The organism is Rhizobium sp. YS-1r (assembly GCF_000757525.1).
In the GTDB taxonomy this organism is placed as follows: Bacteria; Pseudomonadota; Alphaproteobacteria; order Rhizobiales; family Rhizobiaceae; genus Neorhizobium; species Neorhizobium petrolearium.
Window position 1 is genome coordinate 159,330 of sequence record NZ_JPYQ01000056.1, and the last position, 111,950, is coordinate 271,279.

The following is a 111,950-nucleotide window of genomic DNA, read 5'->3' on the forward strand; positions in this document are numbered from 1 at the left end:
GGGACTGGCACGACCCGCATAAACCGGCTGCAAAGCCAGAGCAGTTGCGATATCCGTTAACCGATTTCGTTTTGCAATCGGTCTGGGAGGCCGTCATGCGTCCGATCCTCTATTCGCACCCCTTTTCGTCCTATTGCAAGAAGGTGCTTACCGCACTCTATGAGAACGGCACCGACTTCGACACCCGCATGCTGGGGCCGGAAGACCCGTCGGCCTATGAGGAACTGTGCAAGCTATGGCCGGTCAAGCGTTTCCCGATGCTGGTGGACAAGGGCAAGCCGGTCTTCGAGGCGACGATCATCATCGAATATCTGCAGGTGCATTATCCAGGGCCGATGAAACTCATTCCCGACGATCCGGATCAGGCGATCGAAGTGCGCATGCTAGACCGCTTCTTCGACAACTACATTTCCACGCCGCAGCAGAAGGTCGTCTTCAATGCGCTCCGCCCCGAAGACAAACGCGATCCTTACGGCGTGGAAGAGGCGCGTAACATGCTGGATGCCGCCTATGGCTGGCTCGACCAGCGTATGGCAAACCGCGAATGGGCAGCGGGCGATACGTTCAGCCTTGCCGATTGCGCCGCGGCGCCGTCGCTCTTCTACGCCGACTGGACGCACGAGATCGGCGAGCGCTTCGCCAATGTGCGGGCCTATCGCAGCCGGCTGCTCGCCCGTCCCTCGTTTGCCCGCGCCGTGGACGAGGCGCGGCCCTTCCGCCCGTTCTTCCCGCTCGGCGCGCCCGACCGGGATTGAGGGAAACCGGGATCAGAAATCGCTGTCGGCCACAACCACGTGGCCGTTCATCGCCGCCCAGATTCTCCAGACTTCACGGCGCAGGACCGCGCTCGGGCGCACGCCGCCGCTGCCGTAGTTCTTGTACTTGTCGCGATAGGCCTCGATGAAGACGGTAACCGCCTCCATGACGTCGGCGTGCTGATCCATCTTCCGACGCAACTGCTCCCGTTCGGAATGGAGAATTTCAAAGCTCTGGATCAGCAGCCGCAGGTCCTCCATGGGCACGCTGAGATGCGGACGTTCCGACGAATCGGCGCTTACTTCCGCCCGGATACGGGCCAGAACTTCGTTCAATTGTTCGGACATGGCGAGAATCTCCTGTCCCATTGGATTCCCGAAGAAAATCGGCCAAACCGTGGCACGAATGCGGCAATGACGACACACCTGGTCGTCAAAGTCGTGCGGCCAGGAAATCGATATAGGCGCGGATGCGCACCGCCAGATGCTCATGGCCGGCGTAGACGGCGTGGATCTGTTCGATATCCTCTGGATTGAAATCCTCCAGGACCGGAACGAGACGGCCTGCCGCGATATCCGGCTCCACATGGAAGCGCCCGACGCGGCCGATGCCGAGCCCGTCCAGGCAGAACTGGCGGATGATCGAGCCGCTGCTCGCCTTCAGATTTCCCGAGACGGGAAGGATGTCGCGCCGTCCCGTTTGCGGGTCACGAAACGGCCAGCCTTCGACCGCTCTTCTGAAGTTGAAATTGATGCAATTGTGATGGATGAGCTCGTCCGGTGTCTTCGGAAGCCCATGTCTTTCCAGGTATTCCGGCGAGGCCATGACCACCTGCCGGCTTTCACCGAGCTTTCGCGCCATCAGGGATGAATCCCTGAGTTGTCCATGGCGGATGGCGATGTCGACCCGCTCGCGGATGAGATCGACGATGTCGTCCGTGAGCGTGATATCGAGCTGCACATCCGGGAAAAGCCGCTGGAATTCGCCCGCCAGCGGCAGGATGTAGCGCTCGCCGAAACCGACCGAGGCGTTGATCGACAGAGGTCCGCGCGGCAGCATGCGCCCTCCCCCGGACACGACTTCCTCCGTATCGGCGATTTCGGCCAGGATGCGCTGGGCGCGGGCGAGATAGGTCTCGCCCTCGGGAGTGAGCTGCAGGAGCCGGGTGGAGCGGACGACGAGGCGCGTGCCGAGCCGGTTTTCCAGCCGCGTGACGAGCTTGCTCACCGCCGACGGCGAGAGCTTCAGCTTCCGCCCCGCCGCGGAAAAGCTCTTGAGCTCAGCCGCGAGCACGAAGACTTCCATTTCACCGGCACGGTTGTCCATGTTTGTCCTTCGCTTTCCGCTCGACGATCTTAACCGTGGTGCCGTGCCCGCCCCCCCTCTGGCACGACCTACATTATTATCTGTGACTTCATTTCACAAATGATTATCCGCTTATGCGGCTACACAGGCAAGTGCCCCGCGCCGATATTGCGCCGCATCAATTCATCCTTCCTCCCAAGGATCATTTCCCAACCAAGGGGACCGCACCATGCCACTTGCTCTTTATGCCCTGACAGCCGGCGCCTTCGGGATCGGCGTCACGGAATTCGTCATCATGGGCCTGCTTCTGGAGGTCAGCGCCGATCTCGGCGTGTCGATCTCGGCGGCCGGCCTGCTCATCTCCGGTTATGCGCTCGGCGTCGTCATCGGCGCACCGCTGCTCGGCGCGATCGCCGGCAAATGGTCGAAGAAGACGCTGCTGATGAGCCTGATGGTGGTCTTCACCATCGGCAACCTCGCCTGTGCGCTTGCGCCCGACTACTGGACGCTGATGGCCGCCCGTGTTCTCACCGCCTTTGCGCATGCCTCCTTCTTCGGTGTCGGCTCGGTGGTCGCCACCAGCCTCGTCGCACCCAACAAGAAGGCGTCTGCCATCGCCGTCATGTTCACCGGCCTGACGGTCGCCAATATTCTCGGCGTGCCCTTCGGCACCTGGCTCGGCCAGGCCTATGGCTGGCGCTCCACCTTCTTCGCCGTCACGCTGATCGGCATCGTCGCGCTTGCCGTCATCGCGGCCCTCGTGCCGAAAGACAAGGCAGCAACCGGCGATCAAGAGGAGGCTTCGCAGGGCGTCGCCGCCGTGCTCGGCCGCCGCGCGGTGCTGCTCGGCCTGCTGACCACCGTGCTCTCATGGGTCGGCGTCTTCGCGGGCTTCACCTATGTCGCCCCGATCCTGACCGAGATCACCGGCTTTTCCGAAGCCGCCGTCTCGCCCATCCTGCTCGTCTTCGGCGGCGGGCTGGTGGTGGGTAATCTTCTGGGCGGCTGGCTCGCCGACCGCCATCTCCTGCCGACCGTCATCGGCAGCCTGCTGGTGCTTTCGGCCGTGCTTCTCGCCATGACCGCCGCGATCCACCAGCCGGTTCTTGCCGTCATCGCCATCGGCCTGTTCGGCGCGGCGGCGTTTGCCACCGTCGCACCGCTGCAGATGTGGGTGCTGCAGAAGGCGGAAGGCGCCGGACAGGGCCTTGCCTCCTCCTTCAACATCGCCGCCTTCAACCTCGGCAACGCGATCGGCGCCTGGCTCGGCGGCGCCGTGATCGACCACGGCCCCGGTCTCGGCGCGGTCACATTCGTCGCCGGCCTCGTGCCGCTCGCGGCGCTCGCCGTCGCGATTTTCGCGATCCGGCTCGACCGGCGCAATGCGGAAGCCGCTGCCCTCGCCTGCCCGGCTGAATAGCCTCCTCAAACAAGGACCACGACCATGGAATACCGCAATCTCGGCGCATCCGGCCTCAAGGTGCCGGTCCTCAGTTTCGGAGCCGGCACGTTCGGCGGCTCCGGCCCGCTCTTCAGCCACTGGGGAACCACGGATGTCGAGGAAGCCCGCCGCCTCGTCGACATCTGCCTCGAAGCCGGCGTCAACCTGTTCGACACGGCGGACGTCTATTCGACCGGCGCTTCAGAGGAAGTGCTTGGCGAGGCCATCAGGGGCCGGCGCGACGCCGTGCTGATCTCCACCAAGGCCAGCCTGCCGACCGGCGGCGGACCGAACGACTGGGGCTCCTCGCGGCTTCGGTTGATCCGTTCCGTCGAGGCCGCGCTGAAGCGGCTCGGCACCGACCATATCGACATTTTCCAGCTCCATGCCTTCGATGCCTCGACGCCTGTAGAGGAAGTGGTTTCGACCCTCGACCGGCTCGTCGCTGACGGCAAGCTGCGTTACATCGGCGTTTCCAACTTCTCCGGCTGGCAGATCATGAAATCGCTCGCAGCCGCAGAAAAACACGGCTGGACCCGCTATGTGGCGAACCAGGTCTATTATTCGCTGGTCGGCCGCGACTACGAATGGGACCTGATGCCGCTCGGCGCCGACCAGGGGCTCGGCGCGCTGGTCTGGAGCCCGCTCGGCTGGGGGCGGCTGACCGGCAAGATCAGCCGGAGCAAGCCGATCCCGGACGGAAGCCGGCTGCACGAAACCGCAAGCTTCGGCCCGCCGGTCGATGACGAACTGCTCTACCGCGTGGTCGATGCGCTGGAAGAGGTCGCCGTGGAAACGGAAAAGACCGTGCCGCAGGTAGCGATCAACTGGCTCGTCGGACGGCCGACCGTCTCCTCCGTGATCATCGGCGCCCGCACCGAGGAACAGCTTCGCCAGAACCTCGGTGCGGTCGGCTGGTCGCTGACGAAGGAGCAGGTCGAAAAGCTCGATGCCGCAAGTGCCGTCACCGCTCCCTATCCACATTTCCCCTATCGCCGGCAGGAGGGCTTTGCCCGCCTCGACCCGCCGATGGCCGGGTAATTTTGCCCAGAAAGATAGGGGCTCATATATGGGATTGCCCCTCACCCTAACCCATACCAGGGTTGAGCCACTCGTCTCAACCCGTCCTTCGGACCCCCGTTCTGACGGGTAGAGGGGGACGTGCCCCCTACGACGTTGAAGACGAAGCGGAGCCGGCGCGGCATATTCCTTCTCCCCGCTCGCGGGGAGAAGGTGGCGGTAGCCGGATGAGGGGCAATCCCATATGCAACGGCCCTCCGAAAAGACGGAGGTTGATCCGTCTCAAAATCGGTCCATCTAGTAAGGGCCTCATTTGCCCGGCCGCGCGCCGGGCGTTCCACAGGAGTTCTGTCCATGTTCACAGTCAGCGCCAACGGCGCCAATATCCCTGCCCTCGGTTTCGGCACATTCCGCATGCCCGATTCGGACGTGGCTCGCGTGCTGCCCGAAGCACTGAAGCTCGGCTTCCGGCATGTCGATACCGCGCAGATCTACGGCAATGAAGCGGCCGTCGGCGAGGTGCTCGCCAATTCCGGCATTCCGCGCGCCGATATCTTCCTCACCACCAAGGTCTGGGTCGACCGGGTGGGCCACGATGCTTTCATCGCTTCGGTCGACGAGAGCCTGAAGAAGCTGAAGACCGACCATGTCGACCTCCTGCTGCTCCACTGGCCGCAGAGCGAGATGCCGCTTGCCGACCGGATCGGCGCATTGAACGCGCTCGTGAAGGCCGGCAAGGTGAAGAATATCGGCGTTTCCAATTTCTCGACCGCCCTGATGGCGGAGGCCGTCAAGCTTTCCGACGCGCCGCTCGCCACCAACCAGGTGGAATACCATCCCTATCTCGACCAGACCAAGGTCCTGGCCGAAGCCCGCAAGCACGGCATGTCGGTAACCGCCTATTACCTGATGGCCGACGGCAAGGTGCCGAGCGACCCGCTTCTGAAGGAGATCGGCGCCAGACACGGCAAGACGGCGGCGCAAGTCGTGCTGCGCTGGGCGATCCAGCAGAAGGACGTCGTGGCGCTTTCCAAGACCGCGACCGTTTCCCGGCTCCCGGAAAACTTCGACGTCTTCGATTTTGCGCTGTCGCTCGACGAGATGGAGGCGATCCATGGCCTTGCGAAGCCAAACGGCCGCATCGTCAATCCGGGACATCTCGCGCCGAAGTGGGATGATTGACCTCCCGATTTGACGATCATCAAAAAACGGATGGGTGAAAAACCACCCATCCGTACACTCTGTTGGGAAGAATACGAAACATTCGCAGGTGCGGAATCGCTCTCGACCTCAAATGTTGCTCAATACAGAGATTGCCTCCCTCTCCGCCCGCCGCATAAGTTCCAACCGTGGAGTAGGAGGAAACTTTCCATGTATTTCAGGATGCTAATGGCTTCGGTGGCCCTCGCCGCCGTCATATCTTCGCCTGTGTCCGCGCAGGAAAAGAAGGAGTGCCCGGCTTCGCTTCCGAAAGGAACGGAGTGCTTCGCGGGCGCCGATGAGAACGGCGCCTTCTACTGGATTGCCAGGCCTCAGAACTGGAACGGCATTCTCGTCGTGCATTCGCATGGCGGGCCGCGCACCGCCAAGCCCAAGCCGGATGATGCCGTCGAGGATCTCGAGCGCTTCGCCGTAACCGTTGAGGAGGGTTATGCCTGGGCGGGCTCCAACTATCGCCGGCCGGGCTATGGCGTGCGCACGGCGGCTGAGGACACCGACAACGTCCGCAAGGTTGCCGAAAAACTGCTCGGCGAGCCACGGCTGACCCTGTTGCACGGCCAGTCCTGGGGCGGCAATGTCGCCGCCAAGACCGCCGAACTCTATGCGCTCGATGCAAACAGCAAGACGAATTACGACGGCGTGGTGCTGACCAGCGGCGTGCTTGGCGGCGGCACCGGCTCCTATGGCTTCCGTGCTGATCTTCGCGCCGTCTACCAATATTACTGCAGGAACCATCCGCGCCCCGAAGAGGCTCAGTACCCCGTCTGGCAAGGCCTCCCAAAAGACGGAAAAATGGCTCGTGCGGAACTCGAAAAGCGCGTCGACGAATGCACCGGCGTCTCGCTCGCCAAAGACAAGCGCTCGCCGGAGCAGGCGAAAAACCTCGCCAACATCCTCGCCGTCACGAAGGTGCCGGAACGCAGTCTCGTCGGGCATCTCGCCTGGTCTACCAATCTCTTCCAGGACATCGTCTGGCGACGGCTCGACGGGCAGAATCCCTTCGACAATTCGAAGACGGTCTATTCCGGCTCGGATGACGATGCGGCTCTCAACAAGGGCGTCGAGCGGTTCAGCGCCGATGCCAAAGCGCGGCGGCTGCTCGCCTACGATGCCGACCTCACCGGCATGATCGTCGCGCCGACGATTTCCATGCACGCCATGGACGACCCGACAGCCTTCGTGGGGCTGGAAGCGCAATATCGCGAGACAGTCGCGAAGGCCGGCAATGCCGATCTGCTGGTCCAGACCTTCACCGACGAAAACCAGCACAGCAAGCTCTCGACGCCGCAATATGCGGCGATCTTCGCCGCCATGGTGGAATGGATCGAGAAAGGCAAGAAGCCCACCCGCACGTCGATCGCAGACGGCTGCAAGGCGGCCAGCAGCCGCTACAACAACGAACCGTGCCGGTTCGTCATGGACTTCGAACCGCAGGTGGCGGGCAAGTAGGAATGGGCCAATTCACGAGCGGTTGCCGGCATGCCGAAGACCGCTCGTGAGCCGTGCTAGACGATATAGAAGTCGTCGGCGACAAGCGGTGTGCCGTGGTCCACGGTCGCAAAGATCACCGCTGCCGCGTCGCCGGAACCGTCCGCATCGAACATCAGACGGCCGGAGCAGTCATCGTAGATGATCCGGTCATCTTCCTCCACGGCCGCCCTGCCCTGCGCAAAAGCGTTCGTATCCAGCGCGCCGGGCGCAAGACCAGCGAAAGCCCAGCTATCGAGCTGGATGACATCGTTCGTGGAGGAGAAGTCCGTTACTTTATCGGAATTCGCCCGACCGAGGAGGTCAAACAGGAAGGTGTCGCCGCCGTCCCCGCCTGCAAGGGTGTCGCGGCCGGCTCCGCCGGACAGAACATCGTCGCCGGCGCCTCCATAGAGGCGGTCCCTTCCCGCGCCGCCGACGATCTCGTCATCGCCCACGCCGCCGCGCAGATGGTCATCACCCATCCCGCCATCGAGCAGATCGCCGAACCGGCTGCCGGTGATCCGGTCGTTGCCGCCCAATGCAGCGACAAGCATCGGATGATCCTCGGCACTGTAGCTGACGACGTCTCTCGCCTCGGTGAGTGTGATCTCTTCCGGCGGCGGTTCGACGGTGATGGTGATGGTCGCCAGATTGCTGTTGCCCTGGCCGTCGGTGGCGTAAACGGTAAACGTGTCGGTTCCGATGAAGCCGGGAACGGGGGTATAGTCGAAGATATTGCCGCTCAGATAATCCTGGTGATGGTGTAGGCTGCCCCCGTAACTGCCTTGCGGAAAGGGGTAATAGCCGGCGTCATATTGCGTCTCCTGTCCCAGCATGCCGTGATCCGGGCCGTCAACCACAACGAAGCTCAAAAGGTCGTAATCGATATCCGAGGCACTGAACCGGACATCGATCAGGGATTCTCCCGGCAAAAGGGTGAAGTCGAGATCGCTGACGGTCGGCACATGGTTGACGAACGTATCGGGTTCAATCACGCCGTTTTCCAGGATGATCTGGTGCTGGCCGTACTGAGTGTTCTGCCCGCCGTAATATTCGTTGGCGCCGAGCCAGGTCACGGTGATGTCGTCTGGATCGGCCGCCATGACGGAAATGATCTCCGTCGAAAGATAGGCGGCCTGGGCGGACAGGGCGCGGATAAAGTTGCCTTCGTTGTCAAAAACGAATGTTTCCAGCGTCGTGAAAAGCTCGGTCCTGCCGTCGTTGGTAAAGGTGGCGACGGTAAAGAAGCCGTCGAAGACATCGACCGAAGCCAGGTCGACCCACCCAAAAGGATAATCCGTGCGCGCGCCTGTCGGTCCGAGCACGTCTCCATCGGTTTCCGTTATGTTGAAAAGGATCGCGTCCGGGCTCTGGTTCTCACTGTCTTCCCATATTTCAAGCTCGCTGCCATTGCTCAAGGTAGGCATCGTATTCCTCCATGATCAGGGAAAAGGGTCTGCAGACATCCCAGCCAGGAGGGGAAATAGGCCGGCGCGCAAGCCGATCAAGCCTCGGCTCGAGGGCTGGACGTCTCCGCCAGCCCCCACCGTTACCAGCTTACCTGCCGGCCACTTTCATCAGAGCCAGCCCTTCCGCTTGAAATAGACATAGGGCATGATCATGGAGACGATCATCAGACCGATCGCCGCCGGATAACCGTAGTGCCACTGCAGCTCCGGCTGGTAGGCGAAGTTCATGCCGTAGACCGAAGCGACCAGCGTCGGCGGCAGGAATACCACCGCCGCCACAGAGAAGATCTTGATGATCTGGTTCTGCTCCAGGTTGATCAGCCCCAGCGTCGCATCCAGCAGGAAATTGATCTTGCCCGACAGGAAGGCGGAATGGTCACCGAGCGAGGTCGCGTCCCGCTGAAGCAGCTTCAGGCGCTGGCGCAGTTCCTTCGAGAGCTTGCGGTCGACGCCGTCGAGTGCTGCGTAATAGGCCACCACTCGGCTGACGCTGACGAGGCTTTCCCGCACGACGGTGATGAACTCGCCCTTCTGACCGACTTCGCGGATCAGTTCCTGCAGGTCGCGCGTCTTCTTGTCGGCCTTCGCCGCCTTGGCGCTGAAGATGCTCTGCGAGATCTGGTCGATCTCGGTGCCGAGCCGTTCCAGCGTATCGGCCATGCGGTCGATGATCGCTTCGACCAGCCCCGTCATGATGAGCTCGCCGCTCGCAGAATGCAGCCCTGCCCCGTTCGGCTTGCGGGCACGGGCAAGGAAGGCATCGAACGGGCGCGGTTCGGCATGACGCACGGTGACGAGAACCTGACCCTTGACGATGAAGGTGACCGGCACCTTGCGCGGCGTGCCGGCATCCGGCCGGGTCAGCACCGTCATGGTCATGAACTCCGCGCCGTCCTCCTGGTAAAGACGGGCGGAAAGCTCGATATCCTCCATCTCGTCGATACTCGGCACAGCGATGCCGAGGGTCTCGCCGACCGTGCGTTCCTCTTCGGGAGTGGGATTGATCAGGTCGTACCAGACAACGGTCGGCGGAACTTCGGCAGGCAGGGCGGAAACGGCCAGCGCACCGTCCGCAACCGGCGCCGGCACTGCAACCGGCAGATCGGACGCGACCGGCACAAGACGATCGAGGTCATAGGCGTGGATACGCAGCATAGCGGCTCCTTTCGGACCATCGGTCCCTCAGGAGCGCGTATCCTTAAAAAGAAGGATCAGAGCCCCGAAGAGACAGGTCGGTATGTTGACGTCGAACTTCGACTGTCGGGGTTCATCTCTCTTGTCCTTTGAAAGAGCGACACCCGGACGGGTGCCGCTTCGCCACTGAAATGTGCCTTAACAGGCCAAAAGTCAATGGCTTTCCTGTCGTGGCCGGGTCGCCGCCTCAGACGAACTGCGAGAGGCCCGGAACCGACGCGACGACCGTGTCGACCACCTCGTCGCCGGCATGTTCGCGGGCAACCGCGATCGTCTCCTTGGCAAGCGCGGTGATCTCGCCCATGCCGAGCCCCTGGCTCATCAACTGCTGGCCGAGCGCCATGACGCCGCCGCCGAAGCTTGCCATCAGCCCGCCAAGCAGGCCGCCGCTTCCCTCACCCTCGCCGTTGAACTGGGCCACCAGTTCCGGTGCGCCGGGAATCGCCTCGATCATCCGGGCGACGGCGCCGTCATCGGCTTCCCGCTGCAGGAAACCGAGCATCATGCCGATCGCCTTTTCAGCAACATCCGGAGTAATTCCGACATTCTCGGCAACACGGGAGACCAGTTCGTTCATCGCTCTATCCTCTGTTTTTTTGACGTTAACGTCAACGTAAAGCAACCATCCGGCAAACTCAAGCCGGACCTGAGCCGGGCACAAGCCCCGGCGCTTTTCAGTTTTCACGGCAGAATCAACGCCGGAGACGTTGTTGCCGTTCGGCTCTATCCTTATAAGGGCATTACAAGAGTATTACGATGGACGGATGAAAGCGGCGCAGCCGGACGGGACGGAATGCCGCACGACATGGCAGGAGACGCAACCGCATGGATGATACGGCAAAGCTCTTTATCGGCGGCAGCCGCAATCCGGACGATTCACTCAACAAGGCTGAATATCTGGAACTGAAGTTCGGCAACCGCCACGGCCTCGTCACCGGCGCTACCGGCACGGGCAAGACGGTGTCACTGCAAATCCTGGCGGAAGGCTTTTCAAAAGCCGGCGTGCCCGTCTTCGCCGCCGACATCAAGGGTGACCTTTCCGGCATCGCGATGAAGGGCGAGCCGAAAGATTTCCTGCTGAAGCGCGCCGAGGCGATCGGCCTTGCCGACTACGAATTCGAACAGTTCCCGGTGATCTTCTGGGACCTCTTCGGCGAAAAGGGCCACCGGGTGCGCACCACGATCGCCGAGATGGGGCCGCTGCTCCTCTCAAGGCTGATGGACGCCTCCGAGCCGCAGGAAGGCGTCATCAACATCGCCTTCAAGATCGCCGACGAGGCCGGGATGCCGCTGCTCGACCTCAAGGATTTCACCGCGTTGCTCAACTACATGGCCGAAAACGCGAATGCGCTTTCCAGCCAGTTCGGGCTCATTTCGAAGACCTCGGTCGCCTCGATCCAGCGCGCGCTGCTGGTGCTGGAACAGCAGGGTGCCGAGCATTTCTTCGGCGAGCCGGCGCTGAAGATTTCCGACATCATGCGCACGGCCAATAATGGTTATGGGCAGATTTCGGTACTCGCCGCCGACAAGCTGATGATGAACCCGCGGCTCTATGCGACCTTCCTGCTCTGGCTGTTGTCAGAGCTCTTCGAGGAACTGCCGGAAGTGGGCGACCCCGACAAGCCGAAGCTCGTCTTCTTCTTCGACGAGGCGCATCTGCTTTTCGACGACGCGCCGAAAGTGCTGATCGAGCGGGTCGAGCAGGTCGTCCGGCTTATCCGATCCAAGGGGGTCGGCGTCTATTTCGTCACCCAGAACCCGCTCGACGTGCCGGAAAGCGTGCTCGCCCAGCTCGGCAACCGCGTGCAGCATGCGCTGCGCGCCTATACGCCGCGCGAACAGAAGGCGGTGAAGACAGCCGCTGACACCTTCCGCCCCAACCCTGCTTTCGACTGCGCCGAGGCGATCACCAATCTCGGCACCGGTGAGGCGCTGGTCTCCACGCTCGAAGGCAAGGGTGCACCTTCGATTGTGGAACGCACGCTCGTCCGCCCGCCGGCCAGCCGCATCGGCGCAATCACCGACCAGGAACGGCAGGCCATCATCGACAAGAGCCCTGTGCTCGGCGTCTATGACGAGGATCTGGACCGCGAATCCGCATTCGAAATGCTTTCGGCACGCGCCAAGCAGGCGGCCGATGCAGCCGCCGCGAAAGAGAAGAAGGACGACGCGGAGGCATCCGCGGGTTCCGGCTGGACGCTGCCGGGCTTTGGCACCGACGACGACAATCGGGGCGCCGCGAAGCCGCGCCGTTCCGGATACCAGCGCGAAACGGTCGTCGAGGCGGCGATGAAGAGCGTCGCGCGCACGGTCGCGACCCAGGTCGGCCGGGCGCTGGTGCGCGGCATTCTCGGAAGCTTGAAGCGGTAGGTGCGCCGAGACGCACGCAAGGTGCAAAGCAACTTACCCCTCTGCCCGGCAGGGCAGAGGGGTAGAGGCGGATTGCGTCTCAGATCAGCCAGGGCTTCGACCAGCCCTCACCGTTTGCGGACGAATTCCGTGCGCAGCACGAGACCCTTGATCGTGTCGTGGCGGCAGTCGATCTCTTCGGGATTTTCGGTCAGCCGGATCGACCGGATGACCGTGCCCTGTTTCAGGGTCTGATTGGCGCCCTTGACCTTCAGGTCCTTGATGAGGGTGACGGAATCGCCGTCCTTCAGGACGTTTCCGGATGCGTCGCGGACCTCGGCGGCCGCCTGGGTGGCGGCAGCCATTTCCGAAGCCGGGCGCCATTCGCCCGTCACCTCGTCATAGACGTATTCGTCGTCATCGCCTGCCATGGGCGTCTCTCCTGAAGCCAGAACCGGTTGAATGGCTGCCCGCTTACAGGAGCCGGGAGAGCCGCACAAGCCCTGCGGCATTTACCGCTTCGGCGCGACGAGCGAGAAATGGGCCCCCTGAGGATCGACGCAATTGACGATCCAGCTTCCGCCGGGAACCTCCATCGGGCCGTTGACGATCTTGCCGCCGCCGGCGGTGACGCGCCCGATCGCCGCATCGATCGCCTCGACATTGAAGTAATAGCTCCAGCAGGCCATCGGCATGTCGGCCGGCTTGGTCATCATGCCGCCGACCGGACGGCCGTTGTGGGAGAAGATCTTGTAGACGCCCATCGGCCCCATGTCGAAGTCGTGATCGAGCGTCCAGCCGAACATCTTCGAATAGAAGTCGAAAGCTTCCTGGCCGTTGCCGGCATAGAGTTCGCGCCAGCCGACATTGCCGACCGCTTCCGGCGCCAATTCCTGCGGAGGGCTTTCCATCGGCAACGGCGTCATGATGCAGATGACGGCGCCATGCGGATCGGCGACGACCGCGAAACGGCCAACGCCCGGAATATCCTCCGGCTCGCGCTGCACGCGACCGCCATTTTCTGCAAAATCCTTCGCCGTCCGGTCGACGTCGTCGATTGCGACGTAGCCGGTCCAGTTCGGGGGGATCTTACCTTCGAGCTCCGGCGGGAAATTCATCATGCCGCCGATGCCGGGGCAATTATCGCCCTCACCCATTTCGAACAGGAAATAGGACATGCCCGGCATGCTTGCGTCTTTCACCTTCCAGCCGACCACCGACGAGTAGAACTTGCCGGCGGCATCGGTGTCGGGCGTCATCAATTCACACCAGATGAATTTGCCATGGGTCTCGGAACGAGACCCTGAAGCGGTCTGCAACATGGTTGTTTCCTCCGTGAGATAGGTTCGGCGCAGGGCAAGCTCACCGCTTGCGGGTGTATTGCGCTTCCATGAACTGCTTCCAGGTGCCATCCGACTGTTTGGCGCTGGAATTGAAGGTGCGGTGATCGTCATCCTTGAAGATGATCTGCTCGCGATATTCGCCGGTCTTGCCCGGTTCCGCGAAATCAGGACCGGTCGTGTAGAGGCTGAGCGTCGTGCCGTCCGCGGAAACCTCGCCCTCATAGACCCACAAATAAGCCATCATGGAGCCGATCCAGCTTCCGACATATTTGCCCCTGGCCGGATCGTAGCCGAGAGTGAGCATGGTGGTGGCGGCTCCTCCGCCTTGTGGCATGTTGCCGTTGCCCTCGGCGACGAACCAGATGCCGTGCAGCGAACGAACCACTTCCACCCATTTCTCGTCGCTACCCATGTCCGGCGAGCTGACTTCCCAGATGCCAACCATCCTTTCAAGAAAGCCATGTTCGGCCTGCGGCTTGGCCAATTCCATTTCCATTATTGCTCCTCCTTCATGACGGCCGATGATGAGCCAGCTTAATGGCAACAGGATGAACCCGCCTCCGGCTTCTGTTCATACTCGTCGTGGCGCTTGACGAAATTCATCGTCGAGCTCTCGTTGCGGCCGAGCGGCGCGCGATCGAGGATCATCAGCGTACCGATCATCTCCTCGCCGCCGCGGGCATAGCTCGAATAGGTGTGGAACACCTCGCCTTTCTCATTCTTGTAGAAAGCCGAAAGGCCCGGCAATTCATCATGCGCCTGTTCCGGGGGGATGGCGGAGAAATTGTAGAAGACCTTGTCCTTCGCAAGATCCTCCTTCGTGAAGGAGACGTGGAAATCGAAATTGAAATCCGAATCGAAGGACGAGACCCAGGGGAACTTCCAGCCCATCCGCTTCTTATAGGCCTCGATCTTTTCGAGTGGCGCGCGGGCGACCGCGACAAAGGTGACGTCGTGGTTGTTCAAGTGCGGCAGCGTTCCGTCGATATGATCCGACAGGAAAGAACAGCCGGGACAGCCGGCATCCCATTCCGGACCGAGCATGAAATGATAGATGATCAACTGGCTGCGGCCGTCGAAAAGCTCGGCCAGCGTCTTCTTGCCCGTCGGCGTATCAAAGACGTAGTCCTTGTCCATCTTCACCCAGGGTAGCGCCTGGCGTTCAGCGCGCACCTTGTCGCGCAGATGGGTCTCCTCTTTCTCCATCGCCAGGAGCTTGCGACGCGCCTCCAGCCATTCCTCGCGAGATACGATCGAATTTTCTGGCGGATTCTTCGGCGAAACGGTGACGTCCATCATGTCCTCCCTTGCTTGACACGGTACGTTGATATCAACATAATAATTCCATGCTGTCAAACCCGACTCATCCGGCCTCGTCCACCATCGAAGCCATCCCTTTTTCGACGACATTGCATGTTCGCGATACCTGCCTTTGCCTTCACGTGCAGCGGGCGGCGCGAGCACTGGCGCGCCGTTTCGACAATGCAATGAAGCCGATCGGGCTCACCAACGGGCAGTTTTCGATGATGATGGCGCTGAACCGGCCGCAGCCGGCAACCATGAGCCAGGTCGCAAGCGTGCTCGCGATGGACCGCACGACCTTGACGGCGGCCTTGAAGGTGCTCGAACGGCGCGGCCTCATCGAAACCGGAACCGATCCGAAGGACCGGCGCGGCAAGCTCCTGCGGCTGACGAATAACGGGATGACCATGCTTTCCGCCGCATTGCCGATCTGGACGCGCGTGCATGCCGAGATCGACGCCGAGCTTAACGAGAGCTTCGGCGACGACGAGCCGAACCGGCTGAGAAAGACGCTGAACAGGATCAGGTAGAAAGGCGATACGGCAGCCATCCGGACACTATCGCAAGGCGCATGGGTCCGTTTATTTTTCAATGAAATTTCACTGGACTTAAACAAAATCTCAGGCAGGCTGACGAGGTGTATTTGGAGATATAAATTTGAAGCAAGTAGTCATTCCTGGGATCAATTTACGTTGCTCGCGTTTTATTCTCGGAACCGCATCCCTTTTTAACGCCGGACGACCGGCTACTCGTTATCGGTTGCTGAAGGCTGCGGTTGACGCCGGCTTCACCCATTTCGATACCGCGCCATATTACGGCTTCGGCGCAGCCGAGCGGGATCTGAAGCAGGTGCTGTACGAGCATCCCGCTCTGACTGTCACGACAAAGGTCGGCATCTATTCGCCGGGCGGAGAAGCACAGCCAGATGCGCTGATCTTCCTACGCAAAGCGGCCGGCAGGGTTATAAAGCCCATATCCGCCCCCACCAAGACCTTCGACCTGGCAAGAGCCAAAGTCGCTCTGGAACGAAGCCTCAAACGGCTCGGAAGGGACCGCATCGACGTCTACACGCTTCACGAGCCGGACCCTGGCACAGTCCGTACCGACGAATGGCTCCGATGGCTCGAGGATTGCGTGAAAGCCGGGAAGGTCAAAAACTTCGGCCTTGCAAGCACGGCAGACAGGGTAGCACCGATTGCCGAGCACTGCGCAGCCCTTTGCCAATATGTACAGGTTCTGGATAGCCTGGAAAACCGCGAAGCCGATGCGTTGTCGCGATACGGCCTGCCCATGCAGGTGACCTACGGCTATGTGAGCGGTGCCCGCAGCAGCGGCAACCATGCAAGTGTGGAAAATATCCTCATGGATGCATTGCGGCGGAACCGGTCGGGAGCCGTGATCGTCAGCACGCTCCGCCCGGAACGCTTGCCGCAATATGCCCGCATCGCCGAGTCCGTTGCATGATCAAGGATTTGAGTGGCGCCGGTCAGCTGGAAGCCAAGGCGGATATCCTGGTTATCGGCGGGGGAACGACAGGACTGCTTGTCAGTGTATGGCTGGCTGAAGCCGGGCATAATGTGATCTGCCTGGAGTCCGGCGGTTTCCACCAGAATGCGGAAGAACATCCGCTCAACGAAGTCGTACATCTGAAATCCATTTATGATGGAGCCGCCCACGGCAGGTTCCGATGCATTGGCGGCACGTCCACCAGATGGGGCGGAGCCCTTATCCCCTTTCAGAACGAAGATCTTGAGATGGCCAAATGGCCTGTGACCATGGAAGATCTTCGTCCGTTCATCCCTTTGGTGGAAAATGTCTTCGGTCTGGCCCAGGGCGATTACGAATTGGCGGACTTGTCGTCGACAACCCACACGGCCCGTCTGGCGAAATGGCCACCCTTCAAGAAGCGGAACATTTACAACCTTACGAGGGATCGGCTGGAAATCTTGCCAAACCTCGAAGTGTGGCTCAATGCGACCGTCACCGATTTCTCTCTCGATGGCTCCATGCTCAGAAAGATTACGGCAAAGACCCTGTCCGGCGACGAGCTGTCGGTTTCAGCCGATCGCTCCATCATATCCGCGGGCGCGATCGAAACGACGAGGCTCGCCCTGCTCATGGATGCGCAGCACAAGGGCATCATTTCCGTTCGCTCTCCCGAACTTGGCCGGAATTTCTGCGATCATCTGTCCACGCCCGTCGGCGAGATCGTCGCCTCCGCTTTCTCGGAACTCAATCAGCATGTCGGCTTCCGTTTCGAGAAGAACGGAACGATGCGCAACCTGCGCTTTGAACTGGGAGGCGATAGCGACCTGAGAGCAAAAATACGACCAAGCTTTGCGCATATCGCCTTCGAGACTGATGGAAAGGGCGGCTTCGACGTATTGCGCGGCGTCTTCCGTTCATTGCAAAAGAGGCGCCTGCCTGCCGCAAGTGACATCATGGGACTGGTTAGGACCGCACCATGGTTGGTCCGGGCGGTCTGGTCGCGCTATTACCGCAAACGCCTGCTTTTTCCGGACGGCGCCAAGCTCCCTGTGCATATGGTCATCGAGCAGGAACCCAGCATCGAAAATCGCATCTCGCTTTCATCGGATCGGCGGGATGCATTCGGCAATCCGCTTGCGGTCATTTCCTGGGAAGTTACCGAAAGAGACAAGCAGAACCTGACCCGTTCGGTAGACGCTTTCGAGGCCATGTGGGGCAAGCTTTCTTTGTCGGCGATCACCCGTTTCAGGCGGATGGGCGCCGGGCAGGCAGAAGCAGCCCTGGCGCGCGGAGGAGGAATCTATCACCCGACCGGCTCGACCCGCATGGCCGCTACTGAAAAAGAAGGCGTGGTTGACGCCAATCTTAAGGTTTTCGCGGTGCCGAATGTGCAACTCCTTTCCACATCCGTACTCCCGACCGGTGGCGGCGCGAACCCGACAATGATGTTGCTGCTGCTTGCCGCACGCTGCGTCTCGCAGATCGGTCGCAAAGAAGTGACTGCTAACGCCGAAGGTTGACATTCGCCCGAACAGCAGACTGCCCGCAGCATCGCTACGGGCAGTCTGTTTCCGGGTTGTGCCGGTTTCGGATCGCTGAACATCGGAGCCGCAAATCTCGGAAACTTCGCTGATATCAAGCCGATCAGGCGACCGAGACCGGAACCTCGGTCGACGTGCGCATGGCGTGGCTGTAGGGGCAGACAATATGCGCCTTGGCAACGAGGTCTTCAGCGATCGAGCGCTCGACGCCAGGAATATCGACCGAGAGCGAGACTTCGATGCCGAAGCCGCCGCCATCTTCGCGCGGACCGATGCCGACGGTTGCCGTCACCTTCGCATCGTCGGGGATCTTCACCTTTTCCTTGCCGGCGACGAATTTCAGCGCGCCCAGGAAGCAGGCGGAATAGCCGGCCGCAAAAAGCTGCTCCGGATTGGTGCCGGTAGCACCGTCTCCGCCAAGTTCCTTCGGAACAGTGAGGTTTACATCGAGAACACCGTCTGCGGAACGGGCATGGCCGGCACGGCCGCCGGTGGCGGAAGCCTTGGTCGTGTAGAGAATGGGCATCTTCAAACTCCCTTCGGTATATATTGCTCGCAATTCAATTGTGCACAATCTAATTACGCGCATTGCAATTGGACGTCAAGCCTGCGAAAATGCGAACTCGGGAAAAGATAGAGCACAGATGTGTGAAGACAGGACCGGCCATGCAGAAAACCGCACGCGATTCGCAGAATTTCGAAATCAAGCTCGATGCGCAGCTCTGCTTTGCGATCTATGGTGCTGCGCATGCCTTCAACCGGACCTATAAGCCGCTTCTCGAGCCCCTTGGGCTCACCTATCCGCAATATCTGGTGATGATCGCGCTCTGGGAAGAAGACGGCCAGCCCGTGAAAGCGATCGGCGACCGGCTGGGGCTTGATTCCGGCACGCTCTCCCCGCTTCTCAGGCGGCTGGAGCAGGCCGGGTTCGTCGCCCGCAAACGGGACCGCGACGACGAGCGCCAGGTCAGGATTTCGCTCACGGGAAAAGGCGCCGAGCTCAAGAACGAGGCCGCCAACGTAACGGAAGCGATCGGCAAGGCCCTCGGCTGCGGCCTCGATGAAGCCGCGGCACTCCGCGACGGACTGGTGGCGCTCAAGGAGAGGTTATTGAGTGCGTGCGGATGAAGACGGAACTGTCATCCGTTTGATAAGGCTCCGGGGTAGCTATCGATCTTCGACTGCAGCAACAAAAGCGGGCTTTCATGAGCAAACGTGCCGGAGCTTCCTTCGAGGAAGCCGATGTCGTCGAAAACTACCCATACCGGCCGCCATATCCCGATGCCGTCTTCGAAAAACTTCTCGATATCGCCCCCGAACGGTCTACCCTTCTCGATATCGGTTGCGGTCCAGGCAAGATTTCCCGACCTCTCGTCAGGTATTTCGAAAAGGTCACAGCAGTCGATCCGTCGCGGCAGATGCTCACACTCGGCCAATCGCTTGCCGGCGGCGATGCGCCGAACCTGCACTGGATCGAAGGGTTTGCGGAGGATTTTCCGATCGGCGATGAGCGATTCGACCTGACGGTCGCGGCCGCCAGCGTCCACTGGGTGGATCATGCGAGACTCTTCCCGCGGCTTGCGGCCCATGCCAATCCTGGCCATAGGTTTGCCGTGGTCTCCGGCGATACGCCCTTTGAGCCACCTTGGGAAACCGATTGGCGCGCGTTTCTCACGAAATGGGTGCCGGCGCTCACCGGCCGGCCATTCGATCCCGACCGGCAGGCTGACGAATGGGCGCGCTACCAAGCCTACCTCGACCTTGAAGGCGACGCGTTCCTCCTCTCGGCGCCCTTTCAGCAGAGCGTAGCCGATTTCATTCGCTGCCAGCATTCGCGGGATACGTTCGCTCCCTCAAAACTGGGTTCGCGCAATGCCGTATTCGATGCGGAACTCAGGGAAATCCTCATCCCCTATGCCAGCGATGGGACGCTCACCTTTGCTGTCCATACGAGAGTTGTCTGGGGCATCATCAAGACCGGCTAAGATCATCACGCCGGATTATGTCTTGTGCGCTTCGGGCTCATCCGTATGGCGGCCGGAATAGCGCTCATCCAGTTCCCGGATGACGCCGTCACCGTCCACCGGGTCCACTTTACGCAGGATGACGTCGATCTTCGCCTCCAGCCGGTCGGAGCCCTCCTTGGATTGCGGCGAGCCCAGGAACAGGAAGAATGCCAAGCCGCCGACCTGCCACAGGAGTTGCAGGAATTCGGACTGCCAGTTCTCAAAGGTATCCCGCAGCATTTCCATCAGGTAACCCGAAAACTCGACCGCCTGCCCGTGTTCCACCTGTTCCTGAACGAAGGCGAACCAGCCGAACAGCCAGTGCCCGATCAGACTGAAAATGAAAAACGCCATCGTGATCCAGGCGTAGCTGTAAGCCCGCCATAGTGAGTTCTGCTGCATGGGCTCCTCCGAATCGCTTCCGCTTCAACGAGGGAGTTCCGGAGGAGGTTCCCGCAAAGGTCAGGCCATCACGAGATGAGCCGCCACGATCCGTTCGCTCCAGCGGCGGCGGGTATCCGCACAGGCGTATCCTTTTCTCGCAGATCGGCGATCCCGGTGCGGAAATTGCGCGGAGACCAGGCGTTTGACGAGCGCAGCATCGATTTCGAGCATGGGCGGCACCTCCTCCGTCACCAGATGGGTTCCGTTCAGGCTGATCTCAGGTCTGCTTACTGCCAGACCACCACACGCGCCTTCTGGGGCACGCGTTCGTAGAGATCGATAATGTCCTGGTTCATCAGGCGAACGCAGCCGGAAGAAACGGCCTTGCCGATCGAGTTCCATTCCGGCGAGCCGTGCAGGCGATAGAGCGTGTCCTGGCCGTTCTGAAAAATATAGAGCGCGCGGGCGCCGAGGGGATTCGTAAGCCCCGGCGGCATGCCGCCATTGTCCGCCGAATATTTCGCAAGCTCCGGCTGGCGGGCGATCATGTCGTTCGGCGGGGTCCATTTCGGCCATTTCTGACGCCATTGGATGACGCCTTCGCCGGACCAGGCGAAGCCTTCGCGCCCGATGCCGACACCATAGCGCATCGCCGAGCCGCCGGGCTCGACGAGATAGAGGAAACGGGACGGCGTGTCCACGACCACCGTGCCGGGACGCTCGCCGGTCGGATCAAGGACGCGCTGGCGATAATAGCGGGGATTGATCTGCTGATAAGGAATGGCCGGGATGACGAAACCGCCATCGACCACCGTGCCGTACATCTGATCCAGTTCCGGGCTGCTGCCGGGCAGGATAGCCGGCCGGCGGACGCTGCCTCCCTCCCGATAGGTGATCATCGTGTCGCCCGGCCCAGGCGCCGTCGAAGCACAGCCGGCCAAGGTCGAGGCCGTGCCGACGCCCAGGAGGGACAGGAAGCCCCGGCGGGAATAGAGAGTTTTATGGATCATGTGTGGAGGACCGCTCGATCGAAACGCCTGAACTCAAAAAAAGCATACTTCAACGGAAGGGCGGCTGAAAGGTTCCGAATCCCTGCCGTGGCGTTCGAGCATAGGTCTGCGGTAATTAAGCAACTGTTCACAATATGGACACGATGTCTCAAACCGATGGGATGAAACGTGAAGGGAGCAGCCGAAACCGCCCCCTTGGACAATTCCACATGCCTTCCTGCGGTTCAGATGACGACGATCGGCGTGCCGGACGGAACCCGGTCGAAGAGATCGATGACATCCTGATTGAACATGCGCACGCAACCGGATGACGTCGCCTTGCCGACCGATTGCCAATCCGGCGTACCGTGGACGCGATAGAGCGTGTCCCTGCCATCCTTGTAGATATAGAGCGCCCGGGCGCCGAGCGGATTGTTGAGGCCCGGATTGTAACCGCCTTCGGAAGCGGCAAACTTGCGCAGTTCCGGCTGGCGGGCCACCATATCGTCAGGCGGCGTCCAGCGCGGCCACTTCGCCTTATGCTGGATGATGCCACGGCCATGCCAGGAAAAGCCTGCCTTGCCGAGGCCCACGCCGTAACGGATCGCCTTGCCGCCCGGCTGGACGAAGTAGAGGAAACGCTGCCGCGTATCGACGACGATCGTGCCCGGGGCCTCGCTGGTGCGGTAATCGACCTCCTGGCGCAGGTACCGAGCATCGATTCGCGAATAGGGGACGGCCGGAAGCGTATGCCCCTCGTCGCGGACCACGCCATACAGGGTTCGATGCACGGGATTGGACACCGGCAAGCCGTAGGTCTGGTGGAAATCCGACGGGTAGAGCTGGCGTCTTTGCGGGATCGCGCCCGGGGTCGGAGGCGGCTGGTTGGTCGGAGGATCGGCATAGGGGGGGACATAGAAGACCGGCGCCGTCTCCTGGACGAAAACGTCCGGGTTCATCCGGCTCGTATCGGTGACGAATGGCACCTGGCAGGCAGCCAATGGGACACCTGCCGCAAGAACGGAGGACAGGCCAAGGATTCGGCGGAAAGGTCGAAGAGAAATCGGCATGAAACCCGCTTCCGGCAGATGATATCGGAAGAGAGATTGGCAAACGCGGCTGGCGCGAAGCTGGTGCAGCTCGTGCAAACGTGACGGAGGCCCGCGGACGGTCAACCTTACGCCGCGACGCGGTTGAAGAAGCGGATGCTTTCGGCGACCGCGCCCGGCACGACGCCATTATGTGTGCCCGGCAGGGTCTTTGCCTCAATGGATAGGCCGGCTGAACGTGCCCTGTCCATCAGGAGCTGGTGGTCCTTGTCGAACGGCCGCTCCTCGCTGCCCCGCAACAGCAAGGTCGGGCATTTGAGGCTCGGGGCGAAACAGACCGAGGAGCGCATGATGAACTCTTTCGGATCGCTTTCATCAAAACGGATCTCGCCGCTGTAGCGACGGAAGTAGCGCCAGGCATCGACGCCGGCGGAAATCGGCACCGCTGCACGAAATTTCCGGCTCATCGCGGCGAGAAGTGCCAGCGTGCCGCCATTCGAATGGCCGGCGAGAAAAAAGCGGTTCCTGTCGATCCCCGGCAAGGACTCCAGATAGGTGGCCGCGGCGAGCACATCGGTTGTCTCGTCGTAGAAGCCTGAGTAGTTGCCCGCCTGGCCGTTCTCGCCCCTGAACGACGGCAGCATGACGACGAAACCGGCATCCGCATAAGGCTTCATCAGCTGCCAATGACCATCGCCGGTGGCATTGCCGCCATGCAGGAAAAGCACCGCCGGCTTGAGCTTCGACGACGGCTCGTAAGGGGATATCCAGGCGATCAGTTCGATCGAGCCCTGCGGACCGCCGTGGTAGAGGACACGCTTCGATCCGGCCGGCGTATCGAGCGGCGGAGCCTTTTCCGGCGAAGGACCCTTGCTGATCAGATTGGTCCGAAAACGCCGGCGGGCATCGGCATAATCCTCCCTTTCGAGCGGCGGAATCGCGGGTACCGGAAAGGCCGCACGCGCGGAGGCAGGCAGCATCACCGCAGCGGAAAGGCCGGCAGTGCCGGCGAGAAGCGCGCGGCGGGTCAGACCGCCATTCTCCGAGTTGTCTGAAATGGAAGAAATGCGGTCGTCTGCCATGCCTTTTACACCTGCCGACTATTGCGGGATATCCGGCATTTCATCACCGGGCTCCGGCGGTTGTCCATTCAAGGATTCGAGAACGCTCAGGGCCTTTTCAGGATTGCCGCGAGCGGCTCTCCTCTGAAGGGCCTTCCAGGCTTTACGCTGCCCAATACCTTCGGCGATGAATGAAACGAGCAATTGGTTGATGGAGACATTTTCCTCTTCGGCAGCAGTACGGGCCTGCTCCATCAGATAGTCCGGAATCGTCAAGAGATATTGATTCATCATTGCTCTCCTGTTGACGCTTTCGCGTCCACCATGGCCGTCAGTGTCGAAAGCCGGTCGGCGTCGCGCGGCAGCTTGTCCTGCCTGAGCCGCGCAATGCGCGGAAAGCGCATCGCAACGCCGGACTTGTGGCGGGTCGAGCGGTTGATGCCTTCGAAGGCGACTTCCAGCACGAAACCGAAATCCGGATCGGCCCGCACCGCCCTCACAGGCCCGAAACGATCGACCGTGTTGTCGCGCACGAACTTATCCAGGATTTCGAGTTCGGCGTCGGTGAAGCCGAAATAGGCCTTGCCCACCGGCACAAGCGCCTCGCCGTCCGCCGTCTCGGCCCAGACGCCGAAGGTGAAGTCGGAATAATAGCTCGACCGCTTGCCATGGCCGCGCTGCGCATAGAGCATCACCGCATCGATATTGTAGGGATCGCGCTTCCACTTGAACCAGGGTCCCTTGAGACGGCCGGCCTGATAGGGACTGTCCTTCTTCTTGATCATGACGCCTTCGATCACCGGATCAGGCGGCGAAATGCGCAGCCGGTCGAGTTCGTTCCAGGTCGAGAAAGGCACGAGTTCCGAGAGATCGAAACGGTCATGCGGCGCCTGAGCGATGACCTCGCCGAGACGGCCGCGGCGTTCGAAGAAGGTTTCCGCGCGGATATCCATGTCGCCCTCAAACAGCAGGTCATAAGCACGGACGAAGGCCGGATAGTCGTCCAGCATTCTCGCCGTCACCGTCTTGCGATTGAGCCGCTGCTGCAGGTCGGAAAAGGTGCGCGTCGGATTGTTGGAGCGCGCCGTGCCGCCGATCAGCAACTCACCGTCGATGACGCCCTCGAAATTGATCGCTTCGACCACGTCCGGAAAGGCGCCGGTGATATCATCGCCGGAGCGCGAATAAAGCTTCCTGGTGCCGCCATAGCTCGACATCTGGATGCGGATGCCGTCCCATTTCCATTCGGCGGCGTAATCGGCGGGATCGAGCTTCTCGAGATCGCCCTCCTCGACCGGATTGGCCAGCATGACGGAATGGAAGATCGCGGGAGTCGCAAGAACCGGTTTGTCCGCCCGGCCCTCCAGCCAGGCGAAGAGCGGTTCGTAAGGTGGCGTAAGCCCGTGCCAGAGCGTTTCGATCTCGGTCACATCCTTGCCGCTCATATCCGAGAGGGCCTGCTTGGCAAGCCTGGCCGAGACGCCGATCCGGAGCGCGCCCGTCACGAGCTTGAGGAAGGCGAAGCGGCTCGACGTATCGAGCCGGTCGAGCAGATCGCGGACGGCAGAGCGCACCTCGGTGCGACCGAGCGAATTCATCCGCGTGACGACCTCGCCGAGGCGCGGCTGGTGTTCATCGTCGATCGTGTCCTTGCGACCGCCGTCCCAGACGAGCGAAATGGTTTCGGCAAGGTCCCCCACATAGTCGTAGGAATACTGGAAGAGGATCGGGTCCATCCGCTCCAGCACCAGATCACGCAGCATGGCGGGCTTGACGCTTTTGAGATCCAAGGCGCCGGCAAGCGCCGCGAGGCCGTACCCACGGTCCGGATCGGGCGTATCGCGAAAATAGTCGGCGAGAAGCTTGAGCTTGCCATTGCGGGACGGCGTCAGCACGAGCCGGTCGAGGAGAGTGGCGAAAGCTTTCATCTCGCCACCTCATCGGAGACAGCACCCCCCTCTGCCCTGCCGGGCATCTCCCCCTCAAGGGGGGAGATCACAAGCTGTTGAACCTTCCCCCTTCGGTGAGCTTTCGTTGGGTTGTGTCGCCAGTTGTTTGGAGAGACCAGTGCGCCCAGCCGATCTCCCCCCTTGAGGGGGAGATGCCCGGCAGGGCAGAGGGGGGTGCTGACGGTTCGACGGGAAAAGACGATCACCATCAATCCCCCTCGTCCTCGTAACCGACGAGATGCAGCGGGCGGGCGGGGATGTTCTTCAGCTCGCACCAGCGCACCAGCGCCTCCTCGCGGCCATGGGTCACCCAGACCTCGGAGGGGCTGATCTCTTCGATAGTCGCCAGAAGCTCGGGCCAATCGCAATGGTCGGAGATGACCAGCGGCAGTTCGACACCGCCTTGTTTCGCCCGCTGGCGGATCATCATCCAGCCCGATGCGAAGGCGGTCAGCGGCTCGTTGAAGCGCCGTGCCCAGCGATCCTGGAAGGCCGATGGCGGGCCTACGACGACGGCTCCCTTGAAAGCGGCAGGATCGCTCTTCTCCATTGTTGCGGGGCGGATGTCGCCGAGGTCGATCCCCTGCCCGACATAATAGTCGCAGAGCTTCGCCAGCGCGCCGTGGATGAAAATCGGTTCGGAGTAGCCGCAATCGCGGATGAGCCTGATGACACGCTGCGCCTTGCCGAGCGCATAGGCCCCGACGAGGTGGCTGCGTTCCGGAAATTGTTTCAGCGAGGTGAGCAGCTTGGCAATCTCGTCCCTCGGGTCCGGGTGGTGAAAGACCGGCAGGCCGAAGGTCGCCTCGGTGATGAAGACGTCGCAGGCGACCGGCGCGAAGGGCGCGCAGGTCGGATCGACACCACGCTTGTAGTCGCCCGAGACGACGATGCGCAGCCCGCCCTTCTCGATGACGATCTGGGCCGAACCGAGCACGTGACCCGCCGGATGAAAACTCACGCGAACGCCGTCGATATCGATCTCCTCACCGAAGGTCGCCGCCTGTTCCGACCCGGCGAAACCGTCGCCGTAGCGCAGCCGCATGATGTCGAGCGTCTGGCGCGTGGCAAGCACTTTCGCATGGCCGGCGCGGGCATGATCGGAATGGCCGTGGGTGATCAAAGCCCGCTCGACGGGGCGCACCGGATCGACATGGAAGCGGCCGATGGGGCAGAAGAGCCCGGCCGGGGTGGGATGAAGCAATGCCTCGGGTTTCATGCCCCTCAAGATAGGCGCAAAAAGCGCACTTGGAAGGGCATCAGGCCGGGCCTGCCTTCTTTTCGACGACCTGCGCCGCCGGCAGGCGGATCGGCTTCAGCAGGCATGCGGCGAGAAGGCCGATCAGCGCCATGGCGCTTCCCGTCATGAAGACCGGCACGAAGGCTTCCGTGTAGAGCGTGTGAACCGCGATCCGCGACGCCTCCGGCAATCGAAGCATCATGGCCGGCGTGAGCGAAGCGATATCCTCGACGCCCGGAATGCTGGTGCCGACGCCCCTGATCCCGGCGGCAACGATCGCGCCGTAGATGGAGATCGCGATCGAAGCACCGGCCATGCGCATCAGCGTCACGGCACCGGTCGCCGCACCGACATCTTCGCGCGGGGCGGAATTCTGCACGCCGATGATCGGCGCCTGCTGGCCGAAACCGATCGCAAGCCCCTGCATCAGCATGAACCCCAGGATGAAGGGAACCGGGGTTCCGGCCGGAAGCTGCGAGAAGATGAACAGCGCCACGACGTTCAGCGACAGGCCGATCAGCGTGAAGGGCTTATAACGGCCGCTGATGGAGATCAGCCTCCCGGTCGATATGGAACCGATGACGATGCCGGTGGTGGTGGCAATGAAGCAGAAGCTCGCCACGGATGGCGAAAGGCCCGTCGTCGTCTGCAGGAAAAGCGCGAAATAGTTCGCCATGCCGATCGCCACCGCCCCGGTGCAGAAGGACACGACCAGGAACAGCGAAAAGGTCGAATCCCGAAAGAGTTTCAAAGGCACGATCGGTTCGGGAACACGGCCTTCGACGACGACCCAGGAGATGGCGCAAAGCACACCGAAGGCCACGACCAGCATGGATTGCCAGGCGAGGAGCGAACCGAAGAGTGTGACGCTATCAGCCCAGACCACGATGCTCGCGACCACTGCGGCAAGCAGAATGGCACCAGGATAATCGATCTTCGGCCTGCGGACCGGACGGCGATAGGGCAGCAGGAGCGAGATGCCGGTCAGAGCGACGATGCCGATCGGCAGGTTGATGAGAAAGATCGACCGCCAGCCGAACCATTCGCTCATGGTGCCGCCAAGCAGCGGGCCGAGGCTGCCGGACGCCATAATGACGAGGCTCGAATAGCTCTGATATCTCGCCCGCTCGCGCGGCTCGAAAAGATCGGCGTTGATGGAAAAGATCGACACCATGATGCCGCCGCCGCCCATGCCCTGCAGCAGGCGCGAGGCGATGAGCGAATCCATCGACCAGGCAAGCCCGCACGTGAGAGAGCCGACGGTGAAGATGACGATCGCCGCCAGCATCACGTATTTGCGGCCGAAGAGATCGCCGAGCTTTCCGTAGATCGGCATCGTCGCGCTGGTCGCGAGGAGATAGGCCGAACCGACCCAGCCGAAACGCTCCAGTTCACCGAATTCGCCGATGATCGTCGGCAATGCGGTCGAAACGATCTGGTTGTCCAGCGTCGCCATGAACAGCGCCGTCAGCAAAAAGCAGAAGATCACCAACCGCTGCCGGCGATCGGTGACAAGCGGCACATGGGCCGGGCGGGTCATATCCATAGATTAATCCAAAGTGTCGAAATTTTATGTGCCTCAAGCATATAATTGTCAATGGCACTTTGATGCCCAAAGCAAAGAATGGTTGGAACGGAGCGGAGGGTCTGATATTCTTGCCCGATGACCAAGAGCCTTTTGAAACAGGAATCTGCCGCTGCCCCCGAAGATGTAGCGCGCATCAGCGAGACGCTCGGCCGCATGCGATTGCTGATCGGCCGGCGCATCATCGGGCGCACGGCAATCGCCAATATCGCTCCGGGTCTCGACATTTCGCATCTCGACGTGCTGGACGTGATGCGCCGCATCGAGGGCGAGGTCACCGTCGGCGCGATCGCGGAGGCGATGCGCATCGACCCGTCGCGCGGCAGCCGGCTGGTGGCGGATCTCGTCGCCCGCGGCATCCTGCGCCGCGACGCATCCCAGGCCGACGGCCGCCGCTCGCTCGTCGTCCGGACCGACTTCGGCGACAGGCTGCTGGCCGAAATCCGCGCCGTCAAACGGACGCTGCTTGCCCGCGTGCTGGAAGACTGGCCGGAGGAAGAGCTCAACGCCTTTTCCGCACTCTTCGAAAAATTCGTATCGAACTTCGAAGCCATCTACGTGGCGGCGGAGAAGACGCCGGGGTCCCACCTTTCCGACGCCCCCCGAGCTATGTCATAGATTGCGCATAAATTGCTATTCCGCTATTCTGAAGAGGGAATATCGGAGGCAAAACCATGAATGTTTCGGTCGGTCCCCGCTGGGAAAAATTCATCGAGGAAGCGGTGCAGGACGGGCGTTACGGCTCGGCCAGCGAAGTGGGGCGCGAAGGCCTGCGGCTGGTGGAAGAACGCGAAGCAAAGCTTTCGGCGCTGAGGGAGACGCTGCAGCGGTCCATTGAAGCCGGCGGTGACGTCAGCGAAGAAGAGCTGGATGCTTTTCTGGATGCCGAATTCGAGAAGCTTGAGAAAGAGGGCTATTGAGTGCCACGCATTCAATATCTCGATAGCGTGAAGGCCGATTTCAGGGAAATAGCCCATTACGTCTCAAGAGAAAGCGGCAGCGCGGCAATCGCACGACAGTTCGTGAAAGCATTGCGTCACAAATGCCGCAACCTCGCGACGCTACCCGGTACAATGGGCCGAGACCGCTCGGAACTCGGCCGTCGATTGAGAAGCGTCGCGTATCGGGGATACATCATCTACTTCCGTTATGCAGATGATCGCTTCCAGGTGATCAACATCCTCGAAGGCCATCGGGACACCGAACGGCATTTCGGCACCGGTGATACGGAGCCGGAAAGCGAGGACTAAATCCCTTCGCCGCCTGAAACACGCAGCCGGTCGCGTCCCTGGTCCTTGGCCTCATACATGGCGCGGTCGGCACGTGCGAGCAGAGTTTCGGGCGTATCACCATCCTGCGGAAAGAAGGCGATCCCCATGCTGCAGGTGGCTGTGACGCTCCTGCCTTCGACGACAATCGGGCGGGACACCAAATTACGGAGCTCCTGCAGCCGGCGCACGACGCCCAGCTCATCCTGACCGGGATTGCTGAAGACGATCGCGAATTCGTCGCCGCCAAGCCTAACCAGAAGATCGCTGGCGCGGATACAGTTCGCCATGCGGGATGACAGCGTCTTCAAGACTTCGTCTCCCGCGGCGTGACCGAGCGTATCGTTGATCTGCTTGAAATTATCGAGGTCGATATAGGCAATCGTGACCTTGCGGTTCTCGCGGCGGGCCTCATGCAAGGTGCGGCCGAACTGGGCCCAGAACAGCGTCCGGTTCGGCAGGCCGGTCAGCGGATCGTGGTGCGCCATATGCTGGATACGCTCTTCATTGCGGGCACGCTCAATCGCAATGCCGGCGATATCGGTCGCCATGGCCGTCAGCTCGAGCTCCAGATCCGTAGGCTCGCGCGGGCTGTCGGAATAGAGCCCGAAGGTGCCGAGCACCCGGCCGTCAGGCGCCAGGATGGGTGTCGACCAGCAGGAGCGGAAACCGAATATGATCGCGAGTTCGCGATAGTCGTCCCAGAGCGGGTCGGCCAGGACGTCCACGACGAAAACCGGAGAACGCCGCCAGGCGGCCGTGCCGCAGGAGCCGACCTTCGGTCCGATCTCCAGGCCGTCGATGAGTTTCACATACGCAGGCGGAAGCCGCGTGGCCGCGCCGTGACGCAGCCGGTTCGTATTCTCTTCAAGAAACAGGACGGAAGCCGTGATACCGTCCAGTTCTTCCTCCACCGTGCGGACCAACGCATCGAGAACCGTCTGGAGGGATTGGCCGCGAGCGATCATCTCCAACAGCCGGGCATGGCCGTGGCGGCGGTCGTCCTGTCGCTTGCGTTCGGTGATGTCCCGCGAAATGCCGACCAGGCCGACGATCTGGCCTTCCGCATCGCGCAACGGCATCTTCGATGTGGTGAGCCACAGCACGCGGCCATCCGGAAGCTTGATGCGTTCCTCGCGGCCCTGGATCGCAATGCCTGTCGACATGACCTCCTGTTCGACGGCAAAGAGTTCACGCGCGGTCTCGTGGGCGAGGATGTCGAAATCGGTCTTGCCGATCATGTCGGAACCGTCGTGGAACCTGCTGTTGCGGCCGGCGGCGGCGTTGGCGAAGACAAAGCGGCTCCGACGATCCTTCACATAGATGAAATCCGGAAGGTGATCGAGAAGACTATAGGCTTCGAGTTGACCTGTGACGGGGGTAATGTCGAAATCGGTATCGGTTTCAGTGGAGACACGAAGCAGGCGTGTGCAGAGTTCGTCCAGCGGATCGGAGGTGAAAGCCAGGGGCATGCTATGCGACAAGGGTCCCACCATCCCCACCTCTCCTTCCACTTTCATCCGAAAAATGCGCGAGAACCCGCCGCCCCATTGCGTATAGCATGACGCAGAATTCCTTATCGTTGCTTAAAAAGATTGTGAAATCTGCCATGCGTGGAGCATGTATAGAAGCATTTTCTAATCACCCGCTCAAAACTAATCCGCGTAACCATCATGCAAAGGTCTGGCATGGAAAATGCTTCGTTGATGTCAAAGGATAGCGTTGGATGATTTCGAGACGGGCAGTATTGACGATGATCGCCAGCGCAGCCGCCTGTGGAGGGGGGCCGCTCCGTGCGCTCGCGACCCCGGAGGGGTTTTCGACCGCCGATATGCGCGGGTCGATCGATGCCCGGGAACATGGCGTCACGCCCGAGGGCGGCGAGAAAGCAAGCCGCAAACTCGGCGAGATCATCACCAAGGCTGCGCGCCGGAACATGCCTGTCTTCCTGCCGCCCGGCAATTACCAGATCTCCAATCTCGACCTGCCCGAGGGCACGCGGATCACCGGCGTGCCCGGTGCTTCACGCCTCGTCTATTCCGGTGACGGATACCTCCTGAAAGCCGATGACGTGCGTCGCATCGAGCTTACCAATATCGTGATCGACGGCGCCAGCCGCCGGCTCGACGACCAGAGCCCCGCGCTCGTCCACCTGCGCGGTGTCGACGAGGTGATGATCGACAATTGCGAGATCACCGGTGCGGGAAAGACGGCCGTCCAGCTCGAACGGTGTGGCGGAAGGGTCGAGCGAAGCCGGATTTCAGAGGCTGGCGAATACGGGCTCCTGGCCGTGGAAAGCACGGGGCTTTCCGTGACCGGCAACACGGTCGTCGACTGCGGCAATGGCGGTATCCTCATCCATCGCTGGACGAAGGGCATCGACGGCACGATCGTCTCCGGCAACCGCATCCTCAGGACCGGCGCGACGAATGGCGGAACCGGCCAGTACGGCAATGCGATCAATCTCTTCCGCGCCGACAACGTGATGGTGACCGGCAACCACATCTCGCAATCGGCCTTTTCGGCGATCCGCGCCAACAGCGCCTCGAACGCACAGATCGCCAATAACCAGTGTTTTGCATCGGGCGAAACGGCGATCTATGCGGAGTTCGCCTTCGAAGGCGCGATGATCTCCGGCAATCTCGTCGACGGCGCGGCGAACGGCATCTCGGTCGTCAACTTCAACGAGGGCGGTCGGCTTGCGACAGTCGCCAGCAACATCGTCCGCAATCTGAAACCCGTAGGCCCCTACGCGCTGGACGAGGCGATTTTCGGCGTCGGCATCAGCGTCGAAGCGGATACCGCAGTCACCGGCAATGTGATCGAGAACGTGCCGCTCTGGGGCATGGCGCTCGGCTTCGGCCCCTATCTGCGCAACGTGCTGGCGAGCGGAAACATCGTGCGGCAGGCGAAAGTGGGCTGCGCCGTGACGGTGGTCGAGGGCGCGGGCGACGCGCTGATCTCGGGCAATCTCTTCGAAGCGGTGCAGGACGGCGCGGTGATCGGATACCGCTGGAAAGCGCCCTCCACCACCGAGCTTGGCCGCGGCGGCAACCAAGGCCGGGGGCTTGCGCATCTGACGATCGAGAACAACCGAATCGTTTAAACGAGATCGTCGGGTTCATCGCCGAAATCGACATTGCGGCCGCGATGGAAAATGCGGATGATCATCACGATGTCCTCCTCAATGGAGAAGGCAATCGTCGCCTTGTAACGATAGCCGACGAGGCGCAGGCCGGGCCTTATGTCATCGCGCAACATGCCGCGTTTCGGGAAAGTGGCAAATCCCAGACAATAACTTTCGATCTTGCGGACATATTCGCGTGCCGCTTCGACACCCATCCTGGGCGCCAGATATGTCATAATGTCTTCAAGTTCCTTTGCTGCCTTCGGCCCGAAAATGACACGATGGCTCATGCTTTGTTTTGTTTTTCGAGGAGCAAAGCCGCACGGGCATCGAGCCGCTTACGGAGATCGTCCGGCGACAACGTCCGCTCCGGATGAGCCTTCAATTCATCGTAGGCCGGGCCCACCTCCTCCACCAGCCATTTCTCGATCGCCGCATCGCGGGCGATCAGCGTCCTCAGGCCATCGCGGATCACTTCGCTTTCAGTGGCATATTCGCCGGAAGCGACCTTGGCCTTCACCATCTCGGCCATTTCGATCGGCAGTGTGATGCTCAGCGACTGGGTGGTGCGCATGGGGCAGCTCCTTTAATGACGACACGATTAAATCCTATCGAAAACTTTCATCGTCGTCCAACGCGGATTGATCTTCCGTTTTTCCGCGCATGCCCGTAGCTTGCCGCCGACATCCATTCGCATGCCGTCACCCCGAAATCGGTTTGACTTTCAGGCTGCACGCCCAGGAGAAACGTAGAATGCTGAAAATCTATGGTGTCTATCGCTCGCGGGCGACCCGCCCGCTCTGGCTCGTCGAGGAACTCGGCATTCCGTTCGAGCATGTGCCGATCATCCAGGGCTACAGGGTGCCCGAACCGATGGCACCCGGCGCGCGGGTCAACACGCTGTCGCCGGAATTCCTGGCGATCAACCCGATGGGCTCGATCCCCTCGATGGATGATGATGGTTTCGTGCTGCACGAATCGCTGGCGATCACGCTCTACCTCGCCCGCAAATACGGCGGCGTACTCGGCCCCAAGGATATCAACGAAGAGGCCCTGATGGTGCAGTGGTCGCTGTTCGCTGCCACCAGCATCGAGACGCCGGCACTCAAGATTTCCTCGACGATCGCCGGCGGCAAGCAGGATACGGAAGAGGGCAAGACCGATATCGATGTCTCGGCGCGCCTGCTGAAGCGTCCGTTCGACGTGCTCGAAAAGCATCTGTCGAAGAACAGCCACATGATCGACGGCCGGTTCACCGCGGCGGACATCAATGTGGCGGAAGTCGTGCGCTACGCACAGGGGCATGCGACCCTCTTCGACAGCCGCCCGGCGCTGAAGGCCTGGCTCGAATCCTGCCAGGCCCGCCCCGGCTTCAAGGCCATGTGGGACAAGCGTCTGGCCGAACCGGCCTAATTTTTCCTTGCCGTCAGGGCTCTTCCAGCTCGGCCAGTTCCGCTTTCAGCCATGTGTGGAAGGCCCTGACCTTCGGTGGCGGGCGGGATCCGGCTCGAGTGACGAAATAGTGTCCGAAGCCGGTCGCCGCACGGACAGAAAAGGGTTCGACGAGCTTGCCGTGCTCCAGCGCGTAGGCCGCCAAAGTCTGCCACGCGAGCATCACCCCCTCGCCCGCGATCGTCGCATCCAGGCAGAGCGACGCCTCGTTGAAGACGTGGCGGACGTTCAAAGGCCCGGGCGCGACGCCCGCCGCCTCGAGCCAGACATCCCAGGAGAACATTGCCCGGCCGTCAATGATGGCCGGCAGTTTGAGGATATCGGCCGGCTCCTTCAGCTTTGCCGCAAGAGCCGGCGCGCAGACCGGAAAGATGAGCTGCGGCAGCAGAAGCTCGGCATCGACACCCGGCCATTTGCCCGTGCCGACGCGAATGCCGAGATCGACACCATCGGTGACGAAATCGGCCATGGCCGTGGTGGCATCGATCCTCAGCCGGATCTCCGGATGGAGCGCCGAAAACCGATCCAGCCGATGGACGAGAAAACGGGCCGCGAAGACCGGCGCGACGGAAATCGTGAGCAACGTGTCGTCCCGCCGCTGCCCGAGGCCAATGGCCTCCGACAGCGAGTGGAAGCCTTCCGTCAGTCGTGCCAGCATGGGCCGCGCCGCATCGACCGGAACCATTCCCTTCGGCAGACGATGAAAGACCGGCCGGCCGAGCTGTGCCTCCGCCTTGATGACCTGCTGGCTGACGGCACCAACCGAGACGCCAAGCTCTTCCGCCGCCGCCTGCAGCGACCCCAGACGGCCTACCGCTTCCAGCGCCCGCAATCCGTTCAGATGCACGAGGTTGAGGTTTCTCATATAGTTTTTCTAAAGCCGGATACTCAAGAACTCAATTGAAAACCAAACTGGAAGCGCCGATATTCCCCCTGCAAATGATAACAAATTTGCAAGGTGGCACACATGGAATCGCTCAAGATTTTCTTGAACCCGACAATCTGGCTGAAATCAGCCAGGGCCTCCATGGAGAAGCGGTCCGATGATCCGTTCGATGATCCGGACATTCGCTCCATGAACCTCAGGCAGCTCGCCGACCTGCCCTTCCCGGGGATTTATGACAAGGCATGCCTGGAAAAGATGCCACTGGCAAAATGCGCCTGACGGATCAGGCTGCCTTTTCCTCGGCAAGCGCCTTCTGGACCGCCGGTCGCGCCTTCATCCGTTCGTAATGCGCCTGGACGCGCGGAAATGCGGCGATATCGACCTTGTCCCCTTCCAGCCAGCCGGCGATGGTGAAGAGATAGGGATCGGCGACGGAATACTGCTCGCCGAGCACATAGGGGCCCGCAAGAAAATCGTCCTCGATCAGGCGGAAGCATTCGCCCATGGTCTGCGGCACCTTGCGCAGCATGTCCGCATGGGAGGACGGCTCGTCGGCCCATCTTGTGCCGCGGCGACCATGCGCATGCGCCACATGCACGGTCGAGGAGAGATAGGCGTTGAACGCCTGCATCCTGGCAAACAGGAACGGATCGTCGAGCGGGGCCAGCTTCGCCAGCGGCGCGGCCTGCGCGATGAAGGCTAGAATTGCGACCGTCTCGCTCAGCACGCCCTTGTCTGTCACCAGAGCCGGCACGCGGCCCTTCGGGTTGATCTTCAAATAAGCTTCGGAACGCTGTTCGCCTTCGGCGAAATTCAGCCGCTTCACCTCATAGGGCAGGCCGGAATCGGCAAGCGCGATATGGCTGGCGAGCGCACAGGTGCCGGGCGCGAAATAGAGCGTATACATGAACATCCTCCGATTTGAGGATGCCGTTGTAGCACAGGCTCACGTCTCAGGAAGCCTCAAACGACGCCTGGAACATCTTCCAATCGATACCAGACCGGAATGCCGCGTTCGGTGGCCAAGCGGACATCATTATCGGCGCCCCTGGATTCGCCCGGCAGGCGAAGCACACCATCGCAAAGCTGCAGCAGGCGTCCGGCAGCGGGATGGAAAATCTCCTCGTAGAGATCGTCTCCTATCTCCTTGCCGCCCGCCGCGCGCCATACCGGCAGAGCCACCCATTCACCGATCATCGGCACGTGACCCGCCCTGAACAGCGCGTAGGAGGGGGCCTCCAGCCGTCTCAGGTTCTCCGCCATCCTGTCAGGGTCATCACCCGTACCCGAACGATAGGGACCGGCAATCAAGATCAACATGTTCGTTTCTCCAGAACGTATCCCGCATGCATCGCGGAACTGCACGAATTTGCCCGAAGTTCTTTACATATAGCGTATTTTCAGGCATATTCGCGCTTATTCATGCAATTTCGTGCAGAGTCAAGAGCCATGCTGACGAGCCAACGCAAGAACCTCATTCTCGACATGCTGCGTCGGGAGGGTCAGGTCGTCGCCAAACGGGCGGCAGAAGAGTTTTCGCTGTCGGAGGACACGATCCGGCGGGATCTGCGGGAGATGGCGGCGGAAGGCCTGCTCAGGCGCGTACACGGCGGCGCCATGCCCATAACGCCGGACCTGCCGGATTTTACCGCACGGCAGGCGATTTCGTCTGACGTGAAGAGGAAGCTCGGCGCAGCGGCTGCCGCCATGGTCAAACCGGGTCAGATGATCTTTCTCGACGGAGGTACGTCGACGGCTGAAATCGCCCGGGCGCTGCCCCGCGATTTCGCCTTCACGGTCGCCACCCACAGCCCGACGATCGCTGCGGAACTGGAGCATCATCCGACCGCCGAGGTGATCCTGATCGGCGGCCGGCTCTACAAACATTCGATGGTAGCAACGGGAGCGGCTGCGATGAGCCAGATCGCGAATATGCGTCCGGACATCTTCTTCCTGGGCGTGACGGCGGCGCATCCCGTCCGCGGGCTCTCCACCGGCGATTTCGAGGAAGCCGCAATCAAGCGGCATATTTCCGCTTGCTCGGCCGAGACGATCACGCTGCTGACGGTGGACAAGCTGGACGCCGTCTCGCCGCATGTGATCATGCCGGTCTCGGCGCTTTCGGGCATCATCATGCAGAGCGGCGCTGACGAGGCACGGCTGGCACCCTACCGGGCGGCGGGATTGGATGTGATGGAGGTGTAGCGGTCAGTGCTCACGCGCGACTGAGAAGACCGCTATCTTGTCCTGCGTCATCCTTGGGCTTGTCCAAGAATCCAAGCCATCTCAAAACATCAAGCCGTTGCAGATCCTCGGCACAAGACCGAGGATGACGGAGGAGAGGTTGGCACGCCGCCGGAAGGAAGCCTCACGCAAACAGCGCATCTGTGACGCGGACGTCGCCGACATGGATGCCGTTCCAGTTCCTCATGGACTTGTTGGCCATGAAGAGAAGCTTCGTCTGAACCTCGCCGCCCCTTTCGAAATAGCGGGAGATCAGCGCGAAGATCATGGCTTCCGCAGCGCGCGTCGTGCCGTCCTCGCATTTCACCGCGATCGCAAGCCCCTGATCCGGCAGGGCCGCGACGAAGACGCCCTCGGCGCCGGTCTTGGCGAAGATCTTGCCCGGAGCGACTTCCATCAGCTTCGTGCACGCGCGGTTGCTGCCGGCGACGTAGAAGGGCTCCGCCATGCAGGCCTCCATCAGCCGGCGCGACGCCCTGGCGCGCTCCGGCGAGAGCGAGCTTCCCGTCACCATTTTTGCAAAGCCGTGGGCCAGCCCCTTGAGCGGCACCGCATAGCTGGGAATCGAGCAGCCGTCCGTGCCGCAATTCTGATGACCGAGGATCGCGCCGGTCAGCGCTTCCATCGTACCCCGGATTTCGGCCTGCAGCGGATGGTCGTATTCGACATAGCCCTTCACCTCCATGCCCGCATGGACACAGGTACAAACGAAGCCGGAGTGTTTTCCGGAGCAATTGTTGTGGAGCGCGGTCGGCTTTTCGATCGTCCGGGCCTGATGGATCAAGGTGTTCTGGTCGGAGGACCAATGGGCGCCGCATTCGAGTGCCGTATCGTCACGGCCGGCTTTCGCCAGCATGGCGGCGGCTGTCGCCACATGCGCGTCCTCACCGGAATGGGAGGAGCAGGCAAGCGCCAGTTCCACATTGCCGAAACCGTAGGCATCCGCCGCACCGCTTTCGATAAGCGGCAGCGCCTGCATGGCCTTGCAGGCCGAGCGCGGGAAGACGGCGGCTTCGGCCTCGCCGAAGGAAAAGACAACCTTTCCGTCTCCGTCGACGACCACCCCCATGCCGCGATGGCGGCTTTCGACCAGCCTGCCTCTGGTAACTTCGACGGTAACGGGGTTTTGCATGGTCGGTCCTGAAATTGCTGTTTTCATTGATGCCTATGCGAAGCGCATACCACAGGCTCGTAAACAAGTCTGGCGCTATCTTCTCGGGGGAACCTTGCATGAAATCCGTTAAGCGGCTGTTTCTGGTCATTTTCATCATCTACCTCCTGCCGACATTCGCCTCGGCAGGTCTGTGGGCGATGAAGGACCGACCGTCGCGATGGAGCGAGGCGCGCTGGTCTTCCGCCGGGATTCTACCGAAGGCGGAACAGAGCGAACAAGCTGCGATCTACGTCTTTTCGGCGATGACCGGCGGGCTGAAGGGCGCCGTCGCCAGCCATGCCTGGATCGTCATCAAGGAAAAAGGCGCAAAAGCCTATACGCGCTATGACAAGGTGGGATGGGGCAAACCGATCCGCCGCAACGGCTATCCGGCGGACGCCTACTGGTATTCCAATGCGCCCGAGCTGGTGACTTCGGTGACCGGTGCAAAAGCGGAACAGCTCATTGCAAAAGTCGAGGGTGCGATCGCCGCCTACCCTTATGCGGAGCCCGGCGGCTACACCATCTGGCCGGGGCCGAACTCCAATACCTTCGTGGCCTATATATTGCGGACGGTGCCGGAGCTTGACGCCGTGCTGCCGCCGCATGCGGTCGGCCGCGATTATCTTCCGGGTGACGAATTCGTGCATCTCGACGAGGACTGGCGCGATCTGCACGTGACGCTGCGCGGGCTGATCGGCTTTTCGGCCGGTGTTCGCAGCGGTCTGGAGGTGCATTTCCTGGGGCTGGTTGCCGGTCTCGACTTCGCCAGGCCGGGCATCAAGGTGCCGGCGGTGGGGCGTATCGGAATTTGAGGGGCAGCTATGCGAAAAATGCAAAACGCCCGCAACCTGGCGGGCGTTTGACAATCATATGGTCAATCGACGATCAGAAGCCGACGGCTTCGCGGGCGACGCGGCGGATATCGCTTTGTGCGATGCCGAGGTCGTTGAGTTCGCGCGGGGTCATACGGCCCAGTTCGGCGACCGTCTGACGATATTTACGCCAATTGTTAAAGGTGCGTGCGACGTTCATGATGATCCCCCTTTCCTGGGTTTTCGAAGCTTAGCAGCCAGTCCTTGGCGCTCTCGTTTGCTTCGATGACCTTCATATAGTCCCGCATCGGTTGTTGTAAAAGTGCCTACTAGACACGCCACCCATGCAGTAAACGCATATCCAGGGCGATCCAGATCAATGACTGGCGAGAAAGGGAGATTGAATATCGACAACCACAAAAAGGAAAAGGGCCGCTCACGCGACCCTTCCATGAGTTTGGTCCGGTTGAACGAACCCGGGCGCTACATGAGCCGCCCGAAGGAAGATGAAGTTCAGGCCGAGGGCTGCCCCGTCAAGACCATCACCTTTCCATTGCCCGTTACGCAGACCGAAATCTCATTAGACATTGGATCACCTTCCTTTCATTACGTTGACGATGAAATCAAGGTAGGTGCAAGCGGCCGAGTCTGCAAGGCACGTTATGTAAACAATCGCGCATTTAAGTGAGTTGCGCAGACTCAGTCCCGTACCTAGAATTCGCCAGCTTCAATCACGGAAGCTCGCCTTTCAGCTCAATTTCAGAACGATCTTGCCTATATGGCTGCTGGTCTCCATCAGCCGGTGCGCCTCGACGACCCTGTCGAACGGCAGGACGGAATGGATGACCGGAGCGACCCTTCCCTCCTCCAGGAGCGGCCAGACCTGGGCCAGAAGATCGTCGCGGATGGCGCGCTTTTCCTCCGCCGTGCGCGGGCGCATCGTGGAGCCGGTGACCGTCAGGCGCTTGACCATGATCGGCGTGAGGTTCACCTTTTCCGCCGTATTTCCGCCGAGGAAGGCGATGATCGACAGGCAGCCGTCCTTGGCGAGTACCGAAAGGTTCTTTTCGAAATAGGCGGCGCCGATCATGTCGAGGACGACATCGACACCCTTGCCGCCGGTCTCCTGCCGGATCACCTCGGCGAAATCCTCGGTCTTGTAATCGATGCCGCGTTTGGCGCCGAGCCTCTCGCAGGCCTCGCATTTTTCCTTCGAACCCGCTGTCGCATAGACCGTCGCGCCAAAGGCCCTGGCAAGCTGGATCGCCGTCGTGCCGATACCGCTTGACCCGCCATGGATCAGCACGCTTTCGCCTTCCGTCAGCCCCGCCATCTGGAAAAGATTGGCCCAGACGGTGAAGAAGGTTTCGGGAAGCGCCGCCGCTTTCACGGCGTCATACCCTTTCGGCCATGGCAAAGCCTGCCCGGCCGGCACGGCGCAGTATTCCGCATAGCCACCGCCGTTCGCCAAAGCGCAGACCTTGTCGCCGGGCTTGAACTCGCGCACCCCCTCGCCGAGGGCAACGACCTCGCCGGCAATCTCCAGCCCCAGGATCGGGCTCGCATCCTTCGGCGGCGGATAATTGCCGCTGCGCTGCGCCACGTCCGGCCGGTTGACGCCGGCCGCCTCCACCTTGACGAGAATTTCTCCGGGCCGGATGGCCGGCAGCGGCCCTTTTGCTGTGACCATGACCTCCGGCGCTCCGAAGGAAGGCAGATCGATGAAACGCATTTCGGCGGGAAACGGCATGACGGGCTCTCCTGTGAGTGTCAGGCCACTGACTTAGGACAGTCCCTCACCGATAGGAAGGCGGCGTTCCGCCGCTCGGTCATTTTGTCTCGCCGAAGGCCGCGAAAACCAGGCCACCTTCGCTGTCTTTCGCATTGGCCTTGACGGCGGCGATCTCAGCTCCGATGCGGCCTAGATCATCGAGCAGCAAGCCCTGCGGTAATTCCAGAACCCCGATCGAGCAGCGCAGCAGCGGGAAATCCCGCTCGGCGCCATAGCGGTCGTGGCCACGGATCTTCCCCGCGATGCGCTCTTCCGGCGAATAGAGTTCAGCGACATCATCATGGAAATCGCTCAGCAGCCGTTCAAGGATTTCGTTCAGCTCCTCTCGGGTCCAATCGCGCACGCCGATGAAGAAGTCATCGCCGCCCACATGCCCCAGGAAAACACCGTCCGAGAAAAAATAACGCTTCATCAGCGCGGCAAAGAGCGAAATCGCGTGATCGCCCATGTGGAAGCCGTAGTGGTCGTTGAACGGCTTGAAATTGTCGAAGTCGCAATAACAGAAGAAGCGGGTCTCATCGTCGTCGCGGCCGCTCTCCTGCATGAAATCGCGGATGGCGCGGTTGCCCGGCAGGCCGGTCAGCGGATTCTGATCCTGGGCGATCTTCAACTGCTTCTCGTTGATGACCTTGATGAGCGAAGCCGCCGATACGACGCCGGCATAACGCATGTTCTCCGTCAGGATGATGCATGCGCTGTTGTCCATGTTGGCAAACAGGCTCATCAGTTCTTCCGCCTCCGCATCCAGGCCGATGACCGGGGCACGATCGACGAAATGCGAAATCGAGCGTTCGTAGACCTTGTTCTTCAAAAGGTCGCGACCGAAGGGCTGGTAGATATATTCCTTCAGGTGGTATTCGTTGATGACGCCGCGCGGCTCGCCATTGGCATTCAGCACCGGGAAGAAGGCCTGGCGCGGGTTGCGGCGGAAGAGCTCGAAGACACTGTCGATGCTTTCGTTCTCGTAGACGGCCGGCAGGTGTTCGATCTGCTTGCGGATCAGTATCTCGTCCAGCGACTGGCTGGAGCGACGACCGCGGCCGATGTCGGCGAGATGAGGAAAGGCAGGCTGCAGCTCCGAGACGAAGGTCGTCGGCCGGGCGATGAACCAGCCCTGCACGAGATCCACGCCATATTCACGGCAGGCTAAGAATTCCGCTTCCGTCTCGATACCTTCGGCGATCACCCGAATGCCGAGCACATGGGCGATGTTGACGATGTTCTTGACGAGATGGCGCTTGCGCGGATTGCGGTCGACGCCGGCGACGAAATGCCGGTCGATTTTCAGATAGTCCACCGGATAATCGCAGAGCAGCTTCATTTCGCCATGGCCGACACCGAAATCGTCGATCGCAAGCTTGAAGCCCTCCTTGCGCATCCATGTCACCAGCTCAGCGAATTCCGGCACGCTGGTATTGTCGAAACGCTCGGAAAATTCGAAGCAGACCGAGGATGGCGCTATATTCGCCTTGCGCAGATGCTGCACCACCTTCTCGATGAAATGTTGGCCCTGATGAATAAGCCGCACATCAAGGTTGAGGAAGAGCGTCGCGGAGGAGAAGTCCGGCAGACCGGCGAACTTCGCCAGCGCACGGTTTGCCATCATCTGTTCGAGCAGCAGAAGCTGGCCGACCTCCTGGGCCTGGTCGAGCAGTTCGAGAGGAGAAGAGAAGCCGATCCGTTCCTGGCCACGCAGAAGGGATTCATAACCGAAGACCGAACCGGTGCCGACTTCGACAATGGGCTGGAAGGCATTTTCAAGCACCAGTTTCGCAAGGGTGACAAGCTGGTCGCTTGCATATCGTCTAAAGACACCCGGTTCCAATATGGCCGCAGACGACATCTACTCACTACTCCACTGCGCAATGGCCTAAAACACAGTGGTGAGGCTCCCATCAATTCGTCAAAAATCCCTTTCACGAAAATGACGTTTCGATGAAAGTTCGATGACAGGAGAATGCATTTTTATACAATATTATAACGACTTAATCGTATCGATGCCGATCGCTCGCTCAGCCTTTGGCGGCAAGCGCCACGGCAATCAGCGCCCACCCCTGCATCATGAGATCGACGGCCAGGAAGAGGCCGAGGATGAAGAGGCTGTTGACCGGCCAGCCGAGCGCGATCACCAGGCCCGCAAGCGCGGTCACGATGCCGCCGACGATGATCCAGCCGGAGCCGCGCACAGGCCGCATCCTGAAGCCGACCCAGAGGCGGAAAATCCCCGCGACGACGAGCGCCACGGCCATGAGGAGAGTGAGGACGGCCGCCGTCAGAGCCGGGTTCCAGAAGGCCAGCACCCCGGCAATGGTATAAAGAATGCCACTCAGCGCCCAGAACAGCATCTGATCCCAGCCCTTCACCTGGAAGGCGTGGACGAGATAGGCGACGCCGCCGACCAGCATCATCATGCCGATGTATAGGACGGAAACAACGGTCGCCGCGAAGAGATTGGCGAGCGCCAGAAAGCCGAAAACCAGGAGAAGAATGCCGAGGGCGAGAAACCAGCCCCATTTGTCACGAATTGCTGCGACTGCCGGAGTATCGATACCGAATGCCATGACCAACCCCTCTCTTGTAACCCTACCCGAACTTATCCGATAGGATGTGGAGCGGATTTGACCAAGGTCAACGGCGCGCGCTTATGCGGCGTGATGGATCGGGATGTTTAGTCACCTGCAAGAGCCTGCGCTTTTGAGATAGGATGGTTCGCAATCGTTTCTTGATTGCGATCGAGATCAAAAATAACTCAACCTGGCGAGGGAATCTAAGGTGATATCGAGATGGTCACGGCAGGACGGCAATGCATATCCACGCTTCGTCTCAAGTGCGGGATTGGTCTATGCGATATCGCGGTCTATCTCCAGCATTGTCTGTGGGCAGATCCTCGGGACAAGCCCGAGGATGACGGTGGAGAGACCGAGCCTCAGGTCCCTGTAGAGAACCTTGAGCAAGTTGCGAGGGTTCTTGTTTTGCCAGCCTGTGCCATACAACCCGTCATCCTCGGGCTTGTCCCGAGGATCTACCCACAGACGGGCCGCCTACAAATGCCCGCCATGAGCAGGAGGCTGGATGCATCATACGCTGATCGGGCCGGAAGAGGACCATGCGCATGACCCGCCCCAACATCCTCATCGTCATGGTCGACCAGTTGAACGGAACGCTGTTTCCGGACGGACCGGCGGAATGGCTGCACGTGCCGCACCTCAAGGCGCTCGCCGCCCGCGCGGCTCGGTTTCGAAACAATTACACGTCCTCGCCGCTCTGCGCCCCGGCGCGCGCCTCCTTCATGGCCGGGCAGCTTCCGAGCCGCACGCGCGTCTACGACAATGCCGCCGAATACGCCTCCTCGATCCCCACCTATGCGCACCATCTGCGCCGCACCGGTTACTACACCGCGCTTTCCGGCAAGATGCATTTCGTCGGGCCGGACCAGCTGCACGGCTTCGAGGAACGGTTGACGACCGACATCTATCCGGCCGATTTCGGCTGGACGCCGGACTACCGGAAGCCGGGCGAGCGGATCGACTGGTGGTATCACAATCTCGGCTCGGTGACCGGTGCGGGCGTCGCCGAAATCACCAACCAGATGGAATATGACGACGAGGTCGCCTTCCTCGCAAACCAGAAGCTCTACCAGCTTGCCCGCGAAAACGACGACCAGGAGCGTCGGCCGTGGTGCCTCACCGTCTCGTTCACCCATCCGCACGATCCCTACGTGGCGCGGAAGAAATTCTGGGATCTTTACGAGGATTGCGAGCACCTTCTGCCCGAGGTCGGGGAAATCCCGCTTGAGGAACAGGATCCGCATTCGCAGCGCCTCATCCTTTCCTGCGATTACCAGAATTTCGACGTGACGGAAGAGAATATCCGCCGCTCGCGCCGGGCCTATTTCGCCAACATCTCCTATATCGACGAGAAGATCGGCGAGCTTGTCGATACGCTGACGCGGACGCGCATGCTCTCCGACACGCTGATCGTGTTCTGCTCCGACCATGGCGACATGCTGGGCGAGCGCGGGCTGTGGTTCAAGATGAACTTCTTCGAAGGTTCGGCGCGCGTGCCGCTGATGATCGCCGGCCCCGGCATCTCGCCCGCTCTTTATACGGCGCCCGTCTCGAACCTCGACGTGGCGCCGACGCTCTGCGACCTCGCCGGTATTTCCATGGCGGAGATCGAGCCTTGGACCGACGGCGAGAGCCTGAAGCCGATGCTGGAGGGTGGCACCCGCGTGAGCCCGGTGCTGATGGAATATGCCGCAGAAGGCTCCTATGCCCCTCTCGTCGCGATCCGTGAGGGCAGATGGAAATATGTCCATTGCGAACTGGATCCGGAACAGCTCTTCGACCTCGACGCCGACCGACAAGAGCTGAAGAACCTTGCCGCAGATCCGGCCTTTGCGGATGTGATGGAAAGGTTTAGAGCAACGCGCAAAGAAAAATGGGACATGGCCGCCTTCGACGCGGCGGTGCGCGAAAGCCAGGCGCGGCGCTGGGTGGTCTACGAGGCGCTCCGAAACGGCGCCTATTTCCCCTGGGACCACCAGCCTCTGCAGAAAGCATCGGAGCGCTACATGCGCAACCATATGGACCTGAACATCCTCGAAGAATCAAAGCGTTATCCACGAGGCGAATGAGATGAAAGCCCAACCCGTCGCCAGCCATTTCATTGATGGCGAATATGTCGAGGACACGGATGGCACTGTCATCGAAAGCCTCTATCCGGCAACCGGCGAGGTGATCGCGCGGCTGCATGCGGCAACGCCTGCCATCGTCGAAAAGGCGATCGCGGCCGCCAAGCGCGCCCAGCCGGAATGGGCGGCAATGAGCCCGACGGCGCGCGGGCGCATATTGAAACGCGCCGCCGAAATCATGCGCGAACGCAATCGCGCGCTTTCCGAACTCGAAACGCTCGATACCGGCAAGCCGATCCAGGAGACGATCGTCGCCGACCCCACCTCGGGCGCGGACAGTTTCGAATTCTTCGGCGGGGTGATCGCCGCGGGCATGAACGGCGACTACATCCCGCTCGGGCGCGACTTCGCCTATACAAAGCGCGTGCCGCTTGGCGTCTGCGTCGGCATCGGCGCCTGGAACTACCCGCAGCAGATCGCCTGCTGGAAGGGTGCGCCGGCGCTCGCGGCCGGCAATGCCATGGTCTTCAAGCCTTCCGAGAACACGCCGCTCGGAGCCCTGAAGATCGCCGAAATCCTCATCGAGGCTGGCCTGCCGAAAGGGCTCTACAACGTCATCCAGGGGGACCGGAATACCGGCCCGCTTCTGGTCAACCATCCGGACGTGGCGAAAGTATCGCTGACCGGCTCGGTACCGACCGGCCGCAAGGTGGCCGCCGCTGCTGCGGGCAATCTCAAGCATGTGACGATGGAACTCGGCGGCAAATCGCCGCTGATCGTGTTCGACGATGCGGATCTCGACAGCGCGATCGGCGGCGCCATGCTCGGCAATTTCTACTCGACCGGCCAGGTCTGCTCCAACGGCACCCGCGTCTTCGTTCAGCGGGACATCAAGAGCGAGTTCCTGTCGCGCCTGAAGGAGCGGACGGAGAGGATCGTCATCGGCGATCCGATGGACGAGGCGACGCAGCTCGGGCCGATGGTCTCCTTCGATCAACGGCAGAAGGTGCTGTCCTATATCGACAAGGGCAAGGCCGAAGGCGCGACGCTTCTGACCGGTGGCGGCATTCCGAACCACGTGACCGGCGAAGGTTATTACATCCAGCCGACCGTGTTTTCCGACGTTATGGACGGGATGACCATCGCGCGGGAAGAGATTTTCGGGCCGGTGATGTGCGTGCTCGATTTCGACGACGAGGACGAGGTGATCGCGCGGGCCAACGCCACCGAATTCGGCCTTTCGGCCGGCGTCTTCACCGCCAACCTGACGCGCGGCCATCGAGTGGTGGACCAGTTGCAGGCAGGCACGCTGTGGATCAACACCTACAATCTCTGCCCGGTGGAAATTCCCTTCGGCGGCTCGAAACAATCCGGCTTCGGGCGGGAGAACTCGCTCGCAGCGCTGGAGCATTATTCCGAGCTGAAGACGGTCTATGTGGGCATGGGGCCTGTCGAGGCGCCGTATTGATGTTCACCACGGCTGTTGTCGCGCAAGCTCGCCCCCCTCTGGCCTGCCGGCCATCTCTCCCACGGGTGGGGAGATCACAAGTGGCACGACCTTCCTGCCAATTGAACGTTGCACCCATCAACACGGCCTTTTGTTTGGCGAAGCGAGTGCGCCCAGCCAATCTCCCCACCTGTGGGGGAGATGGCCGGCAGGCCAGAGGGGGGCTGACCGCGCACGACCTCACGAAAACGTCTGGAGAAAACTGATATGCTTCAGGCAGATTTCGTCATCATCGGTTCCGGTTCGGCGGGCTCCGCCATGGCCTATCGGCTGTCGGAGGACGGCAGGTATTCGGTGATCGTCATCGAGGCGGGCGGATCGGATTTCGGGCCGTTCATCCAGATGCCGGGCGCGCTCGCCTGGCCGATGAGCATGAAGCGCTACAACTGGGGCTATCTTTCCGAGCCCGAGCCGAATCTCAACAACCGGCAGATCACCGCGCCGCGCGGAAAGGTGATCGGCGGGTCGTCCTCGATCAACGGGCTCGTCTATGTCCGCGGCCATGCGGAGGACTACAACCGCTGGGAGGCGCTCGGCGCGACCGGCTGGGCCTATGCGGACGTATTGCCCTATTTCAAGCGGATGGAGACTTCCGAGGGCGGAGAGGAAGGCTGGCGCGGCACGGACGGGCCGTTGCATGTCAAGCGCGGGCCGGTGAAGAACCCGCTGTTCCACGCCTTCATCCAGGCGGGCCGGCAGGCCGGCTTCGAGCTGACGGACGACTATAACGGCTCGAAGCAGGAAGGCTTCGGGCTGATGGAACAGACCATCTACAAGGGCCGTCGTTGGTCTGCGGCAAATGCCTATTTGAAGCCCGCATTGAAGCGCCCGAATGTCCAGCTGGTCTACGGCTTCGCCAACAGGATCGTGATCGAGGACGGTCGGGCGGTGGGCGTCGAGATCGAGCGGCGCGGCGTCACCGAAGTGGTCCGGGCGAACCGCGAGGTGATCGTCTCGGCTTCCGCCTTCAATTCGCCGAAACTGCTGATGCTCTCCGGCATCGGGCCTGCCGAGCATCTGAAATCGATGGGTATCGCGGTGAAGGCCGACCGGCCGGGCGTCGGCGCCAACCTGCAGGACCATATGGAATTCTATTTCCAGCAGGTCTCCACCAAGCCCGTTTCGCTCTATTCCTGGCTGCCGTGGTTCTGGCAGGGGGTTGCCGGCGCGCAATGGGTGCTGTGGAAGGGCGGGCTCGGCGCCTCCAACCAGTTCGAGGCCTGCGCCTTCCTGCGCTCCGCGCCGGGACTGAAACAGCCGGATATCCAGTATCACTTCCTGCCTGTCGCGATTTCCTATGACGGCCGCGCCGCCGCCAGAAGCCACGGTTTTCAGGTCCACGTGGGCTACAACCTGTCGAAATCGCGCGGGAACGTGACGCTGCGTTCCGCCGATCCGAAGGCCGATCCGGTGTTGCGTTTCAACTATATGAGCCATACGGAGGACTGGGAAAAATTCCGCCATTGCGTGCGGCTGACCCGCGAGATCTTCAGCCAGAAGGCCTTTGACGACTATCGCGGGCCGGAAATACAGCCGGGAGAGAAGGTCGAGACCGATGAGCAGATCGACGCCTTCCTGCGCGAGCACTTGGAAAGCGCCTATCACCCGTGCGGCACCTGCCGCATGGGCCGCGCCGACGATCCCATGGCGGTCGTCGATCCGCAATGCCGGGTGATCGGTGTGGAAGGGCTCAGGGTCGCGGACTCATCGATCTTCCCGCACGTCACCTACGGCAACCTGAACGGCCCCTCGATCATGACCGGCGAAAAGGCAGCCGACCACATCCTCGGGAAAACGCCCCTGCCCCGCTCCAACCAGGAGCCCTGGGTCAATCCGCGCGCGGCGGTGAGCGACCGGTAGTCAGTGGCAATCTTTTTCGCACTGATGGCGGATAGCAAGGATGGTAACGGTTTTAACAGCTTCAATTTCGAAGAGGGCCACATAACCTGCCGAGCCAGTCGCGGTTTTCATGGCTGCACCTCATGCATCGCAATTGCAATGCATGAGGTGCTTATCCTTATCAAAAGGCCTAGAGAAACCCGATCCATCTTCCGGCGATCACCGCGCCGATCCAGATGAGGATGGAGAGCGTGGCGCCGATGCGAAGAGCGGCCGTCGGCGCGCCGCCGGAAAGGACCTCTTTCCAACCCTTGCCGAAATGGACGACAGCGACGTTGCCGAGGCCGAGTGCAATGAACCCGAGCTTCACGAGGAACGCCGGATTGCCGGCATATTCCACCGGCTTGACGATGAAGAGGCAAAGGCCGGTGACGATGGCGAGCACCAACCCCAACCCGGCCACGCGCGAGAGGTAGGCGGCAACCGCAGACAAAGGCACGGCCGGCTCGAGGCCGAGAAGCAGGATATCCAGCGCCAGGATCGCGCCGAACAGCATGCCGAGCCCAAGAATGTGGGCGGCATTGACCAGGAGGTAGAGCGTCGATGACGTGATCAATGCCCGGGCGATCGGCGTTTCGGCGAGCGGAGCAAGAAATTCCATTCCCGCCTCAGTTCGTCCGGATGCGTTCCGGATAGATGTCGAAGGTCTTGCCCGCAACGACGATCCGGACCGCTTTCATGCGTTTCTCATTGCGGTCTTCGGAGCGGTTGCCCGTGGCGGTGATCTCGTCGCCGACCTGCGCCTGGCCTTCCACGAAGCCGGAGCGGCGGGTCTGGTTCGGATTACCAAGTTCGACGCGCCAGATGCCGTCTTCGGCCTGGACTTCCAGTGTCGGATGCGGCGGGGCAAAGGAAATCGAGTGGATGGTACCCTTGAGGTCGATCTGGTCGGCCTCCGCCCAGGACCAGCCGTGATGGGCGGCGGCGGTGCCGGCGAATGCGGCAGCGATCGCAGCTCCGGCAAGAGTGCGGGTGATGGAACGATGAGGCATGGCGGCAGCTCTCCATTTTCTACATCCAGCTGCCCATCAACATGTGACGGCGAGACACCACCGCCAGAGTTTTTCACTGAATCTTGATATCATCTCCCGAAACTTACCCTGGAAATGAACTTTACGGCACATTCTGCGGCCCGCGGCTTGCAATCCATGCCGGGGAAGCGAATAAGCGGAGTCGATCCCAGCCAAGGTCGCCATGCCTGTTTCCTATCGCAAATCGAAGATGTTCCGCCGTTCGCGTGTCATGCGCGCATCCTGGAACGTGTGGAAACCACGGATTGTTTTCTGGATCGGCGCGATAGCAATCGGCTTTGTCAGCGTCGGCTTCGCCCTGGCCGCCGACAGGGCGCAGGACTTTTTCATCCAGTTGACCGAGCTCGGTCCCTATGCGTTCCTGCTGCCGCTCGTCCTGACGCCTGCCGGGTTCGCGCTGTGTGCCTGGCTGGCGTTCGCCGTCTTTCCTAATACACAAGGCAGCGGCATTCCGCAGGCGATCGCCGCGCGGCACCTGCGCAACGATACCCATCGGCTGGGGCTTCTGTCCCTCAAACTTGCAGTCGGCAAGATCGTCCTCACCATCGTTGGACTATTCTGCGGCGCCTCGATCGGCCGTGAAGGGCCGACCGTTCAGGTGGGCGCTTCGATCATGCTTGCCGTCGGCCGCGTCGGCGGCATGGCCCAGGCGCGCGGGCTCATCCTCGCAGGGTCCGCGGCCGGCATCGCCGCCGCCTTCAACACGCCGCTCGCCGGGATCGTCTTCGCCATCGAGGAGATGAGCCGAACCTACGAATCCCGCGCCAACGGCCTGGTACTGACGGCCGTCATCCTCTCCGGCCTTGCAGCGCTCGGGCTTGTCGGCAGCTATACCTATTTCGGGGAAACCTCGGTCATGGCCACCTCTCACCTCGACTGGGCGATGGTGGCGATCTGCGGCATTTGCGGCGGTGCGCTGGGAGCCGCGTTCAGCGCCGGCGCAATCCGCGCCTCCCGCAGGATCAGGCGGTGGGCGCATCCAAGCCCATTGAAGCGGATGGTCTGGCTTGCTGCAGGCTGCGGGCTGGCGGTAGCTGTCATCGGCCTCATCTCCGGCGGGCAGACCTTCGGCACCGGCTACAAGGAAGCCAGCGCCATGCTGGAAGGCGCAACGGTATCGCCAACCTTCTTCATCGAGAAGCTCGGCGCAACCTTCCTGTCGATGATCTCCGGCATTCCCGGCGGCATTTTCGCGCCTTCGCTCTCGGTCGGCGTCGGCCTTGGGGCGACGCTCGGCACCCTTTTCGGCGCAAGCATCGCACTCTCGGCCTTGCTCGGAATGGCTGGTTACTTTGCCGGCGTCGTGCAGGCGCCGATGACGGCTTTCGTGATCATCATCGAGATGACCGGCGACCACGAGGCCGTCATCCCCATCATGGCCGCTTCCATGCTCGGCTATATCACGTCGCGCATGCTGTCGCCCGAACCACTCTATCACGGGCTCTCGCGCGCCTTCATCGCGGCAAGCATCCGCGCCAGGCGGGCGGATCAGCAAGCCGGCAGCGCCCGAAGCCAGGGCGACGCCGTCACCGATACCTGACGCATGAAGGCGGAAGTCAGCGCGCCCCCGCGACCTGGTCGAAGGTCCCGCCATTGCCGAAATGCTCGGGCTGCGCCTTCTTCCATCCGCCGAAGAGCGGATCGTTGATGGTCACGAGCCTGGTGTCCGGCAAGGCCTGAAGAAGAGACGGATCGACAAGATCCCGGTTGACCGGCCGGTAGAAATTCCTGGCGGCGATCGTCTGCCCCTCCTTCGAGTAGAGATATTGCAGATAGGCTTCGGCGAGTTTCCGCGTCCCGCGCCGGTCGACATTGGCGTCGACGATTGCGACCGGCGGCTCGGCCAGGATCGAGATCGGCGGCACGACGACGTCGAATGCATCCTCGCCGAGTTCCTTGCGCGCCAGATAGGCCTCGTTTTCCCATGCGAGCAGGACATCGCCGATCCCTCTGTCCGTGAATGTCGTCGTTGCGCCGCGCGCGCCGGTATCCATCACCGGGACATGGCGAAACAGCTCGCTCATATAGGCCTTGATCTTCTGCTGATCGCCCTTGTATTCCTCGTTCGCCCAGGCCCAGGCCGCCAGATAGTTCCAGCGCGCCCCGCCGGAGGTCTTCGGATTTGGGGTCACCACTTCGACGCCGTCCTTGACGAGATCGCTCCAGTTCGCGATTCCCTTCGGGTTGCCCTTGCGCACCAGAAAGACGATCGTGGATGTATAGGGCGCGGAATTGTTCGGAAACTTCGCTTCCCAGCCGGGCTTTATCCTGCCGCTTATCGCCGAGATGGCATCGATATCACTGCCGAGCGCCAGGGTCACGACATCCGCCTCGAGCCCCTCGATGACCGAACGGGCCTGACGGCCGGACCCGCCATGCGATTGCTCGATGGAAACCGTCTCCCCCGTCTGCGCCTTCCAATGTTTCGCGAAGGCGATGTTGTATTCCTCGTAGAGCTCCCGGGTCGGATCATAGGAGACGTTGAGGAGCCGGCTGTCGGCATTGGCCGGTGTGAAAAGCCCGACCGTCAGGGAAAGGCCGAGAGCAACGACGCCCAACCTTCTGAAGAACCCCTCGCCAAATTCCCGGGTGAAACGAAACATGGTGTTCCCTCCTACTGGTTTCACCTAAAACTCTATCGACTAAGTCGTCTTAGTCAATCTGGTGCGAAGAGAAGGCAAAATTGTTTCCCCTCGCCGATGCAGCCGGCAAAGAAAGCACTGGCGGTTGGTACATGGAGAGAATGGCTGGGCCGGAAAGGTCCCGCTTCAGAAAATCGCAATCCTGCCGCAGTCGGGATTCTTGGGAGGATTTCTCTTCGCATATTCTGCATCGGGCGATTGCAACTATATACCGTTCCAGCGAATCCAGGATCGCCGCCTCACCAACCAGACCAAGCCATACCTGAATGGAGTTCGAGATTGAGCGTTGCCTTCACCAAGGAAGAGAGTTCCGAGACAGCCTCGGAAACCCTGCTGCCCGACCGTCCGATTTCTCCCCATCCAAATCTCGTTACGGATGCGGGATTGAGAACACTGGAATTGCAACTGGCTCAAGCTCGCGAGGCCTACAATGCTGCAAACGCAATCGAAGACGTGAATGAGCGGCGGCGGCAGGCGGCAGGCCCTTTGCGTGATCTGCGCTATTTTGCGGAAAGAGTTCGCACCGCCCAGGTGGTCCCCTACCCGACTTCAGCGGATACCGTGGCATTCGGCAGCACGGTCACCTTCAGCCGTGAGGACGGACGGATACAGAAATACCGTATCGTTGGAGAGGACGAAGCCGATCCCAAAGCCGGATCGATTTCGTATGTTTCGCCGGTTGCCCGTGCGCTTACCGGCAAGGCGGTCGGGGATGTTGTGACTGTCGGTGATCAGGAACTGGAAATCACCGCGATATCGTGGGACAGAAGCGAAAGCGCATGAAAACCGTCAGGATCGCCGCCGCACAGACGCCGGAATTCAGGAACGACATTGGGTCCGCCCTTGCGTGTCTTCGCGAGTTCGCCGCACGGGCAGAGGCCGAAGGTGCGAGGCTGCTGTGTTTTCCGGAAGGCTTCCTGCAAGGCTATCTACTGGATGAAGCCTCGGCGCGGCGTGTCGCGCTCGACCTCTCGCTGCCGGAATTCGAGGTGGTACTGCAGCAGTTTCCGAGAACCGGGCCAACGATCGTCGTCGGCATGATCGAGGCCGCGGGCGGTCGGCTCTTCAACACGGCATTGGTCGTCTCGCAAGGCAAGGTCGACGGCGGTTATCGGAAGGTTCATCTGCTCGGCGGAGAGAGGATATTCGACGTCGGCCATCAGCAAACCGTCTTCGAGGTCGACGGCCTGCGCTTCGGGATCAATATCTGCTACGACACGAACTTTCCGGAGGCCGCGCGACAGGTCGCCGATCTTGGCGCCTCTCTGATCGTCTGCCCGACCAACAACATGATGCCGCGGCAGAAGGCCGAGATCTTCAGGGACGTCCACAATGCCGTGCGAGGCGAACGATGCCGCGAAACAGGCCTCTGGCTGATATCCTCGGACGTCACCGGCGAGCGCGACGGACGCGTTGCCTGGGGACCAACCGCTGTCCTCAACCCGGAAGGACAGGTTGTAGCACAACTGCCTTTGGAAAGCCCCGGATTGCTGCTTTTCGACGTTCCGACGGCAGGCTAGGCCAACACATCCGCCATCGGACAGAAGCGGAAAGTCTTACGCCGTCAGAAGCTCGCGGGCGGCGGGGGTCTTGCTCTCGCCGGTGCCTTCGATGGCATCCGCGATCGTGGTGGTGAACAGCACATTGCGCGTGGCATCAGCAACGCGGGCAAAGACATGGCGGATCTCGCAAAGTGCTCGCCGTCGCAATCCTCGCATTTCCGGTAGGCGGTCTGTGACAGGCAGGGAAGCGGTGCGATCGGCCCGTCGACGAGACGCAGCACTTCGCCGAAGGTGATGGCGTCGGCCGGTTTCAGCAGAAGATAGCCGCCCTGCTTGCCGCGGCGGCTGATGACGATGCCGGAGCGCTTCAGGTCGAGCAGGATCTGTTCCAGGAACTTCTTTGGAATACTCTGCTGAACGGCGATCTCGGAGATCAGCATCGGCTCGTCTGGATCGGCCTGCGCAAGGGCGGCCAGCGCCCTCAGCGCATATTTCGCTTTCTGGGATATCATCACGCAACCATCGACAAATAGCGCCGCCGCAGGGCCAAAGGCCTCACGGCGCCGCTCATTCAGCTTCGTTTGAGGCATCCACGGGGCCGCCGGACATGGCGCTCAGGGGGTGCATGCACGCAAGCGGAAACCCTGCCTTGCGAGCATGTATCCGGATTAGCCCAAATCATGAGAAATTACAAACCAATGCCGGGGTTTCCGGAGATAAATCCGGTCACTTTTGGTTAAGGCGGCAGGTTTTCTGTGTGAATGCCGCTTTGGAGAGATATTTGCTCTCCATCTCCATGGGAAGAAACGGGTTTTTCTGTCCTTTCGCGCCGCTTGCCGGGATAATCCAGCAATTGCTCACGGAATGAGACCCCATGACCCTTCATGACGCCGCGGGCCAGGACCGGTTGGCCCAAGCCCCGCCGGTAGTGGCTGATACCCTCGCCGCCCAACTCGAAAGCCTAGACCTTGCCGGTCGCCTGGCGCTGGCCGCCGGGCTTGGACATGCCGTCTTCACCACCTCGCTCGGCATCGAGGACCAGGTGATCACCGCTGCGATCGGAACGCACCGATTGCCGATCGAGGTATCGACGCTGGAGACGGGTCGGCTGTTCAAGGAAACCGTCGACCTGATCGGCGAGACCGAGGAGCGCTACGGCATCGCCATCCACCGCTTCACGCCCGAACAGGGCGATGTGGACGCCTATGTCGCCAAATACGGCATGAACGGCTTCTACGAAAGCGTCGAGGCCCGCCACGCCTGCTGTCATGTGCGCAAGCTGAAGCCGCTTGCCAGGGCGCTTTCGGGCGCCGACGTATGGATCACCGGACTTCGCCGCGGCCAGTCGGGCAACCGCGCCGCAACGCCGTTCGCCGAATATGATGCGGAGCGCAACCTCATCAAGATCAACCCTCTTGCTGACTGGGACATGGAGACGATCCGCGCCCATGTGTCGGCCGAGGCCATTCCCGTCAACCCGCTGCATGCCCGCGGCTATCCTTCGATCGGCTGCGAGCCCTGCACCCGCGCTATCAAGCCCGGCGAGCCGGAACGCGCCGGCCGGTGGTGGTGGGAAAACGACGAGAAGCGCGAATGCGGCCTGCATGTGCCGGAAAGCGCCGCCCAGCCCATCCCGCCGGTAAGCCAGATCGCCCGCTAACCCTTTATGTTTGTTTTCCAGACTGCCCGGAGACCGAAATGCTTTTGTCTGTACAGGAAACGGATGTGAAGACCCCGCCCGTTTCCAGACCACCGCTCGATCCGCATCTGAAAGCCCTCGAAAACGAAGCGATCCACATCTTCCGCGAAGTGGCGGCAGAATTCGAAAAGCCGGTGATGCTCTATTCGATCGGCAAGGATTCTTCCGTCCTGCTGCATCTCGCCCGCAAGGCCTTTTATCCTGGTCGTGTGCCCTTCCCGCTTCTGCATGTGGACACGACCTGGAAGTTCCGCGAGATGATCGCGTTCCGCGACGAGATTGCCGCGAAATACGACCTCGACCTCGTGGTGCATACCAATCCGCGCGGCGCTGCCGAAGGTATCACGCCCTTCAGCCATGGTTCGGCGATCTATACCGACATCATGAAGACCGAGGCGCTCAAGCAGGCGCTCGATGCCGGCGGCTATGACGCGGCTTTCGGTGGCGCGCGACGCGACGAAGAGGCATCGCGCGCCAAGGAGCGCATCTATTCCTTCCGAACGCCGGACCACAAATGGGACCCGCGCAACCAGCGCCCCGAACTCTGGAACGTCTATAACGGCATGATCAGACAAGGCGAGAGCGTGCGCGCCTTCCCGCTCTCCAACTGGACGGAAGTCGATATCTGGCGCTACATCCAGGCCGAGGATATTCCCCTCGTGCCGCTCTACTACGCCGCCGAACGGCCCTATGTGGAACGGGACGGGATGATGATCCTCGCCGAGGATCTGCGCCTTCAACTGCTTCCCGGCGAGGTCGTCCAACGGGGCATGATCCGCTTCCGCACGCTCGGCTGCTTCCCGCTCACCGGCGCGATCCGCTCGCACGCCACCACGCTTGAGGAGGTGATCGCCGAGCTCGAGATCGCCACCGTCTCCGAACGGCAGGGCCGCGCGATCGACCGCGACCAGTCCGGCTCGATGGAGAAGAAGAAACGCGAAGGATATTTCTGAGATGACCGCTCATGCCCAAACCGCTTCGGCCACCATCCTGCCCCTGGCCGAACCTTTAAAGGCGGTGCGCGACACACGACCGCTGCGCCTCATCACCTGCGGTTCGGTCGACGATGGCAAATCGACGCTGATCGGCCGCCTGCTGTGGGACACCAAGGCGGTGAAGGAAGACCAGGCGGCAACGCTTGCCCGTGACAGCGGCCAACAGAACGATCTCGGTCTGCCGGATTTCGCCCTCTTGCTCGACGGTCTGCAGGCCGAGCGCGAACAGGGCATCACGATCGACGTCGCCTACCGTTATTTCTCCACCGACCGGCGCTCCTTCATCGTCGCCGACACGCCCGGCCACGAGCAATATACCCGCAACATGGCGACAGGCGCCTCGACCGCCGATCTTGCGGTGCTTCTGGCCGATGCCCGCGCCGGCCTGCTCGAACAGACCCGTCGTCACGCGACGATCGCGGCGCTGATGGGCATCCGGCAGTTCGTGCTGGCGGTCAACAAGATCGACCTCGTGAACTACGACAAGGCCGTCTTCGAGAGGATTTCCCACGAGTTTCGCGAATTCGCCCTGTCGCTCGGCGTGCGCCAGATCACCGCGATCCCGATGTCGGCGCTGAAGGGCGAGAACGTCGTCTATTCGGCCGAAGCTGCGATGCCCTGGTACGACGGGCCGACCTTGATCGAGACGCTGGAGCTCGCAACGGTGCGATCCGGGCAAGCCGGCGGCTTCCGCCTGCCGGTGCAGCGCGTTTCCCGCCCCGGCGAAGGCTTTCGAGGCTATCAGGGCACGGTTGCCGGCGGCTCCATCAAGCCGGGCGACAGCGTCACGATCCTGCCCTCAGGCACGGTCGCCAATGTCAAGCAGATCGTCACCTTCGATCTGGTGCGTAACGCGGCGGTCGCCGGCGACGCGATCACGCTGGTCCTCGACCGGCAGGTGGATGTGTCCCGCGGCGACATGATCGTCTCGATCGACAGCCAACCGATGACCGGCCACCATTTTGACGCCCAGCTCGTCTCGTTGCAGCCGGGCGGTATCGAACCGGGAAAACGCTATTGGCTGAAGAGCGGTTCGCGCCGCCAGCGCGCCACGGTCGAGCCCTTGTCGCAGCTCGAGCTTGCGACAGGCAAGTGGCTGCCGCATGCCTCAACGCTCTCGATGAACGCCATCGGCAAGGTGCGCCTTTCGTTCGAAGAGCTGGCGGTTTTCGACCCTTACGAACAGAACCGCTCGACCGGCGCCTTCATCCTGATCGATCCCGATACGCTGAACACCGTGGCAGGCGGGATGATCACCGCCAAGCGCGGCGATGTCGGCGGCATCCATCGCAGCCAAGGGGGAGAAGGCCAGCGCGTGGTTCTCTCGCTGCCGGCAGATCTTGCCGAACAGATCATGGCAAGCGAGCTTTTCGCAAACCGCCGCGACGAAGCGGAAATCAGGCGCATGACGGCCAAGCAGGCCGCGGAGATATTCTCGAACGCCGCAAGCGACATCTGAACGCTGGTGATGGTGATAGGAAAGGGGCCGTTTGGCCCCTTCTTTGTCAGTTAGCCGTGGCCGTCTCGCCGGTCCCCTCCTCGGTCCTGCCGGAAAAGAAGTTCGCAAGCAGGGCGCCGGAAATATTGTGCCAGACGCTGAAGATCGCGCTCGGCACGGCGGCCGCCGGCGAAAAATAGGCGGTGGCGAGCGCCGCGCCCAACCCGCTGTTCTGCATGCCGACTTCGATCGCGATCGCCTTGCGCTTGGCAAGCGAAAGCCCGCTTGCCCTGGCGGCGAAGAAACCGAGAAGATAACCGAGCCCGTTATGGAGCACGACGATGGCGAAGATCAGCAGGCCGGACTGGGCGATCGCGCCCTTGCTGGCGGCGACCACCGCCGAGACGATCAGCACGATGCCGATGACGCTGACGAGCGGCAGGGCCGGCACGGCAGCCTTCACGGCACCGGGCAGAAGCTTCTGCAATGCAAAGCCGAGAGCCAGCGGCACCAGGACGACCTTGACGATGCTGATGAACATCGCCCAGGCATCGACCGGCAGATACTGGCTGGCGAACAGCCAGACGAGGAAGGGCGTGACGATCGGCGCGGCGAGCGTCGTGACACTGGTGCACGCGACTGAAAGTGCGACATCGCCCTTGCTCAGATAGGTCATCACGTTGGACGACGTCCCACCGGGGCAGCAGCCGACCAGGATGACGCCTGCCGCGACCTCGGGCGACAAAGGAATGATCCTCGTCAGCAGCACAGCAAGCAGCGGCATGATCAGGAACTGGGAAACGACGCCGATGCCGACATCGAAGGGGCGCTTGCCCACTTCCCTGAAGTCGTCGACGGAAAGGGTCAGCCCCATCCCGAACATGATGATGCCGAGCAGCGTGACAATATAGGGACCGATCTGCCTGAACAGATCGGGCAGCAGATAGCCGAGCACTGCGAAACCGATGACCCACAGGGCGAAGGTCTTGCCGACAAAGGCAGAGAGCGTTGCGAGCGTTTTCAACATGGCCTCCTTCAAACGAAGGGGGCGCAATACGCCGACTGTCGAAGGCGTCAAGGCCAGCGAAGGGCAAAAGTGTCCATTTCCATGGCGGGATTCACGCTTCTCGACCATGATTGACCGCTTCTGACGGGAAGAGACCCGTCAGAGAGGCTCCAGGCCCGGCCGCCACCGATCAAACCGACGCAGGCCGGAAGCCGAAGGCGTGCCTTTGCCTTCCTAATCCGGCATGTTCACTTCCACGTCCAGGAAGGGCGCGTATTGTTGCGCACCGAAGATGTCCGCATCGCCGGGGCTGCCGCTCGGCCGGAGCCGAAGGATGGTGAACTTGATGGCGCAGGCGGGATCGTATTCGACGAAATCGGTCAATCGAGCCGTATCGGCGTTCAGGATGCGGCAGACGGATTGGCGCGTCAGCACCCCCGAACGCTTTACCTTTTCGTAGGTGTCTCGCTCCCGGAAGATGATGTCGAAGGTGATCTTGTCGGTTCCGGCATTCTTGCTGCGGATGGTCTTGGCGAGATCGGAGAGTTTTTTCACGCTCATGATTGGTTCTTTCCCGGCTTTTCAGCCGACGATCGCAGTATGGGTAGGGAAAAGTTCGAGCGGATCGCTGACGGCCATCGTGTGGTTGATCGTCCAGCGATAGGCCGGGCTTGCCGGCATCACCTCGTCCAGCACGAAGGAAACACCGCCGGCCGTGCCTTTGACATCCGGCAGCCGCGCATAGAAAAGCTGGCGCGTGCCGGTGATCGTGACTTCCTCAGCCATTTCCTTGGTCGGCGCCACGCCCTGCACGACGATCAGGAGCTCATGGCCGGGCTTGTCCTTCAGCGGCTCCAGATCGCCCATGATGCCATTGCGCCCGAAGACGTTGTAATGCAGTTCCCAGCCCTCGTCACCGAAGCGCTCGCGGACCTGGGTGCGCGCCCATTCGATCACCTCGTCCACATGGGCGATGGTGTAGGGGTCACGGATACCGGCCATGCCGACAAACCGCTCGCCGATCTTGCCCGAGCCTTCCAGCTTGACACGGAACTCCTCGGCCGGAACGAAACGCATTCCGGTGACGCGGGTGGTCTTTTCGGAAACCTGCTCATAGACGCAATCGGCCATGTCGAGCATGCCGCCCGCCACGAATTCATGGAACGGATTGGAGCGCTCGTACATCGCATGGCCGGCAACCGAGGCGATGGTGCAGCGCTGGGCAGGCGACATGGCCGTCACTTCCACCCAATCCTTCGTCACCTCCCCGAGCACCGTTTCCTTCGCTCCATAAGGTTCGGCGCAGAAGGAGGCGCATTCCAGCACCTTGCCGAGATAATAGGACTGCGCTTCCGGAAAACCGCGTGCCAGTGCCGCGCCGGCGAAGACGGCGCTGTCGGAAGACCGCCCGCCGATGATGACGTCGCAGCCCTGATCCAGAAGCGCGCGGAACGGATGCACGCCCGCCATGGCGACGATACGGGACGTGGCGTCCAACTCCTCTTCCGTCAGCGCCTGCCGGGCATCGAGCCCCTGGATGGTCGAGCCGGAGCGGATCTTCTCGCGCACCAGTTCCTTGTCCACCTCGGAATAGAACCAGCCGAGCTTGAACGGCGGCAGTTTGTGGCGGGCGGCAATCTCGCGGATCATCTCCACATACATGTCGACGCGGCTGTTCGTGCCGGTATCGCCCGACGAGCCGATGATCATCGGCACGCCGATGCGGCGGGACGCGAGCAGCATCTCTTCGAGATCGTGCTCCTGCCAGGCTTTCGGACTGGCACAGATGTCATTGCCGAGCGGCACGGGACCGATATCGTCGCTGCCGGAATCGGCGGCTATGAAATCCGGCCCGGCCTCGACGCCGATGTGGAAGCTCCCGGGCTTCAGGGGCGCAAACCCCAGATGACCGTTCGGGCAGATGATCTTCAGCGACTGCATGCATGTAACTCCCGCAGCAATGATTGTCATGGCAGCGGTTATGCATGGCTCGTGCCAACCTGGTTTCGGGCTGGCAAACGGTTGTTTTTAAAGGAATTCCAGCATCTTTCGCATCATCGTGCATGGCCTCGCGCGAATTTCACGCCGCATGCAGGAAAATCGCGCATCAAGCGCCGGCCAGCCCCAGCTTGATCATCTGATGACGCAGAGCATGACGGCTGAGCTTCAAAGCGGCGGCGGCCTGCTGGACATTGCCGCCTGCGGCTGAAAGCGCCTGCTGTACGAGCTGTTTCTGGAAGGCGGCGCTTGCGTTGTGAAAGCCAAGGCCGGCGAAATCCTGTACGCCCGCAACAGATGGTATCGCGGGAAGCACAGTGGCGGAATGGGCGCGGGCGGTGCGCAGGATACGATCCGGCAGGTGGCGCGGCAGGATCATGTCCTCCTCTTCCAGGATGAAGATGCGCTCGATCAGGTTTTCGAGTTCGCGCACGTTGCCGGGCCAGGGATAGGAGAGGAAAATCCGCGCCGCCTCGTCGCTCACGCCGCGGATCGACCGGCCGTATTGCTCGTTGAACTTGTCGATGAAATGCCGGGCGAGGATCAGCACGTCCTCGCCACGTTCGCGCAGGGAGGGAATGTTGAGCGCGATCACCTGCAGCCGGTAATAGAGGTCCTCGCGGAAGCGGCCGGAATTGACCTCCGACAGCAGGATCTTGTTGGTCGCCGCAATGAAGCGCACGTCGACCGCTGTCGTCTTCACGGCACCGACGCGGCGGAAATTCTGGGTGTCGAGCAGGCTTAACAGCTTTGCCTGCAAAACGAGATCCAGTTCGCGGATTTCGTCGAGGAAAATCGTGCCGTGATTGGCGGCTTCCACCAGCCCCGTCTTCTTCTCCGTCGCACCGGTGAAGGCGCCCCGCTCATGGCCGAACAGCTCCGATTCCATCAGGCTCGACGGAATGGCGGCGCAATTGAGATCGACGAATTCCTTTGTCGCGCGGGCCGATTGCTGGTGCAGCATGCGCGCCACGAGCCCCTTGCCGGTGCCGGTCTCACCGTAGATCAGCACGGTGCGGGTCGGACTTGCGGCGACACGGGTCACGAGCTTGCGCAGCGCGTGAATGCTTTCGTGCGCGCCGATAATCTCGCCCTCGTAACGCGCCATGCGCGGCTCCTGATCCAGCTTGCGGGCCATCCTGCCACCTCAGCCGGTCAGATCGTAGACCCGCCACCGGCCTTCGCAGGGATTGCCCTCCAGAAAGTACAGCTGGAGCATATTACAGGCAAAGATCGCGGAGGAAATGGTGCGGGCTGCGTCCTTTTCGCCGTGCTGGCACAGCGGTCCGCAATGCGGCCCGTCCGGGGCATGGGTTGCCATCAGTCGCGCGGCACGGGGTACGGTCCAGTCGCCCACCGGCACCTCTCTCGAAAGGTAGGCGAAACGGTCGAAGGAATTGGCGTCGATGCGGTCGCCGTCATCGGTGAAATTGAAGGAGGAGAGTTCCGGCGAGACGAAATGGTTGGTGCGCCAGACGCGGCGCCCCTCCTCGACACCCAGAAGGTCCGTGCCGAACTCCACCGAGGCCACGTGTCCGTACCGGTCGGCGAGCGTGACCGAACCACCGCCGGCATGCCGTCTCGCCCGCAGGAACGCGATGGCCTCCGGCACCGAGCGACAGGTGGCGAGGATGCGCGTCATTGCAAAGTAACGGAGCCAGCCGACGCCATGGCGGCGGCTGCCGATATGGGTATCGACCAATGCAAGGCCGGCGGCATTGATGCCGCTCGAATAGGCGCCGGGGCTGCCTGCGCTGCCGACGCAGAGCATCCTGCCGGTCTCGATGTCCGGCCCCTCATGCAGGAAGACGCGCTGGATGCCGACATGGATGCCGGAAAAGTCACGGTTCTTGACGACAAGCGGGCCTTCCGGCCCCTCGCCAATCGCGAAGGTGGAGCAGCCGTCTGCATCGAGCCCCGCCCCCTTGCTCAGATCCCTGAGAAGGCTGAGATGCTGATGGATGAAAAGCTCGTCCTCCGGCAGGTCGAAGCCTTCGGCGATACCCGCAAGTTCCGCCATCGTGTGGGGATCGCTTTCCAGAAGGAAAGCGCGCTGGCGGTGCAGAAATTCCAGCGCCGCTGCATCGAGCACGCCTTCGGCTCTCGCCTGCTCCACGCGGCCGATCGTGGCGGCGAAAACGGTCTCGTGCGCGACCCCGGCGGCAGCCTGCGCCAGGCCGCGCTCGAAGGCGGTGCCGGTGAGGCGGACGGGAAAAGCAGGTTCGACAACAAAGGCGGTCATGAGGTCATCATCATCCTTGCACAAGCTCTTCGGCGAAATGGCAGGCGGCGGTGTGGCCTTCGCCGACCGTGCGGACGACAGGCACGTCCGTCCGGCAACGCTCCACCGCCAGCGGACAGCGGGTATGGAACTTGCAGCCGGGCGGCGGCGCCTGCGGAGAAGGCAGATCGCCGGTAAGCTTCACCCGCTTGCGCAAGCCCGGAGAATCCCCGTCCGGCACTGCCGACAGCAGGCTTTGCGTATAGGGATGGCGCGGCGATTGCAGCACCCGCTCCACCGGTCCCATCTCGACGATCTCGCCGAGATACATCACCGCCACACGATCGGAGAGATAGCCGATCACCGAAATATCGTGCGAGACGAAGAGATAGGTGAGGCCGAGTTCGCGTTTCAGCTCTATGAGAAGCTTGATGATCTGCGCCTGGATCGATACGTCGAGCGCCGAGACCGGCTCGTCGCAGACGATGAAGCGCGGGTTGCTGATCAGAGCGCGGGCAATGCCGATGCGCTGGCGCTGTCCGCCCGAGAACTGGTGTGGATAGCGGTCGAGATGGGCCGCCTTCAGACCGACGCGCTCCATGATCGCCGCCACCTTGTCGCGCGCCTCCCTGCCGCTCTTCGCCAGGTTATGCAGTTTCAGCGGCAGGCCGACGATTTCCGCCACCGTGCGGCGCGGATTGAGCGAGGCATAGGGGTCCTGAAAGATGATCTGCATATCGCGGCGCATGGCCTTGAGTTCTGCCGGGGAAAGCGCCGTCACGTCTGCGCCGTCGAAGGTGACGCGTCCCGCCGTCGGTTCGTGCAGGCGCAGGACGGCACGCCCGAGCGTGGACTTGCCACAGCCGCTTTCGCCGATCAGCCCCAGCGTTTCGCCGCGGGCGACCGTGAAACTGACGCCATTGAGCGCCCGGATGCTGATCGCCGGCCGCCCGGCCAGGCGGTCCATGAGGCTCCGACGCCCGCCGTAATGCTTGACGAGGCTTTCGACCCTGATGAGTGGTTCCGACACGGTCATGGCCTTGTCTCCTCTTCGAGCCGGATGCAGCGGGCGCGGCGGGCAGCGCCGATTTCGCGCATGGCGATCGGCTGAAGGCAGGCATCGATGCGCTCGCGGCAGCGCGAATAGAACCGGCATTGCGGCGGCAGGCCGATCAGGTCCGGCACCTGCCCCTCGATCGGCTCGATCGGCTGGCCGCGTAGCGAAAGCCGCGGGATCGAACGCAGCAGCCCCTTGGTATAGGGATGGCGCGGATCGCCGATCACCGCGGCGGTCGGCCCTTCCTCGACCACCTGGCCGGCATAGAGCACCATCATCCGGTCGCAATATTCCGAAACGACGCCGAGATCGTGGGTGATCAGCACCACGCTCATGCCAAGCCTTGTGCGAATATCCGCGATCAGTTCCAGCACCTGCGCCTGGATGGTGACGTCGAGCGCCGTCGTCGGCTCGTCGGCGATCAGGAGCTTGGGCCGGCAGGCGAGCGCAATCGCGATCATGATGCGCTGACGCATGCCGCCGGAGAACTCGTGCGGGTAATATCTGAGCCTCTCATCGGCGGAGGGAATGCCGACCAGGGTTAGCATTTCCACCGCCTTTTTCCGTGCAGCTTCGGTTCTCGCGCGTCCACCGGAAGGCAAAGTCTCGTCATGCGCATAGAGCACTTCGAGGATCTGCTCGCCGACCGTCAGTGCCGGATTGAGGGCGGTCAGCGCGTCCTGCATGGTCATCGCGATATGGCGTCCGCGGATGCGGCGCAGTTCCTTCTGCGAAAGCGCGCGAAGATCGCGCCCCTCGAAGCGGATCGCACCCTCTTCGATGCGGCCGGGACTTCTCACCAGGCCCATGACTGAAGCAAAGGTGACGCTTTTGCCGGAGCCGGATTCGCCGACCACGCCGAGACATTCGCCGGGGCGGACGTCGAGATCGACGCCATCGACGGCACGCACCTCTCCGGCGCGCGTATCGAACACGGTGCGCAGGCCGCGCACTTCGAGAAGATTGCCCATCGCGCCGGTCATTCGTGGAACCTCGGATCGAAGGCGTCGCGCAGGCCCTGGCTCGCGACGTTGATGACCAGCACCAGCGTCAGGATGGCGAGCCCCGGAAAGGTGCTGACCCACCAGGCTTCGAGGATGAAGGCGCGCCCGTCGGCCACCATCGAGCCCCAGGAGGCGGTGGGCGGCTGCACGCCGAGACCGAGGAAGGAGAGGCTCGCTTCGAGAATGATGACGTCCGCCATGCGGATGGTGGCGACGACCAGAACGGAGGAAAGCACATTCGGCATGATCTCGCGGATCATGATATGGAAGCGCGAGGCGCCGAGCGCACGCGCGGCCTCGACATATTCCAATTCTCGCACGGCGAGCGTCTCGCCGCGCACCACGCGGGCCGGGATCACCCATTCCTTGTAGACCAGCGCCAGGATGATGTTGACCAGACCCGGCCCCATCATCGCCATCAGGCCGATGGCGAAGATGAGATAGGGAAAGCCGAGCAGGATGTCGATCAGCCGCGAGATCAGCGTATCCACCCAGCCGCGCAGATATCCGGCGGCAAGCCCGGCGAGAATGCCGATGACGGTGGCGACGGCAACGACCACCGTGCCGATGAAGATCGATATGCGGGCGCCGTAGATGATGCGCGAGAAGATATCGCGGCCAAGCGCGTCGCATCCAAGCAGATAGGCCCATTCGCCGCCCGGCATCCAGGCGGGCGGCTGGAGGCGACGGAACAGGTCCGTCTCGTTCGGATCCTGCGGCGCGATCCAGGGCGCGAAGACGGCCATGACGACGAAGCCGAGCAGGATGACGGCGCTTGCCACGGCCAGGCGGTTTTCCGCGAAGGTGGCGAGGTTGCGCCGGAAAAGCGAGGCGGCGGGCGAAGCCGTCGCCGGATCGGATACGGCGCTCATAGTTTCACTCTCGGATTGAGGACCGTGTAGAGAATGTCGGCCACGAAATTCATCAGCACGTAGGTGACGGCGTAGAGAAGCACGGCCGCCTGCACGAGCGGGTAGTTGCGCACGAAGATGCTCTCCACCACCAGGCGCCCGAGGCCTGGCCAGCCGAATACGGTCTCGACGATCATGTTGCCGCCGAGCAGCGAGCCGGTTTCGATCGCCGCGACCGAAACGGTCGGGATGAGCGCGTTCTTCAGTGCATGTCGGAAGAGGATGCGCCTGCGGCTAATGCCCTTGGCCTCGGCGAAGGCGACGTAGTCCTGCCGCATTACCTCCAGCATGGCGGTGCGTGTGACGCGCGTCAGAATCGCTGTCATCGGCAGGCCGAGCGTGATCGCCGGCAGCAGGATATGCTTCACCGCGTCGAGGAAGGCGGAGAAGCGGCCTTGGAGCAAGGTATCGATCAGCAGGAAGCCGGTGACGGACGGCACCTCGCTTTCGAAACCGATGCGTCCCGAAACCGGCAGCAGCCTCAGATGCACGGCAAACAGCATCAGAAGCAGGATGCCGAACCAGAACCCCGGCAGCGACACGCCGAACAGCGAGCCGACGGTAGCGATGCGGTCAATGATCGTATTCTTATGGATGGCGGCCGCCACACCGAGCGGAATTGCGGTGGCGAGCGCGATCAGCATCGCCACGAGGCTCAGTTCGATGGTCGCCGGCAGGCGCTCGGAAATCACCTCGCTGACCGGGCGCCGATGAAAATAGCTGGTGCCGAAATCCCCCTGGACGGCATTGCCGAGAAAATTCAGGAACCGCTCCGGCAAAGGCCGATCCAGGCCGAGATCGCTGCGCAACAGCGCTTCCTGCTCGGCCGTCATGTTCTGGTCGCCGATCATGATCTCCACCGGATCGCCCGGTGTGAGCGCCAGCATCAGAAAGACGATGAGGCTCACACCGAGAAGAACGGGGATCAATTGCAGCAGACGTTCGAGAAACCTACCCACGTCCTGCCCTGTCCCGCTTATTCAACGCAGGCGTCGTGAAGGTTGATGCGGCTGTCGGCGCTCGGCTTCCAGCCCTTCACGCGCTTCGAAACCCCATAGATATCCTGGGGCACCCAGAGATAGACATAGGGAAGGTCAGCATTGATGATCGCTTCGGCCTTGTTGTAAAGCCCGGCCCGCTTTGCCGTATCGAGTTCGCTGGAGGCCTGGTCGAGCAGCTTGTCCAGTTCGGGATTGGCGTAATGAGCGGAATTGCCGCGATCGCCGCTGCGATGGGTGGGCAGGAAGATATCGTAGGGATCGAGCGAGCCGTTGCCCCAGGAGGTGAAATACATGTCTCCCTTGGGGTTTTCGTCCTTCGGGTCCCACTTGGCTTTCAGAATGGCCGACTCGCTGACTTCCACCTTGGCGCGGATGCCGCTCTTCGCGAGCACGGAGGCGATTGCCTGGACCGTATCCTTATAGGCACCCTCCGTGTCGATCACCACATCGATGCCGTCGGGATAACCCGCCGCGGCAAGCAGGGCCTTGGCTTTCTGCGGATCATAGTCGTGAGACGGCAGCTTCGAAGCCCCGAAGGCGGCCGGGCTCAGGATACCGTCGATGGACACGGCGTTGCCGCCGAGGATGCGGTCGATGATCAGCTTCTTGTCGAGCGCGTAGGCAACCGCCTGACGCATTTTAATGTCACCAAAGACCTTGCCCTTGTTGTTGAGCGCGATGAAGAAGCTGCGCGTGCCGTTGACGGTCATCACCTCGGTATCGGGATTGTTCTTCACCTGCGCGATAGAGAAAGGCGGCAGCTCGTTGATGATGTCGACATCGCCGGAGAGAAGCGCCGCGACGCGAGAGGCGGTTTCCGGAATGACCTTGAAGATCACGCGGTCGACACAGGCCTTGCCGGCAGGCGGGATGTCCGACGCGCCGCCATAGTAGCCGTCGAAGCGCTCCATGATGATGGAATCGCCCTTGCGCCATTCGGTGAGCTTGAACGGACCGTTGCCGTTTACCTGGGTCGCCAGGCCGGCCGTGCCGACCTTTTCCACGAAGGCCTTGGAGACGATTTCCTGCACCGGCAACATGGCCGGCAGGATCGGCCAGGGCTCGCTCAGGGTGACGATCACCTTGTTGCCCTCGACCGCCGTCGACTTCAGCGGCCCGAGCAGGCTCTTACGCGGACTTGTCTGCCCGTCGCCCATGGCGCCTTCCACCGTCAGCCGGTCGAGCGTGAACTTGACATCCTCCGCCGTCAGGTCCGAACCGTCGTGAAACTTGATGCCCTTGCGGATGACGAACTCGAAGGTGGTCGGCGAGGTCTGCGTGAAGGATTCGGCGATCTCCGGGACGATCTTCATATCGGCATCGCGGGTGAGGATGCCGTCATAGAGATTGCGGATGATCGTTTCGGTTTCGCGGTTGCGGTGATTGGCCGGGTCGAGCGTGAGAGCATCGGCGGTGAAACCGACACGAATTTCCGAGGCGTCGACCGCCTGCAGAGGCAGGATGACGGCGAGCGCCGAGGCAAAGAGAAGGTTCTTGAAATTCCCCATTATCGTTCTCCTGTTCTTGCCAGAGATCATGCATGAATCCTGCACTTCCTGCTGGTCGAATCTCGTTACGCAAACACCGTGCCAGTCCCTGCAAGCTGGAAAGTCGCGAATTTTATCGAGATAAATCAGGCGCATGCATCGAAAGCGCGGCTGCACGAGCTATAACGTCGCACATCGCGCGTCGATTTCACGCGACACGCGTGAGACTGACGCAGGGCGGGCGTGGCCGGTCAGCGGCGCGTGCGTGCTGCCCGCCGTAAGGACGGCATCCGTCTTCAGCCGGGCTTTGGGGTTTCTGTCGGGAGGTTGCCGTCAAGCATGCCGTCGATCAGATGAAGGCGGCGGTCCATGCGTGCGGCCATATCGAGGTCATGGGTGACGGCCACGACGGTCTTGCCGCGCTCGCGAACAAGCGCCTCGAGGATTGTGAACACCTGCTCCGAGTTCCTGCTGTCCAGGCTTCCGGTCGGTTCGTCGGCCAGAATGAGCGGCGGGTCGTTTGCCAGCGCGCGCGCAACGGCGACACGCTGGCGCTGGCCGCCGGACATCTGGTCGGGGCGTTTGTCGAGATGATCGCCGAGACCGAGCGACCGGAGCAGTTCGCCGGCCCGCTCGCGCATGGCAGGACGGCTCAGTTTCGCAAGCCGGCGCATCGGGATCTCGACATTCTCCCGCGCCGTGAATTCCGGCAGCAGGAAATGGAACTGAAAGACGAAGCCGATCGTCGAAAGGCGGATCGCGGCGCGCTCCGCCTCGTTCATCTCCTCCGTCTCCCGGCCGGCGATGAAGAGCGTTCCTTCCGTCGGCCGGTCGAGCAGGCCCAAGAGATAGAGAAGCGAAGACTTGCCGGAGCCGGAAGGGCCGGTGACGGCAACGAATTCCCGCTCGCCGATCGCAAGCGTGATATTCTTCACGAGCGTCACGGGCACGGTCTCGCGGAGGATGCGCGTCAGGTTCCTCGCCTCGATCAGGTTGCTCATGTAGCCCCCCTGATGATGTCGACGGGATTGACCCGCGCCGCACGCCTTGCCGGAAGATAACCGGCGACCGCCGCCGATCCGAGCGCGAAGGCCGAAGCGATGACATAGTGGAGAACACTCCAGGCGATCGGCAGCCGGGTCATCTCCTGGCCGGTGGCGGCGATCTCGAAACGCACCAGCGACAATCCATAAACGAGCAGAAAGCCGATCAGCCAGCCGCCAACCGAGCCGGCGGCGCCGATGGCAAGGCCTTCGAGCAGGAACAGGCGGCGCATGTCGCCGGCGGGAAAGCCGAGCGATTTCATGATCGCGATATCGCGCGCCTTCTCATGCGTGATGGTGGAGATGATATTGAAGATGCCGAAACCGGCGACCAGCAGGATGGCGCCTACGACCGTGTACATGATGACGTTGCGCACGACGAGCGCCTCGAGGATCGATTCATTCGCCTCCTGCCATGCGACGGCCTTATAGCCGAGCTCGGCCTCCGCCCGTTGCGCCACCAGCGGCGCCCGATTGGGATCATCGAGTTTGATGCGAATCTCGTTGATGGCGTTCGGCCGCTCCGAGAGAATCTGGGCGTTCTTCAAGAGGACATAGGCCTCGCCCTCGTCGCGCGCCGTCGAGCCCGTGTGAAACAGTCCGGCGATCTTGAAGTTTCGCGTGAGCCCCTGGGCAGAGACGACGGTAATGGTGTCGCCGAGACCGGCCCCCAGCCGGTTGGCCATGGTGTCGCCGATGAGGACATTGTTACCGCCCACAGCCAACGCCGAGAAGCTGCCTTGCCTGAAGTCCTCCACGATCGGCGACACGCCGACCTCGACCGTGGGTTCGACGCCGATTACCGAAGCCCCCACTTCCCGGCCGGAATAGCGGATGACCCCCTGCAATTTCAGGCTGGGCGCCAACCGGCCCGGAATCCACGCGCGCAGCCACGAGAGTGCCGCCGTCGGGTTGATGATGCCGCGCCGGTCGTCGCGTGGGCGAAGCCCCGCAATGACGACCACGTCGAAGGCATCCTCCGCGGGCTGGCGGCGGGCAGTGCGCTGCTCGTCGGTGATCTGGACATGCGGCATGGTATCGACAAGCTGCCGGACGAAATCGTCCTGGCCTCCCTGCATCAGGGCCGCCATGGCGATGGAAAAACCGACGCCGATCGCCACGCCGAACGCCGCGACCAGGGTCTGGCGACCGCGCCCGGCAATATGGGTCAGGGCAATTTCGAAGATGAGACGCATCGCCACCTCACCCTGTCTTCGCGTCCGATACCTTCACGCGCGCACCATCGGTCAGGTTGGCCGGATGCGGCGTGATGACAAGGGTCGTCTCGTCGATGCCGGACAGAACCTCGATACCCTGCGGTCCGCGAATACCGGTGCGGATGTCGCGGCCATACGCCCTGTCGCCGTCGACGACGAAGACCCTGCTGTTTTCGACCGCAACGGAGGGCAAAAGGAGCGCATTGCGGGAAACCCTGACGATGGCGTTCACATCCGTCGACATGCCGATCCTGAGCGGCGTGTCGTCCGGCAGGCGAAAGCGGACGCGATAGGTTTTCGTGACAGGGTCTCCCTTCGGGGTAATGCTGTCCACCTCTGCATCGAGCTGCCGTCCCGGAAAGGCATCGGATCTCAGCAGCGCATTCTGCCCGACGACAATCCGGGGGATATCCTCTTCATTGACATCCGCGACCACGATGAGAGGGCTCGGCTCCCCCACCCAGAAGAGTGCCGCGCCGAGTTCGGCGATCTCGCCCACTTCGCCATCCCGTCTCAACACCATGCCGTCGCTCGGCGAACGGAGAATATAGCTGTCCAGCCTCGCCTGCTGTCCGGCGACAAGCGCCTCCAGCTGGACGACCTCGCTACGCGCCCGATCGAGCTCCTGCTGACTGACAACATTCCGTGCCGAAAGCGCCGTGTGGCGGCGGAGCTCCTCTTCCGCAAGCGCCAGCCGCGCGCGAAGCTCGCCGAGCGCCGCCTTCGCCTCGGTATCGTCAAGGCGGGCGAGCTCGTCGCCCTTGGCGACACGCTCGCCTTCGCAATTGCAATGCCAGACGATCCGCTCGCGAATCAGCGGCGTAACCTTGGCCCAGACGCGCGGCTCAACGATGCCGCTTGCATAGACTACTTCGGCGGCATCGCCGCGCGACGGCATTGCAACCAAAACGGCTGCCGGCCTCAGCATATACCAACCAGCCGCAGCGGCCACTGCCGCGACAACCGCGGTCGCAATCACAAGTCTAAAGGCTCGCAAGGTGACCTCCAGCGGTGGCGCCCCTTTTCACAACGCCTCTAGCATCAGACCGACCGTCAGTCTATATAAATGGCATACAGGCGCAACGCTGGATTTTGTCGCATTCGGGACGACAATGTCCGGCCTAACTGGGGAAAAGGATCGTGGTCCGGATCAAAAAACCGCCAGAGGTGCGGTCGAACGAACTGCTGGACTGCGCACAGCGCCTGTTCTTCACGCGTGGCTACGAAAGCACCACCGTCAACGACATCATTCGCGAGGCCGGCGTCTCCAAAGGCGCCTTCTATCACTATTTTCCGTCGAAAGAGGCACTGCTCGAGACACTTGCCGTCCGGCTGTCCCGTGAGAATCTCAAGCAGTTCCAACCGCTCTTCGACAATCCGTCGATCAATGCCATCGGCAGGCTGAATGCGCTCTTCGCGGGTTCGCGGCGCCTGAAGGTCGAACTCGCGCCGCAACTGAGAAAGACGTTCAATGTCCTGTTCAAGCCGGAAAACGTCGTACTTTTCCACCGCATCAACGAGGCGCTGACGGCAGTCGTGCAGCCTTTGCTTGCCGATATCCTGAAGCAGGGCCATGAGGAGGGAAGCCTCGACGCACCGGATCCGCAGGCCTTTGCGCTGATGCTGCTCGAGCTTCGATTGAGTGTCGGCAAGGTCATGCACCAGGCGCTGAAACAGGCCGAAACCGGGGACATCGACGGAGCAGTCACGATGCTGGACGACTGGATGCTGACTTACGGCATCGCCCTCGACCGGATTCTGAAGCTGCCCGAGGGGACCCTGCAGGTGGCAGAACCAGGCTTTGCCCGGGCCTTCCTCACTTCGGAGTGACGCGCTTACCCAAGCAACGAGAGCATCTCTCAAACGAGAACCATCCCCGTAACGGGCTGGAGCCGACTTTTGCGAAATATCAGGTGATCAAGCTGGTCGGAGTGGAGTGATTCGAACACTCGACCCCCACGTCCCGAACGTGGTGCGCTACCAGACTGCGCTACACTCCGTGACCAGCGGCGCCTCTATAGACCAGCATTTTTCATTCCACAAGCGGCAGTCATGAAAAATTTGCGACAGGGACGCGATCCGTCCCTTAGGTGCCCGGAAAGGCCTCTCGAACCAAGGCGTTGCAAAAAAGCGGCGTCGGAGAAATTTGATGCCGATGGCTCTCGGCTATCTCGCGAAACCGGCAAGAAATCTGTTAGGTGCGATCTCGAAAGACATGCCTCCCAGGCACCATAGAAGACAACAGGATTTTTCCAGACCATGAGCCGCCGCGCCATCGCATCGACCGCCGTTTTCGCCCTTGCCCTTTCAGCCTGCACCACCGCCGGCATCGCCAGCAACCCGATCGAGAGCCGATGGGTGGGGCATTCGGCCGGAGAGTTCTTTGCGAAATTCAGCCCGCCGATCAGCGACAGCAACGAAGGCTCCGTGACGGTCTACAACTGGCGCGGCGGCTATAAGCGCATCAAGCAACAGAACGGCCGCACCGCGAGCGTGAGTTGCTCGGCAAAAATTGCCGTTTCCGATAACTACACCATCCGCGACATCACGATCGTTTCCGACCGCCCCGGCGCCAATGGCCCGAGCTATTGCACGGAACTGCTGACGGCGAATTGAGCGAGCAGCGGCGGCGCCTCCAATCATTGACCTTCCAAGAAGACGACGCGGAAACCGCGTCGTTGGAACCGGCGCAGGCCCGGGGCATTGTCGCCGATTGATGTTGTCTCTGGCATCTTCCGGCGAAACAGCTTATTTTCGACACGATAACCGGCCATGAACTTCGATGTCGTGCCGGGCTAGCCGTACGAGGTCACTTGTATTATCTCACAACGCATATCCGTGTCGTGGCGGCGCTGGTGGTCCGCGAAACGTCCACCCGCTTTGGCAGCAAGCCGGGCGGGTACATCTGGGCTTTTCTCGATCCCGCCTCCCATATCGCTTTTCTGTCTCTGATCTTCATGGCGATCGCCCACACACCGGCGCTGGGAGCGAGCTTTCCGCTGTTTTTCGCGACGGGCTACATCGCCTATCAATTCTACCAGGCGATGGCCGGCTATCTGAACAGCGCCGTCAACGGAAACCGCGCTCTCCTGAGCTATCCGAACGTCGCACCCATCGACACTGTGCTCGCGCGCTATATCCTGCAACTGGGAACCACTGCCGTCGTCGCCTTCTGCGTCTTCACGGCCATTGGCCTAAGCTTGAAGACGCCCCTGACGATCGAATGGCCCTACATCATAGAAGCGGCGTTTGCCGCCAGCCTGCTGGCTTTGGGAAATGCTCTCGCAAACAATGTGCTGTTTCCAAAGTACCCCCTATACGAGAAATTCTTCGAAATCGTCACGCGCCCGCTCTTTCTTGTCTCCGGTGTGTTTTATCTGCCGGACAGCCTGCCGCATCCGGCACAAGAGGTGATCCTGCTCAACCCCCTCGCGCACGTCGTCATGCTGTTTCGCAAGGGGTTCTACCCCGAATATCGTGCCATCGGCTATGATGCGGGCTATCTTTACGGCATTGCATTTTCTCTGCTGTTTGGAGGATTGCTCATATTCACGAGCTCCGGGAAGGTATTGAGAGGACGATGATCAGGCTGGAACGTGCGACGAAGTTTGTGCGAATGAAGGGAATTTCGAAGCCCATCATCAATGACGTTTCCTTCGTCATTCCGCGCGGCAGAAGCGTCGGGCTCCTGGGTCGCAATGGTGCGGGCAAATCGACATTGCTGCAGATCATTGCCGGCACGCTGGAGCTGGACAAGGGGCGCATCGTCCGCCAGGGCAAGATATCCTGGCCGCTCGGTTTCCAGGGCAGCTTCCAAGGCAATCTTTCGGGGGAGCAGAATGTCCGCTTCGTCGCCAGGATATATGGTGTCGACACGGAGGAGCTTGTTGCCTATGTTGCCGACTTCGCGGAACTCGGTGCCTTCTACAAGGCACCCGTCCGCACCTATTCATCCGGCATGAGGGCGCGGCTCGCCTTCGGCGTCAGCATGGGGGTCAGGTTCGACTATTATCTCGTCGACGAAATCACCGCGGTGGGAGATACAAACTTCAAGCGGAAATCCCAGCAGGTCTTCAAGGAGCGGCTCGCGGATTCCGATGTCATCATGGTCTCCCACAGCGCCACCACATTGCGGGACTATTGCGAATCCGGCATCGTTCTCGAAGACGGAAAATTAACATATTATGATAATTTAGAAGATGCTATCGCCGTTCACGAGCGCAACATGACGAGGCAATAGACGTGACAGACCAAGCCCAAGGCAAGAAGACTGGCGAAGTTGTTACCCACCTTCAGCTGGCGCCCGAAGCGAAACCGCTTCACAAGCCCAAAAATCTGCGTCTGCTTGAGGGGCTTCTGGAAAGCCCCATGCCTGTTGCGGAGCCCTCCCCGCCTGTCATCGAGGCCGAACCGCAGGCAGCCAAAGCGACCCGCGGCTGGATCGGCAAGCTGCGCCTCCGGCATCTGGCGATCGTCTCGGGCTTCGTGGCTTTCGTTGCACTGCCGGCAGTCTTGACGTCTCTCTACATGGCGTTCATCGCTGCCGACCAATATCACAGTTCGGCTTCCTTTTCCGTCCGCAGCATCGAGTCTTCCCAGCCCTCGGACCTTCTGGGGATGTTTTCCCAGGCCTCCGCCGGCAGCACGTTTTCCGATTCCTACGTCCTGCTCGACTTCATCCGCAGCGAGCGGATGGTTCAGGCGGTGGACGAGGCCTTCGGGCTGGATTCCGTCTTCGCTCCGCGAGGGCTGGATTATTTTTATGGTATCGGCCGGGACCTTCCCATTGAGGACAAGCTCGAATACTGGCGAAGCATGGTCAACGTCAATTTCGACCATACGTCCGGTATCATGGAGCTAGAGGTCAAGGCCTTCACGCCGGAGGACTCGCAGAAGATCTCGGCATTTGTCATTACCCAGAGCGAAAAGCTGGTAAACGAGCTCTCGTTGTCGGCACGCAACGAAGTCCTGAAAGTTGCGCAGAGCGAGGTCCGCATGGCGGAAGAGCGTTTATCAAACGCCAGACTGGCGCTCAGAATCTATCGAGATTCCTCGCAGGAAGCAGACCCGGTGGAAGGGGCAAAACTCGCGACCCAACTGGTGGCAGGGCTCGAGGAAAAACTCGTTCAGCTGAAGACCGAGCTTTCCACCGCACTCACCCAGATGGGCGAGGATACGCCGCGCGTCCGGGTCATGCGCTCGCAGATCGCAAGCCTGGAAAAGCAGATCGAGCAGGAAAGACAGAGGTTCGGCAGCGGCACGGCCAGCAAGCAGAGCCGAACGGCTGCGGCGTCCTTCACCGACGTCGCGAGCCGTATCCAGCAGTATGAAACGCTGGAGACAGATCGCGAATTCGCCGAACGCGCCTATACCTCGGCGCTGACGGGGCTGGAAAAGGCAAGAATCGAGGCCAATGCCAAGCAGCGCTATCTCGCCGTGTTCATCCAGCCGACGCTGTCGGAACTGGCGCAATATCCGAGCAGGCTCCTGAATTCCATCCTGGTGTTCCTGGGCGCCCTGCTCGCCTGGGGCGTCGTGGTCATGGGATATTACAATATCCGGGACCGGAACTAGCCGCCGGACGATCGAAAAGAACGGCCTGATATGTGACATTCATTCCGCTGGCGGGTAAATAAACCGCCGTGCGGGATGATTTGCCTCGGGAAAGCTGCCGGCGAGATGACGACGAATGAAAAGCCGGACTTAACAGGCCGGGACGTTTTCGCTTTCCATCTGAGACGGTGGAAACAAGCGATTCTCCGAGCGTATTTTCCCCAGGCCCGCTTCACCTTCCTGCCGCTCTATCTGACCGACAAGGTTTTCACGCGTAAGTGGGCCGCCGCCATCAAGGCTTCCCCCAACCCGGCTCTTCTCGTCTGGGGTCTGAATGTACCTCCCGCGGCCCTTGCCTTTGCCAGGAAGAATTCGATCCCGCTCTACTTCATCGAAGACGGCTTCATCCGCTCGCTGGTTCCCAATGCCAGCCATAGCGCCCCCTTTTCACTGACCATCGATTCCCGCACGCCCTATTTCGACAGCCGCGAGGCATCGGATCTCGAATGCTTGCTCAGTTCCTACGATTTCGCGGGCGATCCGGACCTGATGGGCCGCGCGCGCGACGGCATCAGGGCGCTGCTTGCTTCGAAGCTCAGCAAATACAATGCCGACGACACACGGACAATCGGAACCGTGCCTGTTCAAAAAGACAAGCGCAGAATTCTCATCATCGGCCAGGTGGAGGACGACGCGTCCATCCGGTTCGGATGCGATCGACCGATAACGAACAACGACGTCGTCCGGACCGCGGCGGCCGAGAATCCGGGTTGCGAGATCCTTTACCGACCCCATCCGGACGTGCTCAATGGAATCCGCAAGCGCCTTTCCGATCCGGCGAGGGTCGCGCATCTCTGCAAGATCGTGACCGATCCGCTTCCCCTGCCGGACCTTCTGGAGACGGCCGATCATGTCTATACGATCACGTCGCTTGGAGGATTCGAGGCGCTTCTCCGGGATATTCCCGTCACCGTCATGGGGTGCCCCTTCTATGCCGGATGGGGGCTGACGGACGATCGCCAGAAAAACCCGCGGCGCCGCCGCAAACTGCGCCTCGAAGAACTCTTCGCCGGCGCATATCTTCTGTACCCGCGCTACTTCAACCCCGTGACCGGAGAGGAAATCGGCTTCGAGGATTGTCTTGAACTGGCGACCGGGTGGAGAAAAACCGGCATGCCGGAAAGCCGCATCGTGCCGGTATCTGTTCCCGAAAAACCGGGCTTCCAGTTTTCAGGGCCATACGGGATCATGGGATGGCGCCACGTGCTCACGGAACCCCTGGCGCGCGTCATCGGAATGATCGGCGACGAGGCCGATGCCGAGGATTTCAGGAAAAATCCGATCCTTTTCTTCCGGGAGCTTTCGAATCCGACCTTCAGGAAAATCGGTCGACTGCTCTATCCCCTTGACTAGGGTCGAACTCTGGCATCAGCCGGTGTAATTCGTCTCGGCTATCCCGCAGCGGTAAAGCGCGCCGCGTGCAAGCCCAATGTATTTGCTCGTCTTTTTCTCCCATATGGCCGGGGACAACCTCGCCGATCCGTCGAGCAGGTGCGAATAGGCCATGCGCGCCCGCATCGTCGCCCTGAAGGCCGTGTAGAACTCCTTCTGCTCCCGCGATATGTGGTCCTCAAGCCGTTTACGCAGGAGTTGAAAAAGCGTCTCGCCGACGGTGGGCGAGCCTAGGAATGCGCATTCCATTCCCAGGAAGGCAATCTCGTCGAACGGGTCGATGATCCTCAGCCGGCGATCGAATTCGAGGCAGTCGAAGATCGCAATGGGATCGCAGAAACAGATATGTTCCGGCCGCAGATCCCCGTGTCCCTCCACATAACGTCCGTCGTTGATCCGTTGGATGATCCTCTCCCGAAAGCAATGCAGGGCGCGGTCGACATCGTCCAGCAGATGCCGGACCGCCTCATGATCGATTTCGAATTCCTCGTGCCGCAGCACCTGTCTGTTGATGTCGTTCTGGCATTCGAGCATGCGGAAATGATCGAGGGGATCAATCGCCGGCCGCTCCGCCGAGCGGTAGAACGCAGCGAGGAAATCGGCCAGCCTGTGCAGGTGGTCGTCGCCGACAGCACCTGTCTTCAGCAACTGGCTGAGCATGAGATGTTCGGGCAGGCGGCGCATTTCCAGCAGCCATTCCTCGACCGTGCCCTGCCCTCGGATGACCAGGCTGCCGTCCGGCAGGCTGACCAGAGGCACGACCCGAAGATAGGTATCCGGCGCCAGGCGGCGATTGAGGCGCAGTTCTTCCAGGCAGTTCCATTCCCGGGCGGCAAGCGTCGAAAAATCGAAGAAGGGGCCAACCGTCGGCTTCTTCAGTTTATAAACGCGGTCGCCACACAAAAAGACCCAGGACATGTGGGTCTCCAGGGCCGTCACCTCTGAGCCGCGTCCCTGATATGCTTCCGGCTTGCGCAGAAAGCTGATCTTTTCATTCAAAGAATGCACGCCGGTTCCTTTTCGATAACGAAACAGCGACAGATGTTAATCTGGTGCCCGCCGCGGGCTTTGACATCCCTCAATTCGCCGGAATCGATAACGGCCGGCTGATTTGACCTTGGTCATCGCCGCGGCCTTCGCGCGACCTAAAATAACCGCCATGAGTTGAGGAGCATTCCCATGACGACGATGGCAAAGACCAAGAAAGCCCTGACACGCCTCTTCCAGCGACTGGACAGCGTACCGAGCCCCACAGACGAGCGATTGGCGGCGGTGCTTCAGGAATGGCTGGACAGGCGCCAGCAGCTCATCGCTCCGGCGCCGCAAGCGCTCATGACGGCTGGAACATCAGCCGCCGAAAAGGCCTTCATCTTCCGGAAGGACCCCGATGCGCCGCGGCATTATCTGCTTTCGTCCGGAGCGGATGCCGCCGCAACCCTGATCGGCAGGATTTCGACGGGGGACCAACTGGATGCGGCGGCAGACCGCAGGGGCGCGGTGCGCCTGCGCCGGCTGTTCGATATGGTGGGTGAAACCGGTGAGCCCATTCTCGGCATATTCAGTTCGAAATCGGCCGAGGCCGGGCCAATCCATACCGAACTGCTTGTCGCGCCGCTTTCCAGCAACGGGAAATCCGTCGATGCTTTCCTGGCCTCAGCCAGCGTGCAGCGGACCGAACCTGCTCCCGCAAGGACGCCGGTCCGGTGGCCCCAACCGCATCCCATGCTATTTGCCTTCGAAAGCAGCAGGATTTTCGGTGAGCGCGTCGCGGCCCGCCTCGGCCTCTCGCTGAGCCCGATCGAGGAACGTTTCTTCGAGGACGGTGAGGAAAAGACCCGCCCTCTGGCACATGTCCGCGGGCGGGACATCCATGTGATTTCCAGTCTCGACGGAACCGACCGGGAGAGCGTGCATGACAGGCTCTGCAAGCTCTTATTCTTCATTGCGACCCTGAAGACGAACGGAGCATCCCGCGTGACCGCCGTGACCCCTTACCTCGCCTATATGCGCAAGGACCGGCAGACGAAGGAACAGGACCCGCTGACCGCAGCCTATGTCGCCCGGCTTTTCGAGGCCGTGGGCACCGACCGGCTGATCACCATGGAGAGCCACAATCTGGCGGCCTTCCAGAACGCCTTCCGCTGCCCCACCCTCCACCTGACGGCTTACGAAGCCTTTGCCGCTCATTTCGCCGGCCTGCTCCAATCCGCAGACGTGACGGTCGTCTCCCCGGACCTCGGCGGCGGAAAGCGCGCGGACATGTTCCGGGTCGTCCTGGAGAAGGTCCTTCGGCGGCCGGTCGCGAAAGGCTTCGTCGAAAAGCAGCGCAGCCAGGGCGTCGTCAGCGGCGATCTCTTTGCCGGCGACGTCCAGGGGCGGGTCGTCATCATCATGGACGACCTGATCAGTTCGGGAACGACCATGGCCCGCGCGGCGGAAGCCTGCAAGCAGCGTGGCGCAACCGGAATCCATCTCTGCGCCACCCATGGACTGTTTTCAAAGGAGGCTGCCGGGCATCTGGCGCTGCCCTTCATAGACAGCATCGTGGTGGCCGACACCGTCGAGACAGGCAGACGTTACGGCGGCGACAAGCGGCTTACCGTCATTCCGGTCACAAGCATCTTCGCCGACGCGATCGCGGAATGCTGCGAGACGGTCGCCAGGTGAACGATCGCATGCCGGAGGGCATCAGGGGCGCGGGCTGACCGCGCCGGTCGCTGGCGATGTCGTTGCGCGTTCAGAATTTCACCGCGACATTGGCCTTGGCGCTGTGATCGCTGACTCCGGAGCCGAATTGGCCCTTATACGAGACGCCGAAGGTCGCCTGCGGCGTCAATTTCAGGTCGAGCCCCGCCTCGATGACGGCGGCATCCTCTGCAATTGGGACGCCGGCGACGGTGAAGGCACTGCCTCCGTCAAAGGCCATGGTTGCGGCCGGCACCACGTCGCCGAAAGCATGCCGCCAGCCGATCATGCCGGTGAGCCTGACGGTTCTGGCCTCTCCCACCGCCAGCTCAGCTCCGGCTCGGAGCCCCAGCGTAGTGAAGGTGGTATTCGTCGTCTGGCTGCCCGCGCTTAAAGCCGCATCGCCGCCATCTTCCGTGAAGCCGCCTGTGTCGAGATTGACATGGGCGAGATTGGCGAAGGGTTCGATGCTCGCATTGCCAAGGCCTAACCGATGGCCCACCTCGCCGAACATCTGCGCCGTAGCAGCGTGATAGTCCACGGTGAGACTGTCCGAGAAGCCGGTGAACTCGGCCGAACGGCTCATCTCGAGGTCATGCCAGCTATAGGCCCCGCCGAACCGCAGCCCGAACCCGCCCCACCGGCCACCGCCATAGGCGCCGAGATGGTAGCTGTCGGCCGAACCCGACGAGGACCGGTCGTCCACGTCGAAATTCGAATGGCTGTAGCCGGCCAGGAGCCCGAGCCGAAGGTTTTCCGTCGCCAGCGCGTCGCCGCCGAAAAGAAAACCGCCGATCGACCGGTCCATCGTCGCGGCATTGCCATCGCCATCCCACTGACCCCAGGAGCCGAAGCCCTGGCCCCATACCGCGAAACGGTCGGTGGCGGCGGGAGCCGCTTCCGGCCCGCCGGGACCATAGGCAAAGACCGGAACCGCGCTGGCGGTGGTCTCCTCGAAGGCCGTGCGAATACGGTTCATCACTGCATCCCGGACGAAGCGGCTGTCCTCGATGAGCGCCGTCTTGGCGGAGGCGTGGATTTCGCCCGAAATGGCATCGAATGCTTCCCGCGCCTCCTCGATGCTGCCGAGGACGGCGATTGCGGAAAAGAGGTCGCCGCCCCCCACCGACTGGATGCCGGAGGCGGCCGCCTTCTGGTTGGGGGTCAGCGCCACGTCGGGGAAATCCGTCGTCTGATCGAGCGTCACATAGGCGTTGTTGGCGTCGTAGCTCAGCGTCGGCGTGATGAAGATGGAGTTGATGGCAAACGTGGCCGCATCGAACGTGCCGTTGACGCCGCCGGCCGCAGTCAGGATGGTATAGGCGGTGCCGACCGCAACGTCGGGATACGGGGTGACATTGACGGTGCCACCGTTGACGGTGGCGATGCCTGCCGCATTGACGAGATCGCTGTTGCCGAGGGCGTCGACCTCGACTTCATGGAGCGAGCCGGCATCGAAGGTGATATCGCCGACATTAAGGGTGCCGATGGAATTGCCCGGCGCGATCGTGGCACCGGAGGCGAGCGTCACCGTGCCGAGGGTTCCCGTGCCCGCGAGCGCGCCGCCGGAAAGCACTGAAACCGATCCACCCAATATGGCATTGGCAACCAGTGTCGCACCGTCGTCGACGGTCGTATTGCCGGTGAACCCGGCAGAATCGCTGACGAAAATCGTGGTGCCTGCAAGCAAGTCGATCGCGCCAAAGCCGTTCATGGCCGTGGCGAAATAGAGGTTCGGATCGGTGTGGTTGAAGACGAGCGTGCCGTCGCCCGCTCCGAACTGGATGCTGGCGGTAAAGAGGTTGCCGGCACTCGTCGCCGCCGCACCTGCCGCCGCACCTATATTGACCACGCCCGTGGAGCCGGCGACGGTCGCAATATTGGTGACGCCGTTGCCCACCAGCACCCAGACATTGGCCTGGTCCGAAATCGTCAGCGTGCCGTCGCCCTCGCCGCCGACGAAGAGGTCGCCGCTGGCGTACCAGGTCGATCCGCTGTCGCGAACGGTCACCTCGCCGGTTGCGCCGGCATGTGCGCCGATGGCGCTGTCGATCGAACCGAGCGTCGCACCGCTCTGCACCGTCACATCGCCCGCGCCCCGATAACCGACAAAAAGATTGCCGGTATTGTACCAGGCCGCGTTAGCGCCCGAGACGCTGACCGAGCCGGTGCCGGTCGTTTCCCGGCCGAGATATGCTTCGGTACTCTCCAGCATGCTGCCGGAGACGATGACGGACCCCTTGCCGAAATCACCGGCCACGAGGGTGCCGGCGGCGGCGGACGAACCGTTCGTGATCTGCAATCCGGCCTCGCCGGTCGCCCCCGTGCCCAGAGAAATAGCATGTCCGGCGCCACCCAGCGCGCCGCCGTTTTCGACTATGAGATAAGCATAACCGTCGACGCCGGCGCGCAGTTTGTCGAAAGTCAGCCTCGCCCCTTCGCCGTTGACGACCACCAATCCATAACCGGTCAGGGTATTGGCAACCACGAGGTCTTGCGCGACGTCGAACGTCGCACCGTCCCGTATGTCCAGCATGCCGTTGCCGGCATTGCCGACGATGGCGTTGCTGGTCGCCTCCCAGTTCGTTCCCTGACCGGACACATTGACATAACCGCTCTTGTGCGTGCCAAGTCCAAGTGTGAGATCGCCGCCATGCACGACCGAGGCGCCGTCTTCGACATAGACGGTGCCGGTGCCCTGCGAACCGACGGTCACCTGCTGAGCCGTCGCCCAGCTTGTGCCCTCGCCCGTCACCGTCAGCGTGCCCTCGCCACCCTCGAAATGGCCGATGACGAGGCCGGCGTCCGTGTTCAGCGAAGCGCCATTGCCGACGGTCAGGAATCCGGTTCCTTCCAGGCCGATCTGCATGATCGAGCCCGTTGAGGTCAGGTTCGAGCCCGTTCCGGAAACCGTCACCGAGCCATTGCTGCCGACGAGGCGGCCGACCTGGACGACGGCGGGAATGACGATGCCGCCATTCTCGATGACCAGCGTGCCGGCGCCCGCGTCCCCGACGACAAGGTCTTCGGCTCCGAGATTCCACGGCGAATTCTGGTCTCCGGGGACAGTGACCGTCTGGCCGCCATCGATGACCTCGTCGGCCGCGGCCGGGCCGGCGGCCACTGCCAGGGCAAGCGACGAGGTGCTGGCGAGGACAGCGCTCAAAGCCGCGCGGCGCGAGCGGTTGCCGAGGGGGTTTGCACCCTGGCGCGGCCGATCGCCGATGCCGTCCTTTGCTTCTCCAGCAGGACCGCCCAAAAGATCGCAATTATTGAATGCCATAAATCCTCTCCGATGACCCCAGACACGCGAGGGCATTTCCGCACGCGGATACGCAACGTCATTTCAGGAGAAGAAGACCCCGCCCCCTGAACCTCTCGGTCGCTTTTCGGGCGGGCAACGGCATGATTTCAAGAACTATATGCCGGCCGCGTTCAAATGTGGCCGCAGGTGCAAGGAATGTGACCGAAGGCGCAAATACATGCGGGTTTGCAGGCGGAGAGACGCTGGAGGCTCTTTCAGGCGCTTCCGGAATCGGCCGCGCCCGCGGCTTGATTCTCTATGATTTTTTCGTGCGAACGCGAGCTTGTCCGGACCGTCGGATCGCAGGCACCCTGGGACCAATCGACGGCGACCGCCCCTGTCCCCTTACCGCAGCTTGCGGATCCAATGCCACATGGTCTGCCCCTCGCCATATCCGGCAGGCAGGCTGCGTCCTTCCGCGGCGAGCGCCCGCATCTCCCGAGGGGTCACGTCGAAAGATCGCCGAAAGGCGCGGATGAAACTCTTTCGATGGCTGAAACCGTAACGTTCGGCAATTTCGGCAATGCTTTCCTGCCGGTGGTCGGGATCAACGAGTTCTGCCCGGCAACGGCGAAGCCTTTCCTCCTGGATATAGGAGGAGAAACCGCCATAGGGCTCGAAAAGATAATAGAGCTTGCGGGTGGAAATGCCGAAAGAACCGGCGACCGTCTCGGCGGTCAGGCCCCGATCGACGATATGAGCATCGACATGGCGACGGATTTCACCAGTCAGCGCCAACCTGATCGAAGCGGCATTCTCTTCCGTGACTGCTGCATTCATCGCCGCGGCAGCCAGTTCCAGGGTCGGCCCGACCACAGCCTCGGCGTCCTGGCGGCTCATGGCGGGCGCACCGTCATAGAGGCCCTGCAGATGATTGCGTAGCAGGGCAACCAGCGGGGTCTTGCCTGAAATGACGCGCATGTTCTGCTCATCCGGCGCTTTTAATAAAGGAGCAAGCAGGCGGCGCGGCATCGTGAGATTGAGGCTGTCGAAATCGGAGGTCCCCGTCGACTGCGGCTGCGCCAGATCGGCGACGATCAGATCACCCGATCCGGCCGCATCGTCCGACCCGCCATCGCGTCGCCCGTGGCTCCCCTGCAGGCAGATCTGCAGCGTAATATGGTCGAGACCATCGCGGCCGATCCGGGCACGCGACCGGTCGAAGCTTTGTGCCGTGCATCTGTACGAGGTCAGGACGACCTCGCCGAAATGGAAAGCCTCCGCATGAAATTGAAACCGGTCGTCGACCTTGTTGCGCAGGCGGACATCATAAAGGACCCCGATGTTCTCCTGCCAGACGGCGATCGCCTCCCTGGCCGCAAGGCCCTCGATATGCAGCACCGAGCGCGGAACTCCGGCGAGCGCCGCATGCTCCCATACTCCAGGATTGAGACTGTCTTCCACCCCGCCATCCCCTCGCCCGGCCACGATCCGAATTCGTCAATCTATCACCGAAACAGGTGCTTACACCAATAGGCAGCATTTGTCAGATGTCAGGTCAGATCATGCCCCTGGTCGCTTCACGCCGAAGACCACCAGCAGCAATGGATAGCGAAGACCGTACATGCGACCCAGCTTGAGCCGTCTTTTCACTGCTCCCAGGGCCGACCACCCTGTTGCGGCCGCCAGCCTTGGCTGCGTAGAGCCTCTGATCCGCTCTTTCCATCGCCGCTTCCACGGTTTCTTTAGCGCTCAGTTGTGCGATGCCGAAGCTTGCCGTCATCACCCGCGTTCCGGACGAAAACTCAAACGGCGCCACCTGGAATTCAGCGCGTATACGCTCGGCGACCTCCGCCGCCTGATCCTCGTCTGCATCCGGAAGGATGATCGTGAATTCCTCGCCACCGGTTCGCACGACCAGGTCCTGCGAACGCACGTTCACCTTGAGCAGTTGCGCGAAGCTTCGCAGGACTTCGTCGCCGGCGCTGTGGCCGAAGCGATCGTTGACGCTCTTGAAATGGTCGATATCGCAGACAATGACGCTGACGGACGTGCCGGATCTCTTGCGAAGCAGATGCTTCAAGCGTTCATCGAGCCCGCGCCTGTTCAATGCGCCAGTCAACGGATCACTATCCCGCTCCCGCCTCAGATCATCCATGACATCGGTCAGCGCCGCCGTTAACAGCAGGAATGCCAGCCCGGCGCCAAAAATGGCCAAGGAGAACTGAAGAACGTTCCAGAAAAGGGAAGTCCTGAACGCTTCGAGACTGCCGGGAGCGGAAAAGCCGATCGTGATGATCGTGCGCGGGAAAAACTGGACTGAAAACCCGAAGAGCGTCCAGAAAAGCAGGCGATCGACAAGCCGCTCATGCCGTAGCGACCTGAGCCGCAGTGCGGCCATCAGCAGGATGGCACCGTAACCGAAATTTTGTACATAGATACGAGCCAGCAGGTTCGGCGCAACATAGCAGAAATACCAGAGCAGACCGGTGACGGCGCAGAGAATGGCTCCGTCGAGGCGCAATCCCAGCCGCTTTCCCGATCGCAGCAACATTCCCTCGGCCGTTGCCAGGACCGCGACAGTATAAAGGAAACCGGAAAAAACGGCGTTCGGCCCCGTTCCGCTCGGCCACCCCAATATCTGGGAGGCCGCGGCCGAAGCAAAGACGGTACAACCCAGGGCGAGGAGAAGAAGGTAGGGCCGTCTTCTCTCAAGAGCCCATGCCCACAGGAACATGAGCCCGAACAGCACGAAAATGCCTGGCCAGATCAGAACCCTTGCCAAACTCGCTATCGAGTTGTCCATTTCGCTACCACTCGCGGGCAGTCATTGCCGGATATCTCAGTTGCGGCGCGAATAGCAAAACTCTGCTGTATGGCAGATGAATATTTCATCTCGGATTTTAATCGTTCCAGGGAATTTCGCCCAAAGATTGCATATCCTCAGACAGGAACCCTTCCGCGGCGATCAAGATGACCTACATATCCGGCGGGCGCTTCCGCCACGCGAGGCGAACGCGTTATCGAAGGAAGGGGCATGAACCGGACCCTGATCATTGTCGGGCTGGCTATCGTCGCAATCGGCCTCCTCTGGCCCTGGCTGTCGCGCCTTGGCCTGGGACGCCTGCCCGGCGATCTCGTGATCAGGCGCGGAAACTTCACCTTCTATGCGCCGGTCGCCACCGCGCTATTGGCCAGCGTCGCGCTTTCGGTGATCGTCTGGCTGATCAGGCGCTAGAGCGGTTCCAGTTAAAAGAAGAACGGTGTTGACGCAGCCAGTCGGCGGTCACCCGACTGGCCTCGGCGAGAGCGGAGACGGGATCACGACCGCCGAGCAGCGCAAAAAGGAAAGCGCCGCTGAAACGGTCGCCGGCGCCGATCGTATTGGCGACCCGCACCGTGGGCGCCGGATCGACATGGATCGTCCGGCTGCCGTCAAAGAGGATCATCGGGCGCGGCCCATCCGTCAGGACCAGGCCCTTCAGGCGCGGCCCCGCAAGGGCCTGAGCACGCTTCCAGACGGATTCGAGATCGTCGGCGGCATCGGTGCGGGAGGTGACGACATAGTCGGCCGGCCTGGGCGTTGCGGGGCGAAGCGGCAGTTGCGAAACCACCAGCGGAATATCGCCAAGCCTCGATACGAGCGCCTCTTCAAGCTGAAGGGCATTGAGATAGGCGGCGTCGCCCGCAAGTTCTCCCCGCACGGACAAGGTCGCGCGCGGCCCGTCCGCCGGCGCCAGGATCGTTCTTTCGCCACCCGGTTCGAGAAGGATTTCCAGCGGCACGGTTTCGCCGGGCATCATCGCCACATGGCGCGTGTCGAACCCCGCCGCACCGAGCGCCTTCAGCGCGGAAAGGCCCTGTTCGTCCTGCATGAGGCGGGTCACCAGCGCGACCGAGGCTCCGAGTTCCAGAAGCTGGCTGCCCGTGTGGAAGCCGCCGCCGCCGAGGTGGACGCTGCGATCGGAAAAGCGCAGCCGTCTGCCCGGCGTCAGATGATCGTCGAGTTGCCAGATGCGGTCGTGATTGACGGATCCGATGACGATGGTTCGGTACATGAGGCGTTTATCTCTCGTCGAGGCCGGGCGCCAGCGCGTCGACGATGAAACGCTGCGCGCTGAGGAATATGACGAGGACGGGCACAATCGACAACAGGCTGGTGGCCATTAGCGGGCCCCAGACGCGTTCCGTGCCTTCGAGATCGGCAAAGGTGGCGATCCCGGTGGTCAGCGTCTTCTTGAACCCGTCTTCGAGAACGAGCTGGCCCCAGAGATAGATGTTCCACGCCCCCATGAAGGAAATGACCGAAAGCGCCGCGATGGCCGGAACGACATTTGGAATGCCGATCTCCATGAACTGCCGCCACAGGCCGGAACCGTCGATCCTGGCCGCCTCGAACATCGACGCAGGCAGGGAGCGGAATGCCTGGCGCATGTAGAAGACATAAAAGCCGATATAGGGGATCGACGGAATGACCATGGCCCCATAGGTGTCGAAAGCCTGCATCTTCACCACGGCGATATAGGTCGGGATGATGGCGAGCACCGTCGGAAACGACATGGTGGCGATCACGAACCAGAAGAGCGGCCGCCGGCCCGGAAATTCCATGCGGCCGAAGGCGAAGCCGGCCGGGACCGCCAGAAGCAGCTTTCCGAGCGTGATCAGCGTGGCGGTGAGGATCGAGTTCCACAGCCACATCCAGATCGGATGACGGCTCGCGGCGATCGTGAAATTCGAAAGCGTCGGGTCCTCCGGCCAGAGGCGGACGGCCCTGGCGGTGATGATCTCGTTCGGCGTGAAGGCCGAGGAGACCATCCACACGAGCGGAAAGACGGTCGCAAGGCTGGTGGCCAGCAGGACCCCGTGGATCACCAGCCGGTGGATCGAGCGGCGAAGCGGAACGGCACTCATCCGTAATGCACCCTTTTTTCCCCGACGCGGAACTGCAGCCAGGTGACGGCCAGCACCATGACGATGATGATGACCGCGACCGCGCTTGCCGGTCCGAACTGGAAGAACTGCAAGCCCTGCTGCCAGAGGAAATAAAGCAGGCTGGAGCTTCTCCCCGCCGGACCGCCATGGGTCAGCACGTCGATGACGCCGACGATATCGTCGAGGACATGGAAGAGCGTCGTGACGCTGATGAAGAAGGCCGTCGGCGTCATCAGGGGAAGGCTGATCGTGAAGAAATGCCGCCGGGGACCGGCGCCGTCGAGCTGCGAGGCCTCGCGCAATTCATGGGGAAGATTGGCGAGTGCCGCAAGCCAGAGAAGCATGTTGAGGCCGAAGGTCTTCCAGAAGGTCACCAGGCAGACGCAGAGCAAAGCGAGGTCCGGGTCCGTGTGCCAGCGGGACTTCGGAAAGCCGAAAAACCCGAAGATCTCGTTGAACAGGCCGTTGACCGGATTGAGCAGCCAGGACCAGGCGACCCCCGCCACGGAATAGGCGAGGATCGTCGGCAGGAACAGGCTGCCGCGATAGAGGCCCTGAACCGGGCTGTGGCGCACCGCATGGATCATCACCGCCAGGACCAGCGGCAGGATGATCTGGGCCGGGATGAGGATCACGCAATAGAGCACGGTATTCCAGGCGGCCGTCCTGAAATCGACATTGTCCAGAATGGCCGAATAGTTGTCGACGCCGACGAAGCGGACTTCGGCGGACAGAAGGTTCCAGTCGAGCACGGAAAGCAGCGCCGAAGCGAAAAGCGGTCCGTAGAGAAAGATCGCGACGGAAAGAACGGCCGGCCCCACGAAGAGATAGGGGGCCAGCCTTCTGAAGCCTGACGGCATGATGCTTACGCTCACGCCGAGACCAGAGCGTCCAGTTCCTGGTGGGCGCTCTTCATGCCGTCCGCGACCGATACTTCCTTGAGCAGCATGCGGGAGACCCATTTGCGCCAGATCGCCTGGCCCTCAAGGCCGCGCTTGCCGGGCCAGATGGTCTCCGCGGTCAATCCGTCCGCAAGCTGCCCGGCCGCCGGCTTCATGAAGTCGTTGATCAGCGGAATGTCATGGACCGAGGTGTTGAGATAGCCGACGGCCGACCAGATCGACTGCCCTTCCTTCGAGGCGCAGAATTCCAGGAAGGCAAGCGAGGCTTCGGCCTGTTCCTTGTTCCGGGCATAGACGGCGAGGAAATTGCCGCCGCTGTTCATCCTGCGCGAATGGCCGGCAAGGCCGGGGAATTTTGCGGTGACCGCCTTTGCCCCGCCGAAGGGGAAGGTCGCCGCGCGCGTCGAACTCGTGGTGCAGATGGCGAGCGCGCCGGATTCGAAGGCGGCGTCCTGATCCTTGGCGCTGACGGGAAGCCAGAGGCCCTCATGCGCCGGCGCGCAATATTCCATCATGCCCGCCACGGCTTCCGGGCTGTTCAAGGCCAGCTTGCCTTCCGGATCGATGATGTAGCCGCCGGCATTCTGGATGAAGGACTGGCTCGTCCATTCGTTGTTGGAAAGCGCCAGCGCCGAACGGTAGGTCGGGTGCTTGTCCTTAAGCTTCGCGTCGAGCTTGCGGGCGTTGTCGTAAAGCCATGCGGTGTCCGGATTTTCCGGCAGGGCAGGATCAAGGCCCGCCTCTTCCCACAGCTTGCCGTTGATGAAGGTGATCGGCGTCGACATGGCCCAGGGCAGGCCGATCAGCGCGCCGTCGATGGTCACCAGCGGCAGGACCGACGGGCGGAAATTGGCGAGGATCGCCGCCGCCCTGCCGGCGTCGATCTCCCGCAGGTCGCGGGCGCCGAGCGTGCGCTTGGCGAAATAGCCGAATTTCCAGCCGGTGATCATCATCGCGGGCGGACGGCCGGCCGCCGTGCTTGCCACCGCCTTGGCGATCGCCGCCTCGTAATCGCCGTCAAAACGATTGGTCACGGTGACGCCGAGCTTCTTCGCATTGAAGGCGTCGACCACTTTCTGGAAAGGCTTGTCGGAACCCCAGGGGCTCGACACTTCGATGGCTGCGTCGGCGGAGCGTGCGGGCGACGCCGCCACCATGCCTGCACCAGCCGATGCCGCAACCGCGGCCATGAATTTCCGGCGACTCATCTCGACCATTTTTTGCTCCATATCATTCGAATGTAATTCGAAACATCCGAATATCTCGGTAGCGTCGATCGGTGACACCTGTGTGAAGTTCCGCCGCTTGCGTGGCCGATATTTTCGATTTTATCGCCCGCTCCTGACGGGCGGATGACAGAAGAGTGACCGGCGGCCGTGGTTGCAACCCGATCATCCCGAAGGTATCGAACATTCGAATGACACGAGCCGAATCGGACAGGCAGGACATGGAGAAGAAATCCCCGCACGGGCAGTGGCAGCAGGTCGAGGAGGACATCGCCGAGGACATATTGGCCGGCCGGCTTTCGCCCCAGACCCAGCTTCCGAAGGAGGCCGAGCTCATGGAGCGTTTCGGCGTCGGGCGCCACACGATCCGGCGCGCCATGTCCAGCCTCCAGAGCCGCGGGCTGGTGCAGGTCGAACAGGGCCGGGGGACCTTCGTGCGGGACGGGCGCCTGGAATACCGCCTTTCCGAGCGAACCCGCTTTTCCCAGAACCTGCTCGACCAGGGGCGCGAACCCTTCGGCCAGGCCGTGCGCGAGGAGGAGATCGCCGCTTCGGCCGCCGTTGCCGAAGCACTCCGGCTGCCGCGCGGCGAGCCGGTCTATCACATCGTCCGGCGCGGCTTTGCCGACGAGGAGCCGATCAACCTTTCCGACGCCTATTATCCCGTCCGCCGCTTTCCGGGCTTCGACAAGGCGAGGCGCAGCGGACGGAGCGTCAGCGTGATCCTCTCGGAATACGGCGTTCCCGACTACATCCGCCTGCGGACCGACATCCTGGTACGGCTGCCGACGCCCGAGGAGGCGCGCCAGCTTTGCCAAGACATATCCCAGCCGATCATCGCGCTGAAAAAAGTGGATGTCGACATGAAGGGAACGCCGATCGCCTATTCGGAAACGGTGTGGCCCGGCGAACGGGTGCAGTTCTCGATCGACAATACCAGCCAGCTCCTCGACGCGCTTGCGGCGAAATGAGCGTCATGCCGCGATTGGAGGCGGGAAGGCGTTGGTGGAAACCGTGGGGTTTTGCGCTCAATGCCCGGTAGTCCAAACTTGAAGCTGCAGCCAGAATCGATCAGCATTGCTCTACCGGATGGAGGGTAGAAAGTGGATGGGCAGTGGCTTGGGGCTTTTAGTGGCACGAACAACGGCATCATGATGATTGATGCAGATGATCTAGGTGATCATGTGGAAGGTCGTGCATACGTCTTCGATAATGCACAGGGAATGCCGGGATTTGTTGCCAGCTTTCGCACATCCAACCGTAACCCGGTTCAGACTCTAAACATAGCACTTGACGTCCTTCATCCTGTTACCTTCGATGTCATCCCTCGACATCAAGTGCCACAAGTATTTCCCGGGCAGGCCATTCCCGCAAGTGCAACGCTTATCTTAACCCTGAAGAAGCGTGTGCTTAGCGTCAAATGGTCAACCCCTGCTGGAACGAGCGGCACAGCAATGCTTCCGCGCAGCAAGGCTGACAAACCATCAGACTATCGAGCTGATCGGGCGATCAAGACGTGGGACTCCTTCAAGCGGTTCGCCATAGGGCTGGAACCGGGTCGCTTCATTTTTCGCGGTCAGTCGCGGCCGTTTCGCCTTAGGACGGCATTCCATCGAACCAAGCGCAAGGACCTCGTTCGCTTTATTAACGAAGATATCCCGACACTGCACCGAATGCTGACGGCGAGGACCAAGCACCTGTTTAATCTCAATGAGCCTCTACAAAATGGGGCTTTCTGGAATTTAGCCCAGCACCACGGTTACCCGACTCCACTCTTGGACTGGACGCATTCGCCATTTGTTGCAGCGTATTTCGCATTCCGACCCGAGCGGCAAACGATTGACATGAGGAGCGATAAAGTCCGAATTGTAATGTTCGACCGGAGACAATGGACAACGGACTTTAGTCAGCTGCAGAGGGTGCATTTCACTCGGCCTCATTTCTCAATTCTAGAAGCCTACGCGATTGAAAACGAAAGGGCTCTCCCTCAACAAGCGCTTTCGAGCGTAACCAACGTTGATGATATAGAATCATACATTAGCAGCAGGGAAGTACAGCAAGGCAAACGTTACCTTCGCACCTTTGACCTTCCATATGAAGAGCGAGACAATGTTCTTCGAGAGCTTCGGCTGATGGGTATTACCGCCGGTTCTCTGTTCCCCGGCTTCGATGGAGCATGTGAGGAGCTTCGAATGCGGCTTTTCGGCTAAGCGACACGAAGTGGGATTTGTCCACGCAAGTGCCAAACACTTACAGACTCAACCTCCTTACCTCAAAACAAAGCGTGGCTGGGGCGCCTGGATTCGAACCAGGGGATGGCGGTACCAAAAACCGCTGCCTTACCGCTTGGCTACGCCCCAACGCGCGGGCGATATATCGGTAAAAAAACCGCCCGGACAAGCGGGCCTGCTGTAGCAAAGCTTTCTCGCCCCCTCAACGCCTAACTTTGCGATTTTTCCGATTTTCCGATGGCTGTTTTTGAATGCGCCGCAGCAGAAGCGGTGGTAGAGCGTTTCGGAACAGATCGGAAAATCAGGCAAGCGCCGGGGCCGGCATGGCAGAGGACCTCACTTTCGACATGGAATTTTCGCCAGCCTACGGCATGGCCGTGCCCGTGGCCGACGGTGTGCAGCGGCTCACCGTCAACAACCCCTCGCCGTTCACCTTCCACGGCACCAATACCTATATCGTCGGTCGTTCCTCGGTCGCGGTCATCGATCCGGGGCCGGAGAACAACGCGCATTTCGATGCCTTGATGGCCGCACTCAGGGGCCGCGAGGTCACCCATATCTTCGTCAGCCACACCCATCGCGACCATTCGCCGCTTGCCCGGCGGCTCAAGGATGCGACCGGCGCGCTCACCGTCGCGGAAGGGCCGCACCGCGCCGCAAGGCCGCTGCATGCGGGCGAGGTGAACCCGTTCGCGGAAAGCTCGGATACCGGCTTCGTGCCGGATATCGCGGTTGCGGACGGCGAGACCATCGAAGGAGACGGCTGGGCGCTTGCCGCCGTCCACACGCCCGGCCACACGGCCAATCACGCGGCCTTCGCGCTCCAGGGCACGGGCGTGCTCTTCTCCGCCGACCACGTGATGGCCTGGGCGACGACGATCGTGGCGCCGCCTGACGGTTCCATGGCGGATTTCATGGCCTCGATCGAAAAGCTCCTGGAGCGGGACGACCGCATATTCCTTCCCGGCCACGGCGGACCTGTGAAGGAACCCGCCTCCTTCCTGCGCGGCCTGCGAACCCATCGCCGCATGCGCGAACGCGCCGTCCTGGAGCGCATCCGGGCGGGCGACCGGCTGATACCCGACATGGTGAAGGTGATCTATGCCAGCACCGATCCGCGGCTGCACGGCGCCGCGGCACTCTCCGTGCTCGCGCATCTGGAAGACCTCATCGAGAAAGGCCGGGTGGCGACCGAGGGCCCGCCGTCGCTTTCAGGCGCATATCGGCCGGCTTAGTTTCCGGCAATGCCCAGAAGTTCCGTATCGAGCCGGTCGAGGAAATCCTCGGCGATGGCCTCGCCCATGCCAAGATCGTGCGGGCCGTAGCGGGACGCGACGCGGATATCGACCGAGGTGGTTTCGGCATCTTCCCGCAGGCGGATGACCAGATCGAAGCGAAGCCCCAGAACCAGCGTGCGGGTCTCGCCCTGCAGCAGGACGTCGCCGGCATTGCCGAAGACCGGAGAAAGCAGCGGCTCCGGCCGCTGCAGCGGAACCGGCGCCACGTCCGGCACGGGTGCCTGCTCGTCTTCCGGCGCCGGGCGTTCGGCGATATCGGGCTCGACCAGTTCGACGCCTTCCTTCCTGGTGATCGAGATGCGGGCGGAAAGCACCGCCTTCTGCACGCCCTCGTAGACGCGGTCGAGCGCTCCCTCGTAGCGCCGGCCGGTCAGGCCGGGATAGGCGACGAACTGGGCGCGGCGGTCGGCCGGCGTGACGGCATCGGGCCGCGGCAGCCATTGCTGCCTCGCATGCGCCTCGACAACCCAGGGCGGCGGATCGGCAAGGTCGGTTGAGATGTCATGGAGGGCCGGCAAGGTGTAATAATAGAAAGCGCCGGTTGCCACGACCCCAAGCGGAATGGCCGCGTAGAAGAGCCCCTTGCCGGCCGCGACGCCGCCTTCCGCGCCCACCTGCCAGAGACGGGCGAGGCCGATCAGCGAGAACGGTACCGACACCGCGGCGATCGCCGCCGAAAGAAAGGTCAGCGACAGGAAATCCGGCGTCGTCAGCGGACCGAGGCGATGCGCCAGCACCGCAATGACGAAGAGCATGAGCGCCGAAAGGCCGAGCCTGCGGGCGGCATAGGCCGAATGGGAAACGGGCCGGACGAAACGGACGGTCATCGGATCGGGCAGGCTCCATGGCAAAAGCACAGCGGATACTCATATACACGTTGTGCGTCTCGGATCTTGTCTCTGCGCATGTCGTTATCCCGGAACCGGTTGCCACTTCCGGGCGTCATGCTTTCATGTGTAAAACAGCTCGGCCGGGAATGGAATCCTCAGATTCGCAGCCGGCCACTGAAAGGGAGTTCCTGCCATGCGTCTTTACCGCCTCGTTGTGCTTGCTGCGCTTGCCGCTCCGCTTGCAGCCTGCCAGACCATGACGCCCGAGGAACGCCGCGCGGCCGACGAGAGCACCTGCGCCGGCTACGGCTTCCGTCGCGGCACCGAGGCGATGGCGCGCTGCATGCTCGACCTGGAACTCGACCGCCGCGCCGAGTCCCGCGCCTTCCAGATCCGCAGCAGTTCGATGATGTGGAGCCCGATGGTGGTCGAACGCCGGGTGATCGTCGAGCGGAAGTAGCCGGGCGCCACGCATCCGGTTTTCGCCGGCATCGCGGGGGAGATCATCGGGAGCGGCGGGAACGTCAGAAATTCCGCATCTGGTAATGCGGGATGCCGACCTCGAAGAACTCGTCGCCATGGATCTGGAAGCCGAAGCGCTCGTACATGGCCGTCTTGTCGCTCTGCGCCGTCAGATAGAAGCGGTTGCCGCGCACATCCTTGTGCGCTTCCATCGCGTGGCGGATCATGGCGCTCGCAACCCCCTTGCCGCGCCAGGGAAGGCTCACCACCACCCGGCCGATCCTGACGTAATCATCCGCATGGATGACGCGCAGCGTGCCGCAGACCTCGCCCGACACAATGGCAACGAAATGGAAGGCGTTCAGATCATCCGCGTCGAATTCCATGTCGGCGGGGACGTTCTGCTCGACGATGAAGACTTCGCGGCGCAGCCGGAACCCTTCGTTGCAGAGCGTGCTGAAGACGGGTACGGACAGGACCGTGATCGGATTCATCGCTTCCTCCTCTCGATTGCGGCCTGCGCCGCGGCAAGCCGCGCGATCGGCACGCGGAAGGGCGAGCACGAGACGTAATCGAGACCGGAATCCTCGCAGAAATGGATCGAGGCCGGATCGCCGCCGTGCTCGCCGCAGATGCCGAGTTTCAGATCGTTGCGGGCCTGGCGGCCACGCTCCGCCGCCAGCCGGATCAGTTCACCGACGCCGTCGAAATCGAGCGAGATGAACGGATCGTGCTCGATGATGCCCTTTCTCTGATAGGTGGGGATGAAGGCCGCCGCATCGTCGCGCGAGATGCCGAACGTGGTCTGGGTCAGGTCGTTGGTGCCGAAGGAGAAGAATTCCGCCGTCTCGGCGATCACATGGGCGCGGATCGCCGCACGCGGCAGCTCGATCATCGTACCGACAAGATAGCGGATCGGCGTGCCGCTTTCCTTCGCCACATCCTCGGCGACGCGGTCGATCACATCCTTCACATAGTCCAGCTCGGTGCGGAGGCTGACTAGCGGCACCATGATTTCCAGTTCCACCGGCTCACCGGTCACCTTGGCCGCCTCCACGGCCGCCTCGAAGATGGCACGGGCCTGCATTTCGGCGATCTCGGGATAGGAAATCGCCAGCCGGCAACCGCGATGGCCGAGCATCGGGTTGAACTCGTGGATCGCATCGATGCGGCGGGCAAGAAATGCCGACGACATGCCCATGGCTTTCGCGACGTCGGCAATCTCGGCCTCCGTCTTCGGCAGGAATTCGTGCAGCGGCGGATCGAGCAGCCGGATCGTCACCGGCAGGCCGTGCATGATCGAGAAGAGCTCGACGAAATCGGAACGCTGCATCGGCAGGAGTTTCGCAAGCGCCGCACGCCGGCCGCCCTCGTCCTCGGCAAGGATCATCTCGCGCATCACCTGAATGCGATCGCCTTCGAAGAACATGTGCTCGGTGCGGCAGAGCCCGATGCCTTCCGCGCCGAAGGAACGGGCGGCGCGGGCGTCCTGCGGCGTGTCGGCATTGGTGCGCACCGTCATGCGGCGGCACCTGTCGGCCCAGGCCATCAGCTTGCCGAAATCGCCGGAAAGCTCCGGCTGTATCATCGGCACGGCACCCTCCAAGACCTGGCCGGAGGAGCCATCGATGGTGATCGTATCGCCCCGCTTCAGCGTCATCCCGGCGACGCCGATCAGCACCTCATTGCGCATGTCGACGCGCATAGAGCCGGCGCCGACCACGCAGGGGATGCCCATGCCGCGGGCGACGACGGCCGCGTGGCTGGTCATGCCGCCGCGCGTGGTCAGGATGCCTTCTGCCGCGTGCATGCCGTGGATATCCTCGGGGCTCGTTTCGATGCGAACCAGGATGACCTTGCGACCTTCGGCTTCCGCCTGCACGGCCTCTTCCGCCGTGAATACGACCTCACCGGTCGCCGCCCCGGGCGAAGCCGGCAGGCCGGACCCGATGACATGGCGCTCGACGCGCGGATCGATAGTCGGATGAAGAAGCTGGTCCAGCGAAGGCGGCTCGATGCGGCAGACAGCTTCTTCCTCGGTGATCAGTCCTTCAGCGACCATATCCACGGCAATCTTCATGGCGGCACGGGTGGTGCGCTTGCCGGATCGCGTCTGCAGCATCCAGAGCTTGCCGCGCTCGACGGTGAATTCGAGATCCTGCATGTCGCGGTAATGCGCTTCCAGCCGTCCGCAGATCTCCTTGAACTCCGCAAATGCCTCCGGCATCAGCTTCTCCATGGACGGCTTTTCCGAACCGGACGCGAGGCGTCCCTCTTCGGTGATCGATTGCGGCGTGCGGATTCCCGCCACGACATCCTCGCCCTGCGCATTCACCAGAAACTCGCCATAAAGCGCCCTTTCGCCGGTGGACGGATTGCGGGTGAAGGCCACGCCGGTCGCCGACGAAGAGCCAAGATTGCCGAAGACCATGGCCTGGACGTTGACGGCCGTGCCCCATTCCTCCGGAATGCGATGCAAGGTGCGATAGGTCTTGGCGCGCGGGTTCATCCAGCTCGAAAAGACGGCGGCGATTGCCCCCCAGAGTTGAACGTGCGGGTCCTGCGGGAAGCTCTCGCCGAGTTCCTCCTCGATCATCTGCTTGTAGATGCCGACGACATGCTGCCATTCGACAGCGGAAAGATCCGTATCGTATTCGTGGCCAAAGCGCGCCTTCTCATCCTCGAGGATTTCCTCGAAAACCTCGTGGTCGAGGCCCATGACCACGTCGGCATACATCTGGATGAAGCGGCGGTAGCTGTCCCAGGCGAAGCGCGCATCGCCCGCGTCATGGCCGAGCGCCTGCACGGTCTCGTCATTGAGGCCGAGATTGAGGACAGTATCCATCATGCCGGGCATGGAGGCGCGCGCGCCCGAACGAATGGAGAGCAGCAGAGGCTTGGGATGCCCGCCGAATGTGCGGCCGGTCAGCTCTTCCATGGCTGCAATGCCTTCAAGGACCTGAGCTTTCAGCTCTTCTGGAAGTGCCTTGTCATTGTCGAAATAAAAGGCGCAGGCTTCGGCAACGATCGTCAGTCCCGGCGGCACAGGCAGGCCGAGACTCGCCATTTCCGCAAGATTGGCGCCTTTGCCGCCAAGCCGCTCGACATCTGCGGAACGGCCTTCCGCCTCGCCTCCGCCGAAGCGATAGACCCACTTCGTCATACTGCTCTCCACCCCTACGCAGTCTCTTTTTGCAATAACTACAAGTTTTATGATGGTTTGGGAACGGATGAAGGCAGGATTATGTTGCATCGCAACATAATCGATGACGAGAGCGTTAAAGGAAGGTGCAGGGCCGCCCAGAAAACAAAGCTTTGCGGGGCCGGATCACAGGCGGCCCCGCAAAGCTTTCCGCCCAGGACAGGAAACCCGGACGGGGGGTAGGAAACTCGATCGCCGTGCCTCGCTTAACGCCAAAGGACGACATTTATTCGAAATCCACGATCACAAGACACTAATAACCGAAAAATTGCATCCCCCATATGGGTGATTCTACGTAATCGTGAGCATTTTTATGAAACTCGGTAAATTGCTCAACTCGCCTCACGCATCAGTTCTGCTGTCTGCAGATCGACGGATACGAGCTGGGAGACCCCCTGTTCGGCCATCGTGACGCCGAAGAGCCTGTTCATGCGGGCCATGGTGATCGGGTTGTGGGTGATGATGACAAAGCGGGTTTCCGTGGAGGCCGCCATTTCATCCATAAGGTTGCAGTAGCGCTCCACGTTGTGGTCGTCCAGCGGCGCATCCACCTCGTCCAAAACGCAGATCGGCGCCGGATTGGTGAGGAAGACGGCGAAGATGAGCGCCATGGCGGTCAGAGCCTGCTCCCCGCCGGAAAGCAACGTCATGGTCTGCGGCTTCTTGCCCGGCGGACGGGCAAGGATCTCAAGACCGGCTTCGAGAGGATCATCCGATTCGATCAGCTGCAGTTCGGCGGTGCCGCCGCCGAACAGGTGCGTAAAGAGCCGCTGGAACTCGGCATTGACCACATCGAAAGCGGCCAGCAGGCGCTCGCGGCCTTCGCGGTTGAGGCTCTGGATCGCGCCGCGCAGCTTGCGGATCGCATCGATGACGTCGGCGCGCTCGCGCATCAGTATATCGAGCTTGTCGGACAGCTCCTTCTGCTCCTCGTCAGCGCGCAGGTTGACGGCGCCGAGCCGCTCGCGCTCCATCCGCAACCGATCGACCTCGCGCTCGATCTCGCGGATATCGGGCATCGGCGCCTCGGGCCTGAGGCCTGCAAGCCGAAGCACCTCATGCGGCGCGACATTCAAAGTCTCGCGGATCCGCTGCTCGCTCTCGTGACGCTTCTCGGCAGCCGACACCAGGCGTTCTTCGGCCCTGCCGCGCTTTTCGCGCGCTTCGGCAAGCTCGGAAAGAGCGATCGCGGCAATCCGATCCGCCTCGCGCTGGCGGGTTTCGGCTTCGGCCAGCCGATCGGCGGCGGCGCGACGGGCCTCCTCCGCCTTCTGCAATTCGCTGAGCAGCGCACGCCGCTTGTCATCGAACTCTTCGGGGGCGGCCTCGAGGTCGACGATCTCCTCGCGGGCCTCTTCTTCGCGCTCACGCAGGTTTGCAATATGATCGGCAGCACTCGCCGCCCGCGCCGTCCAAGAGGCGCGCTCCTGCGCAATCGCGGCAAGCCGGCGCTTGCGAGCCTCGGTCTCGCGACTCAGACCCTCGTAGCGGGCACGCGCCTCGGCAAGCAGGCCGCGATCGGTCGCCACCACCGCCTGCTGTTCGCGGAGCCGGTTGTCGATGTCGGAAATATCCGGCGCATCTTCAAGCTCGGCCCGGGCGTTCTCCTCCTGCAGTCCGATATCCTCGATCTGCGTGTTGAGCTGGTTCACCGCTTCGGTGGCGACATCGCGGCGGCGCATCAGGTCGCCGGCGGCGCGCTCGGCGGCGGCCAGCGCATCGCGGGCCTCGGTGAGCCGTCGAGCGGCAAGCCGGCTGCGGTCGCGGGCGTCGTTGAGCTGCCGTTCCCTCGCGACGATCTCGGCGGCGGCCGAAGTGAGCGCCACTTCGGCTTCCGAGAGCAGAATGCGGGCCTCGTCGATCTCCGCTTCCAGTTCCGATAACCGGTTCTTCTGGGAAAGCCTGAGCGCTGCAGCGCCCGGCGCTTCGGAACCGGTCACATGCCCGTCCCAGCGATAAACGCCGCCTTCCCTGGTCACCAGCCGCTGGCCGGGCGCGAGCTCGCGCATCAGGCGATGCGCGTCCACCTCGGCAACGACCCCGATCTGCGCGAGGCGACGGGAGAGTTCCGGCGGCGCGGTCACTCGGGCGATCAGCGGTTCGGCGCCGTGCGGCAGAACCGGATCGCTGGAGCCATCGCCGTTCTGTGACCAGTAGGTCGGCGCGGAACTGTCGATCGGGCTTTCAAGATCGTCGCCGAGTACGGCGCCAAGTGCAGCTTCGTATCCACGATCGACGCGGATCATTTCCGCAACCGCGATGAAATCGCCGGAAGCGGCGCCGGCGGCCAGCATTTTCGAAATGGTGCGCGCTTCGGTTTCCAGCGCGTTGAGCGCCGAACGGGCGGTATCCACCGGGCCCCGGGCCATCTGTTCATTGGATCTAGCGGAAGCAAGTGCGGCTTCCACCTCCTCAACGATCACCGCAGCATCCTCGACGGCGATTTCCGCCGCCTCCACCGCTTCACGCTTCTCGGCGGGATCGTCGAGGCCGGAAAGACGCTCGTTGATCGCGTCAAGCTCAGCGGTCGCATCGGCAAGCTGCCGGTCGAGACGCTGGCGGCGTTCGGCGAGATCGCGGATCAGCCGTTCGAGCTGATTGCGGCCAGCGGCAGCTTCTGCGCGCTCCGCGGTGATGGCGGAAAACAGCTTCTCACTTTCGGCGAGTGCCGCGGCGGCCGTTTCGAAGGCCTCGCGCAATTCGTCCGCTTCCAGGCCGGAATCGGCCAGCATATCGCTGAGTTCGGCTTCCTCCTGGTCCAGCTTTTCAAGGAAGACGGCATTGTCGGCGGCGAGCTGCTCCTCGCGACGGATGTCCTCTCCGAGCTGAGCGAGCCTCCGGGTAAGCTCGTCGCGACGCTTCAGGAGCCGGTTTGCCTCCTCCTCCAGTTGCCCGCGAGCGATCTGGATGCGCTGCAGGGCCGCGCCGGCTTTCGCCTCCTCCTCGCGCAGCTCCGGCAGCTTGAGACTTGCGACGGCTTGGCTCTTGGCCGCCTCCATCTGCGCCTGCGCCTTCTCTGCGACGATGGCCGTCACCTGGTTGAGCGCGCTTTCCGCTTCACCTTCCGCCTCCTTTGCCTGCACCCAGCGAATATGCAGCAGCATAGCCTCGCGGGCGCGGATATCGGCCGACAGCGTCTTGAAGCGGTTCGCCTGACGAGCCTGACGCTTCAGGCTCTCGATCTGTGTTTCGAGCTGGGTCAGAACGTCGTCCAGGCGTTCGAGATTGCCCTCTGCCGCGCGCAACCTGAGTTCCGCCTCGTGACGGCGGGAATGCAGGCCGGAAATGCCGGCCGCCTCTTCCAGGAGCTGGCGGCGAGCCTGGGGTTTTGCCTGGATGAGTTCGCCGATCCGCCCCTGACCGACCATGGAAGGCGACCGCGCGCCGGTCGAGGCATCGGCAAAGAGAAGCTGCACGTCCTTGGCGCGCGCCTCCTTGCCGTTGATGCGATAGATGGAGCCGGATTCGCGCTCGATGCGCCGGCTTACCTGGATTTCGTCGGCATCGTTGAAGGCGGCGGGCGCGGTGCGGTCGGAATTGTCGAGATGGAGGCCGACCTCGGCGGTGTTGCGGGCCGGGCGGTTGCCGGAGCCGGAAAAGATCACGTCATCCATGCCGGACGCGCGCATGTTCTTGTAGGAATTCTCGCCCATCACCCAGCGCAGCGCTTCGACAAGGTTGGACTTGCCGCAACCGTTCGGGCCGACCACACCGGTCAGCCCGCGCTCGATGATGAATTCCGTCGGCTCGACGAAGGACTTGAATCCGACAAGGCGCAGCTTGGTGAACTTCATGCCGCGCCCCTCACCTTCCCTTCAGGGAAGGAGTGCTCACAACAGGCTGTCGATGAGCTTGGACATGGAATCAACCGACATGTCTCCCGAATACTTCTTGCCGTTGATCAGGAAGGTCGGCGTGGAATTCACACCAAATTTGTCCGCGCCCCGCTTCACGACCTCGTTTACTTCATCGAGAAGCTTCTGGTTCGTCAAGCAAGCCTCGAAACTCTGCTGTGAGTAACCTGCCAGTTTGACGCTCTGAAGCAGGGCATTGCGGACATTGCCGTCGGCCGGAGCGGCCCAGGCGCGCTGCTGCTTGAAGAGCATCGAGACCATCGGGAAATATTGGGCAGGCGTGGAAAGCTCCTGCGGGTTCTGCGGGTTGCAGCGGGCCAGCATGAAGGCGGCCGTCGCAACCGGATCGAACGGGAACTCGCGGATGATGAAGCGGACCTTGCCGCTATCGATATACTTGGTCTTGATGGCCTCGAAGGTATTGTTGTGGAAATTGGCGCAATGCGGGCAGGTCATCGACATGTATTCGATGATTTTCACCGGGGCATTCTCTTCACCGAGCGCCATTTCCGCCAGCGGACCAGGCTTCAGCGCCTCGGCCATATCCACATCGCCTTGCGATTCCGGCATTTCCTGAGCGAAGGCTCGTGAAGCACCGAGCGGCAGCGCCAGGCAAAGAGCGGCCGCGGCCCCTCCGCCGAGAAGTGCGCGCCTGGTGGTGGTGATATCGTTCATCTGCATGGAACACCCGTGTGCGAGAGATCTCGAATTGTTTGACATTCCGTATCGCGGCACCCGAACGCGAACAAGCTGTCGATAGGCAAAACTCTTCAAAGAATTGTGACAAATCGAAAGTGTATCAGAGATGAACGCAAGGTTCCCCGCGTTCATGCCTTGCGCTTCTTCTGCAGGACGGCGGTGCCCAGCCGGGCCACCGCCTTTTTCAGCGCCTCGCTTTCGATGCCTTCCATCATCGTTTCGAGGCGTCTCGCCGCCTCGCCCTTCAGCGGCGGCGGCCGCTTCGGATGCCTGGAAGTCGGCGCGACGGGCTTCTGGACGATGCGGATCTGCCGAACAGCGGGAAAACCGAAAAAGCCGTTGATGCGGGCGATCAATTCGCCTTGGGCATGGGTGAGAAACAGCGCGCGAGCGCCTTCGCAGGCAATCGTCAAAACGCCGGGCTGATAACTCGTTTCGCCATATCCATCATTGCGCGGCCAGACGATCTTCTCCGGCCGCGTGCAATCGGCAAAACCCTCGCCGGCGATCTCGTCCCAGGAGCCGAGCAGCGCCGTCGATATGCCGGCACGGCGGGCCAGCACCGGATCGATGATGCCGTTCGCGACCTCGGAAATCTGGACGACGCCTCGCCGGGCGCCTTTCTTTGGATAACTCATCGCTCTTGTCGGATTCCTGGCCGCATTCGTCAGCGCCGTCCTTGATGGCGGCGCATTCCTGTTTCAAGTATAGGGCATCTCCTCCCGCAACGGCAAACGATGCTCCAGACGCTCCCCGCACCCCATGCCCCGAAGCTTCTTTCCTGGTACGACCGGCACCATCGGGAATTGCCCTGGCGCGTGAGCCCGGCTGCCGCGAAGGCCGGAAAACGGGCCGATCCCTATCACGTCTGGCTCTCGGAAGTGATGCTGCAGCAGACGACCGTGCAGGCCGTGAAACCCTATTTCGCCAAATTCCTGACGCTCTGGCCTAAGGTGACCGATCTGGCGGCCGCCCCGGTGGAGGACGTGATGGCCGCCTGGGCCGGGCTCGGTTATTACGCCCGCGCGCGCAATCTCAAGAAATGCGCCGAGGCAGTGGCGGCCAAGCATGGCGGCGTCTTTCCCGATACGGAGGAAGGGCTGAGGGCGCTTCCCGGCATCGGCGGCTATACGTCAGCGGCCATTGCGGCGATCGCCTTCAACCGGCAGTCCGCCGTGATGGACGGCAATGTGGAGCGGGTGATCTCGCGGCTCCACGCCATCGATGCGCCGCTGCCGGGCTCCAAGCCCTTGATGAAGGCCAAGGTCGCCGAACTGACGCCTTCGGATCGGCCGGGCGACTTCGCCCAGGCGATGATGGATCTCGGTGCCACCATCTGCACCCCCAAGCGGCCGACCTGCGCACTCTGTCCCTTCCGTGACGACTGTCTTGCCTTTGCCGAACACGACCCGGAGAGCTTTCCGGTCAAGGCGGCGAAGAAGGAAAAGCCGGTGCGGTTCGGCGCGGCCTTCGTCGCCGTGACGCCTGAGGGCGAAGCGCTTTTAAAGCGCCGCATCGAAAGCGGCTTGCTCGGCGGCATGACGGAAGTGCCAACCACTGCCTGGACTTCGCGGGTCGACGGCGGCACGACGGCAGACCATGCTCCCTTTCCTGCAGGCTGGGAAGCCTGCGGCACGGTCACCCACGTCTTCACCCATTTCGAACTCAGGCTTTCCGTCTTCCGGGCGCTGACCGAGAAGGTCGCCGTCGATGACGGATGGTGGGAACCGGTCACAAATCTTGAGACGCAGGCGTTGCCGACTGTCATGAAAAAAGCAATCGCGCAGGCTATTCCGCGAGCCTTCGAAAAACATCCGAACTGATTCTTTCAAGGAATACTCAATGGCGGCCAAGATCGACCATATCGTCTTCGACATCGGCAAGGTGCTGATCCACTACGATCCGAACATTCCCTTCAGCCGCATCATCCCCGATGAAGAAGAACGCAAATGGTTCTTCCTCAACGTCTGCACCCATGAATGGAATCTGGAACAGGACCGCGGCCGCGCCTGGGAAGATGCCGAAGCGCTGCTGATCGAGGAGCACCCTGAGCGCGAGGAACAGATCCGCGCCTTCCGCAAATACTGGCACGAGATGGTTCCGCATGCCTATGACGGCTCGGTGGCGATCATGGAGGGCCTGATTGACGGCGGTCGCGACGTGACGATGCTGACCAACTTCGCCGCCGATACCTTCGTCGATGCCCGAAAACTGTTTCCCTTCCTCGACAAGCCGCGCGGCGTGACGGTCTCCGGCGAGATCGGCCTCATCAAGCCGGACGTGGCGATCTACGAAAGGCATGCCCGCGACTTCGGACTCGTCCCGGAAGCGACGATCTTCATCGACGATTCCTACCCGAATGTGGAAGGCGCCCGAGCCGCCGGCTGGCAGGCGGTGCATTTCAAGGATCCCGAAACGCTTAGAAAGGACCTCGCCGGCTACGCCGTGGAGGTCTGACCGAAAGAAATATGGCGCCCGGGGTCAGCCTCCCCGAGCGCCAATTCTCCTCACCCGGGACTAGAGGTACATGACCGGGCAAGGAATTTGTGCGATCTGGCGGGACCGGTGGATCAGTCCAATTTTGCCAGGTCGTTGCGGATGACGGTCCTGAGTTCATCGATGGGCTTGAGCGATTGCCCGTCGTCGAAGTGCCAGAACGTCCATCCGTTGCATGCATCAAAGCCCTGCACTTTCGCGCCCAGGCGATGAATGGAGCCGGCCTCGCCGTTCGCCGAAAGCGTGCCGTCGGCACGGATGATGGCGCTGAAACGACGCCTTGCGTCGGTCAGTACCTGGCCCGGCCGGACGAGACCCGCCTCGATCAGCGCGTTGAAGGCCACGCGAGGTTCGGCCTTCTTGCCGGTCATGACCGTCAGTTCCGCCTTGCCGAGCGGTTCGACGGCCGCGATGCGGGCGGCGGCGGCATCGATGTAATCCTGTTCTCGCTCGATCCCTACGAAATTGCGGCCAAGACGCTTCGCCACCGCACCGGTCGTGCCGGAACCGAAGAAGGGGTCGAGGATGACGTCGCCGGGCCTGGTGGACGCCATGATGACGCGGGCAAGCAGCGCTTCCGGCTTCTGGGTCGGATGGACCTTCTTGCCATCGTCATCCTTCAGGCGCTCGGAACCGGAGCAGATCGGAAAGAGCCAGTCGGAGCGCATCTGGACGTCTTCGTTCGACGCCTTCAGCGCATCGTAATTGAAGGTATAGCTTTTCGCCTTGGCGTCACGGCTTGCCCAGATCATTGTTTCATGGGCGTTCTGGAACCGGCGGCCCTTGAAATTCGGCATCGGGTTCACCTTGCGCCAGACGATATCGTTGAGCAGCCAGAAATTCAGGTCCTGCATGATCGCGCCGACGCGGAAGATGTTGTGATAGGAGCCGATGACCCAGATGGTGCCGTTCGGCTTCAGCACACGGCGGCAGGCGAGCAGCCAGGCGCGGGTGAAGGCATCGTAGACCTCGAAGGAGGAAAACTGGTCCCAGTCATCGTCGACAGCATCGACCAGCGACTGATCGGGACGGTGCAGCGTGCCGCCAAGCTGAAGGTTATACGGAGGATCGGCAAAGATCGCATCGACGGAGTGATCCGGCAGCGCTTCCAGAGCGGCGACGCAATCGCCCTTGATGATGGAGTTGAGCCAGGAAACCCGACGGACCTGCCCCTGCAGATCGGCCAGCGGAAGAACTGCTGCCATAAGATACTCGCTACGCTGTACTCGAACGAATTTACTGGCCGTTATGGTTACCCAGCTTGGTTACCAAAAGCTGAAAGCATTGAACGATTTCGAGAAAAAATTCGAGGGCGTGGAATAACCTCCAGCGATAGGCTAAAATCCGCGTCATGAAAAAGAACGAGGCCATCGAGAAGCTGAAACGGCAGGCCGACGCCATCCGGGCGCTTGGTGCGACATCGCTTTATCTTTTCGGCTCGGTCGCCCGGGACGAGGCAGGTCCAATAAGCGATCTCGATCTGTTCATCGACTATGATCCAGAGAGCCGCCTCAACGCGTTCGATCTCGTCGGCATCAAACTCTTTTTGGAAGACGAGCTTCACCTGCCGGTCGACATAACAACGCGTGACAGCCTTCACCCAATGTTGCAGTGCGGAATTGAGAATTCCGCCTTACAAATCTAGTGATACCGCAAGATTACGGCGATCACGCCGCATGCACCTTGCGGCTGTCCTCCGGCGCCTCGTCGCGCTCGAACATGCCGTAGTCGCGCAGCACATGGCCGATGCGGAGGCGGTAATCGGCGAATATGCCGTTACGTCCCGCCTGTTGCGCGGCGCGGTGGGCTTCCAGATTGCGCCACTGGCGCACCGCCTCCTCGTCCCGCCAGAAGGAGAGCGAGAGGAGTTTGCCGCGCAGGGTGAGGCTCTCGAACCGCTCGATCGAGATGAATCCATCGATCTTTTCGAGTTCCGAGCGCAGTTCTCCCGCAAGGTCGAGATATTTGTGGCGTTCGCCCATATAGGGCACGACTTCGAAGATGACGGCGATCATGGCTTTACGAAAGCTCCGTGGGGAGTGGACACATTCTTCAGGAAGATCCGGTCTTCCTTCAGAATAAAACGCTCGCGTTTTGCGAAGGCGTAGTTCTGTTGACCAAGCGGATCGGCCGCCAGCCGGGCGCGGTAGCTTTCGTAGGCCGCCAGGCTCTCGATATTATAGACGCCGTAGGCGGTCGTGGCCGAGCCTTCATGGGGGCCGAAATAACCGATGAGGTCGGCGCCGCAACGCGGGATCGCCTGGCCCCAGTTGCGGGCATATTCGGCGAACTCCGTTTTCCTGAACGGGTCGATCTCATAGCGAATGAAACACGTGATCATGGCTTTCTCCTGTCTTGCAAGGGTGTTTTGCCATATTGCCGAACGAAGATGCTTCGGTTAGGATCGAAGTATGAAAGAAGGTCCGGACATTGCCCGCATCGGAACATTGATCGGCGATCCCGCGCGCGCCAACATGCTGACGGCGTTGATGGGCGGCCAGGCGCTGACGGCGACCGAGCTTGCGCAAGCAGCCGGCGTGACGCTGCAGACGGCGAGTTCGCATCTTTCGAAACTGGAGGATGGCGGTCTCATCGCCCAGCGCAAGCAGGGACGGCATCGCTATTTCACGCTGGCCGATGCGGCGGCCGGCGCACTGCTCGAAAGTCTCATGGGGTTTGCCGCAAGCCGCGGGCACCTGCGCCACCAGCCCGGACCGAAGGATCCGGCGTTGCGCAAGGCGCGAGTCTGCTACGATCACCTGGCCGGCGATTACGGCGTCAGAATGCTCGATAGTTTCGTCAAGCGCGGTGCGATTGCGACCGACGGCGAGAACCTGGCGATGACCGAGGAAGGCCGGACGGAACTCGGCAGGATCGGCATCGATGTGGGAACACTTTCCTCCAGCCGCCGGCCGATCTGCAAATCCTGCCTCGACTGGAGCGAGCGGCGCTCGCATCTTGCCGGCACGCTCGGCAAGGCGCTGCTGTCGCATTTCCTCGAAAAAGGCTGGGCAAGGCGCAGCGGCGAAAGCCGCGCCGTGCTGTTCACGCCCGAGGGCGAGCGGAAATTCCTGGCGCTGTTTCCGGCGGATTGAGCCTTCGTCCCCGCACCAGCGCCCCTTGATATCCCTCTCCCGCGAGGCGGTCGCAAAGCCCGCCCCATTCGCAACCGGCGCAGGCGCGGCGCGTCGAACCGGCGGAAAAAGCTTCACGCAGCCTATCGAGCAGCGCCGGATCGGAAGCGATCACCGATCCTGCCTCAAGCTCACAACCAAGCAGCTTGCCAAGATCGGCAAGCGCCGCCGCATCACGACCGACAACCGATGCTGCGAGGCAATGTGCATTCTCATCCCGCAGAAGCGGCGCGCAGATATCGTCCGGGCCGGAGACGATCTCGATCGGCTCGCCAGCGGAAAGCCGGGCTGCGATCCGGCGATAGTTGGCGACGAAGGCCGGATTATAGCCTTCGCCGACAAAGGTCAGCATGCAGAGAAGATGATGCGGCCGCAGCCTGACCATTACTCTGCCGCAGTACGATTGCGGGAGGCGAGCACGGCCAGGGCGGCCGCCGCGAGACCTGATTTCAGCGCCGCACCGAGGATGAAGGGCGCGACACCCGCCCAGAACGCCTTTTCAGCGCCGATCAACGCCGCGAGCCAGACCCAGCCGAGCGCTAGGCACAAGAGGTTTGCGGCCAGATGCGCCGAAAAGCTGGCGACAAGGCGGCGTCCGGTCCAGCCGCGCTCGGCAAGCCAGCCGGCTGCGGCGGCGACCAGCGGGAAGGAAAAGAGATAACCGGCCGTAGCCCCCATGAAAGGAGCAATTCCGCCCGCGCCGCCCGCCAGAACCGGAGCGCCGAGCATGGCTTCACCGAGCCATGCTAGAACCGTCACCGCGCCGAGCCGCCAGCCATAGAGCACGCCGATCATGGTCACCGCGAAGGTCTGCATGGTGATCGGCACCGGCACCATCGGCACGGCGATCTGCGAGGCGATCGCCAGCGCGAGCGTGCCGGCCAGCACGAACACGGCCTTCGTCAGGACGGACCTGCCGGCCAGCCGCAGCGGATCGAATGCAAGGGCTTCATGGGAATTGGTCAGGGACATCAAGCGCTCCTTTTCAAATTATAGATAATTTCGATTCCCATCTATTTCATGAAGCACATTCACACCCTTCGCAAGTGGCTTTGTCGCGATCAATCGCCATCTGCGACACGATAAAGATCGAACAAGCAGAGATATCCGGCGATTTTGACAGATTTTGCAGGGAAATAAATTATCTATAATTTTTGATCATCAACCGACGATGGCGAAAGTCTCGCGCGACATACCCGCCCGAGAAGGCTGCGGGCCGCGGCCGATCCATTGGACATGCTTCTGGAGGATGGCCGCAGCCTCCTCCGCCCTTCCCTGACGTAGCGCGGCAAGAATGGCGCGATGATCGTGGTCGGTCCGCTTCTCCCAGCCGGATTGCCAGGCGGAGAACAGGAAACGGGCGCTCGCTGCGTGCAGGTCGTCGATCGAGGCAAGCAGCCGCTTCATGCCGCAGGGTGCGAGGATGAGGTTGTGGAACCGGCGGTTCGCCTCCTCCCAGGCCTGAACGTCGGCTGCCGCATCGCCCTCGCGGGTCGCCTCTTCGGCCGCATCAAGGATGGCCGGCGTCAGATGGCGCGCGGCATGGCGAAGTGCCAGCACTTCCAGCGCGGCACGCATTTCCGCCACTTCGCGGACTTCGGCGAGATCGAAGGATGCCACGCGAACGCCGCGGCGCGGCTCGCTGATCGCCAGCCCCTGCGCCTCCAACCGCCGGAAGGCTTCGCGCACCGGCACGTGGCTCGTCTGGAATTCCTCGGCGATATGATCCTGGCGAAGACGTGCGCCCGCGGCGAGCTCGCCGCGCACGATGCGATCGGCAAGTACCCGGCTGATGCGGCTGGCGATGGTGTCTTCCGGCTCCTTGCCCATGTTCGTTCCTTAGATGGCCATCCCTGCCTTGTCGAGAGCCGCCCGCTTCGCTTGCACCTGCCATGCAGGCGGATTGGTTGAGCTTTTCGCCCCGGTCGTATAAAAGGCCCGCCTCACTTCCGCATAAGGCATTCCATCCACACAAGGCTTCCATCATGAGCGGCTTCGACCTCATCATTTTCGACTGTGACGGCGTGCTCGTCGATTCCGAAATCATCGCGGCGCAGGTCGAATCGCGGCTTCTCACCGAAGCGGGTTATCCGATCAGCATCGAGGAAATGGGCGAGCGTTTCGCCGGCATGACCTGGAAGAACATCCTGCTGGCCGTGGAGAAGGAAGCGAACATACCCCTTTCCGCCTCGCTGCTCGACAAGTCGGAGAAACTGCTCGACGCCCGCCTCGCCCGCGACGTGAAGATCATCGACGGGGTGAGATTCGCGCTTGCCCGCCTCACGACGCAGCGCTGCATCTGCTCCAATTCGAGCAGCCACCGGCTCGACATGATGCTGGAGAAGGTCGGCCTCAAGCCCTATTTCGCACCGCATATCTATTCGGCCAAGGATCTCGGGGGCGACCGGGTGAAGCCGAAGCCGGACATCTTCCTGCACGCTGCCGAACAGTTCAAGGTTTCGCCGGACAAGGTGCTTGTCATCGAGGATTCCGTCCACGGCATCCATGGCGCGAAAGCCGCCGGCATGCGCGTCGTCGGCTTCACGGGCGCGTCGCACAC

The 111,950-nt window shown here is 61.8% G+C and carries 112 protein-coding genes, 2 tRNA genes and 1 pseudogene (1 of these 115 only partly in view); 46 read left to right on the top strand and 69 right to left on the bottom strand.

Annotated elements, in window-relative coordinates:
* The first annotated feature begins 95 nt into the window (after positions 1-95).
* A complete protein-coding gene (locus tag JL39_RS26360) occupies positions 96-755 on the top strand; it encodes a glutathione S-transferase family protein (RefSeq protein ID WP_037157775.1) in 660 nt (219 codons plus the stop codon).
* A gap of 12 nt (positions 756-767) precedes the next feature.
* Here the strand turns inward: JL39_RS26360 and JL39_RS26365 are convergent, their stop codons facing one another.
* A complete protein-coding gene (locus JL39_RS26365; protein ID WP_037157778.1) occupies positions 768-1,103 on the bottom strand; it encodes a hypothetical protein in 336 nt (111 codons plus the stop codon).
* 85 nt (positions 1,104-1,188) lie between these two features.
* Positions 1,189-2,082, bottom strand: coding sequence for a LysR family transcriptional regulator (locus JL39_RS26370; RefSeq protein WP_037157781.1), 894 nt, complete (start codon positions 2,080-2,082; stop codon positions 1,189-1,191).
* A 208-nt stretch (positions 2,083-2,290) separates the two neighbouring features.
* On the opposite strand from JL39_RS26370, the gene JL39_RS26375 reads away from it, so the two are divergent.
* The 4 genes from JL39_RS26375 (at position 2,291) to JL39_RS26390 (ending at position 7,192) form a co-directional block, all read left to right on the top strand.
* Complete coding sequence (locus JL39_RS26375) at positions 2,291-3,481, top strand: MFS transporter (RefSeq protein ID WP_037157784.1); 1,191 nt, start codon at positions 2,291-2,293, stop codon at positions 3,479-3,481.
* A 24-nt stretch (positions 3,482-3,505) separates the two neighbouring features.
* Positions 3,506-4,543 (top strand): aldo/keto reductase, encoded by a 1,038-nt coding sequence (locus tag JL39_RS26380; RefSeq protein ID WP_037157787.1) that lies wholly within the window; start codon positions 3,506-3,508, stop codon positions 4,541-4,543.
* Positions 4,544-4,876: 333 nt separating this feature from the next.
* Positions 4,877-5,704, top strand: coding sequence for an aldo/keto reductase (locus JL39_RS26385; protein WP_037157790.1), 828 nt, complete (start codon positions 4,877-4,879; stop codon positions 5,702-5,704).
* A gap of 189 nt (positions 5,705-5,893) precedes the next feature.
* Positions 5,894-7,192 carry a membrane protein gene (locus JL39_RS26390; RefSeq protein WP_037157793.1) on the top strand — a complete coding sequence of 433 codons (1,299 nt, stop codon included), beginning with the start codon at positions 5,894-5,896 and terminating at the stop codon, positions 7,190-7,192.
* A 56-nt stretch (positions 7,193-7,248) separates the two neighbouring features.
* Here the strand turns inward: JL39_RS26390 and JL39_RS32855 are convergent, their stop codons facing one another.
* The 3 genes from JL39_RS32855 to JL39_RS26405 all read right to left on the bottom strand — a co-directional run bounded on the left by JL39_RS32855 (position 7,249) and on the right by JL39_RS26405 (position 10,453).
* Positions 7,249-8,640 (bottom strand): Ig-like domain-containing protein, encoded by a 1,392-nt coding sequence (locus JL39_RS32855; RefSeq protein WP_037157796.1) that lies wholly within the window; start codon positions 8,638-8,640, stop codon positions 7,249-7,251.
* 150 nt (positions 8,641-8,790) lie between these two features.
* Positions 8,791-9,837 carry a magnesium/cobalt transporter CorA gene (gene corA / locus JL39_RS26400; protein ID WP_037157799.1) on the bottom strand — a complete coding sequence of 349 codons (1,047 nt, stop codon included), beginning with the start codon at positions 9,835-9,837 and terminating at the stop codon, positions 8,791-8,793.
* A gap of 226 nt (positions 9,838-10,063) precedes the next feature.
* Positions 10,064-10,453, bottom strand: coding sequence for a hypothetical protein (locus JL39_RS26405; RefSeq protein ID WP_037157802.1), 390 nt, complete (start codon positions 10,451-10,453; stop codon positions 10,064-10,066).
* Positions 10,454-10,701: 248 nt separating this feature from the next.
* On the opposite strand from JL39_RS26405, the gene JL39_RS26410 reads away from it, so the two are divergent.
* The gene (locus JL39_RS26410) at positions 10,702-12,246 is read left to right on the top strand and encodes a helicase HerA-like C-terminal domain-containing protein (protein WP_037157805.1); all 1,545 of its coding nucleotides are present in this window, start codon (positions 10,702-10,704) and stop codon (positions 12,244-12,246) included.
* A 107-nt stretch (positions 12,247-12,353) separates the two neighbouring features.
* On the opposite strand, the gene JL39_RS26415 is transcribed toward JL39_RS26410, so the two are convergent.
* The 4 genes from JL39_RS26415 to JL39_RS26430 form a co-directional block, all read right to left on the bottom strand.
* A complete protein-coding gene (locus JL39_RS26415) occupies positions 12,354-12,656 on the bottom strand; it encodes an alkylphosphonate utilization protein (protein WP_037157808.1) in 303 nt (100 codons plus the stop codon).
* 81 nt (positions 12,657-12,737) lie between these two features.
* Positions 12,738-13,547 (bottom strand): VOC family protein, encoded by an 810-nt coding sequence (locus JL39_RS26420; RefSeq protein WP_037157811.1) that lies wholly within the window; start codon positions 13,545-13,547, stop codon positions 12,738-12,740.
* Between the two features lie 40 nt (positions 13,548-13,587).
* Positions 13,588-14,058, bottom strand: coding sequence for a DUF1579 domain-containing protein (locus JL39_RS26425; protein WP_037159736.1), 471 nt, complete (start codon positions 14,056-14,058; stop codon positions 13,588-13,590).
* Positions 14,059-14,102: 44 nt separating this feature from the next.
* Positions 14,103-14,864 carry a thioredoxin family protein gene (locus tag JL39_RS26430; protein WP_037157815.1) on the bottom strand — a complete coding sequence of 254 codons (762 nt, stop codon included), beginning with the start codon at positions 14,862-14,864 and terminating at the stop codon, positions 14,103-14,105.
* Positions 14,865-14,914: 50 nt separating this feature from the next.
* Here JL39_RS26430 and JL39_RS26435 point away from each other — a divergent pair, with 50 nt between their 5' ends.
* The 3 genes from JL39_RS26435 to JL39_RS26445 all read left to right on the top strand — a co-directional run bounded on the left by JL39_RS26435 (position 14,915) and on the right by JL39_RS26445 (position 17,878).
* Entirely contained in the window at positions 14,915-15,400 is a 486-nt protein-coding gene (locus tag JL39_RS26435; RefSeq protein ID WP_052183131.1) for a MarR family winged helix-turn-helix transcriptional regulator, read from the top strand.
* A gap of 127 nt (positions 15,401-15,527) precedes the next feature.
* Complete coding sequence (locus tag JL39_RS30665) at positions 15,528-16,334, top strand: aldo/keto reductase (protein WP_161784808.1); 807 nt, start codon at positions 15,528-15,530, stop codon at positions 16,332-16,334.
* Positions 16,331-17,878: a GMC oxidoreductase gene (locus JL39_RS26445; RefSeq protein WP_037157818.1), complete on the top strand. Its 1,548-nt coding sequence runs from the start codon at positions 16,331-16,333 to the stop codon at positions 17,876-17,878. Before JL39_RS30665 ends, JL39_RS26445 begins: the two co-directional genes overlap by 4 nt.
* 124 nt (positions 17,879-18,002) lie before the next feature.
* On the opposite strand, the gene JL39_RS26450 is transcribed toward JL39_RS26445, so the two are convergent.
* Positions 18,003-18,425, bottom strand: coding sequence for an organic hydroperoxide resistance protein (locus JL39_RS26450; protein WP_037157822.1), 423 nt, complete (start codon positions 18,423-18,425; stop codon positions 18,003-18,005).
* A 140-nt stretch (positions 18,426-18,565) separates the two neighbouring features.
* Here JL39_RS26450 and JL39_RS26455 point away from each other — a divergent pair, with 140 nt between their 5' ends.
* Positions 18,566-19,027 carry a MarR family transcriptional regulator gene (locus JL39_RS26455; protein ID WP_037157824.1) on the top strand — a complete coding sequence of 154 codons (462 nt, stop codon included), beginning with the start codon at positions 18,566-18,568 and terminating at the stop codon, positions 19,025-19,027.
* Positions 19,028-19,104: 77 nt separating this feature from the next.
* On the top strand, positions 19,105-19,884 hold the full coding sequence (locus JL39_RS26460; protein ID WP_037157827.1) for a class I SAM-dependent methyltransferase: 780 nt from the start codon (positions 19,105-19,107) through the stop codon (positions 19,882-19,884).
* A 15-nt stretch (positions 19,885-19,899) separates the two neighbouring features.
* On the opposite strand, the gene JL39_RS26465 is transcribed toward JL39_RS26460, so the two are convergent.
* From JL39_RS26465 to JL39_RS26500, 9 genes are all read right to left on the bottom strand, one after another.
* Positions 19,900-20,307 carry a DUF6766 family protein gene (locus JL39_RS26465; protein WP_037157830.1) on the bottom strand — a complete coding sequence of 136 codons (408 nt, stop codon included), beginning with the start codon at positions 20,305-20,307 and terminating at the stop codon, positions 19,900-19,902.
* A gap of 60 nt (positions 20,308-20,367) precedes the next feature.
* Positions 20,368-20,520 carry a hypothetical protein gene (locus JL39_RS32040; protein ID WP_161784809.1) on the bottom strand — a complete coding sequence of 51 codons (153 nt, stop codon included), beginning with the start codon at positions 20,518-20,520 and terminating at the stop codon, positions 20,368-20,370.
* A 56-nt stretch (positions 20,521-20,576) separates the two neighbouring features.
* On the bottom strand, positions 20,577-21,299 hold the full coding sequence (locus JL39_RS26470) for a L,D-transpeptidase (protein WP_037157833.1): 723 nt from the start codon (positions 21,297-21,299) through the stop codon (positions 20,577-20,579).
* A 224-nt stretch (positions 21,300-21,523) separates the two neighbouring features.
* Complete coding sequence (locus JL39_RS26475) at positions 21,524-22,348, bottom strand: L,D-transpeptidase (protein WP_037157834.1); 825 nt, start codon at positions 22,346-22,348, stop codon at positions 21,524-21,526.
* 107 nt (positions 22,349-22,455) lie between these two features.
* Positions 22,456-23,409, bottom strand: coding sequence for an alpha/beta fold hydrolase (locus tag JL39_RS26480; protein ID WP_052183133.1), 954 nt, complete (start codon positions 23,407-23,409; stop codon positions 22,456-22,458).
* An 18-nt stretch (positions 23,410-23,427) separates the two neighbouring features.
* A complete protein-coding gene (locus tag JL39_RS26485; RefSeq protein WP_200884011.1) occupies positions 23,428-23,682 on the bottom strand; it encodes a hypothetical protein in 255 nt (84 codons plus the stop codon).
* Positions 23,679-25,316, bottom strand: a complete 1,638-nt coding sequence (locus JL39_RS26490) for a cisplatin damage response ATP-dependent DNA ligase (protein ID WP_037157839.1) — start codon at positions 25,314-25,316, stop codon at positions 23,679-23,681. Before JL39_RS26490 ends, JL39_RS26485 begins: the two co-directional genes overlap by 4 nt.
* A 229-nt stretch (positions 25,317-25,545) precedes the next feature.
* Complete coding sequence (locus tag JL39_RS26495) at positions 25,546-26,556, bottom strand: ligase-associated DNA damage response exonuclease (protein ID WP_037157841.1); 1,011 nt, start codon at positions 26,554-26,556, stop codon at positions 25,546-25,548.
* Positions 26,557-26,596: 40 nt separating this feature from the next.
* Positions 26,597-28,123 (bottom strand): MDR family MFS transporter, encoded by a 1,527-nt coding sequence (locus JL39_RS26500; RefSeq protein ID WP_037157844.1) that lies wholly within the window; start codon positions 28,121-28,123, stop codon positions 26,597-26,599.
* A gap of 117 nt (positions 28,124-28,240) precedes the next feature.
* Here JL39_RS26500 and JL39_RS26505 point away from each other — a divergent pair, with 117 nt between their 5' ends.
* From JL39_RS26505 to JL39_RS26515, 3 genes are read left to right on the top strand one after another with little or no spacing between them, the layout of a single operon-like run.
* Entirely contained in the window at positions 28,241-28,780 is a 540-nt protein-coding gene (locus JL39_RS26505) for a MarR family transcriptional regulator (RefSeq protein ID WP_037157847.1), read from the top strand.
* Between the two features lie 56 nt (positions 28,781-28,836).
* Entirely contained in the window at positions 28,837-29,082 is a 246-nt protein-coding gene (locus JL39_RS26510) for a type II toxin-antitoxin system ParD family antitoxin (RefSeq protein WP_037157849.1), read from the top strand.
* Positions 29,083-29,412, top strand: a complete 330-nt coding sequence (locus tag JL39_RS26515) for a type II toxin-antitoxin system RelE/ParE family toxin (RefSeq protein WP_037157853.1) — start codon at positions 29,083-29,085, stop codon at positions 29,410-29,412. It abuts the gene before it with no gap.
* Here JL39_RS26515 and JL39_RS26520 read toward each other — a convergent pair.
* The gene (locus JL39_RS26520; protein ID WP_161784810.1) at positions 29,409-30,926 is read right to left on the bottom strand and encodes a diguanylate cyclase; all 1,518 of its coding nucleotides are present in this window, start codon (positions 30,924-30,926) and stop codon (positions 29,409-29,411) included. The genes JL39_RS26515 and JL39_RS26520 overlap by 4 nt on opposite strands.
* Positions 30,927-31,156: 230 nt before the next feature.
* Here JL39_RS26520 and JL39_RS26525 point away from each other — a divergent pair, with 230 nt between their 5' ends.
* A complete protein-coding gene (locus tag JL39_RS26525) occupies positions 31,157-32,536 on the top strand; it encodes a TIGR03808 family TAT-translocated repetitive protein (RefSeq protein WP_037157856.1) in 1,380 nt (459 codons plus the stop codon).
* Here JL39_RS26525 and JL39_RS26530 read toward each other — a convergent pair.
* Both JL39_RS26530 and JL39_RS26535 read right to left on the bottom strand, forming a co-directional pair.
* Positions 32,533-32,847, bottom strand: coding sequence for a type II toxin-antitoxin system RelE/ParE family toxin (locus JL39_RS26530; RefSeq protein WP_037157861.1), 315 nt, complete (start codon positions 32,845-32,847; stop codon positions 32,533-32,535). The genes JL39_RS26525 and JL39_RS26530 overlap by 4 nt on opposite strands.
* Positions 32,844-33,131 carry a type II toxin-antitoxin system ParD family antitoxin gene (locus JL39_RS26535; RefSeq protein ID WP_037157863.1) on the bottom strand — a complete coding sequence of 96 codons (288 nt, stop codon included), beginning with the start codon at positions 33,129-33,131 and terminating at the stop codon, positions 32,844-32,846. Before JL39_RS26535 ends, JL39_RS26530 begins: the two co-directional genes overlap by 4 nt.
* 179 nt (positions 33,132-33,310) lie before the next feature.
* On the opposite strand from JL39_RS26535, the gene JL39_RS26540 reads away from it, so the two are divergent.
* A complete protein-coding gene (locus JL39_RS26540; protein WP_037157866.1) occupies positions 33,311-33,970 on the top strand; it encodes a glutathione S-transferase family protein in 660 nt (219 codons plus the stop codon).
* 13 nt (positions 33,971-33,983) lie between these two features.
* Here the strand turns inward: JL39_RS26540 and JL39_RS26545 are convergent, their stop codons facing one another.
* Positions 33,984-34,874, bottom strand: coding sequence for a LysR substrate-binding domain-containing protein (locus tag JL39_RS26545; RefSeq protein ID WP_037157869.1), 891 nt, complete (start codon positions 34,872-34,874; stop codon positions 33,984-33,986).
* A 102-nt stretch (positions 34,875-34,976) separates the two neighbouring features.
* On the opposite strand from JL39_RS26545, the gene JL39_RS26550 reads away from it, so the two are divergent.
* On the top strand, positions 34,977-35,174 hold the full coding sequence (locus JL39_RS26550; RefSeq protein WP_037157872.1) for a hypothetical protein: 198 nt from the start codon (positions 34,977-34,979) through the stop codon (positions 35,172-35,174).
* A 4-nt stretch (positions 35,175-35,178) separates the two neighbouring features.
* Here the strand turns inward: JL39_RS26550 and JL39_RS26555 are convergent, their stop codons facing one another.
* Complete coding sequence (locus JL39_RS26555; RefSeq protein ID WP_037157875.1) at positions 35,179-35,802, bottom strand: glutathione S-transferase family protein; 624 nt, start codon at positions 35,800-35,802, stop codon at positions 35,179-35,181.
* Positions 35,803-35,858: 56 nt separating this feature from the next.
* Positions 35,859-36,215, bottom strand: a complete 357-nt coding sequence (locus JL39_RS26560) for a hypothetical protein (protein WP_037157878.1) — start codon at positions 36,213-36,215, stop codon at positions 35,859-35,861.
* Between the two features lie 129 nt (positions 36,216-36,344).
* Between JL39_RS26560 and JL39_RS26565 the strand changes: the two genes are divergently transcribed.
* A complete protein-coding gene (locus JL39_RS26565) occupies positions 36,345-37,100 on the top strand; it encodes a DeoR/GlpR family DNA-binding transcription regulator (RefSeq protein WP_037157881.1) in 756 nt (251 codons plus the stop codon).
* Between the two features lie 163 nt (positions 37,101-37,263).
* Here JL39_RS26565 and JL39_RS26570 read toward each other — a convergent pair whose 3' ends face one another.
* On the bottom strand, positions 37,264-38,271 hold the full coding sequence (locus JL39_RS26570; protein WP_037157884.1) for an asparaginase: 1,008 nt from the start codon (positions 38,269-38,271) through the stop codon (positions 37,264-37,266).
* A 98-nt stretch (positions 38,272-38,369) separates the two neighbouring features.
* Between JL39_RS26570 and JL39_RS26575 the strand changes: the two genes are divergently transcribed.
* On the top strand, positions 38,370-39,107 hold the full coding sequence (locus JL39_RS26575) for a DUF3750 domain-containing protein (RefSeq protein WP_037157887.1): 738 nt from the start codon (positions 38,370-38,372) through the stop codon (positions 39,105-39,107).
* A gap of 73 nt (positions 39,108-39,180) precedes the next feature.
* Here JL39_RS26575 and JL39_RS31330 read toward each other — a convergent pair whose 3' ends face one another.
* Positions 39,181-39,327 (bottom strand): DUF1127 domain-containing protein, encoded by a 147-nt coding sequence (locus JL39_RS31330; protein ID WP_081953003.1) that lies wholly within the window; start codon positions 39,325-39,327, stop codon positions 39,181-39,183.
* Between the two features lie 180 nt (positions 39,328-39,507).
* Between JL39_RS31330 and JL39_RS26580 the strand changes: the two genes are divergently transcribed.
* On the top strand, positions 39,508-39,795 hold the full coding sequence (locus JL39_RS26580) for a hypothetical protein (RefSeq protein WP_037157891.1): 288 nt from the start codon (positions 39,508-39,510) through the stop codon (positions 39,793-39,795).
* Positions 39,796-39,855: 60 nt separating this feature from the next.
* Here JL39_RS26580 and JL39_RS26585 read toward each other — a convergent pair whose 3' ends face one another.
* From JL39_RS26585 to JL39_RS26595, 3 genes are all read right to left on the bottom strand, one after another.
* Complete coding sequence (locus tag JL39_RS26585; protein WP_037157894.1) at positions 39,856-40,857, bottom strand: NAD(P)H-quinone oxidoreductase; 1,002 nt, start codon at positions 40,855-40,857, stop codon at positions 39,856-39,858.
* 79 nt (positions 40,858-40,936) lie between these two features.
* On the bottom strand, positions 40,937-42,742 hold the full coding sequence (locus JL39_RS26590; protein ID WP_037157897.1) for a GGDEF domain-containing protein: 1,806 nt from the start codon (positions 42,740-42,742) through the stop codon (positions 40,937-40,939).
* Positions 42,743-42,911: 169 nt separating this feature from the next.
* Positions 42,912-43,460, bottom strand: a complete 549-nt coding sequence (locus JL39_RS26595) for an HdeD family acid-resistance protein (RefSeq protein WP_037157900.1) — start codon at positions 43,458-43,460, stop codon at positions 42,912-42,914.
* Between the two features lie 545 nt (positions 43,461-44,005).
* Here JL39_RS26595 and betC point away from each other — a divergent pair.
* From betC to betA, 3 genes are all read left to right on the top strand, one after another.
* Positions 44,006-45,535, top strand: a complete 1,530-nt coding sequence (betC, locus tag JL39_RS26600; protein WP_037157903.1) for a choline-sulfatase — start codon at positions 44,006-44,008, stop codon at positions 45,533-45,535.
* A 1-nt stretch (position 45,536) separates the two neighbouring features.
* Positions 45,537-47,000 (top strand): betaine-aldehyde dehydrogenase, encoded by a 1,464-nt coding sequence (gene betB / locus JL39_RS26605; RefSeq protein WP_037157906.1) that lies wholly within the window; start codon positions 45,537-45,539, stop codon positions 46,998-47,000.
* A gap of 246 nt (positions 47,001-47,246) precedes the next feature.
* Entirely contained in the window at positions 47,247-48,899 is a 1,653-nt protein-coding gene (gene betA, locus JL39_RS26610) for a choline dehydrogenase (RefSeq protein WP_037157909.1), read from the top strand.
* 169 nt (positions 48,900-49,068) lie between these two features.
* Here betA and JL39_RS26615 read toward each other — a convergent pair whose 3' ends face one another.
* Both JL39_RS26615 and JL39_RS26620 read right to left on the bottom strand, forming a co-directional pair.
* Positions 49,069-49,539, bottom strand: a complete 471-nt coding sequence (locus JL39_RS26615; RefSeq protein WP_037157912.1) for a hypothetical protein — start codon at positions 49,537-49,539, stop codon at positions 49,069-49,071.
* 7 nt (positions 49,540-49,546) lie between these two features.
* Positions 49,547-49,930 carry a DUF6152 family protein gene (locus JL39_RS26620; RefSeq protein WP_037157915.1) on the bottom strand — a complete coding sequence of 128 codons (384 nt, stop codon included), beginning with the start codon at positions 49,928-49,930 and terminating at the stop codon, positions 49,547-49,549.
* Positions 49,931-50,132: 202 nt separating this feature from the next.
* On the opposite strand from JL39_RS26620, the gene JL39_RS26625 reads away from it, so the two are divergent.
* Positions 50,133-51,509: a chloride channel protein gene (locus JL39_RS26625; RefSeq protein WP_037157918.1), complete on the top strand. Its 1,377-nt coding sequence runs from the start codon at positions 50,133-50,135 to the stop codon at positions 51,507-51,509.
* A gap of 16 nt (positions 51,510-51,525) precedes the next feature.
* Here JL39_RS26625 and JL39_RS26630 read toward each other — a convergent pair whose 3' ends face one another.
* Entirely contained in the window at positions 51,526-52,572 is a 1,047-nt protein-coding gene (locus JL39_RS26630; RefSeq protein ID WP_052183135.1) for a sulfate ABC transporter substrate-binding protein, read from the bottom strand.
* A gap of 318 nt (positions 52,573-52,890) precedes the next feature.
* On the opposite strand from JL39_RS26630, the gene greA reads away from it, so the two are divergent.
* Positions 52,891-53,394 carry a transcription elongation factor GreA gene (gene greA, locus JL39_RS26635; protein WP_037157921.1) on the top strand — a complete coding sequence of 168 codons (504 nt, stop codon included), beginning with the start codon at positions 52,891-52,893 and terminating at the stop codon, positions 53,392-53,394.
* Positions 53,391-54,131: a carbon-nitrogen hydrolase family protein gene (locus JL39_RS26640; protein ID WP_037157924.1), complete on the top strand. Its 741-nt coding sequence runs from the start codon at positions 53,391-53,393 to the stop codon at positions 54,129-54,131. Before greA ends, JL39_RS26640 begins: the two co-directional genes overlap by 4 nt.
* 36 nt (positions 54,132-54,167) lie before the next feature.
* Here JL39_RS26640 and JL39_RS26645 read toward each other — a convergent pair.
* Positions 54,168-54,625 (bottom strand): annotated as a pseudogene (locus JL39_RS26645) (Rrf2 family transcriptional regulator).
* A gap of 362 nt (positions 54,626-54,987) precedes the next feature.
* On the opposite strand from JL39_RS26645, the gene JL39_RS26655 reads away from it, so the two are divergent.
* Genes JL39_RS26655 through cysN form a run of 3 tightly spaced genes read left to right on the top strand, consistent with a single transcriptional unit; the run spans position 54,988 to position 58,266 of the window.
* Positions 54,988-55,773, top strand: coding sequence for a phosphoadenylyl-sulfate reductase (locus tag JL39_RS26655; protein WP_052183136.1), 786 nt, complete (start codon positions 54,988-54,990; stop codon positions 55,771-55,773).
* 38 nt (positions 55,774-55,811) lie between these two features.
* Entirely contained in the window at positions 55,812-56,765 is a 954-nt protein-coding gene (cysD, locus tag JL39_RS26660; RefSeq protein WP_037157931.1) for a sulfate adenylyltransferase subunit CysD, read from the top strand.
* 1 nt (position 56,766) lies between these two features.
* Positions 56,767-58,266, top strand: a complete 1,500-nt coding sequence (gene cysN, locus JL39_RS26665; protein ID WP_037157934.1) for a sulfate adenylyltransferase subunit CysN — start codon at positions 56,767-56,769, stop codon at positions 58,264-58,266.
* Positions 58,267-58,312: 46 nt separating this feature from the next.
* Here the strand turns inward: cysN and JL39_RS26670 are convergent, their stop codons facing one another.
* From JL39_RS26670 to JL39_RS26730, 13 genes are all read right to left on the bottom strand, one after another.
* Positions 58,313-59,269 (bottom strand): bile acid:sodium symporter family protein, encoded by a 957-nt coding sequence (locus tag JL39_RS26670; RefSeq protein ID WP_037159753.1) that lies wholly within the window; start codon positions 59,267-59,269, stop codon positions 58,313-58,315.
* 216 nt (positions 59,270-59,485) lie between these two features.
* Positions 59,486-59,812, bottom strand: coding sequence for a DUF4387 domain-containing protein (locus JL39_RS26675; RefSeq protein WP_037157937.1), 327 nt, complete (start codon positions 59,810-59,812; stop codon positions 59,486-59,488).
* A 21-nt stretch (positions 59,813-59,833) separates the two neighbouring features.
* The gene (locus tag JL39_RS26680) at positions 59,834-61,192 is read right to left on the bottom strand and encodes an acyclic terpene utilization AtuA family protein (protein WP_037157939.1); all 1,359 of its coding nucleotides are present in this window, start codon (positions 61,190-61,192) and stop codon (positions 59,834-59,836) included.
* 166 nt (positions 61,193-61,358) lie between these two features.
* On the bottom strand, positions 61,359-62,387 hold the full coding sequence (locus JL39_RS26685; protein ID WP_227702142.1) for a sigma 54-interacting transcriptional regulator: 1,029 nt from the start codon (positions 62,385-62,387) through the stop codon (positions 61,359-61,361).
* Between the two features lie 9 nt (positions 62,388-62,396).
* Entirely contained in the window at positions 62,397-63,491 is a 1,095-nt protein-coding gene (locus JL39_RS26690) for a C45 family peptidase (protein WP_152601283.1), read from the bottom strand.
* A gap of 10 nt (positions 63,492-63,501) precedes the next feature.
* On the bottom strand, positions 63,502-64,500 hold the full coding sequence (locus tag JL39_RS26695; protein WP_037159759.1) for an oligopeptide/dipeptide ABC transporter ATP-binding protein: 999 nt from the start codon (positions 64,498-64,500) through the stop codon (positions 63,502-63,504).
* Between the two features lie 2 nt (positions 64,501-64,502).
* Positions 64,503-65,510 carry an ABC transporter ATP-binding protein gene (locus tag JL39_RS26700; protein WP_081953004.1) on the bottom strand — a complete coding sequence of 336 codons (1,008 nt, stop codon included), beginning with the start codon at positions 65,508-65,510 and terminating at the stop codon, positions 64,503-64,505.
* Entirely contained in the window at positions 65,507-66,403 is an 897-nt protein-coding gene (locus JL39_RS26705) for an ABC transporter permease (RefSeq protein ID WP_037157945.1), read from the bottom strand. The genes JL39_RS26700 and JL39_RS26705 overlap by 4 nt, the downstream gene beginning before the upstream one ends.
* Positions 66,400-67,401: an ABC transporter permease gene (locus JL39_RS26710; RefSeq protein WP_037157947.1), complete on the bottom strand. Its 1,002-nt coding sequence runs from the start codon at positions 67,399-67,401 to the stop codon at positions 66,400-66,402. Before JL39_RS26710 ends, JL39_RS26705 begins: the two co-directional genes overlap by 4 nt.
* A 17-nt stretch (positions 67,402-67,418) precedes the next feature.
* Positions 67,419-68,951 (bottom strand): ABC transporter substrate-binding protein, encoded by a 1,533-nt coding sequence (locus JL39_RS26715; protein WP_037157950.1) that lies wholly within the window; start codon positions 68,949-68,951, stop codon positions 67,419-67,421.
* 275 nt (positions 68,952-69,226) lie between these two features.
* Positions 69,227-69,931, bottom strand: a complete 705-nt coding sequence (locus JL39_RS26720; protein ID WP_037157953.1) for an ABC transporter ATP-binding protein — start codon at positions 69,929-69,931, stop codon at positions 69,227-69,229.
* Positions 69,928-71,169, bottom strand: coding sequence for an ABC transporter permease (locus tag JL39_RS26725; RefSeq protein WP_037157956.1), 1,242 nt, complete (start codon positions 71,167-71,169; stop codon positions 69,928-69,930). Before JL39_RS26725 ends, JL39_RS26720 begins: the two co-directional genes overlap by 4 nt.
* Positions 71,170-71,176: 7 nt before the next feature.
* Entirely contained in the window at positions 71,177-72,118 is a 942-nt protein-coding gene (locus JL39_RS26730; protein WP_081953041.1) for an efflux RND transporter periplasmic adaptor subunit, read from the bottom strand.
* Positions 72,119-72,330: 212 nt separating this feature from the next.
* Between JL39_RS26730 and JL39_RS26735 the strand changes: the two genes are divergently transcribed.
* Positions 72,331-73,020, top strand: coding sequence for a TetR/AcrR family transcriptional regulator (locus JL39_RS26735; protein WP_037157962.1), 690 nt, complete (start codon positions 72,331-72,333; stop codon positions 73,018-73,020).
* 93 nt (positions 73,021-73,113) lie between these two features.
* On the opposite strand, the gene JL39_RS26740 is transcribed toward JL39_RS26735, so the two are convergent.
* A tRNA-Pro gene (locus JL39_RS26740) sits at positions 73,114-73,190 on the bottom strand.
* Between the two features lie 259 nt (positions 73,191-73,449).
* Here JL39_RS26740 and JL39_RS26745 point away from each other — a divergent pair.
* From JL39_RS26745 to JL39_RS26765, 5 genes are all read left to right on the top strand, one after another.
* Positions 73,450-73,806 carry a hypothetical protein gene (locus JL39_RS26745; protein WP_037157965.1) on the top strand — a complete coding sequence of 119 codons (357 nt, stop codon included), beginning with the start codon at positions 73,450-73,452 and terminating at the stop codon, positions 73,804-73,806.
* Between the two features lie 197 nt (positions 73,807-74,003).
* Positions 74,004-74,774, top strand: a complete 771-nt coding sequence (locus JL39_RS26750) for an ABC transporter permease (protein ID WP_037157967.1) — start codon at positions 74,004-74,006, stop codon at positions 74,772-74,774.
* Positions 74,771-75,430: an ABC transporter ATP-binding protein gene (locus JL39_RS26755; protein ID WP_037157970.1), complete on the top strand. Its 660-nt coding sequence runs from the start codon at positions 74,771-74,773 to the stop codon at positions 75,428-75,430. Before JL39_RS26750 ends, JL39_RS26755 begins: the two co-directional genes overlap by 4 nt.
* A gap of 2 nt (positions 75,431-75,432) precedes the next feature.
* Complete coding sequence (locus JL39_RS26760; protein ID WP_037157974.1) at positions 75,433-76,764, top strand: RkpR, polysaccharide export protein; 1,332 nt, start codon at positions 75,433-75,435, stop codon at positions 76,762-76,764.
* 105 nt (positions 76,765-76,869) lie between these two features.
* Positions 76,870-78,156 carry a cell surface protein gene (locus tag JL39_RS26765; protein WP_037157976.1) on the top strand — a complete coding sequence of 429 codons (1,287 nt, stop codon included), beginning with the start codon at positions 76,870-76,872 and terminating at the stop codon, positions 78,154-78,156.
* A gap of 15 nt (positions 78,157-78,171) precedes the next feature.
* Here the strand turns inward: JL39_RS26765 and JL39_RS26770 are convergent, their stop codons facing one another.
* Positions 78,172-79,113 (bottom strand): hypothetical protein, encoded by a 942-nt coding sequence (locus tag JL39_RS26770; protein ID WP_152601285.1) that lies wholly within the window; start codon positions 79,111-79,113, stop codon positions 78,172-78,174.
* A gap of 261 nt (positions 79,114-79,374) precedes the next feature.
* Here JL39_RS26770 and prs point away from each other — a divergent pair, with 261 nt between their 5' ends.
* Complete coding sequence (prs, locus tag JL39_RS32700) at positions 79,375-80,862, top strand: ribose-phosphate diphosphokinase (RefSeq protein ID WP_244446969.1); 1,488 nt, start codon at positions 79,375-79,377, stop codon at positions 80,860-80,862.
* A gap of 70 nt (positions 80,863-80,932) precedes the next feature.
* Here the strand turns inward: prs and JL39_RS26780 are convergent, their stop codons facing one another.
* The 3 genes from JL39_RS26780 to JL39_RS26790 all read right to left on the bottom strand — a co-directional run bounded on the left by JL39_RS26780 (position 80,933) and on the right by JL39_RS26790 (position 86,930).
* Positions 80,933-84,163 (bottom strand): autotransporter domain-containing protein, encoded by a 3,231-nt coding sequence (locus JL39_RS26780; RefSeq protein WP_052183138.1) that lies wholly within the window; start codon positions 84,161-84,163, stop codon positions 80,933-80,935.
* Positions 84,164-84,529: 366 nt separating this feature from the next.
* Complete coding sequence (locus JL39_RS26785) at positions 84,530-85,588, bottom strand: helix-turn-helix domain-containing protein (RefSeq protein WP_052183139.1); 1,059 nt, start codon at positions 85,586-85,588, stop codon at positions 84,530-84,532.
* 94 nt (positions 85,589-85,682) lie between these two features.
* Complete coding sequence (locus JL39_RS26790; protein WP_081953007.1) at positions 85,683-86,930, bottom strand: GGDEF domain-containing protein; 1,248 nt, start codon at positions 86,928-86,930, stop codon at positions 85,683-85,685.
* Between the two features lie 231 nt (positions 86,931-87,161).
* On the opposite strand from JL39_RS26790, the gene JL39_RS26795 reads away from it, so the two are divergent.
* Positions 87,162-87,362: a DUF2905 domain-containing protein gene (locus JL39_RS26795; protein ID WP_037157979.1), complete on the top strand. Its 201-nt coding sequence runs from the start codon at positions 87,162-87,164 to the stop codon at positions 87,360-87,362.
* On the opposite strand, the gene JL39_RS26800 is transcribed toward JL39_RS26795, so the two are convergent.
* The 4 genes from JL39_RS26800 to JL39_RS26810 are packed head-to-tail and all read right to left on the bottom strand — an operon-like array spanning position 87,352 to position 91,175.
* A complete protein-coding gene (locus tag JL39_RS26800; protein ID WP_037157982.1) occupies positions 87,352-88,182 on the bottom strand; it encodes a PfkB family carbohydrate kinase in 831 nt (276 codons plus the stop codon). The two genes, JL39_RS26795 and JL39_RS26800, sit on opposite strands and share 11 nt — an antisense overlap.
* 7 nt (positions 88,183-88,189) lie before the next feature.
* A complete protein-coding gene (locus JL39_RS26805; protein WP_244446970.1) occupies positions 88,190-89,035 on the bottom strand; it encodes a carbohydrate ABC transporter permease in 846 nt (281 codons plus the stop codon).
* Positions 89,032-89,931, bottom strand: coding sequence for a sugar ABC transporter permease (locus tag JL39_RS32705; RefSeq protein WP_161784812.1), 900 nt, complete (start codon positions 89,929-89,931; stop codon positions 89,032-89,034). Before JL39_RS32705 ends, JL39_RS26805 begins: the two co-directional genes overlap by 4 nt.
* Positions 89,928-91,175 carry an extracellular solute-binding protein gene (locus tag JL39_RS26810; protein WP_037157989.1) on the bottom strand — a complete coding sequence of 416 codons (1,248 nt, stop codon included), beginning with the start codon at positions 91,173-91,175 and terminating at the stop codon, positions 89,928-89,930. Before JL39_RS26810 ends, JL39_RS32705 begins: the two co-directional genes overlap by 4 nt.
* A 230-nt stretch (positions 91,176-91,405) precedes the next feature.
* On the opposite strand from JL39_RS26810, the gene phnF reads away from it, so the two are divergent.
* The gene (phnF, locus tag JL39_RS26815) at positions 91,406-92,155 is read left to right on the top strand and encodes a phosphonate metabolism transcriptional regulator PhnF (RefSeq protein ID WP_037159780.1); all 750 of its coding nucleotides are present in this window, start codon (positions 91,406-91,408) and stop codon (positions 92,153-92,155) included.
* Between the two features lie 180 nt (positions 92,156-92,335).
* The gene (locus JL39_RS26820; protein ID WP_161784813.1) at positions 92,336-93,394 is read left to right on the top strand and encodes an FRG domain-containing protein; all 1,059 of its coding nucleotides are present in this window, start codon (positions 92,336-92,338) and stop codon (positions 93,392-93,394) included.
* Between the two features lie 75 nt (positions 93,395-93,469).
* Here JL39_RS26820 and JL39_RS26825 read toward each other — a convergent pair.
* A tRNA-Gln gene (locus JL39_RS26825) sits at positions 93,470-93,544 on the bottom strand.
* Between the two features lie 194 nt (positions 93,545-93,738).
* Here JL39_RS26825 and JL39_RS26830 point away from each other — a divergent pair.
* Positions 93,739-94,650, top strand: a complete 912-nt coding sequence (locus tag JL39_RS26830; protein ID WP_037157997.1) for an MBL fold metallo-hydrolase — start codon at positions 93,739-93,741, stop codon at positions 94,648-94,650.
* Here the strand turns inward: JL39_RS26830 and JL39_RS26835 are convergent.
* Positions 94,647-95,540, bottom strand: a complete 894-nt coding sequence (locus JL39_RS26835; RefSeq protein ID WP_037158000.1) for a DUF1499 domain-containing protein — start codon at positions 95,538-95,540, stop codon at positions 94,647-94,649. The genes JL39_RS26830 and JL39_RS26835 overlap by 4 nt on opposite strands.
* Positions 95,541-95,736: 196 nt before the next feature.
* Between JL39_RS26835 and JL39_RS26840 the strand changes: the two genes are divergently transcribed.
* Entirely contained in the window at positions 95,737-96,003 is a 267-nt protein-coding gene (locus tag JL39_RS26840) for a hypothetical protein (protein ID WP_037158003.1), read from the top strand.
* Between the two features lie 64 nt (positions 96,004-96,067).
* On the opposite strand, the gene JL39_RS26845 is transcribed toward JL39_RS26840, so the two are convergent.
* The 5 genes from JL39_RS26845 to JL39_RS26865 form a co-directional block, all read right to left on the bottom strand.
* Positions 96,068-96,499: a GNAT family N-acetyltransferase gene (locus tag JL39_RS26845; RefSeq protein ID WP_037158006.1), complete on the bottom strand. Its 432-nt coding sequence runs from the start codon at positions 96,497-96,499 to the stop codon at positions 96,068-96,070.
* Positions 96,496-99,168, bottom strand: coding sequence for a pyruvate, phosphate dikinase (gene ppdK, locus JL39_RS26850; protein ID WP_037158009.1), 2,673 nt, complete (start codon positions 99,166-99,168; stop codon positions 96,496-96,498). Before ppdK ends, JL39_RS26845 begins: the two co-directional genes overlap by 4 nt.
* A gap of 371 nt (positions 99,169-99,539) precedes the next feature.
* Entirely contained in the window at positions 99,540-103,001 is a 3,462-nt protein-coding gene (locus JL39_RS26855; RefSeq protein WP_037158012.1) for a chromosome segregation SMC family protein, read from the bottom strand.
* Between the two features lie 36 nt (positions 103,002-103,037).
* Positions 103,038-103,742, bottom strand: coding sequence for a DsbA family protein (locus JL39_RS26860; RefSeq protein WP_037158015.1), 705 nt, complete (start codon positions 103,740-103,742; stop codon positions 103,038-103,040).
* A 146-nt stretch (positions 103,743-103,888) separates the two neighbouring features.
* Positions 103,889-104,398 carry a DUF721 domain-containing protein gene (locus JL39_RS26865; protein ID WP_037158018.1) on the bottom strand — a complete coding sequence of 170 codons (510 nt, stop codon included), beginning with the start codon at positions 104,396-104,398 and terminating at the stop codon, positions 103,889-103,891.
* Positions 104,399-104,497: 99 nt separating this feature from the next.
* Between JL39_RS26865 and mutY the strand changes: the two genes are divergently transcribed.
* Positions 104,498-105,583, top strand: coding sequence for an A/G-specific adenine glycosylase (gene mutY, locus JL39_RS26870; protein WP_037158021.1), 1,086 nt, complete (start codon positions 104,498-104,500; stop codon positions 105,581-105,583).
* Between the two features lie 19 nt (positions 105,584-105,602).
* Positions 105,603-106,217 (top strand): HAD family phosphatase, encoded by a 615-nt coding sequence (locus tag JL39_RS26875; RefSeq protein ID WP_037158024.1) that lies wholly within the window; start codon positions 105,603-105,605, stop codon positions 106,215-106,217.
* A 113-nt stretch (positions 106,218-106,330) separates the two neighbouring features.
* Here the strand turns inward: JL39_RS26875 and JL39_RS26880 are convergent, their stop codons facing one another.
* Positions 106,331-107,461, bottom strand: coding sequence for a site-specific DNA-methyltransferase (locus JL39_RS26880; protein ID WP_037158026.1), 1,131 nt, complete (start codon positions 107,459-107,461; stop codon positions 106,331-106,333).
* A 146-nt stretch (positions 107,462-107,607) separates the two neighbouring features.
* Between JL39_RS26880 and JL39_RS26885 the strand changes: the two genes are divergently transcribed.
* The gene (locus JL39_RS26885; RefSeq protein ID WP_037158029.1) at positions 107,608-107,901 is read left to right on the top strand and encodes a nucleotidyltransferase; all 294 of its coding nucleotides are present in this window, start codon (positions 107,608-107,610) and stop codon (positions 107,899-107,901) included.
* A gap of 22 nt (positions 107,902-107,923) precedes the next feature.
* On the opposite strand, the gene JL39_RS26890 is transcribed toward JL39_RS26885, so the two are convergent.
* Complete coding sequence (locus JL39_RS26890) at positions 107,924-108,271, bottom strand: antibiotic biosynthesis monooxygenase (protein ID WP_037158031.1); 348 nt, start codon at positions 108,269-108,271, stop codon at positions 107,924-107,926.
* Positions 108,268-108,597, bottom strand: a complete 330-nt coding sequence (locus JL39_RS26895; protein WP_037158034.1) for an NIPSNAP family protein — start codon at positions 108,595-108,597, stop codon at positions 108,268-108,270. Before JL39_RS26895 ends, JL39_RS26890 begins: the two co-directional genes overlap by 4 nt.
* A gap of 70 nt (positions 108,598-108,667) precedes the next feature.
* Between JL39_RS26895 and JL39_RS26900 the strand changes: the two genes are divergently transcribed.
* Positions 108,668-109,351, top strand: a complete 684-nt coding sequence (locus JL39_RS26900; RefSeq protein WP_037158037.1) for a winged helix-turn-helix domain-containing protein — start codon at positions 108,668-108,670, stop codon at positions 109,349-109,351.
* Here JL39_RS26900 and JL39_RS26905 read toward each other — a convergent pair.
* The 3 genes from JL39_RS26905 to JL39_RS26915 all read right to left on the bottom strand — a co-directional run bounded on the left by JL39_RS26905 (position 109,302) and on the right by JL39_RS26915 (position 111,220).
* Positions 109,302-109,775 carry a DUF1284 domain-containing protein gene (locus JL39_RS26905; RefSeq protein ID WP_037158040.1) on the bottom strand — a complete coding sequence of 158 codons (474 nt, stop codon included), beginning with the start codon at positions 109,773-109,775 and terminating at the stop codon, positions 109,302-109,304. The genes JL39_RS26900 and JL39_RS26905 overlap by 50 nt on opposite strands.
* The gene (locus tag JL39_RS26910; protein ID WP_037158042.1) at positions 109,775-110,362 is read right to left on the bottom strand and encodes a biotin transporter BioY; all 588 of its coding nucleotides are present in this window, start codon (positions 110,360-110,362) and stop codon (positions 109,775-109,777) included. Before JL39_RS26910 ends, JL39_RS26905 begins: the two co-directional genes overlap by 1 nt.
* A gap of 189 nt (positions 110,363-110,551) precedes the next feature.
* A complete protein-coding gene (locus JL39_RS26915) occupies positions 110,552-111,220 on the bottom strand; it encodes a GntR family transcriptional regulator (protein WP_037158044.1) in 669 nt (222 codons plus the stop codon).
* A gap of 155 nt (positions 111,221-111,375) precedes the next feature.
* Between JL39_RS26915 and JL39_RS26920 the strand changes: the two genes are divergently transcribed.
* Positions 111,376-111,950, top strand: the 5' portion of a protein-coding gene (locus JL39_RS26920) for an HAD family hydrolase (RefSeq protein WP_037158046.1). Its footprint extends 115 nt past the window's final position; 575 of the gene's 690 nt are visible here — the first part of the coding sequence; its start codon is at positions 111,376-111,378; its stop codon lies beyond the right edge, outside the window.

Bases quoted from the DNA above. Each gene is read 5' to 3' on its own strand.
- JL39_RS26860 (WP_037158015.1), bottom strand. From the start codon at position 103,742: ATGCAGATGAACGATATCACCACCACCAGGCGCGCACTTCTCGGCGGA.
- JL39_RS26715 (WP_037157950.1), bottom strand. From the start codon at position 68,951: ATGGGGAATTTCAAGAACCTTCTCTTTGCCTCGGCGCTCGCCGTCATC.
- corA (WP_037157799.1), bottom strand. From the start codon at position 9,837: ATGCTGCGTATCCACGCCTATGACCTCGATCGTCTTGTGCCGGTCGCG.
- JL39_RS26460 (WP_037157827.1), top strand. From the start codon at position 19,105: ATGAGCAAACGTGCCGGAGCTTCCTTCGAGGAAGCCGATGTCGTCGAA.
- JL39_RS26590 (WP_037157897.1), bottom strand. From the start codon at position 42,742: ATGTCGTCTGCGGCCATATTGGAACCGGGTGTCTTTAGACGATATGCA.
- betB (WP_037157906.1), top strand. From the start codon at position 45,537: ATGAAAGCCCAACCCGTCGCCAGCCATTTCATTGATGGCGAATATGTC.
- JL39_RS26445 (WP_037157818.1), top strand. From the start codon at position 16,331: ATGATCAAGGATTTGAGTGGCGCCGGTCAGCTGGAAGCCAAGGCGGAT.
- JL39_RS26495 (WP_037157841.1), bottom strand. From the start codon at position 26,556: ATGAAACCCGAGGCATTGCTTCATCCCACCCCGGCCGGGCTCTTCTGC.
- JL39_RS26490 (WP_037157839.1), bottom strand. From the start codon at position 25,316: ATGAAAGCTTTCGCCACTCTCCTCGACCGGCTCGTGCTGACGCCGTCC.
- phnF (WP_037159780.1), top strand. From the start codon at position 91,406: ATGGAGAAGAAATCCCCGCACGGGCAGTGGCAGCAGGTCGAGGAGGAC.
- JL39_RS26410 (WP_037157805.1), top strand. From the start codon at position 10,702: ATGGATGATACGGCAAAGCTCTTTATCGGCGGCAGCCGCAATCCGGAC.
- JL39_RS26895 (WP_037158034.1), bottom strand. From the start codon at position 108,597: ATGATCACGTGTTTCATTCGCTATGAGATCGACCCGTTCAGGAAAACG.
- JL39_RS26675 (WP_037157937.1), bottom strand. From the start codon at position 59,812: ATGAGCGTGAAAAAACTCTCCGATCTCGCCAAGACCATCCGCAGCAAG.
- JL39_RS26450 (WP_037157822.1), bottom strand. From the start codon at position 18,425: ATGCCCATTCTCTACACGACCAAGGCTTCCGCCACCGGCGGCCGTGCC.
- JL39_RS26500 (WP_037157844.1), bottom strand. From the start codon at position 28,123: ATGGATATGACCCGCCCGGCCCATGTGCCGCTTGTCACCGATCGCCGG.
- ppdK (WP_037158009.1), bottom strand. From the start codon at position 99,168: ATGACGAAGTGGGTCTATCGCTTCGGCGGAGGCGAGGCGGAAGGCCGT.
- JL39_RS26405 (WP_037157802.1), bottom strand. From the start codon at position 10,453: ATGAACGAACTGGTCTCCCGTGTTGCCGAGAATGTCGGAATTACTCCG.
- JL39_RS26755 (WP_037157970.1), top strand. From the start codon at position 74,771: ATGATCAGGCTGGAACGTGCGACGAAGTTTGTGCGAATGAAGGGAATT.
- mutY (WP_037158021.1), top strand. From the start codon at position 104,498: ATGCTCCAGACGCTCCCCGCACCCCATGCCCCGAAGCTTCTTTCCTGG.
- JL39_RS26435 (WP_052183131.1), top strand. From the start codon at position 14,915: ATGCTGTCAAACCCGACTCATCCGGCCTCGTCCACCATCGAAGCCATC.
- JL39_RS26730 (WP_081953041.1), bottom strand. From the start codon at position 72,118: ATGCTGAGGCCGGCAGCCGTTTTGGTTGCAATGCCGTCGCGCGGCGAT.
- JL39_RS26720 (WP_037157953.1), bottom strand. From the start codon at position 69,931: ATGAGCAACCTGATCGAGGCGAGGAACCTGACGCGCATCCTCCGCGAG.
- JL39_RS26655 (WP_052183136.1), top strand. From the start codon at position 54,988: ATGACCCTTCATGACGCCGCGGGCCAGGACCGGTTGGCCCAAGCCCCG.
- JL39_RS26615 (WP_037157912.1), bottom strand. From the start codon at position 49,539: ATGGAATTTCTTGCTCCGCTCGCCGAAACGCCGATCGCCCGGGCATTG.
- JL39_RS26545 (WP_037157869.1), bottom strand. From the start codon at position 34,874: ATGAGAAACCTCAACCTCGTGCATCTGAACGGATTGCGGGCGCTGGAA.
- cysD (WP_037157931.1), top strand. From the start codon at position 55,812: ATGCTTTTGTCTGTACAGGAAACGGATGTGAAGACCCCGCCCGTTTCC.
- JL39_RS26555 (WP_037157875.1), bottom strand. From the start codon at position 35,802: ATGTATACGCTCTATTTCGCGCCCGGCACCTGTGCGCTCGCCAGCCAT.
- JL39_RS31330 (WP_081953003.1), bottom strand. From the start codon at position 39,327: ATGAACGTCGCACGCACCTTTAACAATTGGCGTAAATATCGTCAGACG.
- JL39_RS26900 (WP_037158037.1), top strand. From the start codon at position 108,668: ATGAAAGAAGGTCCGGACATTGCCCGCATCGGAACATTGATCGGCGAT.
- JL39_RS26585 (WP_037157894.1), bottom strand. From the start codon at position 40,857: ATGCCGTTTCCCGCCGAAATGCGTTTCATCGATCTGCCTTCCTTCGGA.
- JL39_RS26375 (WP_037157784.1), top strand. From the start codon at position 2,291: ATGCCACTTGCTCTTTATGCCCTGACAGCCGGCGCCTTCGGGATCGGC.
- JL39_RS26790 (WP_081953007.1), bottom strand. From the start codon at position 86,930: ATGGACAACTCGATAGCGAGTTTGGCAAGGGTTCTGATCTGGCCAGGC.
- JL39_RS26875 (WP_037158024.1), top strand. From the start codon at position 105,603: ATGGCGGCCAAGATCGACCATATCGTCTTCGACATCGGCAAGGTGCTG.
- JL39_RS26915 (WP_037158044.1), bottom strand. From the start codon at position 111,220: ATGGGCAAGGAGCCGGAAGACACCATCGCCAGCCGCATCAGCCGGGTA.
- JL39_RS26575 (WP_037157887.1), top strand. From the start codon at position 38,370: ATGAAATCCGTTAAGCGGCTGTTTCTGGTCATTTTCATCATCTACCTC.
- JL39_RS26795 (WP_037157979.1), top strand. From the start codon at position 87,162: ATGAACCGGACCCTGATCATTGTCGGGCTGGCTATCGTCGCAATCGGC.
- JL39_RS26700 (WP_081953004.1), bottom strand. From the start codon at position 65,510: ATGACCGGCGCGATGGGCAATCTTCTCGAAGTGCGCGGCCTGCGCACC.
- JL39_RS26370 (WP_037157781.1), bottom strand. From the start codon at position 2,082: ATGGACAACCGTGCCGGTGAAATGGAAGTCTTCGTGCTCGCGGCTGAG.
- JL39_RS26595 (WP_037157900.1), bottom strand. From the start codon at position 43,460: ATGGCATTCGGTATCGATACTCCGGCAGTCGCAGCAATTCGTGACAAA.
- JL39_RS26365 (WP_037157778.1), bottom strand. From the start codon at position 1,103: ATGTCCGAACAATTGAACGAAGTTCTGGCCCGTATCCGGGCGGAAGTA.
- JL39_RS26770 (WP_152601285.1), bottom strand. From the start codon at position 79,113: ATGTCCTGGGTCTTTTTGTGTGGCGACCGCGTTTATAAACTGAAGAAG.
- JL39_RS26360 (WP_037157775.1), top strand. From the start codon at position 96: ATGCGTCCGATCCTCTATTCGCACCCCTTTTCGTCCTATTGCAAGAAG.
- JL39_RS26885 (WP_037158029.1), top strand. From the start codon at position 107,608: ATGAAAAAGAACGAGGCCATCGAGAAGCTGAAACGGCAGGCCGACGCC.
- JL39_RS26835 (WP_037158000.1), bottom strand. From the start codon at position 95,540: ATGACCGTCCGTTTCGTCCGGCCCGTTTCCCATTCGGCCTATGCCGCC.
- betC (WP_037157903.1), top strand. From the start codon at position 44,006: ATGCGCATGACCCGCCCCAACATCCTCATCGTCATGGTCGACCAGTTG.
- JL39_RS26800 (WP_037157982.1), bottom strand. From the start codon at position 88,182: ATGTACCGAACCATCGTCATCGGATCCGTCAATCACGACCGCATCTGG.
- JL39_RS26620 (WP_037157915.1), bottom strand. From the start codon at position 49,930: ATGCCTCATCGTTCCATCACCCGCACTCTTGCCGGAGCTGCGATCGCT.
- JL39_RS26550 (WP_037157872.1), top strand. From the start codon at position 34,977: ATGGAATCGCTCAAGATTTTCTTGAACCCGACAATCTGGCTGAAATCA.
- JL39_RS26465 (WP_037157830.1), bottom strand. From the start codon at position 20,307: ATGCAGCAGAACTCACTATGGCGGGCTTACAGCTACGCCTGGATCACG.
- JL39_RS26565 (WP_037157881.1), top strand. From the start codon at position 36,345: ATGCTGACGAGCCAACGCAAGAACCTCATTCTCGACATGCTGCGTCGG.
- JL39_RS26455 (WP_037157824.1), top strand. From the start codon at position 18,566: ATGCAGAAAACCGCACGCGATTCGCAGAATTTCGAAATCAAGCTCGAT.
- JL39_RS26530 (WP_037157861.1), bottom strand. From the start codon at position 32,847: ATGAGCCATCGTGTCATTTTCGGGCCGAAGGCAGCAAAGGAACTTGAA.
- JL39_RS26420 (WP_037157811.1), bottom strand. From the start codon at position 13,547: ATGTTGCAGACCGCTTCAGGGTCTCGTTCCGAGACCCATGGCAAATTC.
- cysN (WP_037157934.1), top strand. From the start codon at position 56,767: ATGACCGCTCATGCCCAAACCGCTTCGGCCACCATCCTGCCCCTGGCC.
- JL39_RS26535 (WP_037157863.1), bottom strand. From the start codon at position 33,131: ATGCGCACCACCCAGTCGCTGAGCATCACACTGCCGATCGAAATGGCC.
- JL39_RS26525 (WP_037157856.1), top strand. From the start codon at position 31,157: ATGATTTCGAGACGGGCAGTATTGACGATGATCGCCAGCGCAGCCGCC.
- JL39_RS26425 (WP_037159736.1), bottom strand. From the start codon at position 14,058: ATGGAATTGGCCAAGCCGCAGGCCGAACATGGCTTTCTTGAAAGGATG.
- JL39_RS26570 (WP_037157884.1), bottom strand. From the start codon at position 38,271: ATGCAAAACCCCGTTACCGTCGAAGTTACCAGAGGCAGGCTGGTCGAA.
- JL39_RS26625 (WP_037157918.1), top strand. From the start codon at position 50,133: ATGCCTGTTTCCTATCGCAAATCGAAGATGTTCCGCCGTTCGCGTGTC.
- JL39_RS26845 (WP_037158006.1), bottom strand. From the start codon at position 96,499: ATGAATCCGATCACGGTCCTGTCCGTACCCGTCTTCAGCACGCTCTGC.
- JL39_RS26505 (WP_037157847.1), top strand. From the start codon at position 28,241: ATGACCAAGAGCCTTTTGAAACAGGAATCTGCCGCTGCCCCCGAAGAT.
- JL39_RS26905 (WP_037158040.1), bottom strand. From the start codon at position 109,775: ATGGTCAGGCTGCGGCCGCATCATCTTCTCTGCATGCTGACCTTTGTC.
- prs (WP_244446969.1), top strand. From the start codon at position 79,375: ATGACGACGATGGCAAAGACCAAGAAAGCCCTGACACGCCTCTTCCAG.
- JL39_RS26810 (WP_037157989.1), bottom strand. From the start codon at position 91,175: ATGGTCGAGATGAGTCGCCGGAAATTCATGGCCGCGGTTGCGGCATCG.
- JL39_RS26390 (WP_037157793.1), top strand. From the start codon at position 5,894: ATGTATTTCAGGATGCTAATGGCTTCGGTGGCCCTCGCCGCCGTCATA.
- JL39_RS26680 (WP_037157939.1), bottom strand. From the start codon at position 61,192: ATGCAGTCGCTGAAGATCATCTGCCCGAACGGTCATCTGGGGTTTGCG.
- JL39_RS26865 (WP_037158018.1), bottom strand. From the start codon at position 104,398: ATGAGTTATCCAAAGAAAGGCGCCCGGCGAGGCGTCGTCCAGATTTCC.
- JL39_RS26830 (WP_037157997.1), top strand. From the start codon at position 93,739: ATGGCAGAGGACCTCACTTTCGACATGGAATTTTCGCCAGCCTACGGC.
- JL39_RS26380 (WP_037157787.1), top strand. From the start codon at position 3,506: ATGGAATACCGCAATCTCGGCGCATCCGGCCTCAAGGTGCCGGTCCTC.
- JL39_RS26510 (WP_037157849.1), top strand. From the start codon at position 28,837: ATGAATGTTTCGGTCGGTCCCCGCTGGGAAAAATTCATCGAGGAAGCG.
- JL39_RS26855 (WP_037158012.1), bottom strand. From the start codon at position 103,001: ATGAAGTTCACCAAGCTGCGCCTTGTCGGATTCAAGTCCTTCGTCGAG.
- JL39_RS26745 (WP_037157965.1), top strand. From the start codon at position 73,450: ATGAGCCGCCGCGCCATCGCATCGACCGCCGTTTTCGCCCTTGCCCTT.
- JL39_RS26475 (WP_037157834.1), bottom strand. From the start codon at position 22,348: ATGCCGATTTCTCTTCGACCTTTCCGCCGAATCCTTGGCCTGTCCTCC.
- JL39_RS26560 (WP_037157878.1), bottom strand. From the start codon at position 36,215: ATGTTGATCTTGATTGCCGGTCCCTATCGTTCGGGTACGGGTGATGAC.
- JL39_RS26820 (WP_161784813.1), top strand. From the start codon at position 92,336: ATGATGATTGATGCAGATGATCTAGGTGATCATGTGGAAGGTCGTGCA.
- betA (WP_037157909.1), top strand. From the start codon at position 47,247: ATGCTTCAGGCAGATTTCGTCATCATCGGTTCCGGTTCGGCGGGCTCC.
- JL39_RS26725 (WP_037157956.1), bottom strand. From the start codon at position 71,169: ATGCGTCTCATCTTCGAAATTGCCCTGACCCATATTGCCGGGCGCGGT.
- JL39_RS26480 (WP_052183133.1), bottom strand. From the start codon at position 23,409: ATGGCAGACGACCGCATTTCTTCCATTTCAGACAACTCGGAGAATGGC.
- JL39_RS26685 (WP_227702142.1), bottom strand. From the start codon at position 62,387: ATGGCCCGCAAGCTGGATCAGGAGCCGCGCATGGCGCGTTACGAGGGC.
- JL39_RS26415 (WP_037157808.1), bottom strand. From the start codon at position 12,656: ATGGCAGGCGATGACGACGAATACGTCTATGACGAGGTGACGGGCGAA.
- JL39_RS26765 (WP_037157976.1), top strand. From the start codon at position 76,870: ATGACGACGAATGAAAAGCCGGACTTAACAGGCCGGGACGTTTTCGCT.
- JL39_RS26640 (WP_037157924.1), top strand. From the start codon at position 53,391: ATGAAAACCGTCAGGATCGCCGCCGCACAGACGCCGGAATTCAGGAAC.
- JL39_RS26890 (WP_037158031.1), bottom strand. From the start codon at position 108,271: ATGATCGCCGTCATCTTCGAAGTCGTGCCCTATATGGGCGAACGCCAC.
- JL39_RS26690 (WP_152601283.1), bottom strand. From the start codon at position 63,491: ATGACCGCCTTTGTTGTCGAACCTGCTTTTCCCGTCCGCCTCACCGGC.
- JL39_RS26385 (WP_037157790.1), top strand. From the start codon at position 4,877: ATGTTCACAGTCAGCGCCAACGGCGCCAATATCCCTGCCCTCGGTTTC.
- JL39_RS26910 (WP_037158042.1), bottom strand. From the start codon at position 110,362: ATGTCCCTGACCAATTCCCATGAAGCCCTTGCATTCGATCCGCTGCGG.
- JL39_RS26780 (WP_052183138.1), bottom strand. From the start codon at position 84,163: ATGGCATTCAATAATTGCGATCTTTTGGGCGGTCCTGCTGGAGAAGCA.
- JL39_RS26880 (WP_037158026.1), bottom strand. From the start codon at position 107,461: ATGGCAGCAGTTCTTCCGCTGGCCGATCTGCAGGGGCAGGTCCGTCGG.
- JL39_RS26430 (WP_037157815.1), bottom strand. From the start codon at position 14,864: ATGGACGTCACCGTTTCGCCGAAGAATCCGCCAGAAAATTCGATCGTA.
- JL39_RS26520 (WP_161784810.1), bottom strand. From the start codon at position 30,926: ATGGTGGGACCCTTGTCGCATAGCATGCCCCTGGCTTTCACCTCCGAT.
- JL39_RS32855 (WP_037157796.1), bottom strand. From the start codon at position 8,640: ATGCCTACCTTGAGCAATGGCAGCGAGCTTGAAATATGGGAAGACAGT.
- JL39_RS26805 (WP_244446970.1), bottom strand. From the start codon at position 89,035: ATGAGTGCCGTTCCGCTTCGCCGCTCGATCCACCGGCTGGTGATCCAC.
- JL39_RS32040 (WP_161784809.1), bottom strand. From the start codon at position 20,520: ATGCTCGAAATCGATGCTGCGCTCGTCAAACGCCTGGTCTCCGCGCAA.
- JL39_RS26485 (WP_200884011.1), bottom strand. From the start codon at position 23,682: ATGATGAATCAATATCTCTTGACGATTCCGGACTATCTGATGGAGCAG.
- JL39_RS26840 (WP_037158003.1), top strand. From the start codon at position 95,737: ATGCGTCTTTACCGCCTCGTTGTGCTTGCTGCGCTTGCCGCTCCGCTT.
- JL39_RS26705 (WP_037157945.1), bottom strand. From the start codon at position 66,403: ATGAGCGCCGTATCCGATCCGGCGACGGCTTCGCCCGCCGCCTCGCTT.
- JL39_RS26540 (WP_037157866.1), top strand. From the start codon at position 33,311: ATGCTGAAAATCTATGGTGTCTATCGCTCGCGGGCGACCCGCCCGCTC.
- JL39_RS26470 (WP_037157833.1), bottom strand. From the start codon at position 21,299: ATGATCCATAAAACTCTCTATTCCCGCCGGGGCTTCCTGTCCCTCCTG.
- JL39_RS26630 (WP_052183135.1), bottom strand. From the start codon at position 52,572: ATGTTTCGTTTCACCCGGGAATTTGGCGAGGGGTTCTTCAGAAGGTTG.